General features: G+C 69.7%; 71 protein-coding genes, 1 tRNA gene and 6 pseudogenes. 45 read left to right on the forward strand and 33 right to left on the reverse strand.

Translation table 11 applies throughout. From position 1 onward, the window contains the following. Both ACTWQR_RS32695 and ACTWQR_RS32700 read left to right on the forward strand, forming a co-directional pair. Positions 1-127 (forward strand): annotated as a pseudogene (locus ACTWQR_RS32695) (glutamine synthetase); the annotation flags it as partial. A 575-nt stretch (positions 128-702) separates the two neighbouring features. Next, on the forward strand, positions 703-873 hold the full coding sequence (locus ACTWQR_RS32700; protein WP_443230821.1) for a hypothetical protein: 171 nt from the start codon (positions 703-705) through the stop codon (positions 871-873). 151 nt (positions 874-1,024) lie between these two features. Here the strand turns inward: ACTWQR_RS32700 and ACTWQR_RS32705 are convergent, their stop codons facing one another. Then, on the reverse strand, positions 1,025-2,137 hold the full coding sequence (locus ACTWQR_RS32705; protein ID WP_443230822.1) for a glycosyltransferase: 1,113 nt from the start codon (positions 2,135-2,137) through the stop codon (positions 1,025-1,027). Positions 2,138-2,379: 242 nt separating this feature from the next. On the opposite strand from ACTWQR_RS32705, the gene ACTWQR_RS32710 reads away from it, so the two are divergent. After that, positions 2,380-2,931 carry a TetR/AcrR family transcriptional regulator gene (locus ACTWQR_RS32710; protein WP_443230823.1) on the forward strand — a complete coding sequence of 184 codons (552 nt, stop codon included), beginning with the start codon at positions 2,380-2,382 and terminating at the stop codon, positions 2,929-2,931. A gap of 134 nt (positions 2,932-3,065) precedes the next feature. Here the strand turns inward: ACTWQR_RS32710 and ACTWQR_RS32715 are convergent, their stop codons facing one another. Continuing rightward, the gene (locus ACTWQR_RS32715; protein WP_443230824.1) at positions 3,066-4,577 is read right to left on the reverse strand and encodes a glycoside hydrolase family 3 protein; all 1,512 of its coding nucleotides are present in this window, start codon (positions 4,575-4,577) and stop codon (positions 3,066-3,068) included. A gap of 402 nt (positions 4,578-4,979) precedes the next feature. Between ACTWQR_RS32715 and ACTWQR_RS32720 the strand changes: the two genes are divergently transcribed. The 6 genes from ACTWQR_RS32720 (at position 4,980) to ACTWQR_RS32745 (ending at position 11,122) form a co-directional block, all read left to right on the forward strand. Then, positions 4,980-6,107: a phytanoyl-CoA dioxygenase family protein gene (locus tag ACTWQR_RS32720; protein ID WP_443230825.1), complete on the forward strand. Its 1,128-nt coding sequence runs from the start codon at positions 4,980-4,982 to the stop codon at positions 6,105-6,107. Further along, on the forward strand, positions 6,089-7,408 hold the full coding sequence (locus tag ACTWQR_RS32725) for a DUF6271 family protein (RefSeq protein WP_443230826.1): 1,320 nt from the start codon (positions 6,089-6,091) through the stop codon (positions 7,406-7,408). Before ACTWQR_RS32720 ends, ACTWQR_RS32725 begins: the two co-directional genes overlap by 19 nt. 8 nt (positions 7,409-7,416) lie before the next feature. After that, complete coding sequence (locus tag ACTWQR_RS32730; protein WP_443230827.1) at positions 7,417-8,613, forward strand: type III PLP-dependent enzyme; 1,197 nt, start codon at positions 7,417-7,419, stop codon at positions 8,611-8,613. Beyond that, positions 8,606-9,136 (forward strand): GNAT family N-acetyltransferase, encoded by a 531-nt coding sequence (locus ACTWQR_RS32735; protein WP_443230828.1) that lies wholly within the window; start codon positions 8,606-8,608, stop codon positions 9,134-9,136. The genes ACTWQR_RS32730 and ACTWQR_RS32735 overlap by 8 nt, the downstream gene beginning before the upstream one ends. After that, complete coding sequence (locus ACTWQR_RS32740) at positions 9,120-10,298, forward strand: MFS transporter (RefSeq protein WP_443230829.1); 1,179 nt, start codon at positions 9,120-9,122, stop codon at positions 10,296-10,298. Before ACTWQR_RS32735 ends, ACTWQR_RS32740 begins: the two co-directional genes overlap by 17 nt. 272 nt (positions 10,299-10,570) lie before the next feature. Beyond that, positions 10,571-11,122 carry a GNAT family N-acetyltransferase gene (locus ACTWQR_RS32745; protein WP_443230830.1) on the forward strand — a complete coding sequence of 184 codons (552 nt, stop codon included), beginning with the start codon at positions 10,571-10,573 and terminating at the stop codon, positions 11,120-11,122. Between the two features lie 218 nt (positions 11,123-11,340). On the opposite strand, the gene ACTWQR_RS32750 is transcribed toward ACTWQR_RS32745, so the two are convergent. Then, entirely contained in the window at positions 11,341-12,198 is an 858-nt protein-coding gene (locus tag ACTWQR_RS32750) for an NmrA family NAD(P)-binding protein (RefSeq protein ID WP_443230831.1), read from the reverse strand. Positions 12,199-12,363: 165 nt separating this feature from the next. Next, on the reverse strand, positions 12,364-13,311 hold the full coding sequence (locus ACTWQR_RS32755; protein ID WP_443230832.1) for a methionyl-tRNA formyltransferase: 948 nt from the start codon (positions 13,309-13,311) through the stop codon (positions 12,364-12,366). Positions 13,312-13,560: 249 nt separating this feature from the next. On the opposite strand from ACTWQR_RS32755, the gene ACTWQR_RS32760 reads away from it, so the two are divergent. The 8 genes from ACTWQR_RS32760 (at position 13,561) to ACTWQR_RS32795 (ending at position 33,964) form a co-directional block, all read left to right on the forward strand. Beyond that, positions 13,561-14,919, forward strand: coding sequence for a lysine N(6)-hydroxylase/L-ornithine N(5)-oxygenase family protein (locus ACTWQR_RS32760; protein ID WP_443230833.1), 1,359 nt, complete (start codon positions 13,561-13,563; stop codon positions 14,917-14,919). 153 nt (positions 14,920-15,072) lie between these two features. Continuing rightward, positions 15,073-16,131: a FecCD family ABC transporter permease gene (locus ACTWQR_RS32765; protein ID WP_443230834.1), complete on the forward strand. Its 1,059-nt coding sequence runs from the start codon at positions 15,073-15,075 to the stop codon at positions 16,129-16,131. Then, entirely contained in the window at positions 16,128-17,210 is a 1,083-nt protein-coding gene (locus ACTWQR_RS32770) for a FecCD family ABC transporter permease (RefSeq protein WP_443230835.1), read from the forward strand. Before ACTWQR_RS32765 ends, ACTWQR_RS32770 begins: the two co-directional genes overlap by 4 nt. Before the next feature lie 41 nt (positions 17,211-17,251). Further along, on the forward strand, positions 17,252-18,115 hold the full coding sequence (locus ACTWQR_RS32775; RefSeq protein ID WP_443230836.1) for an ABC transporter ATP-binding protein: 864 nt from the start codon (positions 17,252-17,254) through the stop codon (positions 18,113-18,115). An 87-nt stretch (positions 18,116-18,202) separates the two neighbouring features. Then, positions 18,203-19,264 carry an iron-siderophore ABC transporter substrate-binding protein gene (locus ACTWQR_RS32780; RefSeq protein ID WP_443230837.1) on the forward strand — a complete coding sequence of 354 codons (1,062 nt, stop codon included), beginning with the start codon at positions 18,203-18,205 and terminating at the stop codon, positions 19,262-19,264. Positions 19,265-19,310: 46 nt separating this feature from the next. After that, complete coding sequence (locus ACTWQR_RS32785) at positions 19,311-21,098, forward strand: ABC transporter ATP-binding protein (protein WP_443230838.1); 1,788 nt, start codon at positions 19,311-19,313, stop codon at positions 21,096-21,098. 58 nt (positions 21,099-21,156) lie between these two features. Next, positions 21,157-32,274 (forward strand): amino acid adenylation domain-containing protein, encoded by an 11,118-nt coding sequence (locus tag ACTWQR_RS32790; protein ID WP_443230839.1) that lies wholly within the window; start codon positions 21,157-21,159, stop codon positions 32,272-32,274. After that, a complete protein-coding gene (locus tag ACTWQR_RS32795; RefSeq protein ID WP_443230840.1) occupies positions 32,261-33,964 on the forward strand; it encodes an ABC transporter ATP-binding protein in 1,704 nt (567 codons plus the stop codon). Before ACTWQR_RS32790 ends, ACTWQR_RS32795 begins: the two co-directional genes overlap by 14 nt. 173 nt (positions 33,965-34,137) lie before the next feature. Here ACTWQR_RS32795 and ACTWQR_RS32800 read toward each other — a convergent pair whose 3' ends face one another. Next, a complete protein-coding gene (locus ACTWQR_RS32800) occupies positions 34,138-35,268 on the reverse strand; it encodes an alpha/beta hydrolase-fold protein (RefSeq protein WP_443230841.1) in 1,131 nt (376 codons plus the stop codon). A 115-nt stretch (positions 35,269-35,383) separates the two neighbouring features. Between ACTWQR_RS32800 and ACTWQR_RS32805 the strand changes: the two genes are divergently transcribed. From ACTWQR_RS32805 to ACTWQR_RS32815, 3 genes and pseudogenes are all read left to right on the forward strand, one after another. Beyond that, positions 35,384-35,596: an MbtH family protein gene (locus ACTWQR_RS32805; protein ID WP_443230842.1), complete on the forward strand. Its 213-nt coding sequence runs from the start codon at positions 35,384-35,386 to the stop codon at positions 35,594-35,596. A 135-nt stretch (positions 35,597-35,731) separates the two neighbouring features. Continuing rightward, positions 35,732-36,004, forward strand: a pseudogene (locus tag ACTWQR_RS32810) (amidohydrolase family protein); the annotation flags it as partial. Between the two features lie 194 nt (positions 36,005-36,198). Beyond that, positions 36,199-36,720: a GNAT family N-acetyltransferase gene (locus tag ACTWQR_RS32815; RefSeq protein ID WP_443230843.1), complete on the forward strand. Its 522-nt coding sequence runs from the start codon at positions 36,199-36,201 to the stop codon at positions 36,718-36,720. 67 nt (positions 36,721-36,787) lie between these two features. On the opposite strand, the gene ACTWQR_RS32820 is transcribed toward ACTWQR_RS32815, so the two are convergent. The 4 genes from ACTWQR_RS32820 to ACTWQR_RS32835 form a co-directional block, all read right to left on the reverse strand. After that, on the reverse strand, positions 36,788-37,210 hold the full coding sequence (locus tag ACTWQR_RS32820) for a (4Fe-4S)-binding protein (protein WP_443230844.1): 423 nt from the start codon (positions 37,208-37,210) through the stop codon (positions 36,788-36,790). Positions 37,211-37,254: 44 nt separating this feature from the next. Further along, positions 37,255-37,563: a GNAT family N-acetyltransferase gene (locus ACTWQR_RS32825; RefSeq protein WP_443230845.1), complete on the reverse strand. Its 309-nt coding sequence runs from the start codon at positions 37,561-37,563 to the stop codon at positions 37,255-37,257. 155 nt (positions 37,564-37,718) lie between these two features. Beyond that, positions 37,719-38,345, reverse strand: coding sequence for a CE1759 family FMN reductase (locus ACTWQR_RS32830; protein WP_443230846.1), 627 nt, complete (start codon positions 38,343-38,345; stop codon positions 37,719-37,721). A 46-nt stretch (positions 38,346-38,391) separates the two neighbouring features. Further along, a complete protein-coding gene (locus ACTWQR_RS32835) occupies positions 38,392-39,483 on the reverse strand; it encodes an LLM class flavin-dependent oxidoreductase (RefSeq protein WP_443230888.1) in 1,092 nt (363 codons plus the stop codon). Positions 39,484-39,685: 202 nt separating this feature from the next. Here ACTWQR_RS32835 and ACTWQR_RS32840 point away from each other — a divergent pair, with 202 nt between their 5' ends. Further along, complete coding sequence (locus tag ACTWQR_RS32840; protein ID WP_443230847.1) at positions 39,686-40,057, forward strand: DoxX family protein; 372 nt, start codon at positions 39,686-39,688, stop codon at positions 40,055-40,057. 19 nt (positions 40,058-40,076) lie between these two features. On the opposite strand, the gene ACTWQR_RS32845 is transcribed toward ACTWQR_RS32840, so the two are convergent. Further along, positions 40,077-40,553, reverse strand: coding sequence for a MarR family winged helix-turn-helix transcriptional regulator (locus ACTWQR_RS32845; protein WP_443230848.1), 477 nt, complete (start codon positions 40,551-40,553; stop codon positions 40,077-40,079). Positions 40,554-40,765: 212 nt separating this feature from the next. Here ACTWQR_RS32845 and ACTWQR_RS32850 point away from each other — a divergent pair, with 212 nt between their 5' ends. Together ACTWQR_RS32850 and ACTWQR_RS32855 are read left to right on the forward strand one after the other, a co-directional pair. Continuing rightward, positions 40,766-42,505, forward strand: a complete 1,740-nt coding sequence (locus ACTWQR_RS32850; protein WP_443230849.1) for a pyruvate dehydrogenase — start codon at positions 40,766-40,768, stop codon at positions 42,503-42,505. A gap of 469 nt (positions 42,506-42,974) precedes the next feature. Further along, positions 42,975-43,643, forward strand: coding sequence for an SDR family NAD(P)-dependent oxidoreductase (locus tag ACTWQR_RS32855; protein WP_443230850.1), 669 nt, complete (start codon positions 42,975-42,977; stop codon positions 43,641-43,643). Between the two features lie 119 nt (positions 43,644-43,762). Here ACTWQR_RS32855 and ACTWQR_RS32860 read toward each other — a convergent pair whose 3' ends face one another. Then, positions 43,763-44,104 (reverse strand): hypothetical protein, encoded by a 342-nt coding sequence (locus tag ACTWQR_RS32860; protein ID WP_443230851.1) that lies wholly within the window; start codon positions 44,102-44,104, stop codon positions 43,763-43,765. Continuing rightward, positions 44,101-44,826, reverse strand: a complete 726-nt coding sequence (locus ACTWQR_RS32865) for a TetR/AcrR family transcriptional regulator (protein WP_443230852.1) — start codon at positions 44,824-44,826, stop codon at positions 44,101-44,103. Before ACTWQR_RS32865 ends, ACTWQR_RS32860 begins: the two co-directional genes overlap by 4 nt. Positions 44,827-45,164: 338 nt before the next feature. Between ACTWQR_RS32865 and ACTWQR_RS32870 the strand changes: the two genes are divergently transcribed. Further along, positions 45,165-46,943, forward strand: coding sequence for a glycoside hydrolase family 15 protein (locus ACTWQR_RS32870; RefSeq protein ID WP_443230853.1), 1,779 nt, complete (start codon positions 45,165-45,167; stop codon positions 46,941-46,943). Here the strand turns inward: ACTWQR_RS32870 and ACTWQR_RS32875 are convergent. The 6 genes and pseudogenes from ACTWQR_RS32875 to ACTWQR_RS32900 form a co-directional block, all read right to left on the reverse strand. Further along, positions 46,900-47,676 carry a class I SAM-dependent methyltransferase gene (locus ACTWQR_RS32875; RefSeq protein WP_443230854.1) on the reverse strand — a complete coding sequence of 259 codons (777 nt, stop codon included), beginning with the start codon at positions 47,674-47,676 and terminating at the stop codon, positions 46,900-46,902. The genes ACTWQR_RS32870 and ACTWQR_RS32875 overlap by 44 nt on opposite strands. Before the next feature lie 7 nt (positions 47,677-47,683). After that, positions 47,684-52,183 carry an aminotransferase class I/II-fold pyridoxal phosphate-dependent enzyme gene (locus ACTWQR_RS32880; RefSeq protein WP_443230889.1) on the reverse strand — a complete coding sequence of 1,500 codons (4,500 nt, stop codon included), beginning with the start codon at positions 52,181-52,183 and terminating at the stop codon, positions 47,684-47,686. Positions 52,184-52,326: 143 nt separating this feature from the next. Further along, positions 52,327-53,382, reverse strand: coding sequence for a UDP-glucose 4-epimerase GalE (galE, locus tag ACTWQR_RS32885; protein ID WP_443230855.1), 1,056 nt, complete (start codon positions 53,380-53,382; stop codon positions 52,327-52,329). Positions 53,383-53,491: 109 nt separating this feature from the next. Continuing rightward, a complete protein-coding gene (locus ACTWQR_RS32890; protein WP_443230856.1) occupies positions 53,492-54,028 on the reverse strand; it encodes an NUDIX hydrolase family protein in 537 nt (178 codons plus the stop codon). Positions 54,029-54,110: 82 nt separating this feature from the next. Then, a pseudogene (locus ACTWQR_RS32895) lies at positions 54,111-55,163 on the reverse strand (iron-siderophore ABC transporter substrate-binding protein). 161 nt (positions 55,164-55,324) lie between these two features. Next, positions 55,325-56,662: a lysine N(6)-hydroxylase/L-ornithine N(5)-oxygenase family protein gene (locus tag ACTWQR_RS32900; protein ID WP_443230857.1), complete on the reverse strand. Its 1,338-nt coding sequence runs from the start codon at positions 56,660-56,662 to the stop codon at positions 55,325-55,327. Between the two features lie 85 nt (positions 56,663-56,747). On the opposite strand from ACTWQR_RS32900, the gene ACTWQR_RS32905 reads away from it, so the two are divergent. Next, positions 56,748-57,695, forward strand: coding sequence for a methionyl-tRNA formyltransferase (locus tag ACTWQR_RS32905; protein ID WP_443230858.1), 948 nt, complete (start codon positions 56,748-56,750; stop codon positions 57,693-57,695). Positions 57,696-57,799: 104 nt separating this feature from the next. Further along, entirely contained in the window at positions 57,800-58,576 is a 777-nt protein-coding gene (gene argB, locus ACTWQR_RS32910; protein WP_443230890.1) for an acetylglutamate kinase, read from the forward strand. Between the two features lie 97 nt (positions 58,577-58,673). On the opposite strand, the gene ACTWQR_RS32915 is transcribed toward argB, so the two are convergent. Both ACTWQR_RS32915 and ACTWQR_RS32920 read right to left on the reverse strand, forming a co-directional pair. After that, positions 58,674-59,507, reverse strand: coding sequence for an ABC transporter ATP-binding protein (locus ACTWQR_RS32915; RefSeq protein WP_443230859.1), 834 nt, complete (start codon positions 59,505-59,507; stop codon positions 58,674-58,676). A gap of 87 nt (positions 59,508-59,594) precedes the next feature. Next, positions 59,595-59,765 (reverse strand): annotated as a pseudogene (locus ACTWQR_RS32920) (iron chelate uptake ABC transporter family permease subunit); the annotation flags it as partial. Positions 59,766-59,840: 75 nt separating this feature from the next. On the opposite strand from ACTWQR_RS32920, the gene ACTWQR_RS32925 reads away from it, so the two are divergent. Continuing rightward, entirely contained in the window at positions 59,841-59,969 is a 129-nt protein-coding gene (locus ACTWQR_RS32925; protein WP_443230860.1) for a hypothetical protein, read from the forward strand. Then, a complete protein-coding gene (locus tag ACTWQR_RS32930; protein WP_443230861.1) occupies positions 59,966-60,208 on the forward strand; it encodes a hypothetical protein in 243 nt (80 codons plus the stop codon). The genes ACTWQR_RS32925 and ACTWQR_RS32930 overlap by 4 nt, the downstream gene beginning before the upstream one ends. Positions 60,209-60,245: 37 nt before the next feature. Here ACTWQR_RS32930 and ACTWQR_RS32935 read toward each other — a convergent pair whose 3' ends face one another. Beyond that, positions 60,246-60,905, reverse strand: a complete 660-nt coding sequence (locus ACTWQR_RS32935; RefSeq protein WP_443230862.1) for an isochorismatase family protein — start codon at positions 60,903-60,905, stop codon at positions 60,246-60,248. 347 nt (positions 60,906-61,252) lie between these two features. Between ACTWQR_RS32935 and ACTWQR_RS32940 the strand changes: the two genes are divergently transcribed. The 8 genes from ACTWQR_RS32940 to ACTWQR_RS32975 all read left to right on the forward strand — a co-directional run bounded on the left by ACTWQR_RS32940 (position 61,253) and on the right by ACTWQR_RS32975 (position 70,427). Then, a complete protein-coding gene (locus ACTWQR_RS32940) occupies positions 61,253-63,325 on the forward strand; it encodes a pectinesterase family protein (RefSeq protein WP_443230891.1) in 2,073 nt (690 codons plus the stop codon). A gap of 142 nt (positions 63,326-63,467) precedes the next feature. After that, the gene (locus ACTWQR_RS32945; protein ID WP_443230863.1) at positions 63,468-64,130 is read left to right on the forward strand and encodes a helix-turn-helix domain-containing protein; all 663 of its coding nucleotides are present in this window, start codon (positions 63,468-63,470) and stop codon (positions 64,128-64,130) included. Positions 64,131-64,184: 54 nt separating this feature from the next. Further along, positions 64,185-65,522 (forward strand): M24 family metallopeptidase, encoded by a 1,338-nt coding sequence (locus ACTWQR_RS32950; RefSeq protein WP_443230864.1) that lies wholly within the window; start codon positions 64,185-64,187, stop codon positions 65,520-65,522. Then, positions 65,519-66,499: a thiamine pyrophosphate-dependent dehydrogenase E1 component subunit alpha gene (locus ACTWQR_RS32955; protein WP_443230865.1), complete on the forward strand. Its 981-nt coding sequence runs from the start codon at positions 65,519-65,521 to the stop codon at positions 66,497-66,499. Before ACTWQR_RS32950 ends, ACTWQR_RS32955 begins: the two co-directional genes overlap by 4 nt. Beyond that, the gene (locus ACTWQR_RS32960) at positions 66,487-67,467 is read left to right on the forward strand and encodes an alpha-ketoacid dehydrogenase subunit beta (RefSeq protein WP_443230866.1); all 981 of its coding nucleotides are present in this window, start codon (positions 66,487-66,489) and stop codon (positions 67,465-67,467) included. The genes ACTWQR_RS32955 and ACTWQR_RS32960 overlap by 13 nt, the downstream gene beginning before the upstream one ends. Before the next feature lie 22 nt (positions 67,468-67,489). Then, complete coding sequence (locus ACTWQR_RS32965) at positions 67,490-68,848, forward strand: amidohydrolase family protein (protein WP_443230867.1); 1,359 nt, start codon at positions 67,490-67,492, stop codon at positions 68,846-68,848. After that, positions 68,845-69,741, forward strand: coding sequence for a cupin domain-containing protein (locus ACTWQR_RS32970; RefSeq protein WP_443230868.1), 897 nt, complete (start codon positions 68,845-68,847; stop codon positions 69,739-69,741). Before ACTWQR_RS32965 ends, ACTWQR_RS32970 begins: the two co-directional genes overlap by 4 nt. Then, positions 69,738-70,427, forward strand: a complete 690-nt coding sequence (locus ACTWQR_RS32975) for an SDR family NAD(P)-dependent oxidoreductase (protein WP_443230869.1) — start codon at positions 69,738-69,740, stop codon at positions 70,425-70,427. Before ACTWQR_RS32970 ends, ACTWQR_RS32975 begins: the two co-directional genes overlap by 4 nt. A gap of 176 nt (positions 70,428-70,603) precedes the next feature. Here ACTWQR_RS32975 and ACTWQR_RS32980 read toward each other — a convergent pair whose 3' ends face one another. The 6 genes from ACTWQR_RS32980 to ACTWQR_RS33005 form a co-directional block, all read right to left on the reverse strand. After that, complete coding sequence (locus ACTWQR_RS32980; protein ID WP_443230870.1) at positions 70,604-71,419, reverse strand: SAM-dependent methyltransferase; 816 nt, start codon at positions 71,417-71,419, stop codon at positions 70,604-70,606. Between the two features lie 45 nt (positions 71,420-71,464). After that, positions 71,465-72,136: an endonuclease gene (locus tag ACTWQR_RS32985; protein WP_443230871.1), complete on the reverse strand. Its 672-nt coding sequence runs from the start codon at positions 72,134-72,136 to the stop codon at positions 71,465-71,467. Next, positions 72,133-72,471 (reverse strand): DUF3140 domain-containing protein, encoded by a 339-nt coding sequence (locus ACTWQR_RS32990; protein WP_443230872.1) that lies wholly within the window; start codon positions 72,469-72,471, stop codon positions 72,133-72,135. The genes ACTWQR_RS32985 and ACTWQR_RS32990 overlap by 4 nt, the downstream gene beginning before the upstream one ends. Positions 72,472-72,555: 84 nt before the next feature. Next, positions 72,556-73,035 carry a Dps family protein gene (locus ACTWQR_RS32995; RefSeq protein ID WP_443230873.1) on the reverse strand — a complete coding sequence of 160 codons (480 nt, stop codon included), beginning with the start codon at positions 73,033-73,035 and terminating at the stop codon, positions 72,556-72,558. Then, entirely contained in the window at positions 73,032-73,292 is a 261-nt protein-coding gene (locus ACTWQR_RS33000) for a WhiB family transcriptional regulator (RefSeq protein ID WP_443230874.1), read from the reverse strand. Before ACTWQR_RS33000 ends, ACTWQR_RS32995 begins: the two co-directional genes overlap by 4 nt. A gap of 89 nt (positions 73,293-73,381) precedes the next feature. Then, positions 73,382-74,191 carry a lysophospholipase gene (locus ACTWQR_RS33005; RefSeq protein WP_443230875.1) on the reverse strand — a complete coding sequence of 270 codons (810 nt, stop codon included), beginning with the start codon at positions 74,189-74,191 and terminating at the stop codon, positions 73,382-73,384. A gap of 152 nt (positions 74,192-74,343) precedes the next feature. Between ACTWQR_RS33005 and ACTWQR_RS33010 the strand changes: the two genes are divergently transcribed. The 3 genes from ACTWQR_RS33010 to ACTWQR_RS33020 all read left to right on the forward strand — a co-directional run bounded on the left by ACTWQR_RS33010 (position 74,344) and on the right by ACTWQR_RS33020 (position 77,885). Next, positions 74,344-75,117 carry a sulfite exporter TauE/SafE family protein gene (locus ACTWQR_RS33010; RefSeq protein WP_443230876.1) on the forward strand — a complete coding sequence of 258 codons (774 nt, stop codon included), beginning with the start codon at positions 74,344-74,346 and terminating at the stop codon, positions 75,115-75,117. 129 nt (positions 75,118-75,246) lie between these two features. Further along, positions 75,247-77,082 (forward strand): glycoside hydrolase family 15 protein, encoded by a 1,836-nt coding sequence (locus ACTWQR_RS33015; RefSeq protein WP_443230877.1) that lies wholly within the window; start codon positions 75,247-75,249, stop codon positions 77,080-77,082. A 56-nt stretch (positions 77,083-77,138) separates the two neighbouring features. Next, a complete protein-coding gene (locus tag ACTWQR_RS33020; protein WP_443230878.1) occupies positions 77,139-77,885 on the forward strand; it encodes a cobalt-precorrin-6A reductase in 747 nt (248 codons plus the stop codon). Between the two features lie 63 nt (positions 77,886-77,948). On the opposite strand, the gene cobF is transcribed toward ACTWQR_RS33020, so the two are convergent. Together cobF and ACTWQR_RS33030 are read right to left on the reverse strand one after the other, a co-directional pair. Continuing rightward, on the reverse strand, positions 77,949-78,725 hold the full coding sequence (cobF, locus tag ACTWQR_RS33025) for a precorrin-6A synthase (deacetylating) (RefSeq protein WP_443230879.1): 777 nt from the start codon (positions 78,723-78,725) through the stop codon (positions 77,949-77,951). An 81-nt stretch (positions 78,726-78,806) separates the two neighbouring features. Next, positions 78,807-79,319 (reverse strand): DUF309 domain-containing protein, encoded by a 513-nt coding sequence (locus ACTWQR_RS33030; protein WP_443230880.1) that lies wholly within the window; start codon positions 79,317-79,319, stop codon positions 78,807-78,809. 119 nt (positions 79,320-79,438) lie between these two features. Between ACTWQR_RS33030 and ACTWQR_RS33035 the strand changes: the two genes are divergently transcribed. The 4 genes and pseudogenes from ACTWQR_RS33035 to ACTWQR_RS33050 all read left to right on the forward strand — a co-directional run bounded on the left by ACTWQR_RS33035 (position 79,439) and on the right by ACTWQR_RS33050 (position 81,320). After that, a tRNA-Pro gene (locus ACTWQR_RS33035) sits at positions 79,439-79,512 on the forward strand. Positions 79,513-79,653: 141 nt separating this feature from the next. Beyond that, positions 79,654-79,938: pseudogene (locus ACTWQR_RS33040) on the forward strand (phage integrase N-terminal SAM-like domain-containing protein); the annotation flags it as partial. A 145-nt stretch (positions 79,939-80,083) separates the two neighbouring features. Continuing rightward, positions 80,084-80,590: a tyrosine-type recombinase/integrase gene (locus ACTWQR_RS33045; RefSeq protein WP_443230881.1), complete on the forward strand. Its 507-nt coding sequence runs from the start codon at positions 80,084-80,086 to the stop codon at positions 80,588-80,590. Then, the gene (locus ACTWQR_RS33050) at positions 80,583-81,320 is read left to right on the forward strand and encodes a DUF2637 domain-containing protein (RefSeq protein ID WP_443230882.1); all 738 of its coding nucleotides are present in this window, start codon (positions 80,583-80,585) and stop codon (positions 81,318-81,320) included. Before ACTWQR_RS33045 ends, ACTWQR_RS33050 begins: the two co-directional genes overlap by 8 nt. Before the next feature lie 153 nt (positions 81,321-81,473). Here ACTWQR_RS33050 and ACTWQR_RS33055 read toward each other — a convergent pair. Both ACTWQR_RS33055 and ACTWQR_RS33060 read right to left on the reverse strand, forming a co-directional pair. Continuing rightward, positions 81,474-82,137, reverse strand: a pseudogene (locus tag ACTWQR_RS33055) (transposase); the annotation flags it as partial. Positions 82,138-82,436: 299 nt separating this feature from the next. Next, complete coding sequence (locus ACTWQR_RS33060; RefSeq protein WP_443230883.1) at positions 82,437-82,940, reverse strand: hypothetical protein; 504 nt, start codon at positions 82,938-82,940, stop codon at positions 82,437-82,439. 148 nt (positions 82,941-83,088) lie between these two features. Here ACTWQR_RS33060 and ACTWQR_RS33065 point away from each other — a divergent pair, with 148 nt between their 5' ends. Both ACTWQR_RS33065 and ACTWQR_RS33070 read left to right on the forward strand, forming a co-directional pair. After that, positions 83,089-83,772, forward strand: a complete 684-nt coding sequence (locus ACTWQR_RS33065) for a response regulator transcription factor (RefSeq protein WP_443230884.1) — start codon at positions 83,089-83,091, stop codon at positions 83,770-83,772. Further along, positions 83,769-85,217, forward strand: a complete 1,449-nt coding sequence (locus ACTWQR_RS33070; protein WP_443230885.1) for a HAMP domain-containing sensor histidine kinase — start codon at positions 83,769-83,771, stop codon at positions 85,215-85,217. The genes ACTWQR_RS33065 and ACTWQR_RS33070 overlap by 4 nt, the downstream gene beginning before the upstream one ends. A 390-nt stretch (positions 85,218-85,607) precedes the next feature. Here the strand turns inward: ACTWQR_RS33070 and ACTWQR_RS33075 are convergent, their stop codons facing one another. Beyond that, a complete protein-coding gene (locus tag ACTWQR_RS33075; protein ID WP_443230886.1) occupies positions 85,608-87,758 on the reverse strand; it encodes an MMPL family transporter in 2,151 nt (716 codons plus the stop codon). A gap of 86 nt (positions 87,759-87,844) precedes the next feature. Next, positions 87,845-88,381 (reverse strand): aromatic-ring hydroxylase C-terminal domain-containing protein, encoded by a 537-nt coding sequence (locus ACTWQR_RS33080; protein WP_443230887.1) that lies wholly within the window; start codon positions 88,379-88,381, stop codon positions 87,845-87,847. Positions 88,382-88,692: the final 311 nt, after the last annotated feature.

Raw genomic sequence — 88,692 nt, forward strand, 5'->3', positions numbered from 1 at the left:
GGTCGAGAAGGACGGCAAGGGCTACATCGAGGACCGCCGCCCGAACGCCAACGTCGACCCGTACGTCGTCACACGCCTGATCGTCGACACCTGCTGCACCGCCCTGGACAAGGCCGGCCAGATCTGACCCGGAGTTCGCGCGCGTCCCCGTTGCCCGTCGCCTCCCGAAGGCGCGGGCAACGGGGCCTTGATGTCGGCGAAGGGTCGGTCCTCCAAAGAGGTTCCGCGGGCCCAGCAGTCGTGGAAGCGCGGGCGACTGGTGAGGAGCCGCGAGCGCGCCAAGCAGGGCACCCTGAGCCACTTCGACAGGGACATCACTCGACCTTATGACCGCTGCAAGGATCAGATGCCTATGGATCAAGGGGTTCTGTGTCTGTGCCCCGCATGGCACCATCTGTTGGCGTGGAGTGGTCGAGTCTGGTCGGGACGGGGCTTGGGGCCGTACTGGGGGTGGGGGCCACCTTGGTCGGCGAGCATGTGCGTTGGCGGCGCACCGCCAGGGACAACAGGCTGCAGGATCGCCGGAGCATGTACGCGGATTGTCTCGTCTCCTTTCGGAGGGCGCACGAAGCCATGCGGTTGGCCGCCGACGAAGAGCATGCGAGTCCGCAGGCGAGAGCGGCCAGGATTCGGCAGGTACACCAGGCGTCGGGATGCGATGAAGCACGGGAACGGCTGATTCTGGCAGCGAACCATGAGGTGGTGACGGCGATCGACGCGTCGTACATCTCGCTTCGAAGGATCCGCGAGGTACTTGCCTCCGGCTCCACCGTGCCGTCCCCGGACTATCAAGCGGCCAGGCAGGCCCATAAGGACGCGACCGAAGCGGCTCGCGTCGTTCTCCGTCGCGAGCTGAGTTCCCTGGACATCTGATCTGCTGTCCCTGGACGGCTGCTCCAGGGCCTTCGGGCTAGCTGGTCGAACCGTCCTGACTGCCACACCGGACGGCATAACCCCTTGCCCCTGAAGGTCCCCCGGAGATCATTTCCGGGGGACCGTTCGATTTGCACGTCTCGCGGACGGGTTACCCGAGGAACTTCAACAGGAGCCCGAGAACCTCGTCGGCCGAGTTCATCCCGGCGATCTCCTCGGCCACCGTCGCGGCGCCGTCGGTCACCGCGTGGTCGGCGAGCACTCGCGCGACCGCGTCGGCGACCTGGTCGGCAGCATCGATGACCACGGCCGCGCCCGCTTCGGCGGCCCGCGCCGCGTTGACGGGTTTGTCCAGACCCATCGGGAACAGGACCATCGGTCGGGCAGCGCTCAACGCGGACAGCACACTGCCCGCTCCCGCGTTGGACACCACTACGTCCACCCCCTCCAGCAGTTGCCTCATCGGAACGAAGCCCGCCAGGTGCACCCGCGTGGAGTCGACCGGCCGGTCCCCGAAGTCCGTTGCGGAGTGCGGAGCGACGAGAACGTTGACGTCCAGGGCGGCCAGCGAGTCGAGGATCGCGGCGAGGGTGTCGGGATCCTCGACGACCGTGCCCAGGGTCACGAGGACCAACGGGCGGTCCTCGCGATCGGCGAACTGCGGCCGGGACCACGTGCTGTTCTCGTCGGAGTGCGGCTCGGGGCGGATGGCTATTCGCTCTGCGGGCAGCGCGTAGCCGTCCCGGAGGAGGCTGTCGGGCCACGGGTCGACGTAGGCGACGGGCGCCGTGGGGGTCACCCCGTAATGGGCGAAGCGAGCGACGGCAGCCTCGTCAAGCACGGTGGCCAGCCCCGCGTCGAGCGGTAGGGCCGCCCCATGCGCTGCCCAGGGGACGCCGAGCGAGGCGGCGGCAAGTCTGCCGAGGTAGTCGACCATGTCGGCGACGATGAGGTCGGGGGCAAAGGCGGTGGCGGCGGCCAGCGCGGCCTCCGCACCCAGGCCCACTCGGGATTCGATGAAGAACTCGACCGGTCCGGCCGCCATGTCCTGTGTAGCGTCTATCTCGGCGCGTCGGGTGACATCCCGCAGGGTCTCCGGGATGCTCGGGCCGGCGGGGAGTAAGGGCATCGGAGCGGTCGAGGCGGTCATCGAGGCATGGCTGAGCACGGCGACTTCGTGACCGGCGCGGCGGGCCGCCGCAGCGAGCGGCAGCATGGGCAGCAAGTGTCCGAAGGCGGGCGTGCTGGAGAACAGGATTCGCACGGAACTCCTCAACGTGATGTGGCGGCCATGTCATCGGCCGCTCGAAGGCGAGCGCGGAACGCCGGCCGACGGATGGGGCGGGCAACCACCCGTCCGCCCGGGCCGGACAGACAATGCGTCCGCCCAGCCCACTGACCCCGGCTCAGCCAAAACTCGCACTCTGACAGGGTGTTGACCCAGCGACGTCAGTGAGCGGCTGGGGCGGTGGTTACCCTAGCAATAAAAGTGAAGGATGGTTCATTTTGCCGAAGGTCACAGCGGCTTACATCGAGGCGCGGCGCCAGGAAATCCTCGAGGCCGCCCTCACGCTGTTCGCCGAGAAGGGCTTTGCGCACACCTCCATGGCGGACATCGCCGCCGCGTGCGGGATTTCCATCGGGGCGGTGTACCGCTACTTCCCGAGCAAGGGTGACCTGGTCCTGGCTGTCTGCAGCGAGGGCGAAGGCGAACGAATCCCGGGTGACACCGCAAGCGAGGCCGCCGAGCAACTCCGCCGCCACGTGGATCCGCGGAACAACGGGCACGCGCACGCCCGGCTGGTGGCTCAGATCTGGGGCAACGCCGCGATCGACCCCCTGCTCGCTCCGGTCGTCGCGGGACGGCACGCCCGCGTACGCGACCAGTTCGCCGACCTGATCACGCAGAAGCACTCCGGAGACGGTGAGCACCGGACACCCACCGACGAGGCCGAAGTCGTCCTCGCCGCCCTCATCGGATACGCCGCGCTGGTGGCGGCCGGTGCGGACGTCGACCACGACGGATTCGGGCGTGTGCTGTCCCGGCTGCTCGACTGACGCCTCCCGATCACGCGTGGCGTCGCGGGGCTCGTGGCAGGGCCCGGCCGTTCGCGACCCGCCGTCTCCCCGAGCGTCTGCCTCCGCGAACGCCCCGCACCAGGCGGTGAGGTCGGCGCGTGGGAGGTCACGGGCTACCGGGCGCCCGCCAGGACTTCCGCCGCGGCCACTCCGGATGCGGCGGTGGCACCGTGTGTGAAGATCTGGACGACTCCGGAGACGGGGGCGCCCGGCAGGCCCATCTCCACGACGATCGCGTCGGGACGGGCCGCGACCAGGTCCCCGAGGGCGTGCGTCATCCACTCGTGACGGGAGGCGTCCCGGACGACGACGACCAAGGGGCGCCCCGAGGCGGGTACGAGTGCGTGCGTCTCCAGGGCGGTGGTCCGGGAGCGCAGCTCCTGGTGGTGCACCCGCACGGAGGTGGTTCCGGGCAGCCGCTCGCCCAGTGGGACGGCGACACCCCAAGGGGTCTCCTTGCCGATGGCCAGGTTGGTGGTGGGCACCAGCTCCACCACGTGCGGCGCGGTGGGCAGAGGCAGGGCGTGTTGGGTGGCTCCGGCCAGCCGGATGGCCCGGCGGGCGGCTGTCAAGCCGATGTCGCTGCCATCGGTGTCGACGGGGTCGACCGGGCCCAGGCCCGCAGACCAGGCCGCGAACTCCCGGACACGGCCGGCCGCCTCGTCGAGCCGCTCCTCGGTGAGATCTCCGGACCCGACGGCGCCGACGAGAGCGTCGGCGAGCATGACGGCGGTGGCCTCCTCGGCGTTCTCGCCGCCGACACAGACGGCGTCGGCACCGGCGGCGACGGCTCTCACCGTGGCCCCGCCGATCCCGTAGCGGTCGGCGACGGCCCCCATCTCGATGGCGTCGGTGACGATCAGGCCGTCGAACCCGAGTTCCTGGCGGAGCAGTTCGCCCAGGATGCGTCGGCTGAGCGTGGCAGGCAGGTCGGGGTCGTAGGCGGGGACCAGAAGGTGGCCGCTCATCACCGCGCGAACGCCCGCGTCCAAGGCGGCGCGGAAGGGGGGCAGGGCCTGGGTGACGATCTGTTCGCGGTCGGCACCGTAGGTGGGCAGACCGTGGTGGGAGTCGACGGCGACGTCCCCGTGGCCGGGGAAGTGCTTGGCGCAGGCGGCGACCCCCGCCGACTGAAGGCCCCGGATCCACGCGGCGGTGTGCCGGGACACCACCTTCGGGTCGACGCCGAAGGACCTGACCCCGATGATCGGGTTGTCGGGGTTGGAGTTGACGTCCGCGCTGGGCGCGTAGTCGAGGCTCACCCCGGCGGCGTGCAGTTGGCGTCCCAGATCGGCGGCGACGGCTTCGGTCAGCTCGGTGTCGTCGACTGTTCCGAGGGCGAAGTTGCCGGGCCGGGTGGATCCGGTCGCGGATTCGATCCGGGTGACATCGCCGGCCTCCTCGTCGATCGCGATGATCAACTCGGGGTTCTCCGCGCGGAGTTGTCCGGTCAGACGGGCGACCTGTTCCAGCGAGACGATGTTGCGGCCGAAAAGCACGACGGATGCCAGCCCGTCACCGATCTCGCGCAGCACCCACTCCGGTGCCTCAATACCCACGAACCCCGGCTGCAGGGCGGAGAGCGCAAGTCGTCGCAACTCCTTGCTGTGCTTGCTGGAGACCATCGAGTGCGCCTTTCGGGTCGGGCTCGCTGGTCCATGCCGCCGACGACGGCATCGGCAACAGGGACGAGCTTGGTACAGACCAATGAGTTTTCGCTCAGGCTAACCGCTGATGTCAAGAGGGTCCGGATCTCGCCAACTTGATAACGACACGCGCTCAAGTCACCTGTTTGACAGCGCGAGTTGGTCTAGTCCAAGTTGGTGGTACGCGAGTTCGAAGAGGGGCTGGTGCGACACGTGGTGCAGTGATCCTGCTGGACACGACCACCACTCCTCAGGCGGGACCACCACTCGTCAGGCGGTGCGGACACCCATCGCGTTCCTGCCAACCACCGCCGCACTCTGCGCAGTTGGTGATTCCCGGCCGGGAGTCACCGGTACGAGATCAAGGCCTGGAGCACAGCAATGCCAACGCCTGACCGTTATCTCCATCGAGCCCCCTCGGACGTCCCCTACTTCAGCTCGGACGCCGAGACGTACTTAGCCCAGACGCCTCTGCGGGACCTGAAGAAGACCCGTCCGCTCAGAGTGCTGTCCGAGGAGGACCTCGCCTTCTGGCAGACATTCGGCTACGTCGTGGTGAAGCAGGCGATTCCCGCGTCGTCGGCCCGACGCCTGCTGGACTTCGCCTGGGACTTCCAGGGACTCGACCCCGACCGTCCGGACACGTGGTACCAGGACCGCGAGTACCGCTCGGACCTTGACCGGGAACTGCACATCTACGGGTTCGTCGAGGCCTACCACCACCAGCTCATATGGGACAGCCGCCAGTCGCAGCGGGTCTACGACGCGTTCGTCGACGTATGGGACTGCGAAGAACTGTGGGTGACCCTCGACCGTCTCAACCTGAACCCGCCCAACATCAAGAACCGCGATCGGGCCCTGATTCCGCGTACGGAAGAGGGGTTCGACATCGAGCTCCACTGGGATGTCGACACCACGCTCGGTGTGCTGCCGCAGCGGGTCCAGGGGATCATCGCCCTGAACGACACCACGCCGGAGCTCGGCGGATTCCAGTGCTGCCCCGAGCTGTTCCGTCGATTCGACCGGTGGAAGGCACTCCAGCCCGACGACCGCGACCCGATCCGGCCCAGGATCGACCGCGCGGAGTTCCCCGTGGTGCGACCGGAACTCCAGGCCGGCGACCTGCTGATCTTCAATGGCCTGCTGGCGCACGGCGTGGCGCCCAACACCTCCGAGACTGGCGTGCGAGCGGTCCAGTACCTGTCGATGATGCCCGCGCTCGAGTCCCGTCAGGAGCTGAGGCGTTCCCGGGTCGAGTCCTGGCGCACCCTCAGCACGCCGGACTGGAACGCAACGCTGCTCGGCGACGTCACGCGACACGAATCCCTGAGGTACGGCAGGGCCACCCTCAATGAACTCGGTGCCAAGTTGCTGGGCCTCACGTCCTGGAGCGGGGCATCCCTGGACGACACGAACGACACGAACGACACGAACGACACGAACGACACGAACGAGGCGAACGAGGCGGACAAGGCGGTCGGAGAAGAGACATGCGCAGAATTTGTCTGACCCTCCCCACCAACAGGCCCTGTTCCGCGACGATCGCGGCCATCGGCGAGGAAGCGGCCCACGCTGCCGAGCACTTCGACGCCGAGGTCCATCTGCTGATCCTCGACTCCTGCGACGCCCCCGCGTACGCGGAGCACTCCGAGGCCGTGCGCCGCCTCCCCGGCAACCCACGAATCGCCGTACACCACTTGGGCGAGGCGGACCAGCGGGATTTCCTCCAGCGGGTGATCGGCCGGTCCGGGGCCATGAAGCCCGACCTGCTGCTGGATCTGATGCTTCCGGCGGATCCCTCCTACGGTGCCTGCACCAACCGTGCCTTCCTGATCGGCATCGCGCTCGGCTGCGAGTCCGTGCACCGAAGGGACTCCGACAGCCGGTACCAGGTCGTGAACGGCGAGACGGTCTTCCCCATCCATCACGAGCTCATGTCGCTGGGCAGGCGCGCCGCCGACGCCGCGCACGACGTCACCGAGAACGCGCTGGACGTGCGGCACGCGGACAAACGTGTCGCGATGGTCGGCAGCTCCTTCGTGGGCGAACTCTCCGTGGACATCGGCGAGATCCTCCGGCTCGACCCCGATGTCTACTACGACATGGTCAGCCTGTGGGCGCCCGTCCACTGGTCCGGCGAACAGAAGAAGCAGCTCGTCGACGAGTCCTTCCGGGGGGCGGGCTCGCAGACGTTCGTCCGCGACCACTCGACACTCACCCTGGTCGACCCCATGCGGGTGGACATGTGCAACATCAGCTTCCACGGGGTGCACGAACGCGTACCGCTGCCGCCCGCGACCGACACGATCGGCAGTGACTACTTCCTGATCCACCTGGTCCATGACGCCGCGCTGCCGGGTGTTCTGCACAACCGGAACATCGTGAACTTCTACACCGGTGAACGACGGACCGACTCCGGGTTCATGGCGTACCAGACGCGCTACGTCAAGTTCCTGCTGTCGATGCTCTACTTCAACTTCATCTACGACGGGCTGGGCCGGGCCGGAGCGTCGTTACTCGACGACCGGGGGCAGGTGCGTGCGTCCGCCGTAGCCCGGTTGGCGAGGGAGAGCACACGGCTCGACCGCGGCGAGAACGTCCAGCGGTTGGACATCCTCGACGCCGCGTACCGGCAACTGGGCGGCAGATACGCCACGTTCGCCGATCTCCTGGCGCAGCGCCGTGAACGCCTCCTTGACGAAGCACGGAGCGACATCGAGGACTTCGCCCTGCTGGTGGAGGCATGGGAGCCGCTGGTGGGTGCGGCCCGGCTCACCCCCGTACACCAGGCGCCCGGGCAGCCGGAATGAGTACGGCCATGACGCATGAGCCCGCGTCCCTGTTCGCCGCGCTGGCGGCCGCCACCGAGGACCGGATCGTCTTCGACCTGACCGGAATCGAGGACCGCTACGAGACGCTGCGGCGTGAACTGCCCGGAGTCGTTGTCCGTTTCGCCATGAAGGCCTGTCCGGTGGACGAGGTCCTCACGTGCCTGGCGAGGAAGGGTGCCGGGGTGGACGGGGCAAGCCCCCGTGAACTGGAACAGGCGCTGCGGGCCGGCGTGCCGGTCGCCAGGATGCACTACGGCAACACCGTCAAGTCCGACCGGGACATCGCCGATGCCCATCGCCTCGGCATCAGGGACTTCGCGACCGACAGCCTGGAGGACGTGGCGGCCATCGCGGTCCACGCCCCCGGCGCCCGGGTGTTCTGCAGACTGGCGACCAGCGGGGAAGGGGCGCTCTGGGGCCTCAGCAACAAGTTCGGCTGTTCGCCCTCCGACGCGGTGCGGGTGCTGGAATCGGCGCGGGACAAGGGCCTGACACCGTCGGGCCTGTCCGTGCACGTCGGTTCCCAGCAGATGACCGCCGACGCCTGGCACAGTGCCGTCGAGTCACTGGCCGACGTCCTGGCCGCCCTGGGCCGGCGAGGGATGTCCCTGGACCACGTCAACCTCGGCGGCGGGCTTCCGGCACTCGGGTACCTCGACCGGTACGGCACGCCGCTGGACCCCCCGATGGACAAGATCTTCGCCGTGATCCGCGAGGGCATGCGGTACCTCAGGGAAGTCCACGGCGACCACCTCGAGTTCGTCATGGAGCCGGGGCGCCACCTCGTCGCCGACCACGGAGCCATCCGGGCCCACGTGGCCCGGCTGTCCGAGCGGCGGAGACCGAACGGCGAACGCCAGCACTGGCTCTACCTGAGCTGCGGCAAGTTCAACGGCCTGTACGAGATGGACGCGGTGCAGTACCGGCTCGTGTTCCCCACACATCATGACGCCGAATGTGTCCCTGCCGTCATGGCAGGTCCCACCTGCGACAGCGACGACGCCTATCTCCCTGACTACGGTCTCGTCCAGGTACCGAAGGGCCTGGCATCGGGAGATCCGGTCTGGGTGCTGTCCAGCGGCGCCTACGCGATCAGCTACATGACCCAGGGCTTCAACGGTTTCGACCCGCTTCCGTACACCTGGACGAGTGCACCCGGACGAACGAGTGGCGCCCGTGAGTGACGACATACGCGTACGCCACATCACCGACGCCGACTGGGACGCCATCGTGGAGATGGAGTCCCGTGCCTACGCCGCAATCGGCCTGTCGGAGGGGCGCGCGGCGCTGAGGTCCAGGGCGGACGCCTCGCCGAGCACGTGTTTCGTACTGGACGTCGGTGCCCGGACTGTCGGATACCTTCTGGCCCTGCCGTATCCGGCCGGCCGGTACCCGGACCTGGAACGGGCGGAAGAGGCGGTGATCCCGTCGCCCTCTCCGCGCAATCTGCACCTCCACGACATCGTTGTCACAGAGCGCCTTCGCGGCAGGGGACTGGCGCAGAACCTCCTGAACCACCTCACTCTGACGGCCGGTTCACGGGGGTACGAGCGGATCTCGCTGATCGCCGTCGGCCGCAGCGAGCCGTTCTGGTCGGCGCGCGGGTTCACCGCGCACCCGGGGATCTCCCCCGGCGGTTACGGCACGCATGCCGTCTACATGTCCAAGGCGACGAAGCGAGCTGATCTACTTGTTCCGTGTCCATGACCCCTTCTACCGCGGCCAGTTGGCGATCGCCGCACTGTTCTGTTCCCTCGGATTCCAGTACGCCACCTGGGCCTCGCGGATCCCCGCGATCAAGGCGGACCTCGGTCTGACCGCGGCCGAGGTGGGTGTGTTGCTGATGGCGGCGGGGATTGGCGCGGTGGCGTCGTTTCCCCTGGTACCGGTGCTCATGAAACGGCTGGGCTCCGCCCGGCTGGCGCTCCTGTCGACCCTCGTCCTGACTCTGTTGCTCCTGGCTCTGGCCGCGGCACCGAACTATCCGGTCGCCTTGCTGGTGCTCCTCGCCGACGGCGTGTTCGTGGGGTGCCTGAACGTCGGCATGAACGCGCAGGGAACGGCGCTCGAGACACGCCACGAGCGCAACGCCATGGCCAGGCTGCACGCGACCTTCAGCGCGGGTTCACTGCTGGCGGCCCTCCTGGCCTCCGGCATGAACGCGGTGACCACGTCGGTCGTGGGCCACTTCGGTGTGGCGGCCGTCATCCTCGTACTGCTGGCTGCCTGTGCCCGCCCCGGTCTTCTCGCCGAGGACGCGCCTGCCGCCGAGAAGGAGACGGAGAAGACGGAGACGGAGAAGAAGGCCGGCGGCAGATGGACCCTGCCGTCCCGCATGACGTTGTGGATGTGCTGTGCCATGGCTTTCGCGACCGTGACCGAGGGCTCCATGAACGACTGGTCCGCCCTCTACATGAGGGAAGTCGCCGAGGCGTCGGCAGAACTGGCGCCCATGGGCATCGCCGTCGTGTCGGGCATGATGGTGGTGGCCCGCCTCTTGGCGGACGGCTGGCGCAGCCGTTGGGGCGACGGGCGCGTCGTCCTCCTCGGGAGTGCGCTGGCCGCCGCCGGGCTTGCCTTCGCCCTGGTGGGCGGGGGAGTGGTGACGGCCCTCATCGGGTTCGCCTGCGTCGGACTGGGATGCGCGGCGGTGACCCCATGCGTCTATGTGGCCGCGGCGAAACAGGGTTCGGACGCGCTGGCCCTGGTGGCCGCCATGGGCACGACGGGCCTTCTGGCCGGGCCGCCGCTCATCGGCTTCGTGGCGAATGCGAGCAGTCTGGTGTGGGGCTTGGCGCTTGTCGCGGCAGCGGCGGCCGTGGTCTCCCTGTGCAGCACGCAGATCCGGTGGACACCCGCGACCGGCTGACCCGTGGCCTGCCGATCGCCGCGCTCCGGAGGTCCCTGTCGGCGACGCCACTTCGGCGGAGCGCACCGAGTGTGTACGTACGTCTCCCCGTGGCCACCGGGATCCTGACGGTCGGCGATGCCTGGGCCACGCTCAACCCCATGTTCGGCACCGGGATGACCACGGGCTTGCTTCCCGTTACCCCGATGCCGTCCCTGTGTGGCTGAGCTGTTCTGTCCCCGAGCATCGGTGCGTACGGTTCTTTGAGAATCCCGCTTGTGAAAGGCACATCTGTGACCAACGACGAGATACTCCGCATCGAGACTCTCTCTCCTGCCCACGCTGAGGACTTCGATCTCATGTCAGCGGTGACCGCGCTGATCAACGAGGTCTACGAAGTGGCCGAGGAAGGCTTGTGGGCCCCTGGCACAACTCGGACCAGCCGACAGGAGGTTGCGTCGCTCACTCAAGCGGGGGAAGTCGCTGTGGCGCGGCTGCACGAGGAGATCGTCGGATGTGTCCGGATCCAGCAACTTGCCGCTGATATTTGTGAGTTCGGCATGCTGGCTGCCGCGCCCAAGCGGCGTGGCACAGGGATCGGCAGGGACCTGGTGCGGTTCGCCGAACAGTACGGTCGGGAAGCCGGACTCGATGTCATGCAGCTGGAGTTGCTTGTTCCGCGCGAGTGGTCGCACCCCTCCAAGGAATTCCTGGCGGACTGGTACGGACGCATCGGCTACGAGGTGGTCCGTACGGGTTCGATCGACGAGTCGTATCCGGAGTTGGCCCCCAGTCTGGCAACTCCGTGCGACTTCGTGATCTATCACAAGAGCCTGCACGCGTAGTCGTGTCGCGGGACCGAACCCGCTCCCTGGCTCGTTGCCGGTGAGGCGCCCCAGGCCGTGTACGCGGCGTCCGCTGCGTGCCCTGGAGGCCCTGTCTGTCGCCTGCGTGCCGCCACGGCCCTGGTGATCCCGGCCGGAGGCACCCTCACCTTGCGACGGACGCGGTCGTCACCTGTGGTGCGGATCCTTCCGCGTCCGTCCCATCTACTGCGCGGGGGCTACGTCGTGCCCGCGGAGGCTGGTGCCTTGAAGGCGTTCGCGTGCTCCGCGGCCCACTGGGCGAAGGTGCGGGCCGGGTGGCCGGTGACCTTTTCGACGGTGCCGAGGACCGTACGGCCCACCTCCGGGGTGTTCCCGTACGCCTCGATCAGGAAGCCGATCACGTCCTCCGGGTGGCCGGCCGCCCGCCATTGCGCGACGGCCTGCTCCTCGGTCAGCTCGACCAGGGCGATCTCCCGGCCACGGGCGGCGGCGATCGCTGCCACCTTGTCGCCGACGGTCAGCAGCTCGGGGCCGGTGATCACGTACTCCTGGCCCCCGTGGCCCTCCTCGGTGAGCGCGACCGCGGCGACGGCGCCGATGTCGCCCTCGTGGACCATGGCGCTCAGCCGGGAGACGAACGGCTCGCGGACTTCGCCCGAGGCCACGACCCCGTCCGCCCACTCCAGGGCGTTGGCCATGAACTCGACCGGCATGAGCACGGTCCAGTCCACGCCGTCGTCGCCGCGCACGGCGTCCTCCAGCAGGGACGGCCCGCCGCCGTGCAGCACGGTGATCCGGCGTACGCCGGCCGCGCGGGCCAGTGCCAGGATCCGCGGGCCGGTCTCCAGCGGGGCGAAGTAGGGGCCACCGAAGGTGATGAGGTGAAGGCCCGTGACGCCTTCCAAGGCCGGGATCAGGCTGTCGGGTTCGGTCAGGTCGCCCTGGACGACTTCGACGCCGTCCGGGAGGGCGGCGCTCGCCGCGTTCCGGGTGAGGGCGCGGACCGCGTGGCCGCGGGCGAGCAGTTCGGCTACGACCTGGCGGCCGACGGTTCCGGTGGCGCCGGTGACAAGAATCCTCTGCGTCTGCGTCATGGCACGACCGTAGGGAACCTTGCGGTCAGGTTCTGTCCGCAAGGCGCGGGCCGCGGAAGCGGCGACAGGAACTGTCATCAAGGGGCCGCCGCCGTGCGAAGACGGGAAGTCCCGCACGACGGCGGCGTCCGGCCGGCCCTCGGGACCGTGGTGAGGGCCGACGTATCAGGGGCGGCTGGTCAGATAGCCGCCCATGGAGGTGAAGTACTCCGTCGCGGGGAGCTCCCGGCCGTCCTCGGTCCGTACGCGCGTGATGGCCAGGCCCCGGTTGCGGCCCGTGCGGGCATCGGCTCCGGCGACGATCACCACGCCGTCGCCCTCGCGGTAGAAGATCCGGCCGGGCGTACCGCCGTAGTGACCCTGGGACACCACGGCGGCGAGGACCTCGAGTCGCTTGCCCTTGTGGAAGGTGAAGGTGCTGGGGTACGGCTCGGACTGGGCGCGGACCAGGCGTTCGAGGTCCGCCGCCGGCCAGGTCCAGTCGATGCGGCTGTCCTCGATGGACCGCTTGTGGAAGAAGCTCGCCCGGGACCGGTCCTGCTTGGTGAACTCCGTCTGCCCGGCGGCGATGAGGTCGAGTGCGCCGATCGTGACAGGGGCGATGAGGTCGACGGTCTTGTGGAAGAGGTCGGTGGCCGTGTCCGTCGGTCCGACCGGCACCGCCTCCTGCCGGACGATGTCACCGGCGTCGAGTTCGTCGTCCATCATGTGCGCGGTGACGCCCACTTCGGGCTCGCCGTTGATCAGGGCCCAGATCAGCGGGGAGAAGCCGGCGTACTTCGGCAGCAGCGAGTCATGCACGTTCAGCGTGCCGTGGCGCGGGAGGCCGAAGATGCGCGGGGGGATCCACGTGCGCCAGTTGTTGGCCACGATGATGTCGGGGTCGGCCGCCTTGAGGCGCTCGAACAGCTCGTCGTCGTCAGGGCGGTTGCGGATCAGCACCGGGACGCCGTGCTCTTCGGCGAGGTCGGCGACGGAGTCGCTCCAGATCTTCTCGTACGCGTGCTCGCTCTTGGGGTGCGTCACGACCAGCACCACGTCGTGCTCGGAGTCCAGAAGGGCTTGCAGGGTGCGGTGCCCCCAGGTTTGGTAACCGAGCATGACGACCCGCATGGGGTTCCTCCTCAGGGCAGGGAATGACCGGCGGCAAGTAAAGCAAGGCTTACCTTAGCTTGCAACGGGGGTATTTGGTGCCCCAGTTGACGAGCGTCGATACCCGGTCGTCCGTTTTGCCCTGTCGACACCTTGGCGGGTTTAGCTTAGGCTCACCTAAGTTTCACGGTGTGTCGCTCCGTCGGCGTGCCCACCTTTCGTACTTTCCCCCACGCCTGACAGGCGGCTGCCCCGCACGATGGGAGTGACATGTCACAGGTTCTTCCTGATGACGCATCATCGGTCCACGACCTCATTGGCATCGGCTTCGGGCCGTCCAATGTGGCCATGGCGATCGCACTCAGCGAGCACAACGCACGCGTCGGCGGGCAGGAGGCGGTCACCGCTCAATTCTTCGAGCAGCAGCCGCGTTTCGGCTGGCACCGCGGCATGCTGATCGACGACGCGACCATGCAGGTGTCCTTCCTCAAGGACCTGGTGACGCTCCGGAACCCGGCCAGCGAGTTCAGCTTCCTCTGCTACCTGAAGAGCAAGGGGCGGCTGATCGACTTCCTCAACCACAAGAACCTCTTCCCGCTTCGGGTGGAGTTCCACGACTACTTCGAGTGGGCCGCCGCCAAGGTCGACGACGTGGTCTCCTACGGCCACGAGGTCGTCGGCGTCACGCCCGTCGTCCGGGACGGAGCCGTGGAGTACCTGGAGGTGACCGTCCGGTCGGGGGAGGGGCTCTCGGTTCACCGAGCCCGCAACCTCGTCATCGGCACCGGACTGCGTCCCCTCATGCCGGAGGGCGTGGAGCGCGGCGACCGCGTCTGGCACAACTCCGAACTGCTGGCGAAAGTCGAAGAGTTGGAGGGCACCTCGCCCTCTCGGTTCGTCGTCGTGGGCGCCGGGCAGAGCGCCGCCGAGAACGTCGCCTACCTGCACCGCCGCTTCCCCCGGGCCGAGGTCTGCGCGGTCTTCTCCCGCTACGGCTACAGCCCCGCCGACGACAGCAGCTTCGCCAACCGGATCTTCGACCCCGCGGCGGTCGACGAGTACTTCGCCGCGCCCGAGGACGTCAAGCGCCGGCTGATGGACTACCACGGCAACACCAACTACTCCGTGGTGGACATCGACCTGATCGACGACCTGTACGGCCAGATGTACCAGGAGAAGGTCCTCGGTACCGAGCGGCTGCGCTTCCTCAACGTGTCCCGGCTCACCGAGGTGGAGGAGACGCCGACCAAGGTCCGTGCCACCGTGAAGTCCCTGGTCACCGGCGAGGAGACTCCCCTGGACGCGGACGTCGTGGTCTGCGCCACCGGATACAGCCCCGTCGACCCCCTCGGTCTCCTCGGCGAGGTCGCGGACCACTGCCTGCGCGACGACGAGGGCCGCGTCCGCGTCGAGCGCGACTACCGCATCGCGACGGACCCCGACCTGCGCTGTGGCATCTACCTGCAGGGCGGCACGGAGCACACGCACGGCATCACGTCGTCTCTGCTGTCCAACACCGCGGTCAGGGTCGGCGAGATCCTGGACTCGCTCCTCGACCGGGGCGTCAAGTCCACGTCGGACGAGGCCCGGCCAGTCGCCGACGCGGGCGCTCCGCTCGAGGTGCGGTAGTCCGGCTGCGGGCCGGATGTGGCTGGTCGCGCCCGCGCGGCGGAGCCGCACAATGCCACAGCCCCGCGCCCCTGCGGGGCGCGGCCCCCACGCCGCCACAGGCGCGGCAGCACTGTGCAAGCCCGTGAAATCAAAGGGATAACGTACATCGACATGAGCACGACTGCGGTTGAGCGCCCCGCACCCGGCGGCACAACAGCGGCCCGTCGGCGGCGGGTTGTGGGTCTGGGCACGCTTGTGGTGGTCCTCGTGGCCGCGAGTGCGGTGTCGTTGGCTGTCGGTGCGCGCGCGTTGAGTCCGACCGAGGTGTGGCACGGGTTGTTCGCGGCGCCGGACCCCGACCAGCGGCTCACCGAGATCAGGCTCATCGTGCAGACCGTGCGGGTGCCGCGGACGGTGCTCGCGATCGTGGCGGGCATCGCCCTCGCGGTCGCCGGGGCATTGATCCAGGGGTACACGCGCAACCCGATCGCTGACACGGGCCTGCTGGGGGTGAACACCGGCGCCTCGTTCGCCGTCGTGTCGGTGGTCGCCGTGTTCGGGTTCTCCAGCCCGTTCCAGTACGTCTGGTTCGCCTTCCTGGGGGCGGCGGTCGCCGGTGTCGTCGTGTTCGGTATCGCGAGCATCGGCAGGGGGGCCGGCAACCCCCTGACGCTCGCACTGGCCGGGCAGGGGATCACGGTGTTCCTCATGGCGATGACCACGGCGGTCGCCCTGTCGAACAAGGCGTCGCTGAACGCGCTGCGGTTCTGGAACGCGGGCTCCGTGGCCGGTGTCGGATTCGACGTCATCTGGCCGGTGACCGTGTTCATCGCGGTCGGGCTGGTGCTGGCACTGTCCACGCTGCCCACCATCAACCTGCTCAACCTGGGCGACGACGTGGCTCGCGGCCTCGGGGTGAACATCGCGCTGAGCCGGACCGTCGGCATCGCCGCCATCACCCTGCTGGCGGGTGCGGCGACGGCGGCGTGCGGCCCCATCGCGTTTCTCGGGCTCATGGTGGCCCACGTGGCCCGGTATCTGACCGGTCCCGACTACCGCTGGCTGGTGCCGTACGCGGGCCTGCTCGGCGCCATCGTCCTGCTGGTCTGCGACATCGTGGGCCGTTTGGTCGTGCGGCCGGGCGAGCTGGAGACGGGTGTCGTCGTCGCGCTCCTCGGTGCTCCGTTCTTCGCGGTTCTGGTGTGGCGCGGAAAGTTCAAGAACGCATGAACGGGACAGACGTGAAGCCGGACGGGACAGACGTGAAGCCATCGATGGCGCCGGGCGTGCGGCTCGGCCAGGTGTCTTTCGTATGGCGGCCCTGGGTCGTACTGGTCACGCTGCTGCTGGCAGCGGCGACCTTCCTGGTGTTCTGCGTGTCCATCGGCGTCGGGGACTTCCCTATCGGCTTGTCCCGGGTGATCGCCACGATCTTCGGCGGGGGTGAGCGGGTCGATGAGTTCGTGATCATGGACCTGCGGATGCCGCGTGCCCTGGCCGGGCTCATCGTGGGGATCGCACTGGGGGTGTCCGGGGCGATCACGCAGTCCATCGCGCGCAATCCATTGGCCAGCCCGGACATTCTGGGGATCACCGGGGGTGCCAGCGCGGTCTCGGTGTTCCTGGTGACCGTGTCGGGCGGAACCTCCGCGGCGATCGTCAACTCCGTGGGCCTGTCCGGGGCGGCGCTCGCGGGCGGTCTCGGCACGGGGCTGCTGGTGTACTTCCTGGCGTGGCGGCGCGGGATCGACGGCTTCCGGCTCATCCTCATCGGCATATCGGTGAGCGCCGTGATGGAGGCGATCACCACCTGGCTGCTGGTCACGGCCGACATCAGGGACGTGGCCCGGGCCCAGGCATGGTTGGTCGGCTCGCTCGACAACCGGTCGTGGGACGAGGTCTGGGTGGCGTTCTGGGGCTCGCTCGCCCTCCTGGTCGTCGTCTCGGGTGTCGCGTTCCAGTTCAAGCCGATGCACTTCGGTGACGAGGTCGCCGCGGGCCTGGGCGTCCGGTACTCGACGGTGCGGGCCGTTCTGCTGCTGTGCGCGGTGCTGCTGGCCGCGGTGGCGGTGAGCGCGGCGGGCCCGGTCCCGTTCGTCGCGCTGGTGGCGCCGCAGGTGGCGATGCGTCTGGCGAGGTACCCGACGCCGCCGATGGTCGCCTCCGGCCTGGTGGGAGCGCTGCTGCTGATCGGCTCGGACCTGGTGGCCCGTACAGCTCTGCCGATCACTCTGCCGGTCGGCGTGGTCACCGCCGCGATCGGTGGACCCTTCCTCGTCTACCTGTTGGTACGGGCGAACCTCAGGTAGCTGGTACAAAAGGTTAGGCAAACCTAAGCGGAGGGGGCCTCGTGGTCGCTCAGTCCATCACCGAGATCGAGTCCGGGGTCAAGGGCGCCTCACGACTGGCAGCCAGGGGCGTCACGGTCGGGTACGGCGACCGGATCGTCATCGACGATCTCGACGTGGCGATACCGCCAGGGGTGATCACCACGGTCATCGGCCCCAACGGCTGCGGGAAGTCGACCCTGTTGCGGACCCTGTCGCGGCTGCTCAAGCCGACCAGGGGGACGGTCGTGCTGGACGGCGACGACATCGTCAAGCTCAAGACCAGGGACGTGGCGAAGAAGCTCGGCCTGCTGCCGCAGGCACCGGTCGCGCCGGAGGGGCTGACGGTGTCCGACCTGGTCGCCAGAGGCCGCCATCCGCACCAGAGCTGGTTGCGGCAGTGGTCGTCGGGCGACGCCGCAGTCGTGGAGCGCGCGCTGGCCATGACCGAGGTGTCCGACCTCGCCGACCGTCCCGTCGACTCGTTGTCCGGCGGACAACGTCAGCGCGTCTGGATCTCGATGACCCTGGCTCAGGGAACCGACCTGCTGCTCCTCGACGAGCCGACCACCTACCTGGACCTGGCGCACGCGATCGACGTGCTCGACCTGGTGGACGACCTGCACGAGTCGGGGTGCACCGTGGTCATGGTGCTGCACGACCTCAACCTGGCCACGCGCTACAGCGACAACCTCATCGTGATGAGGGAGGGGTCGATCCTGGCGCAGGGGCACCCGAGTGACGTGATCACCGCCGAGCTGCTGCACGAGGCGTTCGGACTGCGCGCCATGGTGATCGACGACCCGGTGGGGGACCGGCCGCTCATCGTGCCGATCGGCCGCACCCAGGTCCAACTCGACCAGATCCCGATAAAGTTGCCGAAGTAAGGCTAGGCTAACCTCACTTCCGCGGGTTAAGGTTTGCCTGCCCTTACACAGGGGTGTAGCGGATGGCGCGAAAGCAAGGGATCTCGGATGCTCCTCCATAGAACGACGCTTATGAAGCCCTGGCGGCGCGTGGCGGCGGTTTTTTCCGTCACGACCCTCGGCGTCGGCCTCCTCGCGGGATGCGGTTCCGACGACTCGGCGGACACGGACAAGTCGAGCGACAAGACCCCCGCTGCCGCCACCGGCGCATTCCCGGTCACCGTGGAGCACGCGTTCGGATCCACGAAGGTCGACGAAGCTCCCAAGCGGGTGGTCACCGTCGGCTACACGGACGACCAGAGTGTCCTGGCGTTCGGCATCAAGCCGGTCGGCATGGTCGACCAGTACCCGAACCCGGCGGGCCAGAGCCCCGACATCAACACCCAGTGGCCCTGGGTGAAGGACAAGTGGGGCGACACCAAGCCCGAGGTCATCATGAAGAACGGTGACGCCGGCCCCAACTACGAGAAGATCGCGGCCCTGCGGCCGGACCTGATCATCGCGGTCTACTCCGAGGTCGACAAGGCCGCCTACGACAAGCTCTCCCAGATCGCCCCGACGGTGGGCCGTACCAAGGCCGAGAAGGAGCCGTTCAGCGCTCCGTGGCAGGACAACACCCTCCAGATCGCCAAGGCGGTCGGCAAGGCCGACGAGGGCGAGAAGATGGTGGCGGACATCCAGGCCCAGCTGGACACCGCCAAGAAGGAGCACCCGGAGTTCGCGGACCAGAAGGCCGTCGCGCTCTCCTGGTACAAGGACGCGATCAACCCGTTCACCTCCACCGACGTGCGCGGACAGCTGCTGACGGGCCTCGGCTTCCAGTACCAGACCGAGATCGACAAGATCGCGGACGGCAGCTTCTCCACCGCGCTGTCCCCCGAGCGCACCGACCTCGTCGACGTCGACCGCGTCTTCGTCATCAACGACAAGGCCGACACGGAAGCCCTGAAGAAGTTCAAGCTGTTCACCAACCTGGACGCCGTGAAGGGCGGAAAGGTGGAGTACCTGCTGGACAGCGAGGGCCCGGCGATCGGCGCGGCCATCTCCCAGGGCACCCTGCTGTCCATGCCGTACGCGATCGACGAGCTCGTCAAGTCGGCGGCCGGCTAAAGATGTCGATCAACACTTCCTGTCCCCGGCCTGCCCAGGTCTCGGTGTGAGCACGACCGACACGCGCGTCGCCCCGGCGAACCTGCGTACGGCGACCGGACGCGAGGCCACCCGATGGGTCGCGGCGCACTGCCGCGAGGTGCCCTGGCTGACGGTCGCCACCGTGCTCACCACAGTGGCCGGGGCGGCGCTCCAGGTGCTCCCGGTGCTCCTGCTCGGCCGGGTGGTCGACGGGGTGGTGGAGGGCGAATCGCGCTCGATCCTGGTCACAGTCGGTGTGTTGATGGTGGCCGCCGCGCTGCTCGGCGCGGCGGCCACCGCCGTGTCGACCTACCTGATCGGGCGGCTGGGCGCGGATCTGCTCGCGCGGCTGCGTGAAGGCGCCGTCCGGGCGGTGCTCGGGATGCCGAGCGAACGGATCGAGCAGGTCGGCCGGGGAGACGTGTTGTCCCGGGTCGGCGACGACGTGGCCGTGCTGTCCAACGGCATCCGCACGGCCGTCCCCACGGTGTTCTCGGCGGGGGTGCTGGTCGCCATCGCCACGGCCGGCATGTTCGGCCTCGACTGGCGGCTCGGCCTGGCGGGCGCCGGCGCGCTGCCCGCGTACGCACTTGCCCTGCGCTGGTATCTCCCCCGGTCCGCCCCGCTCTACCGGAAACAGCGGGTGGCCCAGGCCGACCGCGCGCAGGCGTTGATCAGCGGTCTGAACGGGATCGACACGGTCCGGGCGTACCGCCTCGAGGGCGCCTTCCGCGAGAAGGTCACCAGCGAGTCGTGGCGGGTGCGCGATCTCGGCATCGAGGTGTTCCGGTTCTTCGGCCGGTTCGTCGGCAGGGAGAACCGCGCCGAGTTCATCGGGCTCGTCCTGATCATCGTTGTCGGATACGCCCTGTTGGAGGCCGATGCCGCCAGCCTGGGCGAGGTGTCGGCGGCCCCGCTGATGTTCCACCGGCTGTTCACCCCGCTGGGCCTCATCATGTTCACCTTCGACGAGGCGCAGAAGTCGGGCGCGAGCCTGACCCGGCTGGTCGGGGTGCTGGGGGAGGAGGCGGAGGACCGGCTGGTGGGCGACGAGGCTGTCGTGTCGGCGGACGCCGCGCCGTACTCGGTGACGGTGGAGGGGCTGACGTTCAGCTATCCCGACACCGAGGAGCCGGTCCTGCGGGATGTCCACCTGACGATCCCGGCCGGCGGTTCGCTCGCGCTGGTGGGGGCGACGGGTGCGGGCAAGACGACCCTGGCCGCGCTGATCGCGGGCATCGGGACCCCGCAGGCCGGGTCGGTGCGCGTCGGGTCGACCGACCTCGCCGGCGTGGACGAGGCCGGGGCGCGGGCCTTGGTGAGCATCCTGACGCAGGAGACGCACGTGTTCTCCGGCGCGCTCGCCGACGACCTGCGGCTGGCCGCGCCGGAAGCGACCGAGGCCGAGTTGATGGACGCGTTGCGCACGGTCGGCGCCGACGGGTGGGTGGACGCGCTGCCCGACGGGCTGAACACCATGGTCGGCGAGGGCGGCGAGCGCCTGGATGTCACCAAGGTCGCCCAGATCGCCCTGGCCCGGCTGGTGTTGAGCCGGTCGCCGGTGGTGGTGCTCGACGAGTCGACCGCGGAGGCGGGCAGTGAGGGCGCCGCCGCGCTGGAGCGGGCAGTGGTGGCCGCGTGCTCGGGCCGGACCACGTTGTTCGTGGCGCACCGGCTGACCCAGGCGATGGCGGCGGACCGGATCGCCGTGCTGGACGCGGGCCGCGTCGTGGAGCAGGGAACTCACGAGGAGTTGGTGGCTCTCGGCGGCCGGTACGCACGGTTGTGGCGGGCCTGGCGAGAGGGCAGTTAGGCAACCCTAATTTAGGTTAGGCTAACTTTAATACCTTTGAAGGGGCGTTGAGTCTTCGATGATGGAACCGAGCGCTCGTCTCGTACTGCTTTCTCCCGCGCGCCTGGCCGACGTACGCCGGCGGACCGGTGACTTCTCCGACAGGACCATCGCCGAAGCGTGCGCCATCGGGCTGGCGTACTGGGCGACGGGCCGCAGTCCCGACGGCATCGATCTCGCCCCCGGCACTCTGTTCGCCGACGTCCTCGCGTGGGTCGACAACGGCGGGGACGGGCCCGGCGGTTGGGAGGTCGGCGCGGATGGCGTGGCCGGCACGGACGGCTGGAGCATCGCTGTCCCGCACGGCGTGGTGCCGGCCGACGCGCAGCTCGCGCTGGACGACCTGGCCGACTTCCCGGACCGGCCCATCGGCACCATCAGCCCGTCCAGCGTGGCGGCGAGGCTCGAGGCCCTGGCCGAGTGGAACGACACCCAGGCCGACCGGGTCCGCCCGACCGTCGTGGAGATGTTCCGCGAGCAGGCCCGGACCAGGCCGGACGCCGTCGCCATCGTCGACGAGCACCGGTCGCTGACGTACCGTCAGGCCGCTGAGCTGTCAGGCCAGTTGGCCCACCATCTGATCGAACGCGGACTCACCGCCGAACAGGTCGTCGGCATCTCGCTGGGCCGCTCCGCCGACATGGTCATCGGGCTGCTCGGTGTGCTCCAGGCAGGCTGCGCGTTCGTGCCGCTCGATCCGCAGTGGCCCGCCGCGCGCCGAGCCGTCGTCATCGACGACGCCCGGGTCGTGGCGCAGCTCAACGACTCGGGCGAGCACGACCCGAGTGAACCGGAAGCCGTGGCCGTCGACCTCGGCGACTGGCGGTTCGGGTCCTACCCCGCCGAGGGCACCGGCGTCACCGTTCCCGGCCCCGCCCTGGCCTACGTGATGTTCACGTCCGGTTCGACCGGGCGGCCCAAGGGTGCGATGATCCGCCACGAAGCGATCAGCGAGCGCCTGCTGTGGCAGGTCGACGAGATCCTGCGCTTCGGCCACGACGACGCGTCGCTGTTCAAGGCGCCGTTGTCCTTCGACATCTCCATCAACGAGATCTTCCTGCCGCTGGTGTCCGGCGGCAGGCTGGTGGTCCTGCGGCCCGGCGGCGAACGCGACCCGCACCACCTGCTGAGCGTGATCGCCGAACACCGCGTCACCTTCACCTACTTGGTGTCGTCCATGCTGGACGTACTGCTGGAGATCGCGGGCGACTCCGGCCGCCTCGACAGCCTGCGGCACGTGTGGTGCGGCGGAGAGGTGCTGACCCCGGAGCTGTACGAGCGGTTCCGCACCCGGCTCGACATCCCCATGTACCACGGCTACGGCCCGGCCGAGACGACGATCGGTGTCTCGCACGTCATCTACCGGGGCGCGGCGGAACGCCTGTCGACGTCGATCGGCAAGGCCAACCCGAACACCCAGTTGTACGTGCTGGACGACGAGTTGCGCCCGGTCCCGGTCGGAGTCGGCGGCGAGCTGTACGTGGGCGGGTTCCTCCTGGGCCGCGGGTACGTCAACGCGCCCGGCCTGACGGCGTCCCGCTTCGTGGCGAACCCCTTCGCCGGGGACGGGTCCCGGCTGTACCGGACCGGTGACCTCGCGCGGTTCGCCCCGGACGGGTCGCTGGACTTCCTGGGCCGGGCCGACAACCAGATCAAGATCCGCGGTATGCGGCTGGAGATCGAGGACGTCGAGGTCGGTCTCGCCGAGCACCCCGCGGTACGGCACACCTGCGTCGTCGCGAAGAAGAACGCGGCCGGCGGCACCTACCTGGTGGGGTACGTGATCCCGGCCGCCGGGAGCGAAGACCTGCGGGCGGACGAGGTCAAGGCGTGGGCCACCGAGCACATGGTGGAGTACATGGTGCCCGCCCACCTCGTCGTGATGCAGGAGTTCCCGCTCACCGCGAACGGCAAGCTCGACCGGAACGCGCTGCCGGAGCCGGCGATCGGGACGGGCTCGCTCACACCGCCCGCCACCGAGAACGAGCGCGTGGTGTGCGCGGCGGTCGCCGCGCTGCTGCAACTGGACGAGGTCGGTGTCGACCAGGACTTCTTCCAGCTCGGCGGAGACAGCCTGCTGGCGATCTCGCTGCTGAGCGCGCTGCGCGAGGCGGGCCTCTACGTCACGGCACGGCAGATCTTCGTCAACAGCACCGTGGGGGCGCTGGCGGCGGTGGCAAGCCGTGAAGACGTCGCCACTGTGGACCACGGCGACGTCGCGACCGGTTCCGTCGTGGGATCGCCCATCGTGCGGTGGCTCGGCGAGACCACGGACGCGATCGACGGCTTCGTGCAGTCGGTGGTGCTGAACACCCCCGCGGACCTGACCTCCGACGCCCTCGACCAGATCCTCGCCGCCGTGGTCGGGCGGCACGACATGCTGCGCGCCAAGCTGGTGCGCGGCGACCGCTGGAGCTTCGACATCCAGGCGGACCAGGCAGTCGCGGGTCCGGAGGCGGAGCAGGCCGTGGCGGGGCAGGCCGTGGTGGGGTGGCAGGAGAGCGACCGGCCGCTCGACGAGTGCGTGGCGCTCGCCACCGAGGGATTGGACCCGGCGGGTGGCGTGATGCTGCGAGCCGTCTGGCGTCGCGAGGCGCGGCAGTTGCTCGTGGTCGTGCATCACGTGGTGATCGACGGCGTGTCCTGGCGGGTCCTGATGGAGGACCTGGCCACGGCGTGGCGGCAGTTCGCCTCGGGGGCGCCGATCGAGTTGCCCCCGGTGGGCACGTCGTTCCGGCGCTGGACGCAGTTGCTGGAGCGCGCGGCGCTCGACGCGGACAGCGCCTACTTCCGGCGTCCCCTGCCGGGAGCGGACGAACCGGTGGGCAGGCGCGCGCTGTCCGAAGCCGACACCGTCGCGCGAGAGCGGGTGCGGACCGTCGCGGTCGGACCCGAGGTCACCGCCGCACTGCTGGGCGAGATTCCCGCGAAGTTCCACGCGGGCGTCAACGACGTGCTGCTGACCGCGCTCGCCGTCACTCTCGCCCGCTGGCGCCGCGACCTCGGGCAGGACCAGACCTTCGCGCACATCGAACTCGAAGGCCATGGCCGCGAGGGGCAGTTCGTGGGCGGCACGGCCGGCTTCGAGCCGGAGCTGTCGCGGACCGTGGGCTGGTTCACCACCCTGTTCCCGGTGACCGTGGACCCCGGCGCGGCGGCCGATCCCACCGCCCCCGAGTACCTGGCCGCCGCACTCAAGGCGGTCAAGGAAGACCTCGCCCGGGTGCCGGACAACGGCGTTTCCTACGGTGCCCTGCGGTACCTGACCGACACCGAGTTCGACGCGCCCGCACCGCAGGTGTTGTTCAACTACCTGGGCCGCTTCGATGCGGGCGCCTCCGGGGACTGGCAACTCGCGGGCGCCACAGGGCAGTTGGGCGAGAAGCGTGACCCGAGGATGCGTCTGCCGCGCGCCCTGGAGTTCAACGCGATCGCCGAACCCGCCTCGACCGGCGGCGAGTACGAGCTGGTCACCACCATCTCCTGGCCCGACGGCATGTTCACCGACGAGGACATCGCGACGCTCGGCGAGTACTTCCGGGTGGCACTGGCCGGGCTCGCCGCGCTGGACCAGGGCGGCCACTCTCCCAGCGACTTCGGCCTGGTGCCGCTCACGCAGGCCGACGTCGACGCCCTGGACGGACCGGCGCTGCGGGACATCCTGCCGCTGACCCCGTTGCAGGAAGGCCTGTACTTCCACTCGGTCTTCGACGACGACTCGGCGGGCAGCTACGTCGAGCAGCAACTGCTCACGCTGGAGGGCGAGGTGGACGCCGACCGGCTCGCGGCGGCGGCCACCCGCCTGCTCACCCTGTACCCGAACCTGGCCGCGCGGTTCACGGCCCTCGCCGACGGCCGTGTGGTCTCCGTCCTGGAGAGCGGCGTGGAGGCGCCCTTCACCACACTGGACCGTCCCGGCATCACCGACGACGAGATACGCGACCTCGCCGAGCGCGACCGCCGCGCCGGGTTCGACCTGGCCACCGGCCCGCTGATGCGCTACACGCTCATCCGCGCGGGCTCCGGCCGGAACGTCCGGAAGGTTCTGGTGCAGACCGTGCACCACATCATCGCCGACGGCTGGTCGGTGCCGCCGATGCTCCGTGCGCTGCTGGCCGAGTACCACGCGCCGGGGACCGTGTACGCACTCGGCGGCTTCCCCGACTACGTGCGCTGGCTCGCCGAGCGTGACGACGACGAGAGTGACCGGGTGTGGCGCGAGCAACTCGCCGAGCTGCCCGGCCCGTCGCTGGTCGCCGAGGGGCACACCCCGTCCGACCGGTTCACCGACACCGCCGTGGAGCCGGAGGACGACATCGACGCGGCCGTCCGGTCGGCCGGTGTGCCGCTGAGCGTGGCCGTGCACAGCGCCTGGGCGGTGACGCTGGGCGGCCTCCTGCACGGCGGCAGTGGCGGGGACGTGGTGTTCGGTTCCACGGTGTCCGGGCGCGACGCGGATGTGCCCGGCATCGAGAACATGGTGGGTCTGTTCATCAACACGATTCCCGTACGCGCCCGTTGGGCCGGTACGACCACGGCGCGCGACCTGCTCGCCTCGGTGCGGGAACATCAGAGCGCGGTGCAGCCGCACCAGCATGTCTCGCTGGCGAGGATCGGTCGCCAGGCGGGCGCGGGCTCCCTGTTCGACACCCTGGTGGTGTTCGACGTAGCGACCGATGTGGAGGGTCTGCGGGGGCCTGATGACACGCTGGTCATCACCGACATCGTGAACGAGGGTGCGCCGCACTACCCGTTGACGCTGGTGGTGGAGCGCGCGCTCGACGGTCGTCCGCGCTTCAACCTGATCTACGACGGCGAGCTGCTGCGGGAGGCGAGCGCCCAGGAGATCCTGCGTACGTTCAGCTCGACCCTCACCGGTCTGTTGACCCGGCCGGACGCCCTCGTCGGCGACCTGGCGTCCGAAGGCACCGGCGGTGCCCGGCGTCCCGCGCTTCGTGGCAGTCTGGGGGGTCGCCCCCCAGGAATACGCAGTACCCCGACGACCTTGGGCGGACTGTTCGACGCCGCCGCGAACCGCGACCCGGCCGCCACCGCCGTCACCCAGTGCGCTCTCGACGGCGACACCAGGTCACTGACCTACGGCGAACTGGCGGACGCGAAGAACGAGTTGGCCTCGGCGCTGCGCGCGGCCGGTGTCGGGCCGGGCAAACGGGTCGCCGTCGCCGTTCCGCGTTCCCTTGAGCAGGTGGTCGCCCTGGTCGCGATCGTCGGCGCGGGCGGCGCGTACGTACCGCTGGACATGGCGTACCCGGACGAACGGCTGGAGTACATCCTCGCCGACGCCGTTCCGCAGGTCGTCCTCGTGGACCGTGAGCAACGGGACCGTTTCACGGAACTGCTGGCCCGGGCGGGCGTGTCGGCCCGCGTGCTCGTGCAGGGGGACGAGCTGCCGTCCGCCGCCAACGCCCCCGTCCCCGACGTGAGTTGGCACGATCCCGCATACGTGATCTACACGTCCGGATCGACCGGCCGGCCCAAGGGTGTCGTCGTCCCGCACTCCAGTGTGGTGGCGCTGCTCGCGAACACGCAGCCCGACATGGACTTCGGCCCGCGGGACGTGTGGGTCCAGTTCCACTCCTTCTCCTTCGACTTCGCGGTCTGGGAGCTGTGGGGCGCGCTGGCGCACGGCGGTGAGCTGCTGGTTCCGGAGTACGGGCTGACCCGCTCCCCGGTCGACTTCCACCGGCTGGTCCGCGAACGCGGAGTGACCGTGCTCAACCAGACCCCGTCGGCGTTCTACCAGTTCATCGAGGCCGACCGGCATGCCGGCGAGCCGGCCACCGCACTGCGCCGGATCATCTTCGGCGGTGAGGCGCTGGATCTCGGGCGGCTGCGGGGCTGGGTCGAGCGGTACGGCACCGGTTCGCCCGAGCTGGTCAACATGTACGGCATCACCGAGACCACCGTCCATGTCACCCACCGGGTGCTGACCGAAGAGGACTTCGGCCTCGGCGATGACGTCAGCCCGATCGGCGGCCCGATCCCCGGGCTGGTCACCTACCTGCTCGACGACCGGCTCCGGCCGGTGCCACCGGGCCGGGTGGGCGCCATCTACGTCGCCGGCGACCAGGTGTCGCTCGGCTACCTGGGCAGGCCGGGGCTCACCGCGGGCCGGTTCGTGGCGAACCCGTTCGCGGGCGACGGCTCCCGCATGTACCACACGGGCGACCTCGCCCGCCGTACGCTCGACGGCGAGCTGGAGTTCGCTGGGCGTGCCGACGACCAGGTCCAACTCAAGGGTTTCCGGATCGAGTTGGGCGAGGTGGAGTCCGCGATCAGGGAACTCGACGGCGTGGTCGACGTGGCCGTCACCGTGGCGGACAGCGGCGACCACCTGGTCGCGCACGTGGTGGGGAGGGTGCCCGGTGATTTCACGGAGCTGCTCTCCGCGAAGTTGCCCGTGCACATGGTGCCCGGGCGGGTGTTGCCGGTCGACGCTCTGCCGCTGACGGTCAACGGCAAGCTGGACCGGAAGGCACTTGCCGAGCGGGCGGCTACGCCCGACAGGGGCGCGGGGAACGGCGCGACCAGCCACGACGCACTCGCAGACGAAGATGCCCCTACGGTCGCACTTCCTGCGCTGGTCGACATCTTCACCCAAACCCTGCCGGGCGCAGCCGTGGACGCCGACACCGACTTCTTCATGGCCGGAGGCGACAGTATCGTCGCCATCACCGTGATCAACCGGGCCAGGGCGCTCGGCCTCCAGATCGCACCACGGGACGTGTTCCTGTTCAGGACCCCGCGCGCGCTCGCAGAGCATCTGGCGACGAGCACCCCGCAGGCCGCGCCCTCGGCGCCCGCCCGCCGCGAGGACGGCCCGCTGACGCCGACGCCGATCATCCTGCGCCAGCGGGAACTGGGCGGCTCCCTCGCCCGGTTCGCCCAGGCCAGGACGCTGGTGGCCCCCGACGGCACCGGGTTCGCCGACGTCGAGCGCGCCGCGAACGCCGTCGTGGCCGCGCACCCGGCACTCCGGCTGCGGCTGCGCGTCGAGCACGGGGTGTGGGCACTGCGTACCGAACCCGCCCGAGAGGTCACCGTCGTACGGACGGACGCGACCGGCGCCACCAGCGCGACCGACGCGACGACCGCGGCGAACGAAGCCGCCGGACGGCTCGATCCCGAGTCAGGGGACGTCATCGCGTTCTCATGGCTGGAGGCGAGCCGGACCCTGGTGGTCACCGTGCACCACCTCGCCGTCGACTCGGTGTCCTGGCTGGTCCTGCTGGACGACCTGGTCACCGCCATGCGCGAAGAGGCCCTGGCACCGCCCACCACGTCCTACGCCGAATACGCCGAAGCACTCACGCTCCAGTCCGCCGAGCTGATCGACGACCTCGGCCACTGGGTCACCACGCTCCAGGCGCCCGCGCTGCTGCCCGCGGTCGAAGGGCGGCCCGCGGTCGACGGGTCGCACGAGACGACCGTCGTACTCGCCCCCGAAGCGAGCGACCGCGTCACGCGTACCGCGCCCACCGCACTCGGCGTCGGTCTCACCGAATTGCTGTGCGGCGCGCTGCGCACCGCGCTGACCCACATCCAGCCGTCGCCCACCGATCTCGCGATCGAGTTGGAGCGGCACGGCCGGGTCCCGGCCCTCGAACACCACGACTACACCCGCACGGTCGGCTGGTTCACCTCCATCGCGCCCGTGCGGCTCACGGCGCACACCGACCCCGTCGCGGCGGCCCGCGAGGTCATTGAACGCCAGCCCGACGAGCGCGGCCATGTCGCCTACGGCCGGCTCAGGTACCTCAACCCGCAGACGGCCCCGCTGCTGACCGCCCGCCCGCAGGTGCTGTTCAACTACCTCGGCCGGGGCAGCGAGTCCCAGGCGCTGCACGTCACCGGCGGCGATCAGGGCAGCCCGTACGCCGTCGAGGTCAACGCGTGGATCGACGCGGCCACCGGAAGCCTGCACGCGGCCTTCACCCTGGCCGAGGGCATCCCCGACGAGATCACCGAGCACTGGCTGAGCGCGCTGGAGAGCATCGCGGACGCCTCCGCGACGGCCGAGCGCACGGCACCGGTCACCCCGCTCCAGCGGGGCCTGTTCTTCCAGGCCCAGATGGCGGGCACGGCCGGACACTATGTCGCGCAGAGCTGGTTCACCTTCGACCGGCGGCTGGACACCGACGCGCTGGCCGAGGCGATGGCGTACGTGATCGCGCGGCACCCGGTGGTGGGCGCCGGCTTCACCACCGACGACGACGGAAACCCGGTCCAGGTCCTCAGTGCGGGTCGGCAAGTCACTGTCCGTACAGTCGAGTTGGCGACGGAGGCGGAGGTCGACGACCTGCGCGCCCGGGACCGCGACACAGGCTTCGACCCGGGTGATCCGCCGCTCATCCGGCTGACCGTGGTGCGTCTGCCGGACGACCGCGACGGCCTGCTGCTGAGCTATCACCTGCTGCTGTGGGACGGCTGGTCCCGCGAGATCGTGCTGCGGGACCTGTTCGACGCCTATCAGGCCGTCATCGCGGGCGAGCCACCGCACGCGGCCCCGGCCACGCCAAGCTTCGAGGACTACGCCCGGGCGCTCGACGCCAAGGACTCCGCCGTATCGGAACGCTTCTGGGCGGAGCACCTGGCAGGCCTCCCCGGCCCGACGCTGCTCGCCGGACCGGCGCCGGCCCTTTCGGACGATCTGCCGAGCGCGCTCGTGCACACCATGTCCGCCGAACAGTCGGACCTGCTGCGGGAAGCGGCCAAGGTGCACGGCGTCACGCTGAACTCGGTGCTGACAGGCGCGTTCGGCCTCCTGCTCGGCGCACACACGGGCCGCGGTGACGCCGTGTTCGGCGTGACGGTCTCCGGCCGGGAGGGTGAGGGCCTGGGCGACGTCGTCGGCGTGCTCCTCAACACCGTGCCCATGTGGACGCGGGCACGGCCGGAGGACACGGTCCGCGAGTACCTGTCGTCCGTTCAGGCGGCCAGGGTCGAGGCGATGGAGCACGAGCACCTCGGCCTCGGCGAGATCCAGCGGGCCAGCGGGCACGACGCCCTCTTCGACAACCTGTTCGTGCTCCAGAACTTCCTGGACATGGACGCGTTCGCTGAGATGAACGCCCGGCACGGCATCACATCGGTCAAGGCGGACGACTCCACGCACTACCCGTTCACCTGGGTCGTCACGCCCGGCGAACGGCTCACGGTCAAGCTGGAGCACCGCGACGACGACACCGAGAACGCCCGTCGTCTCCTCGACGACTACCTGCGCGTGCTCGAAGACCTCGCCCGGTCGACCGGGCCGGTCGGTGCCCTGCGGGGCCTGGCGCCGGAGCCCGTGCCCGCCGAACGCACGGACGTCGGCACGGACACCGTGGTCGACCGGTTCGACCAGGCGGCGGACCGTGCCCCGGAGCGGGTGGCGCTCGTCGCCGACGGCTCGGCCATGACCTTCGCCCAACTCCGCGACCGCAGCCGCGCGGTGGCGGGTGTGCTCGCCGGGCGCGGCATCGGCCCGGAGACGACCGTGGGTCTCGCGATCCCGCGCTCCCTCGACTCGATCGTGGCGCTGTTCGCCGTGCTGCGCGTCGGTGCCGCGTACGTGCCGCTGGAGCTGGACCACCCGGACGAGCGGATCGCCGCGATCGTCGCGGACGCCCGCCCGGAGGTCATCCTCACCGTGAACGCCGTGTCGCCCCGGCTGACCGGCGGCCTGACCGACCTGATCGAGCTGGACCGTCCGCTGCCGGACGCCGAGCCGTTCGTGACGTTCGCGCCGGACGACCCGAACCGCCTGCGGCACCCCGCCTACACGATCTACACCTCCGGGTCGACCGGGAAGCCCAAGGGCGTGGTGACCGAGTACGCCGGGCTCACCAACATGCTGATCAACCATCAGCGCCGCATCTTCGAGCCGGTGTTGGCGGAGCACGAGCACCGGGTCTTCCGGATCGCGCACACCGTGTCGTTCGCCTTCGACATGTCGTGGGAGGAGCTGCTGTGGCTCGCCGACGGTCACGAGGTGCACATCTGCGACGAGGAACTGCGGCGTGACGCGCCCCGGTTGGTCGAGTACTGCCTCGAGCACGGTATCGACGTCATCAACGTGACCCCGACCTACGCGCAACAACTGGTCGCCGAGGGGCTGTTGGACAACCCGGCACGACGCCCCGCACTGGTGCTCCTTGGCGGGGAGGCCGTCACCCCGACGCTGTGGCAGCGGCTCGCCGAGACCGAGGGCACGGTCGGCTACAACCTGTACGGACCCACCGAGTACACCATCAACACCCTCGGCGTCGGCACCTTCGAATGCCAGGACCCGGTGGTGGGCGTGGCCATCGACAACACCGAGGTGTACGTACTGGACCCGTGGCTGCGACCGCTTCCGGACGGAGTTCCCGGTGAGTTGTACGTGTCGGGCATCGGCATCGCGCGCGGCTATCTCGGGCAGCCCGCCCAGACCGCGCACCGCTTCGTCGCGTGCCCGTTCGGCGAACCCGGCGAGCGCATGTACCGCACCGGGGACCTGGTGGACCGGCGGCCCGACGGGAACCTGACGTACCTGGGCCGCACCGACCAGCAGGTCAAGATCCGGGGGCACCGGGTCGAACTCGGCGAGGTCGAGGCCGTGTTCGCGGCGCACTCGGCGGTGCGGTTCGTCGCCGCGGTCGCCCAGCCCGACCCGCAGGTCGACGGAGCGTACCGGCTGGCCGCGTACCTCGTGCTCGACGGTTCCGACCTGGCGGCGGTCGCCGCCGAAGTGGGAGCCGGGCTGCCGGACTTCCTGCGCCCGACGCACTACGCCCAGGTCGACAGCATCCCGCTGACGGTGAACGGGAAGGCTGACACGAAGGCGTTGCCGGAGCCCAAGCCGCTGGGCGCGTTGACCACGGCGGTCGAGCGCGGCCCGGACACCGAGACCGAGACCACGGTGTGCGAGTTCTTCGCCGAGGCACTGGACCTGGACGACGACGAGGTGAGCGCGGTGAGCGACTTCGTGTCCCTCGGAGGGCACTCCATGCTGGCGGTGCGGCTGATCGGGCTGCTCCGCCGGGAGTACGGTCCTGTGATCACCATCCGTGATCTGTTCACCCTGCGAACCCCGGAAGCGATTGCCCGCCACCTCGATGACCACCTTGATGACCACGTCGATGACAACTCCTGACCTGCAGCGGCCCCGTCCGGGGTCCGACATCCTCCGGACCGCACTGCGTCGCAACGTCGGCGCCATGGTCTGGGGCACTGTCCTCATGGGCCTGTACCAGGCGGGTGAGACGGCCTTCCCCATCGCACTCGGCCTGATCGTCGAACACACGATGAAGGGGGACCGGAACCTCGGATCGCTCGGCCTGGCGATCGCCGCGTTGGCCGTGATCATCACGACCGTGTCGCTGTCGTGGCGGTTCGGGATGCGCGTCCTGCAGAAGGCCAACACGACCGAGGCGCACCGCTGGCGGGTGCGGGTCGCGGGTCGCGGACTCCAGCCGGTGGCCAGGGACGTCGACCTCAAGTCCGGCGAGGTGCTGACCATCGCCACCGAGGACGCCGACCAGACCGCCGACATCATCGAGGTGGTGCCGCTGCTGATCAGCTCCCTGGTCGCCGTGGTGATCGCGGCGGTCGCGCTGGGCCTGGCCGACATCCGGCTCGGCCTGCTGGTGATGGTGGGAACCGTCGCGATCCTGTCGATCCTGAGCGTGATGTCCAAGCGGATCGGCTCCAGTACCCGGGAACAGCAGGCCCGGGTGGCGCGGGCGGGCGCGAAGGTCGCCGACCTCATCATCGGCCTGCGCCCGCTGCACGGCTTCGGCGGCAACCACGCGGCGTTCCGGTCCTACCGGAAGGTCAGCACGGAGGCGAAGCACCAGGCGATCACCGTCGCCAGGGTGAACGGCGTGTACGCGGGCACCGCGCTCGCCCTCAACGCGGTCCTCGCCGCCGCCGTGACCCTGACGGCGGGCTGGCTGGCGTTCGGCGGCCAGATCACCATCGGGGAACTCGTCATGGCCGTGGGTCTCGCGCAGTTCATCATGGAACCGCTCAAACTGTTCTCGGAGATGCCCAAGTACGTGATGATCGCGCGCGCGTCGGCCGAGCGGATGGCGCTGGTGCTGACCGCGCCGCCGGTGACGACCCCGGGGCCGGAGCGCCCGGCCGCGGGCGGAGACCTCGAGATCGACTGCGTCCGATACGGAACCCTGCGCAAGCTGAAGTTCCAGGTGCCCGCCGGCGAGTTCGTGGCGATCGCCGTCTACCAGCCGCGGGCGGCGGCCGACCTCGCGTCGATCCTGGCGGTGAACGTCCCGCCCGACGCGTACGAGGGAGTGGTACGGGTCAGCGGGCAGGAACTCGCGGACCTGTCGATCGAGGCGGTCCGCGAGCACATACTGGTGAACCCGTACGACGGGGAGATCTTCGCGGGCACCCTCCGCACGAACATCGACCCGTCGGGCACCAGCCGGATGATCCCCGAGGCCGTCGAGGCGTCCATGCTGACCGACGTCGTCGCCCTCCACCGCGAAGGGCTCGACTACGCCGTCCGCGACCGCGGCGCGAACCTTTCCGGGGGGCAGCGCCAACGGCTGTCCCTGGCCCGTGCCCTCGCCGCCGACACCGACGTCCTTGTCCTGCACAACCCGACAACAGCCGTCGACGCGGTCACCGAACAGCTCATCGCGCGCAACGTCGCCGAACTGCGGCGCGGCCGCACCACCATCGTGATCACCAGCAGCCCGGCCCTCCTGGACGCCGCCGACCGTGTCCTCGTCCTGGACGAGGGCGTGATCACAGCCGAGGACACCCACCGAAACCTCCTCGCCACGGACGAGGACTACTGCTTGGCGGTGGCGCGGTAACGCGCCCCGTCAGGGGCGCGGGGCGCGGGGAACTGCGCAATCTTTGAGGGGCGCGGGGAACTGCGCAATCTTTGAGGGGCGCGGGGAACTGCGCAATCTTTGAGGGGCGCGGGGAACTGCGCGACCAGCCCCCACCGGACCCGCAGACAATCACCGTGCTCCCAGCGGAGCGCTCACGCGAGGGTCCAGGCCACATCCCTGAGCAGGGCCTGCCGCCACCCCGCCCGGTCGTGGCCGGACGCCGACCGCGAGACGCGCACGGCCGCACCGGCCTCCTCGGCCAGGGCCTCCACCGGCTCACAGTGGGGCAACATCCGCGTCTCGTGTTCCCCCACGTCGAACGCGACCCGTAGCCCGGACAGTTCGGGCCTACGGGCCCGCAGGCGCGCCGCGATGGAGCCCCCGACCGGCCCGCCCAACGGGTCGGCCAGACCCATCGCGTCGGGCGTCCACCAGAACGACCCCGACTGGCAGGCGACACGGGACACCAGCTCCGGGAACTCCAGCGCCGCGTACACCGCGCTCAGCCCGCCGAGGCTCTGCCCGGCGACCACCAGCCGGTCCAGGTCAGCGGGTACGCCGCTCTCCGCCACCAGCGGTAGCAGTTCGTCCCGGACCGCCTCCCACAGCTCGGGCCTGCACCCGAACTCGGCCGCCCTGTCCTTGGTCGGAAGGAAGACGAGGGTGACCGGGGGCATCTCGCCACTGGCGACGGCCGAATCGAACGCGGTCATGGCCGGGTGCAGGTACAGCCAGTCGTCCCCGTCGAGCAGCAGGACCACCGGCCCGCCGCCGCCCGCCGGGTGGACGCGCACGGTGCGCCGCCCGCCGAGCCGTTCGCCGGCCCAGCGGATCCGGGTGCGGGGGAGGGGCAGTACGACGTCGGTGCCGGCGCCGATGACGGGCCAGTGCGGCTGGGCCGGGGCGTCCGGGGTCGCGGCGATGGACCGGTCACCGCCCGCACCGACCGGATTGAACGGGTCGGCGTACGCCGCGTCGCCCGCGAGGAACTGGTAGGTCACCCGCAGCCGCGCGGGCATGCGCACCTCGGCGTACCAGCAGTCCGTGTCGCCCCATCGGCGCAGGGGTACCGGCTCTGACCAGCTCTCGAAGCCGATGCTGGCCGGAGACCCGCGCCACAGGAACAAGGTCACCCAACCGCCGTCGTCGGCGGGTACCGACGCGGGTGTCCCGGCCGTTGCCCAGAACTCGTCGGTGCCGGGTTTGCCGGGCAGCCCGAACTCGACGAAGGCGTTCTCCATATCGGCCATATCGGCTGTGAGGCCGGAGACAGGTTCGGTCATGGCCGGCTGGGTCTCCTTGTGAGAGGGAAGGGGAGAGGCTAAGGTCAGCTCAGCCTAATTAGGCGAGCCTAACCTAATCATGGCGTTCCCTTCCATCCCTGAGGAGGCACCGAACATGAGCACCAACCCCTTCGACGACACCGAAGGCCGTTTCCTGGTCCTGGTGAACGACGAGGGCCAGCACTCGCTCTGGCCGTCCTTCGCCGAGGTGCCCGGGGGGTGGGCGATCGTCTTCGACGAGAACACCCGAGAGGCATGCCTGGACTACATCGAGGCCCACTGGACCGACCTGCGGCCCCGATCCCTCGCCACGTCCATGGACGTCTGACCGTCCCCGGCGAGCCGCCCCGCCAAGGACCTCGGCCCGTGCCCGCGGGCCCGGCCGATTCGCCCGCCACCGTGTCGGCCGACACCTCGGAGGGGCGCCACTGATGCTCTGCGCCAGACTGACGAACGCGCGCCCATCCAGTTCATGGCCGAGCGCGCCTCCGAGTCCGGCCAGGTGATCGGCCCGGACGAGGGCATCACCGTCGACCAGGCCCTGCATGCCTACACCGTCGCCGGCGCCTTCGCCTGCCACTGGGAGGACATCCTGGGAAGCCTCACCCCGGGCAGGCGCGCCGACCTGGTCGTGCTCGGCGGCGACCCCCGTAGCGTCGATACATCGCGCATCGGAGACATCGCGGTGGTGGCGACATATGTCGACGGCCGCGAGACCGGGAAGGCGGTGTCGTGAGCAGCAAGACGGCGGCTGTCCGGAGCGTGGACCGGGCGCGTGAGCGAGTACGCCGAGCTCGCGGTGGCACGCGCGGCACGGGGACCCCGCGCTGGACTCCCGAATAAGGCAAGGCTAGCCTTACCTCGCTTGTCTCGTCGGAGTGAAGCGGCTACGAGCCGTTCTTTCGACCGTGGAACCGAGGAAGGAAAGCCTTGATCACGGCTACGCCGCGCCCTGCCCCGCTCCCGCATGCGCTCCTCTCGCCGACGTCCGCCGTCCGCACCGCCCGTCAGGCGGACGCTGCCGCACTCGCCGCGCTGTCCCGGCCCTTCGTGCGCTCGGGGGCGCTGCGGGAGCGGCCTGTCTCGCTCTATGCCACCCACACGGCCGACTTCCTCGTGACGGAGGCCCCCGACGGCACCCTCGAGGGCTGCGTGGGGTTGCGCTCGCACCCGGCCGACCCGAGGGAGGGCCGCGGACCCGCGGGAGTTGTGTACAACTTCTGCGTGGCCGGGCACAGGCAGGGCGGCGGAGTGGGAGCCGGGCTCCTGCGCGCCGTACTGGCCAGGGCGCGCGCCCAGTCGCTCGGTGCCCTGTTCACGGCGACGACCGGCGGTGGCGGCCTGTTCCTCCGGTACGGCTTCGCGCCCACGACCGCGCGCCTGGCGCCGCCGTCCTGGGCGGAGTCCCTGGACCCACGACGCGGCGCGCGGATCCTCGCGAGAAACCTGTGACCTTCGGCTTGCGGAGCTGGGGATCGGCGGCACCGACCCGGCGGGGTATCGGGTGCCGCCGCCGGTCTCAATGGCCGCAGGCGCCCGAGTGGTCGCAGTACGGCTGCAGTTGGCTTTGCCCACAGCCGCACAGGATGGCCCTGGTGTCGGTGCGCGGTCCCTCCGCCGTGACCAGCGACAGTTCGCCGCGCACGATCAGCTGCCCGGCAGGGGTCCGGGTGATCCGGGTGGGCCGGTCCGCGATCTCCGTCGCGCCGCCAGACGGTTCGTGCCGCAGCTCGTACTGCAGCGCGCCCGAGGGGCAGCGGCGTACCACTTCGGCGAGGCGGTCGGCCGAGGCGGCGTCCGGCTGGATCCATGGACGCCTGTCCGCGTCGAAGACCTCGGGCAGGCCGTTGAGGCACTCGGCGGCGTGCAGGCAGCGCCTCGCCTCGAAGGTCACGGTGATCCCCGGCGCCGTATACGCCTTCTTCTGTGGTTTGCCGCTCATGCCGGCCTTCTCCCTCACTGCTGCGTCTCGGCCAGGCGGCCGGGTCAGTCGCTGACCTTGCTCCGGGCCTGGTACAGCAGGTCGGCGTACTCGGGGTGACGGGCGATCCAGCCGGCGTAGAAGGGGCAGGTGGCCAGCACGCGCAGCCCCGCGGCACGTGCCTCGTCGAGGGAGGTCCGCGCCAACGCCGAACCGATTCCCCGGCCCTCGTACTCGGGCGCCACCTCGGTGTGGACGAACGCGATCAGTTCCGCCGTTCGGATGTACTGCGCATAGCCCGCGACCGCGGACTCCCCGTCCACCCGTGCCTCGTAGCGGCGTGCCTCGGGTGCGTCGATGACCTTGACCGTCATATTTCCTCCTTGAAACCCGGCCCGTTCCGACGGGGAGCCGCCGTACACGAGGAGCCTTGCTGGCACATTGATGAAAATAGCATAGGTTGATGTGTCAACTCTCGGGTGCGCGCCACCTCCATCGCCCCTTGTTCCCGGCGCTCCCGCGACGCCATTTACGCCGGCCGGAGCGCGGCCAGTTGCTGCGCGAACGGGACGACGGTTCCCGCGGAGCCGGTGGTGGTCGTCGGGCGTGCGCTCATCAGGTCGGCCAGTTCCCCGGCGGCGCGGCTGATCCGGGAGGCGAGTCCGTCGGTGTGGTCGTCCCCGGATGAGCCCCAGTCCTCGGAGGCGGCGTAGACGGCGGTGGGTACGACGATTGCGCGCAGGTAGGTGAACAGTGGGCGCAGGGCGTGCTCGAGGGCGAGTGAGTGGCGGGCGCTGCCGCCGGTGGCGGCGATGAGGACGGGTGTCGCGATGAGGGCCTCGTTGTCGATGACGTCGAAGAACGACTTGAACAGTCCGCTGTAGGAGGCGCTGAAGACGGGTGTCACCGCGATGACGGCGTCCGCTTCCGTGACCGCTTCCAGCATCTCGCTCAGGGCGGGACTCGGGAATCCGGTCACCATGTTGTGGGCGATGTCGGCGGCGACGTCGCGCAGTTCGACCACGCGGATGTCCACCGGGCGTCCGGAGTCCGCCAGGCTTTGCCGGGTGGCCTCGGTGAGCCGGTCGGCCAGCAGCCGGCTGGACGAGGGCAGGCTCAGCCCCGCCGAGACGACCACGAGTTTCAGGGCGTTCATGATTCCCTTCCGTTCCCTTCCTTGAAGTCCGGGGGTCTGCGCGTCCTCAGGCCTTGACGTCCTCGGTGTCGCGAGTGGCGAGCCGTGCGGCATGGGTGGGGCCGTCGGGCACGTTCGCCGGCCGGTTCTTGGCGAACTCCTCGCGCAGGACGGGCACGACCTCCTCTCCGAGCATCTCGATCTGCTCCAGCACCGACTTGAGCGGGACCCCGCCGCCGTCCACCACGAAGAGCTGGCGCTGGTAGTCGCCGAAGTGCTCACGGAAGGTGAGCGTCTTCTCTATGACCTGCTCAGGGGTGCCGACGGTCAGCGGCGTCTGCTCCATGTAGTCCTCCATGGAAATCCCGCCACCCATCACCGGTGAGTGGTCGAAGAACGGGCGGAACTCGCGGATGGCGTCCTGGGAGTTGCGGCGCATGTAGACGTGCCCGCCGAGGCCGACGACGGCCTGCTCGGGGCTGCCGTGGCCGTAGTACGCGTACCGCTCCCGGTACAGGTTGATCAGCCGCTGGAAGTGCTCCTTGGGCCAGAAGATGTTGTTGGCGAAGAAGCCGTCGCCGTAGTACGCGGCCTGCTCCGCGATCTCCGGGGAACGGATGGAGCCGTGCCAGACGAACGGCGGTACTCCGTCCAGCGGACGCGGCGTGGAGGTGAAGCCCTGCAGCGGCGTGCGGAACCGGCCCTCCCAGTCGACCACGTCCTGGCGCCACAGCTTGTGCAGCAGCGCGTAGTTCTCGATGGCGAGGTTGATGCCCTCGCGGATGTCCTTGCCGAACCACGGATAGACCGGTCCGGTGTTGCCGCGCCCCATCACCAGGTCGACGCGGCCATCGGCCAGGTGCTGGAGCATCGCGTAGTCCTCGGCGATCTTCACCGGGTCGTTGGTGGTGATCAGCGTGGTGGCCGTGGAGAGGATCAGCTTCTCGGTGCGGGCGGCGATCCAGCCCAGCATGGTGGTGGGGGAGGAGGGCACGAACGGCCGGTTGTGGTGCTCGCCGGTCGCGAAGACGTCCAGGCCGACTTCCTCGGTCTTCTGCGCGATGGTGACCATCGCCTTGATCCGCTCGTGCTCGGTCGGCGTCCGGCCCGTGGTCGGGTCGGTGGTGACATCGCCGACGGTGAAGATCCCGAACTGCATCGTGCTCATCCTCTTCCATTCTGTTGACGAATCAACTGCCCAGGGAACGTCGGGGCCGGCGCAACTATTCCGGGGTGGGGTGACCGTGTCCCGAGCGTGATTGACGCGTCAACCTTTGCGTCCTAAGCTCCCGGTTGATCAGTCAATCAATGGTGCGTGTTCCCGTCCGGGCCATGCACCGAGCCGGAAGGAAATCCATCCGATGTACATCGCCGCCGCCGTTCTCAGCGTGCTCCTGGCTCTGGTGGCACTCGCTGCCGGGGCACCCAAGGTCCTGCTCAAGGGGGATGTTTCCGCCGGGCTGCAGTCGCACATGGGGCTGAGCGCCGCGTTCGTCCGGTTCATCGGGCTCGCCGAGTCGGCCGCCGCCGTCGGTCTGGTCGTAGGACTCTTCTGGCAGCCCCTGGGCATCGCTGCCGCTGTCGGCTTCGCCGTCACGATGATCGGGGCGATCGGCTTCCACGCCAAGGTCGGTGACTACGCCAACCCCGAGACTCGTGGCAGCGCGATGGCTCCCTTCGTCCTCGTCCTGCTCGCAGTCGCTGCCGCCGTCACTCTCACCTTGGCGATGTAGGAACATTCTGGTGCTCGGTTCAGGCGAACGGGGAGCTGTCCTTCTCCAGCTCTTCGAGAACGCGGTTGGCGATCCGGGCGAGCATGGCGAGCTCTGCCGGGCTGAGCGGATCGATGAACAGGCGGCGGACTGCCTCGACATGGCGGGGGGCCGCCGTTGCGAGCGCCTCATGGCCGGCGGGAGTGGCGACGACGAACGCCACGCGTGCGTCGGTGGGGCGGTCCTCCCGGACAACCAGGCCGCACTTGGTCATTCGGTTGATGTGGTGGGACATCCGGCTCTTCTCCCACTCCACCGCCTTGGCCAGTTCCAGGACGCGCAACCGTCCCTCGGGTACTTCGCTGAGGTGGACGAGTACCCCGTAGTCGGCGGTGGACAGGCCGGATTCGGCCTGCGCCTGGCGGCCCGGTCGGCCGACGAGCTTTTCCCACAGCCGCACGAAGCTGCGCCAGGCGTGTTGCTCCGTCTCGGTGAGCCGGCGCCGTGTCTCAGTCATACGTGCCAGCGTAGCGACTTGTTGACGCATCACCTGACGGTTGTCGTCCGGCCGGCGTCGGTGTTGCTTCTGTTCGAGAGGGCCGAGGGTGCCGTGCGGGTGACGGACGGGCGGCTGTGTGACGTTCGCCCATCGAGCGGGTCGGTGGCACTCCCGCTTCCGCGATCCGATGGAATCAGAGCTGTCGAGAAGCCCGTTCAAGGAGGACTCAGGTGCGTAATCCGACCGTGGCACAGCAGTTGATCGATGTCCTGCGACAGGCGGGAGTGGAACGGATCTACGGCGTCGTCGGCGACAGTCTCAATCCGGTCGTGGACGCGATCCGGCGTACCGACGGCATCGACTGGGTCCATGTGCGCAACGAGGAGGCGGCGGCGTTGGCCGCTGCGGCCGAGGCGCAGCTGACCGGGCGGCTCGCGGTGTGCGCGGGCAGTTGCGGCCCGGGCAATACCCACCTGATCCAGGGCCTGTACGACGCGAACCGCACCGGGGCCCCGGTGCTCGCGATCGCCTCTCACATCCCCTCGAAGCAGATCGGAACCGGGTTCTTCCAGGAGACGCACCCGGAGCGGCTGTTCACCGAGTGCAGCCAGTACTGCGAAATGGTGAGCCAACCGGCGCAGATGCCCCGCATGGTGCGGATCGCCGTACAGCGCGCGCTGTCCGACAACGGCGTGTCGGTGCTCGTCATGCCCGGCGACCTGTCCCACGCGCCCGCCGCGAACCCCACCGGATCGAGCAGCTTCGTCACCGCCCGCGGCCGGGTCGTACCGCCGGCCGACCAGGTTCAGGACCTCGCGGGGAAGCTCAACGCCGCCGAGAAGGTGATGTTCTTCTGCGGCGCCGGTGTACGGGACGCGCATGGCGAGGTGATGGAACTCGCCGGCCGGGTGCACGCGCCCGTCGGGCACACGCTGCGCGGCAAGGAGTGGATCCAGCACGACAACCCGTACGACGTCGGCATGAGCGGACTGCTCGGCTACGGCGCCTGCTACGACGCCATGCACGAGGCGGACCTTGTGGTGCTGCTGGGCACCGACTTCCCGTACGACGACTTCCTGCCGCAGGCCCGTAGCGTGCAGATCGATCACGACGCGGGCCGGATCGGGCGGCGGACCGCGCTGGAGCTGGGCGTGCACGGCGACGTGGGCGAGACGCTGCGCGCCGTGCTGCCGCTGGTCGAGGCGAAGCGCGATCGCTCCTACCTGGACCGGACACTGCGCCATCACGCCAGGTCCTTGGAGAACGTCGTCTCCGCCTACACCCGCAACGTCGAGCACCACGTGCCGATCCACCCCGAATACCCGGCGTCGATCCTCGACGAACTCGCCGACGACGACGCGGTGTTCACCGTCGACACCGGCATGTGCAACGTGTGGGCGGCCCGCTACATCACGCCCAACGGCCGCCGCCGCGTGATCGGTTCGTTCCTGCACGGCACCATGGCCAACGCGCTGCCGCACGCCATCGGGGCCCAGTTCGCCTACCCGGGCCGCCAGGTGATCTCGATGTCGGGAGACGGCGGACTCGGCATGCTCATGGGCGAGCTGCTCACCGTCAAACTGCACAAGCTGCCGGTGAAGACCATCGTCTTCAACAACTCCTCCCTCGGCATGGTCAAGCTGGAGATGATGGTCGACGGCCTGCCCGACTACCAGACCGACCACGAGCCGGTGGACTACGCCGCCATCGCCAAGGGCGTCGGAATCCACGCGATCCGCATCGAGAAGCCCGGACAGCTCCACGAAGGCCTGCGGGAGGCGCTGGCGTACGACGGACCCTGCCTGGTGGATGTGGTCACCGACCCCAACGCACTGTCGATCCCGCCGCACATCTCCGGCGAACAGGTGAAGGGATTCGCCTTCTCGGCGGGGAGGACGGTACTCAACGGGGGTGTGGGGAAGATGCTCGACCTGGCCAGGGCCAACCTCCGCAACGTTCCGCGGCCCTGAACCCGGCTGCCGGGGGCGACGTCAGCGCGCCGGCCGTCCGGCCAGTCGGCGGACAGCCGGCCGTTGCCCCGCGCCACCAGGCAGGAGCGGTGGGCCGGTCCACCTGACTGGCTGCCAGGACGGCCTTGCTGTCGTCCTCGGCGCTCACACCGGAACCGGATCCGTGCCGCAGCCGGCAGTTCAGCGGCAGTACGTCACCGCCGCCGGAAACGGCCGCCCTGTCTGTGCCGGTGCGCAGCAGCTGGCAGCCGACGGGGATCACCCCGCCGTCCGCGGCCCCCGGGCGGTCCGAGGTCTCGTCCGGCCGTGGCGAGCTCCCCAGCACCCGGACACCCCCTCGTACGAGGTGCCGCTGCGGGGCATACATGCTTCAGCCGACCCAGGTCCCAGGTCCCAGGTCCCAGGGTGCAGGACCTGGACCCGGGACCCACCCGGCCCTCCTGGGCGCCCAACAACTTACGGAGGAGCCATGACCACCATCGCCATCATCGGAGCGGGCCCCGGCCTCGGAGCCGCCGTCGCGCGGCAGTTCGGCCGTGCGGGCTTCGACGTCGCGCTCATCTCGCGCAGCCACGAGCGTGTCAACGGCCTCGCCGCCCACCTGGCCGGTGAGGGCATCACGGCGCGCGGTTTCGCCGCCGACGTACGCGACACGAAAGCCCTCGCGACCGCTCTCGACGCGGCGACCGCGACCCTGGGCCCGGTCGAGGTGCTGCAGTACAGCCCGGTCCCGCACCGGGACTTCATGCGACCGGTCCTGGAGACCACCCCCGCCGATCTCGCCGGCCCGATCGAGTTCTCGGTGTACGGTCCCGTCGCCGCCGTGCAACAGGTGCTGCCCGGCATGCGTGACCTCGGCCGCGGCACCATCCTCTTCGTCAACGGCGGCACTGCCGTCGTCCCCCACCCCGACCGCGCCGGCACCTCGATCGCCTTCGCCGCCGAGAGCGCGTACGGCCATCTGCTGCACGACACGCTCTCGGGCGAAGGCATCCACGTCGCGCAGCTGGTCATTCCCGGTGCGATCACTCCAGGACACCGGAGGAAGGACCCCGCCGTGCTCGCGGACACCCTGTGGGGCATGCACCAGGACCGGCACGGATTCCGGCACTTCGCCGACGACCTCGAGGCCGTCTGACCTGTCGACGCCTCCTCCACGGGCCTCGCCTCGCGAACTCACCTCTGGGCACGGGCCGCAGGCCACGGGTGAGCGCGTACAGCGACCTTCTGCCGCTCGGTGCGCTCGGTGCGCAGGGTTCAGAGTGCCCTTGTCGGGAACAGGGCCCGGAGCTCCCAACCGTTGCCTGCGTTGGGTGCCGCGTGCAGTTCGCCGCCCAGCGCGGCGACACGCTCACTCAGGCCGACGAGGCCGAAGCCGCCGCCGTGCGCCGCGGCGGGGAGCTCGGTGAGGAAGGGGCGGCGCGGATCAGCCAGGGGATGCGTGCCGGTCGGCGCCGGTCCGGCCGTAGTGCGGTGCGGCTGTTGGAGGCGCGGGGTGTGGCGGTCCGCGGGGCGTCCCGGTACGGTACGCCGTCCTTCGACTGGACTGTGGTTCGACGAGCTTTGCAGCGTGAATCCGGTGGCTCCCCGACCAGTCACTCTGCCGCGAGGAACCGGTCGAGCAGCGCGTCGAGGCCCGCTGCCAGCCCCTCCGGCCCACCTCTTTCGGCGAGCGCGGCGGCGGTTTCCCGGAGCAGGGGCAGTTCCTGCGACGGCATGCGGTGCAGGCCGAGACGGAACGCCGGGTCGGGCTCGTCCGGGTTGTCGACCATGGGCCGCAGCTCCGTGGACACGTAGCCGAGGAGCCAGGCGGTGAACGCCCGGAAGACGGCTGAGGCGCGGACGTCGTCGAGCCCGGCCTCTCGTAGCAGAGCCAGCACTCTCTCGTGGTCTCGCAACACGGCCAGTGGCCGCTGGGCCAGCGGGACCGCCAGCATGCGAGTGGCCAGCAGCGGGACGGCCCGGGGGTGGGCGAGGCAGATGTCGTACGTCGCGCTGGCGATCCGGTGCAGCTCGGTGCGCCAGGCGGGTGCGGCGGCCTCCGCCCCGAGGACAGGCTCTGCGCCCAGGCGTTCCTCGAGTTCGAGATACAGGGCTTCGACCAGGCCGTCGAGGAGGGCGTCCTTGCTCGCGGCGTACCGGTAAAGCGCCATCGCCTCCACGCCGAGCTCGGTGCCCAGGCGACGCATGCTCAGCGCCGAGAGGCCCTCCCGGTCCACGAGGTCGAGGGCGCTGGCCAGCACACGCTCCCGGTTCAGCCTGCCGTAGCGCCCGCGGTCGCTGGCCCGACGTGTCGGGCCGGTCCCTGAGCGATTCGCCATTCCGCGTCTCCTCGCCGCTCGATCGCGCAGGTCTCATGGGGGCGACAGCCTGCGAGCGAGCTGCCTCCCTCGTCTCTGACTGGTTCGTTGCCTCACCTTGACGGTATGTCCCTTTCGAAAGCTATACGTGTACATAGTAAACATTTGGCAGCACGGATCAGGCGCACCGTCGGCTGGGCTTCCGACGCCTGCGTCCGTTTCAGGCGGGTGCGGACCGGCCCGAAGTCCTTCTCCCGAAGTCCCTTCGGGGCAGCGGGCCGTGGAGCGGGGCCTGCTATTCCGCCGCGGTCGGCGTATTCTTGAAGGGCGGCAAAGCGTACGGCGGCGTAATTCCGATCATGAATCTCCCCATCGAGGATTACGCCCTCATCAGTGACCTGGAAACCGCCGCAATGGTCGGCAGGAACGGGTCCATCGACTGGCTGTGTCTGCCCCGATTCGATTCGCCGGCCTGTCTGGCCGCGCTACTGGGCACGGAGGACAACGGATTCTGGCGAGTCTCTCCCGTCGCCCGCGGCCCCTGTGCGAGTCGGGCGTACCGCCCGGACACGTTGGTTCTGGAAACGCAGTGGGAGTCCGACACCGGTACGGCACGGGTCACGGATTTCATGCCGCCGCGAACCGAGGTGCCGTGCATCGTCCGCGTGGTCGACGGACTGTCGGGTTCCGTTTCCATGCGCAGCGAACTGCGGCTGCGGTTCCACCACGGCCGTGTCGTCCCGTGGATCCGGGACACCGACAGCTGCACGGTCGCGGTCGCCGGGCCGGACGCCGTCTGGCTGAGTGCGGACGGCCCGGTGCGGACGCTCGACCCTGAGGACTCCACCATTTTCGACTTCACCGTCACGGCCGGCCACCGGCTGGCTCTGAGACTGGCGTGGTCACCGTCGCACCTCCCCGAACTGCCCGCACCCCTGTGCGTCCCGGCGGAGACGGTTCTCAAAGAGACCGGCGACTTCTGGCGGCACTGGGCCGGCCAGTGCCGCTATCAGGGCCCGTGGCGGGATGCCGTGGTGCGTTCCCTGATCACCCTGAAGGCACTCACGTACGCGCCCACGGGCGGCATCGTCGCCGCGCCCACCACGTCGCTCCCCGGGTGCCTCGGAGGCGAACGCAACTGGGACTACCGGTTCTGCTGGCTGCGCGACTCCACCCGGACCCTGTCCTGCCTGCTGCGCAGCGGCTACCGGGACGAGGCGACGGCATGGCTGGACTGGCTGGTGCGGGCCATCGCCGGCGCCCCCGCCGATCTGCAGACCGTGTACGGCGTCGGGGGACAGCGGCTCCTGCCGGAGACCGAGGCGCCGTGGCTGGCCGGCTACGAAGGTTCACGGCCGGTCCGGTTCGGGAACTCCGCGGTGAGCCAGTTCCAGCTGGAGGTGTACGGCGAGGTCATGGACGCGCTTCATCTGTCGCTGCGTGCGGGCATCCCCATGCCCGCGCACATGTGGAGTCTGGTGGAGGCACTGATGGGCCACCTGCGGCGGCACTGGCGGGGGTCGGACCAGGGACTGTGGCAGGTGCGCGGGCCGCGTCGGCAGTTCGTCCACTCCAAGGTCATGGCGTGGGTGGCCGCGGACCGCGCCCTGCGCATGGGGAAGCTGCTCGGCAGGAACGGGTCCTCGGGGAAGTGGCGGGCCATGCGGGACGAGGTGCACGGTGAGGTGTGCCGGGAGGGGTGGGATACGGAGCAGGGAACCTTCGTACAGTCCTACGGCTCGTCGGCCCTGGACGCTTCGGCTCTGTTGATTCCCCGGCTCGGTTTTCTGCCGGCTCAGGACGAGAGGGTGCGCGGTACTGTCCGCGCGATGCGGGAGCTGGAGCACGGCGGATTCGTGCGGAGGTACGCGCTGGACGGCCGAGGTGCGCACCGTGTGGACGGTATGCACGGTTCCGAGGGCGCGTTCGTGTCATGTTCCCTGTGGTACGCCGACGCCCTCGCCGAGACCGGCCACAGGGAACAGGCACGGGAGGCCTTCGAGAGAGTCCTCGCCGTCCGTAACGACGTCGGTCTGCTCTCGGAGCAGTGGGATCCGGACGCGGGCCGCCAACTGGGCAACGCCCCGCAGGCGTTCAGCCATATCGCCCTGGTGGAGACGGCGTTCGCCCTGTCATGAGCACCATCCCCGAGTCGCCGTAGTCCGGAAGCGTCGGATCGGCATTGATCCGCGTCACCGCGAGCCGGTCGGTCAGCGGCGCGAACACCTCCCTGATGACGCCCGGGTCCACGGGGCAGCCGGGCCACCGGGAGGCGGGACCGATGCGGTACGTCGGCATGTTCTCCATGAACGCCGCGACCAGATGCCCGCCCGGGACGACGGAGCGCGCGAAGTGGCCGCAGAAGTCCGTGAATTCCTCGAAGTCCTCGGTCACGCCCTCGGCCACGAAGTGCATCGACGCGAGGCCGTAACTGCCCGGCCGGATGGTCCGGACGTCGCCGTGGATGACGCGCACGCGCGTGAGCGCCGCCGACAGGGTCTCCGGAAGGCTCGGGTCCAGCCGTCGGCACAGCGAGTAGAACGGCTCCCAGCTGTCATCGGGGCCGCGCCGGAGCTGCCCGGTCAGGTAGGCGACGTTTGCCGCGCCCGCCTCCACGGCGTCGACATGGCGACTCGCGGAGGCGGCGAGCATGAGCGGATACAGATTGGGGCCGGCCCCGAATTCCACCGACCGTGCGATGCTCCCCGGCGCGAACCCGCGGTAGAACGCGGAGTGGTGGGCGATGACCGCCGCGTCGGACGGGTGCAGCTCGCGGTAGTTCTCGGCGAGGTAGTCCTCGACGGGCCAGCTGTCCCAGTCCACATCGTCGTTGCGGGTCGGCGCCGTACCGGCTCTCGCGGATTCGGGCATGCCCGGCTCAGCTCCTCTGCCGCAGGGCGAAACGTTCGGAGAGCCGGCTCAGTGTGTCGTTGAGCCGGTCGATGTCCTCGTCGGAGTTGAGCGCCGTGATCTGGATGCGGAAGCCGACACGGTCGCGCGGGACGAGAGGGTAGGCCGCGAGGGTCACATAGATGCCGTGGTCCCAGAGGAAATCCGCGACCGCTTCGAGGTCCGAGGCGTTGACGAGCGGGATCTCCACGATCGGCAGCTGACGGATCCCCGGCGCCTCGAGGCCGAGACCTTGAACGTGGTCGAACATCCGGACGGTCTTGCGGTGCAGATCGGCGCGGATCGCGTCCCCCCGGCGGTCGTTCACCTCCAGACCGGTGAGCGCCGTGGCCAGGGAGGCCGTGGGCGAGGGGCCCGAGTAGAGATAGGGCCCCGCGGCGATCTTCAGATGGTCCTTGAGCCGGGAAGGCAGGGCGATGAAGGCCAGCAGCGACGAGTACGCCTTGGAGAAGCCACCGACGAGCACGATGCCGTCGTAGGTCTCGCCCGTGTGCCGGACGACACCGTTGCCACGAGAGCCGTACGGGCACAGCTCGTCCGCCGTCCGCTCCCCGATGACGCCGAAACCGTGCGTGTCGTCGATGTACAGCGTGGCGTCCCGGTCCCGGCAGATACCGACCAGTTCGGGGAGGTCGGGAATGTTTCCGCTCATGCTGTCGACGCCGTCCAGACAGACGAGCCGGGGCTTGCCGGACGACACAGCACCCAGCAGGGTGTCGAGCTCGTCGGGCCGGTCGGCGCGGAACCGCCGCAGGGTCGCGCCCTGGCCCCGGGCAGCTACACAACCCTCGTACACCGTGCGGTGCGCTCTGGCCTCGACGAAGACGTGCCCCTCGCCGGCGAGGACAGGGATCACCGAGTGGTGGATCAGGGTGGCGGTCGGCAGGAGCAGTGTGTCCGGCGCGTCGAGGAGAGCGGTGAGCCTCTCCTCGATCTCGGGGTACAGCCGCGGGCTGCCGAGCAGCCGCGACCAGCTGGGGTGCGTTCCCCACTGCCGGACGGCGGGCTCGATCGCGTCGATGATCTCGGGGTCGTAGTCGAAGCCCAGGTAGTTGCAGGAGGCGAAGTCGATCAGCCAGTGGTCTCCGCTGCGGATGTGCCGACCGCGCACCTCGTCCAGGACCGCGTCGCTCATCGGGCTCGTCCGCCGGAGGTGTTCGAGGTCGCCCCAGCGTGGATCACGCCGTACCCCCACGGGTTCGGCAGTGGTTTCGCGCATGGTGGTGTGCTCCTTGTCCGCGGCCGTCCCGCCTACGACGGCCCGGGGTCCGCCCCTCGCCGCCCTCAGCTGGAGACCGCCGCGCCGCCGCGCCGCCGCGCCGCTGTCCGGCCGCGCCGCCGCGCCGCTGTCCCGCGGCGCCGGCCGGTCCGCGTCGCGCTCCCGCAGGACGACCTCCCCCTGCTCCACCGTCAGTGGCCGTGCGAACAGGTACCCCTGCCCGAACCGGCAGCCGATACCGGCCAGCAGCTCTCGCTGAGCCGGCTGCTCGATGCCCTCGGCGATCACCTGGAGACCGAGCGTGTCCGCGATGCGGACGATGCCCTCGACGAGCGCGACCTGTTGGGGATCCCGCGGGATGTCGTCGATGAACGTCTTGTCGATCTTGAGTACGTCGATGGGGAATTCCCGCAGATAGCGCAGTGAGGAGAATCCGGTACCGAAGTCGTCGATCGCGATGCGTACGCCGAGATCCTTCAGCGCCCGTATCAGCGTGTCGAACTGCTCGTCCCGATGCATCAGCACCGACTCGGTGAGCTCCAGCTGCAGCGAGCCCGGGAGGAGGCCGGGGGTGTCGAGGGCCTGGCACACCTCGTTCAGAAAGCCCATGTCCCGCCACTGGCGGGCGGACACGTTGACGCTGATGTATGGGGGCGGCGACCGCCCCGCCTGGTGTTGCAACCGGGTGATGTCGGCCGCGGCGTTTCGCAGGACCCAGGCGCCCAGCGACGTGATGTGCCCGGTCTCCTCGGCGAGCGGGATGAACTGCCGCGGTGGGACCAGACCGCGTCGGATGTGCGGCCAGCGGGCCAGTGCCTCGAAGCCGACGACCTCGCCCACGGTGATGTCCACGACCGGCTGATAGCGCAGGGCGAACTCCTCCTTGACGATCGCGCTGTCCAGGTTCGCCAGCAGGTCGTGCCGCTCCACCATGCGGACGCGCAGCTGGGGCCGGAAGCGGCGCCACTGGCGCTTCCCGGCGGCCTTGGCCGCGTACAGGGCCAGATCGGCATGGGTCAGCAGCTCTTCGGCGTCCGTGCTGTCCATGGCCGTGGCCACGCCCACGCTGGCGGAGACGCTCACCGAGTCGTCGGGCAGCTGGAAGGGCCGGTTGAGTGTCTGGATCACCTGCGCGGCCAGCAGCTCGGCGTCGAGGGGCTGCTTCGCGTCCTCCATCAGCACCGCGAACTCGTCACCGCCGAGCCGAGCCGCGGTGTCCGAGCGGCGCAGCGTCTCCGCCAGGCGCTCTCCCACGGCGCGAAGGAGCTGGTCGCCGACCGAGTGGCCCAAAGTGTCGTTGACGACTTTGAAGTCGTCCAGGTCGATGAAGAGCAGACAGGTGACGGTCGACTCGCGGCGGCCGCGCAGCAGCGCGCGCTCGGTCCGCTCCAGCAGCAGCGTCCGGTTGGGGAGACCGGTCAGGGAATCGTGAAAGGCCCGCTGAGTGAGCTCGTGCTCCAGCTGACGCTGTTCGGTGACGTCCCGCAGAGTGACGACCAGCCCGCCCACGGTCTTGTCCTGTCGCAGGTCACGGCAGCGCACCTCGACTTCGATGCGACCGGATTCGCGCAGCACCCACCAGTGGTCATGGGCCTCCTGCCGCCCGGTGGTCCGCAGGGCTGTCAGCGTGCGGTTCACCCGGTCGCGATCGGCTGGATCCACCAGCTCCTGCAGCGCCGTACCGATGAGCTGCGCCCTGCCGAAGACAGCTTCCGCGGACGGGCTGGCGTAGCGAACGGTCGTGGCGTCGTCGACGATGAGGATGACGTCGGAGGCGTTGCGCACCAGGGTGCGGAAGTACGCCTCGCTCTCCTTCCGGCTGATCTCCTGCCGGAGCGCTATGCGCTCCGTCGCCAGTCCCGCGTGCGAGGCGAGGATCTCCAGCGAGCCGCGCATCTCGGTGAGACGACGCTCCGGTCCCGCCACCAGCAGCACGCCGGGCAGCTCGCCGCTGTCGGGGCGGTCGGGTTGGGTCATGGGGCACACCAGAGCGGTCGGCAGGTTTGCCAGTCCGGCGGCGGTGGCCGGTCCGAGCTGGGCCACAGGCACCATGAGCGTGCGGTGGAGGGCAAGACCGGCCGGTTCGTTCCGCGGGACCCCACCGGTGCCCGCGACGTGCCCGTCGTCGAGCGGGTCGGAGGACCGCGCCAAGAGCGTGTACAGGTCCTGGGCATGTTCGGCCGACAGCAGCGTGGCGGCGTGCCGGAGCTTCGTACCGAACAGCGCGGTGACCGCCGTGTCGCAGGACTGCGCGATCTCCTGCGGCGTTACCGCCGCGACCAGTGAGGCGGTCGCCACTCGCAGGGCCTGTTCACGCGTTACGGCCTTGCGGTGTGCCACGATCATGCCCGCGAGACGGAAGATCACGAGCATGAACAGGACACTCGAGAAGACGGCGAACACCATCCCGGCGTGGACCCCGCCCTCGATCTCCTCGTAGAGCAGGATCCCGGGCGCGATCAGTGTGGCCACGGTGAGCAGCAGGAGGCGGCGCCAGGGCAGGAGCAAGGACTGGGACTGGGACTGCGACGCGGTCAGCTCCGCCATGGAGGGGTGCAGCGCCGCCAGTCCCCAGGCCGTGTAGAAGACGATCCAGCCGGAGTCCAGGACCGTGCCGGCCTGCCATGTCCCGCTGAGCTGGAGGATGCCGTAAGCGACGTCGAAACAGAGCAGCGTGAGGGTACCGAGGACGAGCAGCTGCACGGCGCGGTTGCGGCCGGACATGGGGCTGGGGGCGAGCAGCCGGACCAGCAACGCCAGCACCAGTACGTCGCCCAGCGGGTACGCGATGCTGATGGCGCGCTGCTGCCAGGTCAGGCCCTCCAGCCGGGCGAGTGGCTGCACCAGATAGACCCAGACAGGCAGGGCGAGTCCGGCGGTGATGATCAGCGCGTCCAGCAGGCTGGGCAGATCACGGTCCACCCAGCGGTACCGGACCAGGCCGAACAGGCCCGCGGCGAAGAGCGGGTAAGTGGCGAGATAGCAGGCGTCCGCCGGAGAGGGGAACGGATTGGACGCGTCGAAGTACTCTTCGAGCACGTTGTAGTACGTGTCACCCGTGGCGAAGGTCAGCAGTCCGGCGGCGAGCAGCCACCAGGGCCAGCGGTGCGCGGGCCGGTGGACGCGCACGCCGGTGAGTACGGCGGCCGCACCACCCAGCCCGATCACGGCCCAGAGCGGTGTACGCGTCTCCGGGATGGTCATGTACAGGGTGGTGAAGGCGGCGACCAGCGCGATGTACGCGGCCATCAGCCGGTGAGCCAGCAGCAATGACAAGCGCCTCCCCGAGTTGGAGGACACCGGACCGCGATCAAGGCGTCAACCGGGCGGTTTATGTACAAATCGTAGGCACGGTGGTTGCCCGGCTGCATCTCGTCGTCACCCGCTCGGCATCAGTGTTTCGTGTGAGGCCGCCGTGCGGAGCCCTCGTAGCCGCGGGGATGGAGCCGCTGGAACCGCCAGGCGTCCCGGCACATGTCGGTGAGGTCCCGGGTCGGGCGCCAGCCCCAGACGCGCGTCACGGCGCTCGCGTCCGCGACGAGCTCGGCCACGTCACCGGGACGGCGGGGCGCGACCTCGGAGGGGAGGGGTCTTCCGCACGCGTCGGAGAACGCGGCCACGACGTCGAGGACGGAACTGCCCTTCCCAGTGCCCAGGTTGTACACGCGCATGCCGGGTCCGTCGTCGAGGTGGTCGAGTGCGACGCGGTGTGCCTCGACGGTGTCCATGACGTGCAGATAGTCGCGGATCGCGGTCCCGTCGGGCGTGGGGTAGTCGGTGCCGAACACCCTGAGCTGCTCCCGTCGGCCGACGGCCACCTGGGCCACGTACGGCATCAGGTTCTCGGGGGTGCCGCGGGGGTCCTCGCCGAGCAGGCCGCTGGGGTGGGCGCCGGCCGGGTTGAAGTACCGCAGACAGAGCACGGTGTACTCGGGGTGCCGGTGGCACACGTCGGCGAGGATCTGTTCGCAGATCCACTTGGAGGCCGCGTACGGACTGGTCGGCCGGGGCGGAGTGGTCTCGTCCAGCGGCCCGTGTCCGGCGTCGCCGTAGACCGTGCAGGAGGAGGAGAACACGAGCTGGTGCACGCCGTGCTCGTGCATGGTCCGGAGCAGGGCGGTCGTGCCGCCGACGTTGGTGTCGTAGTACTCGACGGGCATCCGTGTCGACTCGCCCGTGGCCTTGTGCGCGGCAAAGTGCACGACGGCGTCCACGGAGTGTCGGTCGAAGACGGCCGACAGGGTAGGTCGATCACGGATGTCCAGCTCATAGACGGCACCGACGAAACGGCCGGCGATACGTTCCACGCGGGCGTAGACCTGCGGGGTGCTGTTGGAGTAGTTGTCGACCGCGATGACCTCGAAGCCGTGGTCGAGCAGTTCGACGCAGGCGTGACTGCCGATGAAACCGGCTCCGCCGGTTACGAGGACCGTCGACGGTGCGTTCATGGGCCCGGGCTCTTCTGTCGAGGACGTCGTACGTTTACGGCGTATATGTACGACTCTCCGCCTATTGCTCCCGGACGTCAAGGCCTGTCGGTGCCCGTTGCGGGACGGTTCAGGACAGACAGCCCACATACGCGAGGGCCTGCTTGAGCAGAACGCCGTGTCCGCCCGGCATCTCGTTCTGGACCATGGGCGACAGGGCTTCCTCCGGACTGAACCAGACCAGGTCGAGAGCGTCCTGCCGGGGGCGGCAGTCGCCGGTCACCGGGACGATGTAGGCGAGGGACACCGCGTGCTGGCGGGGGTCGTGGAACGGCGTGACCCCCTGCGTCGGGAAGTACTCGGCGACGGTGAAGGGCTGCAGGGAGGTCGGGACCCGGGGCAGCGCCACCGGACCGAGGTCCTTCTCCAGATTGCGCAGGAGGGCGTCCCGGACCCGCTCGTGGTGCAGCACCCGGCCCGAGACGAGGGAGCGGCTGACCGTCCCGTCCGGCCCGATGCGCAGCAGCAGTCCGATGCTGACGACCTCGCCGTTGTCGTCGACTCGCACCGGTACGGCCTCGACGTAGAGGATCGGCATGCGTTCGCGCGCCGACTCGAGCTCGTCGGGAGTCAGCCAGCCGGGCGTGAGTTCAGTCGTGTCAGACATTGGGTGATCATACTTTCAAGGTGTCCCGATTCGCGCGCGCGACGGTGAGGCCTGGGTCACCCCTCGGGAGGCCGGGAAGTCCTCAGGACGTCGGCTGAGCCACCTTCGTCCCGGTGTCGCCGTCGACGGCCGCGGTCAGTTGCGGGACCAGGCGGTCGAGCATGTACGGCAGGCTCAGCACCGACACGAAGGAGACGGAGTTTCCGTAGTCGCCGGCCTCCTTGACGTAGACCTCACGCTGCTGCTTCGCCACGTTCAGGTCGGCGTAGAGGGCGCTCTTGTGGAGCTTGGCCTGGTCCTGGGCCGTGTCGGCGACGATCCACACGATCGCGTCGGTGTCCAGCAGGTCGGTGCGCTCCTTGCTGATGTTGGCCCCGAACTCGTCCCCGATGACCTTGTCCAGGTCGGTCGGCAGTTTGAAGCCGAGGTCGGTGAGGACACGCGAGCGCGGATCCTGGCTGCCGAAGACGAAGATGCCGTCGTACGGGGTGGCCATCACCGCGGTGGACCTGGCGAAGTCCGGGTTCTTGTCGGACGCGGCCTTGAAGCCGCCCTCGACCCCCTTGACGAGGTCCCGCGCCTTGGCCTCCTGGCCGAGCGCCTTGCCGATGATCCCGGTCTGCTGCTGCCACGGGACCCCGAAGTCGTTGTATTGCTTGGGCTGGGCCACCACGGGGCGAACTTCGACAGGGTGTCGTACTGGGCTTTCGTCAGCCCCCGTAGACCGCGAGGATCAGGTCCGGCCGGAGCGCGGCGATCTTCTCCGTCTGGGGCCCGGTGCCCGTCTCCTTCAGAACGGTCGGGGTCTTCGCGCTGCCGAGCTCGTCGGTTGCCCAGGGGCCGATGGCGCCCTGCTAGCCGCCGAGCCACTCGGTGGTTCCGACGGCGCCTTGCCCAGGGCGAGTACGGCGTCCTGGTCGGTCAGCCCGACCGTGACGATCCGCTTCGGCTCGGACTTGACGGTGGCGCTGCCGTACTTGTGGGTGAGCGTCACCGGAAAGGCGCTGTTCGCAGGCGCGGACGGGCCCGCGCCTGCCGCGGAATCGTCGTCGGAACCGCAGGCGGCGATGCCGAGGAGGAGCAGCACGGAGGCGAGCGCCGCGGCGAGGCGTGTGCCTCTGGAAGAGCCGAGCATCAGTGGTCCTTCAGGGTGGGGTGGTGTCAGGACTGTGATCGTGCCTGGGCGTCTCGTCCGGCACGGCCGCCGGCGGGTCCGCCGACGCCGGCAGGAGTCGCCTCTCGTACGGGCGTGACGGCGCGCGGAAACGTGCCGTCACGCCCGACCGTGGGAGCCCCTCAGCGGGTGTGCGCGGCCATGTCGCCCGCGCGATGGGTGAGCAGGGAGTCGAGGATCTCGCCGGAACGAACGGCCGTGGTGGACAGCAGAGTCGAGGTGAGACCGTGCGTGTGCTCGGTCGCGCCCTGCAGATAGATGCCGGCCGTGACCTCGGGTGAGAGCTCGACGCGATGGTCGCGCCCTACGCGCACCGCGTCCTTGTCGTCCCGCAGACAGAGTTTCGCGGTCCTGCCCAGGAGCGAGTCGAGGTCTCTCGGCCGGTAGCCGGTCGCGTGGACGAGCAGGTCGGCGGAGAGCACCTCCCGCTCTCCCGTGGGGAGATACTCGACGGTTACCTCGAGTTTGTCGTCCAGGCTGCGGACGTCCCGGATGCGGGACACGTTGCGCAGGATCAGTCGCTCCCGGCCCTGGACCTTCTCGCGGTACATGGTCGCGTACAGCGACTCGATCAGATCCATGTCGACCACCGAGTAGTTGGTGCTGCGGTGGTAGTCGACCAGGGACTGTTTCACCTCCGGTTTCGACTCGAAGTAGATGTCCACGGCCTCGGGGTCGAAGATCCGGTTGGCGAACGGGCTGTCGTCGGCGGGCGTGTACCCGTACTTGGCGAAGATCGCGCAGATCTCCGCCTCGGGGAAGGACTGGTGCAGGTAGTCGACCGCTTCGGCGGCGCTCTGGCCGGCGCCGAGCACCAGGACTCGGCCCACTGAGGAGCCGGAGCCGTTCAACTCCCTGACGCGCGGGACGAGTTGGCTGTTGTGCCAGATGCGGTCGGACAGCGCTGCGTCCGGCGGCAGGTGGGGCTCCAGGCCGACGGCCACCGAGATGTTGCGGGCCCTTCGGGTGACGGTCCGCTCCGGTGCGCCGGGCACGCGGCTGACGACGTCCAGCCAGCGGACCTCCCCGTCGGGTCCCGTCACCGGTTCCACCGAGACGACCTCGTCGGAGTAGTCGACCAGGTGCGCGACCCGGGCGGCCGCCCACTCGAAGTACTCGTGGAACTCGATCCGCAGCGGGAAGAGCGTCTTCGCGTTGAGGAAGTCCACCATCCTGCCCCGCTCCCGCAGGAAGCACAGGAAGCTGAAGTCGCTGGTCGGGTTGCGCATGGTGACCAGGTCCTTGAGAAAGGAGACCTGCATCGTCGCGTCTTCGATGAGCATTCCACGGTGCCAGCCGAACGACGGCTGGCGCTCCAGGAATCCGGCGCGGATCCGGTTCTCCGGAGCGGCCCCGGCGTTGTGTTCCTCAACCGCGATGGCCAGTGCGAGATTTGACGGCCCGAAACCTATACCGAGCACATCAAGGACGGCGTCCGGTTCGTCGTGCAGTGCGTTCACCGCAACTTTCCTTCCCCTAGGCGCCCCTGATGTTAAATAAGGTTAGCCTTACCTTGCAATGGTGTGTCCTAGGAGAGGATCGACAATGCGGGTCGTCATGTTCGGCTATCAGACCTGGGGGCACCGCACCCTCCAGGCTCTGCTGGAGTCCGACCACGAGGTGGTCATGGCCGTGACCCACCCCAAGAGCGACCACGTATACGAGAAGATCTGGGACGACTCGGTGGCCGAGCTGGCCGAGAAGCACGACATCCCGGTCCTGCTGCGCAACCGGCCCGACGACCCCGAACTCCTCGCCGCCCTCAGGGATGCGGCACCGGACATCATCGTCGCCAACAACTGGCGGACCGTGCTGCCCCCGGAGGTCTTCGACCTCCCGCCGCACGGCACCCTCAACGTGCACGACTCGCTGCTGCCGGCCTACGCGGGCTTCTCCCCGCTGATCTGGGCGCTCATCAACGGCGAGCGCGAAGTCGGCGTCACCGCGCACCGGATGAACGCCGAACTCGACGCGGGCGACGTCCTGTTGCAGCGCGCCGTCCCGGTGGGCCCGACCGACACCGTCACCGACCTGTTCCACCGCACGGTCGACCTGATCGCGCCGGTCGTCACCGAGTCGCTCGACCTGATCGCCTCCGGCCGGGCGCGCTGGATACCGCAGGACCGCAGCAGGGCGAGCTTCTTCCACAAGCGGTCCCTCGAGGACAGCCGGATCGACTGGACCTGGCCGGCCGAGGACATCGAACGGCTCGTACGCGCCCAGTGCGACCCGTACCCCAACGCCTTCACCCACCACCGCGGGGAGCGCATCCGGATCGTCGAGGCCGCGGTATCGCAGGGCTGCTACGGCGGCACTCCGGGGCGGATCTTCATCCGAGAGGGCGGCGGAGTGGTCATCGTCGCGGGTGCGGAGGCGAGGAACGGGCGGTTGCGCGGGCTGCTCGTCAGGCGGGTACGCACCGAGGACGGCACCGAGCGCGCGGCGACCGACTATTTCCGCACGATGGGCGGCTATCTGACGGCTCGTCCGTGAGCGGGGTGGTCGCGCTCACCGATCGCGCGGATCTCGCTGATCGTCTCGCGTCGCTGCAGCACCTGCGCGGGTGCACGGTCGTCGTCAAGTACGGCGGCCACGCGATGACCGACGACACGCTCCGCCGGGCCTTCGCCCAGGACGTGCTCACACTGCGGCGTGCAGACGTCAGACCGGTCGTGGTGCACGGCGGCGGCCCGCAGATCGGCGCCCATCTGGACCGGCTGGGGCTCAAGTCGGCCTTCCTGAACGGACTTCGGGTCACCACACCGGAGACCATGGAGGTCGTACGGATGGTGCTCTCCGGCAAGGTCCAGAAGGAACTGGTCGGGCTGCTGAACGAGCACGGTCCGTACGCCGTCGGCCTCAGCGGCGAGGACGGGCACACCCTGACCGCCGTCAAGCGGTACGCCGAGGTGGCAGGGGAGCCGGTGGACATCGGGCTGGTCGGAGACGTGGCACGGGTGAACACCGCGGTCCTGCGGATACTGCTGGACAGCGGCCACATCCCGGTGGTCTCCTCCGTCGGCCGGGGCGAGGACGGACAGGTCTACAACGTCAACGCGGACACGGCGGCGGGGGCGTTGGCCGCCGCGCTGGGGACGCGGGCCCTGGTCGTCCTCACCGACGTTCCCGGGCTGTACGCGGACTGGCCGGACAGCGACCGGGTCGTCGACCGGATCGGCGCGGGGGAGTTGGAGCGGCTGCTGCCGGGGCTGAACGGCGGTATGGGGCCCAAGATGGAGGCATGCCTGAGGGCCGTCAGGGCCGGAGTGGGGGCGGCCCGCGTGCTCGATGGACGCGCACCGCACGCGTTGCTCGACGGGCTGTGCGGTGCCGTCGGAACGGGGACGACGATCGTGCCCGATGCCGCCGGGTAACAGGTCACTGGCCGCGGGGACGTGGAACCCTTCCAGAAAATGTCCCATTCCCGCCACCACCCACCCCTGGTCCTGCAGCGTCGTTCGCGCGGCGTTCTCAGTCGGCCGCCCGCGCCGCCTCCAGGGACGGTGGTCCGTGACGGCGCCCCACCGGAATGACCAGGGGCGTACCGCTGACCGGGTCCATGGTGATCTGGCAGCTCAGGTCGAAGACGTCCTCGACCGTCTCGGCGGTGATGACCTCGGCCGGGTTCCCCTCGGCGACGATCTTCCCCGACTTCATGGCGACGACGGGATCGGCGTACCGGCAGGCCTGGTTGAGGTCGTGGAGCACCATCACGACGCTGCGGTTCTCCCGCCGGTTGAGGTCGGTGATCAGGTCCAGGACGTCGATCTGGTGCGCAAGGTCCAGATACGTCGTCGGCTCGTCCAGCAGCAGTACGGGGGTGCCCTGCGCGACCGCCATGGCGGTCCAGGCACGCTGGCGCTGCCCGCCCGAGAGCTCGTCCACCGGCCGGTCCGCGAGGTCGCTCATGTTGGTGGCGTCCAGCGCCTCGTGCACGGCCCGCTCGTCGGCCTTCGACCACTGCCGCCACCAGGTCTGGTGCGGTGAACGGCCGCGGTTGACCAGGTCGATGACCGTCAGGCCCTCGGGCGCGACCGGGCTCTGCGGCAGGATCCCCAGGCGCTGGGCCGGCTCCCTGCTCGGTATGGAGTGCAGCGCCCGTCCGTCGAGGTGGACGGCGCCCTCGCGGGGCGCGAGCAGCCGGGCGAGGGCACGCAACAGGGTCGACTTGCCGCACGCGTTGGCGCCGACGATGGCCGTGATCCGGCCGGGCGGGACGGCCAGGTCGAGGCCGTCCACGACGACGCGGCTGTCGTACGCCAGCCGCAGACCGCTCGCCCGCAGGTCCGGGTCGGGGGCCGACACGCGATCCGACGACGACTCGGTCGACGAGTCGGTGGCAAGGAGTCGGCCGACTCGAGGCCGGTCGACAGCGGATCAGCCGACATGGGATCAACCTCCTGAACCCGCGCGATTGGCGCGGACGAGCAACCAGAGCAGGACGGGATCGCCGAGCACGCCGGTGACGATTCCGACCGGCAGTTCCGTGCCGGAGACGAGCGTACGGGCGATGAGGTCCCCGCCCAGGACCACCAGCGCCCCGGTCAGCCCGGCGGCGTCAGGCAGGTCTTGAACATGGTGCCGTGCGCGAGGTCCGCCGAGACGCAGGTCTTTCGATTAGGTAACCCTTACCTTAGTATGACCTGCGGTCCACGCGGCCCCGCACGCGTCCACCGTGGGCGGAGCGTCGACGCCTCGCGCATCGGCGACATCGATGTGGTCGCGACGTCCGTCGACGGCCGAGAAACCGAGGAGACCGCACTGTGAGTACGAGTACGAGTACGCGGACGGGCGGCGTTGAGCGGTACGCGCCCTTGTGGGAGGGGTCGCCGTACCCTCACCGGTGGGTCATCTGGGACATCGCCGGGGACATCCTGGTGTTCGACCGGGAAGTCAACTGCCCTGTGGACATCGACGACGAGGTGATCCTGCGGGAGGTGCTGCGCAGGATGCGTGCGGCGGGTGTGCCGGAAAGTGGCGACTACCCGGGACGCCCCTGCGCTTGAGCCACCGCGTCGGTCGGCGGGTCGGCCGGCAGAGGTGTCACATGCTCTGTGCGGCCTTGCCGTGCAGGAGCTGGCGCAGTAGCTGATTGGTGGTGCACACGACGCTGGTGCGTGCTATCCAGCGCAGGGCCATGGAGTGGTCCTCGGCGGAGAAGTCGGCCACCGCGTCGGCCACGACGAAGGGCTGGATGTCGTGCATGAACGCGTCCGCCGCGGTCAGCAGGATGCCCAGATGTGCCCGTACCCCGCAGAGGATCAGCTGGTCCCTCCCCGCGGAGCGCAGCAGCCTGCCGAGGTGGCTGCGGAGGAAGGCGTTGTGGCGGACGTTGACCAGCAGGTGTTCGCCCACCCGGGGCGTGAGCCGCGCGACGATCGCCGCGTCGTCGTTGGGCTCCTGGCCGATCCCCGGACCCCATATGTCGGTCATCAGGCCTCGCTGGCCGGGGCGTTGGGCGGCCGGTTCGGCGCTGAACACGACCGGCATGCCCAGGGTGCCCGCGAGTTCGCGCAGGGTCGCGGTGTTGTCGATGAGCTCCAGCACGGGGGAGCGGTCCGGCGGGAAGGCCTGGACGAAGTGGTTCTGCATGTCATGCACCAGCAGCGCGGCCCGTGCCGGATCGATCGTCCAGGGCGGGCCCGACGGAGGGACCGCGGAACGGTCGGGCATGGGGTAGGAGTTGATGACCGGTAAGCCCATGGGCGGACTCCTCACTGATGGCGTGCGCGCCGAGCCCGATACGGAGAAGTTAGCTTAGCCTAAGCTAACTTGATGGGTGGTTGTTCGAGTGCTCGGTTCGGCCACACGCCAGGAGCTCGGCCGAGTCCTGCCGCTGCCGAGTGGTGCCGAGTCCTGATGAGTTCTGAGGAGTGCGGACAGTGGCGAGCGGTACGCGGCCGACTGGGCCGATGGCTCCGCCGGCGCGGCACCCGCCGCCGATGTCGCCGAAATCTTTTCGAGAAGATAGAAGTCGGCAACCCTTTCCACCCGCGGTGGCGACTGCCTGGCGCAATGTTCGGATATCAGTCACCGAGGCGGGCATGACGATGGAAACGATCCAGCACAAGGCGCGGCACCGGAGGCGCAGGCTCGGCCTGACGGTCGGGATCCCCATGGCGGTGGTCGTCGCGGCCGGTATGGAGTACGGCACGTCGTTCGGGATGTTCGGCGAGGACGCGCAGCCGAAGGCGTCGGCGGCGACGGCAACTACGGCGGCCGCCGACGTCGCTGACGGGTTCGCCTCGGTCAACGCGCTGGGACAGAACGGGACTTACGGCGGGCGGGACGGCAAGACCGTCACCGTGAAGACGCTCGCCGACCTCGAGAAGTACGCGACCGCGCCGGAGCCGTACGTCATCGTCGTGGCCGCGACGATCACCATGAACCCGGTCGGCAAGGAGATCAAGGTCGCCTCGGACAAGACGATCGTGGGCTCGGGGACCTCGGGTCAGATCGTCGGCGGCGGCTTCTTCCTCGGCCAGGGCGTGCACAACGTCATCCTTCGCAACCTGACGATCCGTGACTCCTACCAGGGCGTCTGGAACGACAAGGACCACGACTTCGACGCGATCCAGATGGACGGCGCCCACCACGTGTGGATCGACCACAACGATCTGCGCCACATGGCCGACGGTCTGATCGACAGCCGCAAGGACACCACCTATGTGACGGTGTCCTGGAACAAGCTGAGCACCAACAACAAGACCTTCGGCATCGGCTGGACCGAGAACACCACCGCGAACCTGACGATCCACCACAACTGGTTCCGAGAGACAGAGCAGCGCAACCCGTCCACCGACAACGTGGCCCACGCGCACCTCTACAACAACTACCTCCAGGACGATCCGGGCACGGACATCACCACCTCCTACGGCAACTACGCGCGCGGCAACACGAAGATGGTCCTGGAGAACAGCTACTTCCAGGGCATGAAGAACCCGGTCACCAAGGACAGCACTGCCGCCCTGGTCCAGCGCGGCAACGTCTTCTCCGGCACCAGCGGACGCAACGAGAGCGGCGGCACGGCGTTCGACCCGAAGACGTACTACAGCTACACCCTCGACAAGGCGGCCGATGTCCCCGCGCTGCTCAAGTCCGGTGCCGGGCCCCGCGCTTCGATCGGTGCCAAGGCGAGTACCACCGCGAGTCCCAAGGCGGCGGCCGCGACCACCCTCACGGTGGCGAAGGACGGCTCCGGCCAGTTCTCCAGCGTCCAGGCGGCGGTCAACGCCGTGCCGACGAACAACACTTCACGGGTTGTCATCTCCATCAAGCCCGGCACCTACCGAGAGTTGGTCAAGGTCCCGCGTGACAAGCCGCATGTGACCTTCCAGGGCACGGGGGCCAGCCGCAAGGACACCGTCATCGTCTTCAACAACGCGTCCGGAACACCGAAGCCCGGAGGCGGCACCTACGGCACCGGAGGCAGCGCCACCGTCGCTGTCGAAGGGGACAACTTCCAGGCCCGCAACCTCACCATCGACAACGACTTCGACGAGGCGAACAACCAGAACCTGAGCGGACACCAGGCCGTCGCCCTGCGCACCGCCGCCGACAAGGTCGTCCTCGACAGCGTCATCGTCACCGGCGACCAGGACACCCTGCTCCTCGACACGGCCGCCAAGGACAAGCTCGGCCGCGTCTACGTCAACAACTCCTACATCGTCGGGAACGTCGACTTCATCTTCGGCCGGGCCAGCGCCGTGATCAACAAGTCGGTGATCACGCTGAAGAAGCGCTGGAACGGCACCTCGGCGGGGTACGTCACGGCGCCCAGCACGGCCGCCGACCGCAAGGGCTTCCTGATCATCAACAGCACGGTCAACGGCGATGTCTCCGCGTCCTCCTTCTACCTCGGCCGCCCCTGGCACGCCGGCGGCGACGCGGCCCTCGACCCGCAGGCCACCGTCCGCAACACGTCCCTGAGCAACGCGATCAGGACCGCTCCGTGGACCGACATGAGCGGCTTCTCCTGGAAGGACGACCGCTTCGCCGAGTACAAGAACACCGGCCCCGGCTCCGGCGCGGCGAGCAGTGACCGCCCGCAGCTGACCGACGCCCAGGCCACCGGCCAGGAGATCGCCGACTGGCTGGGCGACTGGACGCCCAGCGCTTCCTAGGCCCCAGCGCTTCCTGGTCCCCAGCGCTTCCCGGGCCCCAGCTCTGGCGCTCTCGCCCCGGAATCCTTTTCCGGGCAACGCCCCCCGCGCCATGCGGCCGCACTGTTCAATGGAGATGAACGCCTCTGCGAGAGGAGCCGTCGTGTCCCCTCTGGTCGTGCCGCCCGTCGGTGCGCGCATACGGCATGCGCGCACGGCGCGGGGCATGAGCCTGCGCGGCCTTGCCCGGGAGATCGGGGTGTCCGCGAGCCTCATCTCGCAGATCGAGACCGGTAAGAGCCAGCCGTCGGTCAGCACGCTGTACGCGATCACCACCGCGCTCTCCATCCCCGTCGAGTCGCTCTTCGACGGGGAGGAGACCGCGCCGCTTTCCACCCCCACCCCCATCCCGGCCTCGATCGGCGCCGGTCCCCCCGGCACCGTCCTGCAGGCGCTCGCCGCCTTCGCCGCCGAGCCGGGCCGCAGGATAGGCCCGCTGGTCAGGGCCGATGAGCGGGAGGTGCTGGAGCTCGACTCGGGTGTCGTATGGGAACGTCTCGGACAGGTGCCGGGCACGGACGTCGACTTTCTGCTGGTGACCTACCGCCCCGGCGGCGCCTCCTCCAGCACGGGCGGGCTGATGCGGCACCCGGGAACGGAGTACGGCTACCTCACCTCGGGTGAGCTGGTTCTCACCCTCGGCTTCGAGGAGTACACGCTGCGGCCCGGCGACGCGGTGTCCTTCGAGTCGACGACGCCGCACCGCTATCGCAACGACGGGGACGAACCGGCCGTCGGCGTGTGGTTCGTGTTCAGTATGCCTTGACACTTGCCTTGACACTCTCCTCGGGCGGTCGTTCACTCGAAGGGGAGGTTCGCCATGGCGATCCGCACATTCGGCCCCAACGCCGTCGACTGGGAACAGCGCGTCGACCTGGACAGGCTGCGCAAGGAACGGCTCGCCCGGCTGAACGCCGCGCTGAACCGTTCCGAGCTGGGTGCCCTGCTCAGCTTCGACTTCGCCAACATCCGCTATATGTCGTCCACCCACATCGGCACCTGGGCGATGGACAAGCTGATCCGCTTCGCGCTGCTCGTCCGCGGCGGCGAACCGATCGTCTGGGACTTCGGCTCCGCCGCCCGCCACCACCAGCTCTACAACCCGTGGCTCGACTACAGCGACGGCAAGGAAGGCCCGCCCACCGGCGCCCGCGCGGGCATCTCCACCCTCCGCGGCGCCTTCCATCCGGACGCCGGGATCGCCGAGGACGTGGCGGCGAAGATCGCCGTGCAGCTGCGCGAACACGGCCTGGCGGGCGAGCCGTTGGGCGTCGACCTCGCCGAGATGCCCGTACTCCACGCCCTGAAGGAACAGGGCATCGACGTCGTCGACGGCCAGCAGATCTTCCTGGAGGCCCGCCGCGTCAAGACCCCCGACGAGATCTCCCTCCTCGCCCAGGCCTGCTCGATGGTCGATGCGGCGTACGAGGAGCTGTACGGCTATCTGCGGCCGGGTGTGCGGGAGAACGAGTGCGTCGGGCTCGTCAGCAAGGTCCTCTACGACCTGGGCAGCGAGTACGTCGAGGGCGTCAACGCCATCTCGGGGGAGCGCTGTTCACCGCACCCGCACGTCTACAGCGACCGCCTGATCCGCCCCGGCGACCCCGCCTTCTTCGACATCCTGCACAGCCACCTCGGCTACCGCACCTGCTACTACCGCACATTCGCCGTGGGCAGCGCCTCACCCGCGCAGCGCGACGCGTACGTCCGCTGCCGCGCCTACATGGACGAGGCCATCGCCCTGGTCCGGCCCGGCGCCACCACCGCCGACATCGTCCAAGTGTGGCCGCGCGCCGAGGAGTTCGGCTTCCCCGACGAGACGGCCGCGTTCGCGCTCCAGTACGGGCACGGGGTCGGCCTGTCCATCTGGGAGAAGCCCATCTTCAGCCGTCTCGTCTCGCTCGACCACCCCGAAGTCCTCGAAGAGGGCATGGTGTTCGCCCTGGAGACGTACTGGCCTGCGGCCGACGGCTGGTCGGCGGCGCGCATCGAGGAGGAGGTCGTCGTCACCGCGGACGGGTGCGAGGTGATCACCAAGTTCCCGGCCGAGGAACTCCTCGTGGCGGGCCGCAAGTACTGGACCGTCGGCGGCGAACTCAACACCCGGCGCGAGGCCCAGTCCCACCTCAACACCCGCGAGGGGAGGGGTGAGAAATGACCAGCGGAACCCAACTCCTCGCGCTCTACGAGCAGATGGCCGTGATCCGCCGTACGGAGAAGGCCGCCCACGACCTTTTCCTGTCCGGCCTGGTCAAGGGCACCACCCACCTCGCCGCCGGGCAGGAGGCCATCGCCGTCGGCGCGAGTGCGGCCCTGCGCGACGACGACTACGTGTTCGCCACCTACCGGGGCCACCACCACGCGCTGGCCCGCGGCGCGACCCCCGAGGAATGCCTCGCCGAACTGATGAGCCGCGCCACCGGACTGTGCAAGGCCAAGGGCGGCTCGATGCACCTCACCAAGGCCGCGGGCAACATGCTCGGCTCGTACGCGATCGTCGGCGCGCATCTCCCCATGGCGGTCGGAGCCGCCTGGTCGGCCCGGCTGCGCGGCACCGAGCAGATCGCCGTGGCCTTCTTCGGCGACGGCGCGACCAACATCGGCGCGTTCCACGAGGCGCTCAACCTGGCCGCCGTGTGGAAGCTGCCCGTGCTGTTCGTCTGCGAGAACAACCTGTACATGGAGTACACGCCGATCGCCGACGTGACCGCCGTACCCAACCCCGCGGCCGACCGGGCGCCCGCCTACGGCATCCCCGGCGAGATCGTCGACGGCAACGACGTGGTCGTCGTCCAGGAGGCGGTGGCGCGGCTCGCGGACAGGGCCCGTGCGGGAGACGGGCCCAGCCTGCTGGAGGCGCAGACCTACCGGCACTTCGGCCACAGCCGCTCCGACCCGGCGACGTACCGGCCGGCGGAGGAGGTCGAGCGCTGGCTCAAGCACGACCCGCTCGACGTGGCGCGCGGTCGCCTGGCCGAACTCGGGGTTCCGGCCGAGGCGGTCACCGAGGCCGACGACCGGGCAACAGGCCTCATACAGGAGGCAGTTGAAGCCGCGAAGAACGCGCCCGCGCCCGATCCGCGGGAGGCGCTGACCGACGTATGGGCCGACGGAGGTGCGGCGTGGCGGACGTGATCACCTACCGTCAGGCGGTCGCCGAGGGCATCGCGCGCGAGATGCGGCGCGATCCGGCGGTGGTGTGCCTGGGCGAGGACATCGGCAAGGCAGGCGGGGTGTTCAAGACGACCGTCGGGCTGCACGAGGAGTTCGGGTCCGAACGGGTCTGGGACACGCCGATCTCCGAACAGGCCATCGTCGGGGCGGCGATGGGCGCCGCGATGACCGGGATGCGCCCCGTCGCGGAGGTCATGTTCTCGGATTTCCTGGCCTGCTGCTGGGACTACCTGGCCAACGAGATACCCAAAGTGCGGTACATGACGGGTGGCCAGGTCACCGTGCCGCTGGTGGTGCGTACGGCCAACGGCGGAGGGCTCGGCTTCGGCGCGCAGCACTCACAGGCGACCGAGAACTGGGCCCTGACCATCCCGGGACTGAAGATCGCGGCACCGGCCACGCCCGCCGACGTGGTCGGCATGATGGCGGCCGCCATCCGCAGCGACGACCCCGTGGTCTTCTTCGAGCACAAGGGACTTCTCGCGGCCAAGGGGGCGCCCGCGCCGCCGGACCATGTCGTCGAACTGGGACGCGCCGCCGTCGTACGCGAAGGCGCCGACATCACGCTCGTGGCGCTCGCCTCGATGGTGCCCGTGGCGCTCACAGCCGGGGAACGGCTGGCCCAGGAAGGGATCGACGCCGAGGTGATCGACCTGCGCTGCCTGGTGCCCCTGGACGTGCGGACCGTGCTCGACTCCCTCGCCAGGACCTCGCGACTGGTGACCGTCGAGGAGAACCCGTACCAGGGCGGCTGGGGCGGCACGCTCGTATCGATCGTCGCCGACGAGGGATTCGGCCTGCTCGACGCGCCCGTACGCCGGGTCGCGGCCGAGTGCGTGCCGCTGCCCTTCGCGGACGCGCTCGAGGAACAGGTCATCCCCACCGTCGACAAGGTCGTGGCGACCGTGCGGAACCTCGCCGCGTACTGAACACCCCATGGGAGGAAGGGCCATGACCAATCGGATGCTCCTGCGCTCGGGCCATGTCGTCTCGATGGACCCCGCGATCGGGGACCTGCCCCACGGCGACATCCTCATCGAGGACGGGAAGATCGCGGCGGTCGACCGCGAGATCAGCGCGGACGCGGAAGTGCTCGACATGACGGGCCGCATCGTCATTCCCGGCTTCGTCGACACCCACCGCCACACCTGGGAGGCGCCCATCCGCGGCTGCGCGCCCAACGCCACCCTCGACGACTACTTCGTCGAGGTCCTCGACACCTTCGCGCCCGCCTACGGTCCCGAGGACGTGTACGCGGGCAACCTGGCCGGCTCGCTGGAGTGCCTGAACGCCGGGATCACCACCCTCGTCGACTGGTCGCACATCAACAACACACCCGAGCATCCCGACGCCGCGATACAGGCGCTCGGCGAGACCGGCATCCGCGCCCAGTACGCGTACGGCAGCGCCAACACCTCGCTCGCCGACTACTGGTTCGAGAGCAAGATCGCCATTCCCGAGGACGATGTACGTCGGGTGAGAGAGCGTCACTTCTCGTCGGAGGACGGGTTGTTGACCATGGGCCTGGCCACTCGCGGGCCCGGCTTCTGCATCAACGACGTCGTCGAGGCCGAGTGGCGGCTCGCGCGTGAGCTGGACATCCCGCTCACCGTGCACGTCGGCATGGGCCGGCTGGCCGGTCGCTTCGGCATGGTCAAGCAACTGCACGGCCTGGGGCTGCTCGGCCCCGACACCACGTACATCCACTGCTGCTACTTCAGCGAGGAGGAGTGGCGGATGGTCGCCGACAGCGGCGGCACGGTATCCATCGCGCCGCAGGTGGAGACGCAGATGGGGCACGGCTGGCCGCCCGTGATGAAGGCGATCGAGTACGGGCTGCGGCCGAGTCTGAGCATCGACGTGGTCACCACCGTGCCCGGCGACATGTTCACCCAGATCCGCGCGGCCTTCGCCGCCGAGCGGGCGAGGGTGAACGCCGACTGCTGGCAGGCCGACACACCCGTACCCGAAGCGATGCTGACGGCGCGTCAGATGCTGGAGATCGCGACGGTCAACGGCGCGCTTGTCGCGGGACTTGAGCACCGCACCGGTTCACTGACCCCCGGCAAGCGCGCCGACATCGTCGCGATCGACGCGACCGCCCTCAACGTCGCACCGCTGATCGACCCGGTGGCCGCCGTGACGCTGAGCGCCGACGTGTCCAACGTCGAGACGGTCATCGTCGACGGTGTCGTCCGCAAGCGCGACGGCAGGCTGCTCGGCGACACCGGGCGCGCGCGGCGTCTGGTCGAGGAGTCCCGTGACCGCCTCACGGCGGCGGTCGAGGCACGTAGGAAGCAGCGGGCATGACGCACTACGTGGTCCAGCGGGCGGCGGACGCCACGTTCGCCGCCCCGCCTCAACTGCCGCACGGGAGCACGGGGTTCCGGCGTCGATCAGTGGTCGGTGAGGCGGACGGTACCGTGCACACCGGCTTCGGCGTGTGCGAGCTGGCGCCGGACGGAGCGATCGGCGCCCACGTCCACTCGTACGAGGAGTCCTTCCACATGGTGGCCGGGACGGTGATCCTCGATACGCCCGAAGGCTCGTACCTTCTCGAAGAAGGCGACTACGGGCTGCTCCCCACGGGCGTGCCGCACGCCTGGCGCGGTGCCGGGGACACCGTCGCGCGCTGGGCGGACATGCTCGCGCCGGTACCGAGGGCGCGCTACCAGTACGACACCCGGGCGGTGCCCGCGCTGCCGGCCCGCGAGCCGTCCCGGATCGACGTACGCGACCCGCGCACCCGCTCGTTCGGGCACTTCGAGGCCGCCCAGATGGATCCCGGCAAACAGTCCCAGGATCTCCTCTCCGTGTCGGCCAGCATGCGCACCGCGCTGCTCGTCTACAGCGGGATCACCGTGAAGATGATCGTGGACGCGGATCTGGGCGCGGTGGCCTCGACGATGTTCATGGTGCAGTACGCGGCCGACGGTGTCGCGGGAGCGCACGACCACCCCTTCGAGGAGACGTATCTGATCGTCGAGGGCACCGTGGACGCCACCTTCGACGGCGAACGGCACCGGCTCGGTGTGGGCGACGCCGCCTGGGCGGGCGCGGGTTGCGTGCACAGCTTCACCAACGCCGGTGCGGGGCCGGTGCGTTGGCTGGAGACACAGGCACCGCAGCCGCCGTCCCGCCACTCCTACCGGTTCGCCCGGGACTGGGACTACCTGCGCGAGGTACTGGAGGAGAGGTCATGAGCAGCGTGGTCGTCATCGGGGGAACCGCCGGCATCGGCCACGAGATCGCCCGGTGCTCCGCGGAACGCGGCGACGAGGTCGTACTCACCGGCCGCGACGCCCACCGCGCCGACACGGTCGCCAAGGAGACCGGCGCACGCGGGCTCGCCCTGGACCTCTCCCGGCCGAAGGAGATCGCTCAGGCACTGGCAGGTGTCGAGCGCGTCGATCATCTCGTCCTCGTGGGCATCTCCCGCGACCAGAACCGCGTCGCGGAGTACGACATCGATGCCGCGCTGCACCTCGTCACCCTCAAGCTCGTCGGCTACACCGAGGTGGTGCACACGCTGCTGCCGCGGATGAACGAGGAGAGCGCCGTCGTGATCTTCGGCGGGCAGGCCAAGGAGCGGCCCTACCCGGGCGCGACGACCGTCGCGACGGTGAACGCGGGAGTGACGGGCCTCGTGCGCACCCTCGCGAGCGAACTCGCCCCGATCCGCGTCAACGCCGTCCACCCGGGCATCGTCGGCGACAGCCCGTTCTGGGCGGACAAACCCGCGGAAGTGCTGGAGAACTACCGTGCGCAGACGCCCACGGGCCGACTGGCCCGCATGCGGGACGTCGTGGACGCGGTGGACTTCCTGCTGCGCAACAGCGCGGTCAACGGCGTCAATCTCAGCGTGGACGGCGGATGGTTGCTGCGATGAGCACGGGAGCCGCTGGCGCTGAGGGCCGGCCGCGCTGACGGCCGGCGGTGCAGACGGCCGACGGCCCGCTCGGTCGGCGGCTCGTCCGGTCGGCGGCCCGCCCGGTCGGCGGCCGAACAGGGCTTCGCCGACCGGGACTTGAGCACGACGGTGGAATTCCTCAGGAGACCTGTTCCTCAGGAAGCCTTGAGAGCCACGCCCCCGTACAGCGGCACCGGACCGTCACCCGGCGAGGTCCCGCTGTCCGTCGGCTCCGGATGCCACTCCGACAGTGAGACGACTCCCGGTTCGACCAGTTCGAGTCCCTTGAAGAAACGGGCGGCATCGGCGTGCGGACGCGGCACGAGCGTGAGGCCGCCCGCCGCGTACATCCGCACGCCCCGCTCCACGTTCTCCCGGTTGTAGTCCGCGGTCATCATCGACAGCGCCACATAACTCCCGGCCGGCAGCGCGTCGACGAGGGTGCCCACCAGCTCGTACGCCCCGTCGTCGTCGGGGATGAAGTGCAGCAGCGCGACCAGCGACAGCGCGATGGGCCGGTCGAAGTCGAGGACGCGGGCAGCCTGTTCCAGGATGGTGTCGGTGTCGCGCGCATCCGCCTGGATGTACTCCGTCACACCCTCGGGCGTGCCGCGCAGCAACGCGCCGGCGTGGGCCAGCACGATGGGGTCGTTGTCGACGTACACGATCCGTGTGTCGCGCGCAGTCGCCTGGGCGATCTGGTGGAGGTTGGGCTCGGTCGGGATGCCCGTGCCGATGTCGAGGTACTGGCGGATGCCCGCTTCCTGGGTCAGCCAGCGCGTGACGCGATGCATCCACGAGCGGTTGCTGCGGGCCACCTGCTGGGCGGTCCCGTCGGACGCCATGAGCTGGAGGCCCAGTTCCTCGTCGACCGGGTAGTTGTCCTTGCCGCCCAGCAGCCAGTCGTACACGCGCGCGGGATGCGGCTTGCTGGTGTCGATCCGCTGGAGGGGGGACTCGGTCCCGGTCATGCGGTACTCCTCTGCTCGTCATGGCGTGCGAGCAGTCTGACACCGTTATCCGGTCTTCGAGTCCTGATTCTCGGCCTGTCGCAGACACTCCTTCACGATCTTCTTGTCGAGTGCGGCCCGCACCAACGCGGCTGCCAGCACGGCCGGTTCGGTGTGTCCGGCGAGCTTCACCAGTTGGTCCGGGTCCTCGGGCAGCCCGAGCCTGCCCGCGCCCTGCAGCGCCTTCGCGTCGAGATGGGGAGCGGCCTCGGGCCATACCCGCTGCACCTCGCGCAGGAAGATGTCCGCGCCCGCGGGACCGAGCCCCGGTACCTCCTGGAGCAGGTCCCGCAGTTCGTCCAGGTCGCCGTCCGCCGCGTCCCGCATCCGCCGCAGATCACCGCCCCAGCGCTCCAGCAACAGCTCGGCGCCGTCGCCGAGTTGGGTCGCCGTGCGCTCGTCGTAGCGCCGGTAGCCGCCCTCGCCCAGCGCGTCGACCCGCTGCTGCCAGGTCGCGTCGGCCATGCGGCGCGGATCGCGCATCCCGGCCTCGTACAGGGCGCGGGTGGTCGCGAGCGCGACGGAACCGCGGATCCGTGCGCTCAGCAGACACGCCATGACCAGGGTGCGGTACAGCGGCTGCGGCGTGTTCCGCAGCTTGATGCCGGCCTCGTCGGCGAACGTACGGCCGTGCTCGGCGACCAGCGTCTCGAGGACCCGTTCCTCCCGGCCGGTCATGGCGACGGCTTGAGTGGATCGTGGCCCAGCGTCATCAGCCGGTGACGTCGCTTGGTCTCTTCGGCCTCGGGCTCGTTCTCCAGGTCCGCCTCGGAGGTCACCGTGTCCACCACCTCGTACATCACCTTGATGTCGTCCTCGGTGAGGTCCGTGCGGCGCTTCTGCAGGATGGCCAGCACATGCTGACCGGTGGACGAACTCATCTCCTCCGGCAGCGGTTCCGTCTCCTCACCCGCGTCACGCACCCGCAGCCAGGCGGCCAGCTCCTGCGAGGTCATGTTCACCACGCGGTGGAACTCGTCCCACAGCGTGTCGAGTTCGAGAGCGTCGGCCATGGCGTACCCCTTTCGTTCGTGCGCTCGTTCGTGCGCCGCGCGTGCGTCGGCTCCCTCGCGAGGCTCGCTGGGCTCGCGAGGGAGTCAGCCGCGCGGCCGGTCCTCGGCCTGGAACATCCAGCGGTGCTTCTCGAGCTCGGCCGTGAGGCCGATCAGCAGATCCTGGGTGACGAGATCGGCATCCTGCGTCGCGCCGATCCGCTCCCGCAGCTGCCCGATGATCGTCTCCAGTGCTTCGACGAGCAGGCCGACGACCTCGGTGTCCTCGACCCAGCCCTCCTTCGGACCCTGCAGCGCACAGGTCGTCGCGATGGTCTCGGGCCGGCCGTCGGGCGCGATGCCGAGCGCCGCGGCGCGTTCGGCCACGGTGTCGGCGTACGAACGGGCCGTGCCGACGATCTCGTCGAGCTGCAGGTGGATCGTGCGGAACCGCGGACCCACGATGTTCCAGTGGGCCTGCTTGCCGATGAGTGAGAGTCCCAGCAGGTCCACGAGGGTGCCCTGCAGGGCGTCCCCGACCACCTGACGCGCGGCGTCGGGGAGCGTGCTCTTCACCACAGTCATGGCGCGCTTCTCCTTGAGGCTTGAGGACGGCGGAGGATACGGAGCAGCGCGGCGCGCTCTTCCTCGCCCGTACCGCCCCACACGCCCGAGGTCTGCCCGGTGTCGAGCGCCCAGTCCAGACACGGGGCGGCCACCGGACAGCGGGCACAGATCCGCTTGGCGGCGGCGATGTCCCGCAGGGCCGGGCCTGTCGTGCCCACGGGGAAGAACAGTTCGGGGTCCTCACCCACGCAGGCCGCACTCCGCAACCACTCCATGCGGGCCCGAGTGCCCAGGGTGGATCAGCGAAAACACCCCCTGTCCCAGCCCCTGCCTCAACTCCCGTCTCAGCTCGCGAGCACGCGGTTCAGCTCCCGAGCACGCGGTCCACGAATCCGGTCACGTCCGCGAGGACCACGTCCTTGTCCGTCTCGTTGAACACCTCGTGCTGGGCTCCCGCGTACACGCGCTCGGTCCAGTCGGCGCCGCGCAGCTCCTCGACTCCGGCGCGGCTGGCGGGCAGCGGCACGATCCGGTCGTCGTCGCCGTGCACCCACAGCAGGGGGAGCGCGCCCACGTTGCCGCTCTTGGAGATCGTCTCCAGGGTGCGTACGAACGCCTCCAGCGTCGGACGCTTGAACGGGCCGTGCCAGACGAGGGGATCCGCCGCGTACGCCTCGCCGACCGACGGATCGCGCGAGAGCGTGGTCGGGTCGATCGGGAGGTCGGGCAGCGGGTCGAGTGGCAGCAGCTGATCTAGCAGTCGCCAGCTGCCGATCACCGGACCGGACAGGACAAGGGCGGTGAGGTCGTTGCCGTAGCGCTGGGCGTGGCGTGCCGCGATGAGGCCGCCCATGGAGTGGCCGATCAGGACGACCGGCACGCCCGGGTGGGTCGCCCGGGCCAGCCGCTCCACCGAGTGGACATCGGTCACCACGTCCTCGAAGTCCTCGATCAGCACCCGCTCGCCGGCCGACCTGCCGTGGCCCATGTGGTCGGGCCCGAACACCGCCGCGCCGTGCGAGTTCAGTACGTCCGCCACGTACTCGTACCGGCCGATGTGCTCCCCGTAGCCGTGTACCAGCAACGCGAGGTACCGCGGCCGCTCCCGTGGCCACTCGCGTGCGGTGATGCCGCCCCGGGTGCCCGTGAGGGTGTGCTCGCGAGAGTCGGCCATGGCTCCTCCATCGGGGTGGGCGAAGATTCGAGGGGATCTTCCCAGGGAGCCGGGCGGCGGTCCACCGTCTCGGCAGGGGGCGGCCTGGCAGGGGCCACCTGTCGAGACGGTCCTGACACAGCCGGATACGTGGGCATAGCATCGGTCCCCGCATGAACACAATGACGCTCTGGAACATCTCCGGCTGGCAGTTCGCCGCACTCGCCGCCGCGGCCATGCTCGTCGGCTTCTCGAAGACCGCCGTGAGCGGGGCCAACACGGTCAGTCTCGCGATCTTCGCGGCCGTGCTGCCGGCCCGGGCGTCGACCGGCGTGCTGCTGCCGATCCTGATCGTCGGGGACGTGCTCGCCGTGCTCACCTACCGGCGGCACGCCCACTGGCCCACGCTGTGGCGGCTGTTCCCCGCGGTCGCCGCCGGTGTGGTCGTCGGCACGGTGTTCCTGATGTGGGCCGACGACGAGATCGTACGGACGTCGATCGGCGCGATCCTGCTGCTGATGGCCGGAGTCACGGTGTGGCGCCGGCGCAAGGCCACGGCGGAGGAGGATCCCGACGCGGTGGTCACGCGGACCGGCCGGATCAAGGCCCGTTCGTACGGAGTGATGGGCGGCTTCACCACGATGGTCGCCAACGCGGGCGGCCCGGTGATGTCGATGTATCTCCTCTCCGCGGGCTTCCGCAAGCTCGGCTTCCTGGGGACCTCGGCCTTCTTCTTCCTGATCGTCAACGTCTCCAAAGTCCCCTTCAGCGTCGGCCTCGGCCTGATCGACGGCCACTCGCTGCTCCTCGACGCGGCCCTCGCCGCCTTCGTCGTGCCGGGCGCCATCATCGGCAAGTACGCCGTGAACCGCATCAACCAGCGCCTCTTCGAGCAACTCGTGATCGGGGCGACAGTGGTGGGCGGGGCACAGCTCCTGCTGCGCTGATCCTCGACCGGGCGACCTCCGCACCCTCCCGCGCTGTGCTCGGAATGCCGTCTTCACCGCGCCCGTGCCCGGCCGCGCCTAGTCTGGGAGGCGCCGGAAGCGTGTTCACGGGGCAGAGAGGCTGTTGCCATGTCCGAGGCGTCCGCTCACCAGGATCCGCCGGGATCCCCCCGCTATCTGCCGATCGCCGAGCACGGCCTGATCGGCGATCTGCGCAGTGTGGCCCTGGTGGGCACCAACGGCACGATCGACTGGTACTGCTGCCCGTCCTTCGACGCGCCCAGCGTCTTCGCCTCGATCCTCGACGCGGACCGGGGCGGATCGTTCGAGCTGGCGGCCGCCGTACCGGCCAAGACCAAGCAGTTCTACTTCCCCGACACCAATGTGCTGGTCACCCGCTTCTTCACCGAGGACGGGGTGGGGGAGGTCCAGGACTTCATGCCGGTGGACGACGACGGCGCGGAGGCCGACCGGCACCGGCTGATCCGGCGCGTGGTGTGCGTACGCGGAACGATCCCCTTCACCGCGCGCGTGGCCCCCCGGTTCGAGTACGGAGCCCAGCCGCACACCGTACGGCTGCACGACGGCATGGCGATCTTCGAGTCCGTGGAACTGTCGCTCGCGCTGACCGCCACGGTGCCGCTGGAGTGCGACGACCTGGACGCGAAGGTGGACTTCAAACTCTCGGAGGGCGAGTCGGCGGTGTTCGCCCTCGACCAGGTCAGCGGCGACATCGCACCACGCCGGTGTCCACGCGCCGAGGCCGAGGAGTCGTTCGCCGCCACGGTGGCCTACTGGCGGCGATGGCTGACCTCCTCCCACTACCGCGGCCGCTGGCGGGAGATGGTGCACCGCTCCGCGCTGACCCTCAAGCTGCTCACCTACGCGCCGACCGGCGCCATCGTGGCCGCGGCGACGACCAGCCTCCCGGAGCAGCTCGGCGGCGAGCGCAACTGGGACTACCGGTACGTATGGGTGCGTGACGCCGCCTTCGCCGTGTACGCCCTGCTGCGGCTGGGCTTCACGAGCGAGGCCGAGTCGTTCATGGCCTTCCTGGCCAAGCACATCAGCCCGGGTGACGGCCGCCCCTCGGGCCCGCTGCAGATCATGTACGGCATCGACGGGCGCACCGACCTGCCGGAACGTGAACTCGCCCACCTGGAGGGGTATCAAGGATCCGCCCCGGTCCGCGTCGGAAACGCGGCGGCCGACCAGCTCCAACTCGACATCTACGGGGCGCTCATCGACTCGGTCTACCTCTACGACAAATGGGCCCAGCCGATCTCCAGCGACCAATGGGACGACATCTGCGCGCTGGTGGACTGGGTCTGCGACCACTGGGACCAGCCCGACGAGGGCGTCTGGGAGACCCGCGGCGGTCGTAAGAACTTCCTCTATTCGAGGCTGATGTGCTGGGTGGCGATCGAGCGGGCCATCAGGCTGGCCAACCGCCGCGGGCTTCCGGCGGATCTCCCGCGCTGGCTGCAGGCCCGCGACACGATCTACCGACGGATCATGAAGCGCTGCTGGTCGCCCGCACGACAGGCGTTCGTCCAGCAGGAGGACGGTGACCTCCTCGACGCCGCCGTGCTGATGATGCCCCTGACCAAGTTCATCTCGCCCACCGATCCGAAATGGCTGTCGACGCTCGACGCGCTCACCGAGGAGCTGGTGTCCGACTCGCTGGTCTATCGCTACGACCCGACCGTGAGCCCCGACGGCCTGCGCGGCGAGGAGGGCACGTTCTCGATCTGCTCCTTCTGGTACGTCGAGGCGCTGACGCGGGCCGGACGGCTCGACGAGGCACGGCTGGCCTTCGAGAAGATGCTCACCTACGCCAACCACCTCGGCTTGTACGCCGAGGAGATCAGCCACACCGGCGAACAGCAGGGCAACTTCCCGCAGGCCTTCACCCATCTCGCGCTGATCAGCGCCGCGTTCAACCTCGACCGGGCCCTGGGGTGACGGGCCGGCGGGCCCGGCCGGGGGATGTGCCGGACCCGCCCCGTACGCTCGACGCCATGTCCCCGCACGTCCTGCTCCTCGGTGGCACCGCCGAGGCCCGCGAACTCGCCGCGACCCTCGCCGCCCGGCCTGGCGTGCGCGTGACCACGTCACTCGCGGGCCGCGTATCCCGGCCCGGGGAGCTCGACGGGGACGTACGCGTCGGGGGGTTCGGCGGGGCGGAGGGCCTCGCCGAGTGGCTGCGCGCCGAGCACGTGGACGCCGTCGTCGACGCCACGCACCCCTTCGCGGCCGGCATCACCGCGAACGCCGCGCAGGCCGCGGCGGCCACCGGTGTCCCGGCCGTCGTCCTGCGCCGACCCGGCTGGCAGCCGGGTCCCGGCGACCGCTGGCACCCGGCGGCGTCCCTCGCCGAAGCCGCCGCCCTGCTCCCGCCCCTGGGCCGCCGCATCTTCCTCACCACGGGCCGCCTCGGTCTCGCGTCCTTCGCCCACCTGCCCGAACTCCACTTCCTCGTACGCTCGGTTGAGCCCCCCGAACCACCGATGCCGCCCCGCACGGAAGTCCTCCTGGCCCGCGGTCCGTTCACGGTGGAGTCCGAGAGGTCTCTCCTGCGCGAGCACCGCATCGATGCCCTGGTCACCAAGGACAGCGGCGGCTCGTCGACGTCGGCCAAGCTGACAGCAGCCCGTGAACTCGGCCTGCCGGTGGTGGTCGTACGCCGCCCTCCGCTGCCCGAGGGGGTTAGTGCCGAGCCGGACGTGGCGGCGGTGCTGGCTCGACTGGACCTCGACGCGCGGTGAGCCTCAACACCCTGTAGGCCTCAACTCGGGGCCGGGGGACCCCTGGCCCCTCCGGGGGTGGCCCTATCCCCGTGGCCGCCTGCGCAGCAAGTATGTGTCCATGATCCAGCCCTTGCGCTCCCGGGCCCGCGCGCGGAGCTCGGCGATACGGGGGGCGGTCTCCGCGAGGGGGCCGGAGGCCAGGATCTCGTCTGGGGTGCCTATGTACGCGCCCCAGTAGATGTCGATGTCCTGGTCGGCGTCTGCGTACCGCTGGAACGTCTGGTGGGCGTCCAGCATGACCACCACGTCGTCGACACCGTCGGGGAAGCCCTCGGCGAGACGCCGGCCCGTGGTGATCTGGACAGGGCGGGCGACGCGGTTGAGCCCCGTACGATGTCGGGCGACCAGGGCCGAGACGCTGCTGATGCCCGGTACGACGTCGTAGTCGAAGGCCACCGCGCCCCGGTCGAGGATCTCCTCCAGGATGCCGAGCGTGCTGTCGTACAACGAGGGATCGCCCCACACGAGGAACGCCCCGCTCTCGTCCTCGCCCAGCTCCTCGGTGATCAGCCGCTCGTAGATGTCGGCGCGGGCACTGCGCCAGTCCCCGACCGCGGGGGAGTAGCCCGCGCCTCCGGCGGCCCGGTCCCGCTCCGGATCGCGCGCCTCCACCAGCCGGTACTCCTCGTCCGGTATGTGCGCGTCGAGAATGTCACGGCGCAACTGGACGAGGTCCGACTTCACCTCGCCCTTGTCCAGGATGAAGAACACGTCCGTGCTCCTCAGCGCTTTGACCGCCTGGAGGGTCAGTTGGTCGGGATCGCCCGCCCCGATGCCGATGACATGAATCTTTCGCACACCCCGAGTGTGCCGCACCCCACTGACAGCCACGCCACCGCACCCGGCAGGCCGCCCCGCGACAGGGTGCCTGCTCCTGCGCTAGGCCTTGCCCCCACGCAACCGCGGAGCCCACGCCTCCGCGTCCACAGCCCTCTCGTCCTGCTCCACGACCTCCGCCAACTTCCGTGCCCAGGAGGCGAGTTCAGGCAGCTCCAACCCGTACGGACGCGACCGCCCGGAGGCCGCTCCCCATTCCTCGACCGCCCCGGCCCCCCGCCGGAGCAACCGCGCCCCGCCCGTCAGGTTCCCCCGAGCCGCATGGGTGAGCCCCACCGCGAGCTGCGCCAGCCCCCGCCACAACGCCCGCTCCTCCGTCGGCCCCGACTTCCACGCATCCTCGAAGACCTCGTGCGCGTGGAACGGTTTCCCCGCCTCCAGCAACGCCTGCGCCTCGACGACCGTCTCCTCGGGCGTACGCACGACCCCTTCGGGCTGCCGCTCCACCCCATCGGTCCCGTACGGCAGGGGTCGCCCGAGCCCGTCCCGCGGCCGCGCGTTACGCGCCCGCCCCTCGGTGTCCCGGTCCCGTCCGTCGCCAGAAGTGCTGCTCATACCCCGATTGTCCCTCGTTCACGGCCCCCTTCGAAGCAGCCCGTGGCGTGGGGTAAAGTGCTGTTTGCGTGATCACGCGGAACTCCATGACACTCATGGAACTCCGCGGCGGGGCGCATCGGGACGTGGCGCAGCTTGGTAGCGCACTTGACTGGGGGTCAAGGGGTCGCAGGTTCAAATCCTGTCGTCCCGACAGTGTGAAGGGTCTTCGCAGGTGAAAGCCTGTGAGGGCCCTTTTCGTATGGGTCGTTTCCGATCTTCGAGGTTGAGCACGCCGCTCATCGGCGCCTTTACTCGGAGGTTTGCGAGGATGCCGCTGCTGGACCTGGACAAGATGACTGCGGAGCTGTCGACGACCTGGTCGGGGTTTCTGCGGGACTGGGACCGCTCGCTGCGGTCGGGGAACTATCCGGAGACCACCCGGTACAACTATCTGCTGGCGGCCGCTCAGTTGGGCCGCTATCCGGGGGAATACTCGCCGGATCCGGATGCCGACGCGGCGGCCGAGGATCCGGTCGACGTTACGCGGGCGCATGTGGAGGCGTTCCAGGCGTGGATGATCGAGACGCGGTCGGCGTCGACCGCGGTGCACAAGCACAAGGCGCTGCGGCAGTTCTTCAAGTGGCTGATGCTGGATGAGGGCGAGATCGACCGGTCGCCGATGGAGCGGGTCCGGCAGCCGAAGATGCCGCAGAAGCTGGTCCCGGTCATCCGTGACGAGGAGACCACGAAGGTCCTCGGGCACCTGCAAGGGCAGGGATTTCGTGCAGTTGCGGGACGAGGCGATCATCCGGCTGTACTGCAATACAGGGGCGCGGCTCTCCGAGGTTGGCAACCTGGCACTCGAGGACATCGACCTGACCACCGAGTCCGTGCACTACCACGGCAAGGGCAGCAAGGATCGGCGTGTGTGGTTCGGGCCGAAGACCGCGCGAGCCATCAGCCGCTATCTGCGGGCCCGCGCCAAGCACAAGGCGGCCGACCAGCCGGAGCTGTGGCTGGCCGAGCGGGGGACGCGGCCGCTGGCCCCCAACGGCATCAAGATCATGCTCAAGCGGCGGGGCCTTGCCGCCGGACTGGCCAAGTTGCACGCGCACCGGTGGCGGCACACCTTCGCCCACGAGTGGAAGCGCGCCGGTGCCGACACCGGCGACCTGATGCTGCTGCTCGGCTGGACGTCGCAGGAGATGCCGCGCCGTTACGGTGCCAGCGCGGCCGCCGAACGTGCCCAGGAAACCCACCAGCGGATCGGGGTTGGTGATCATGTCTGAGCCCGGTGCGATGACGGTCCGGCGGGCCGGCCTGCGCGAGCAGCAGCTGGCCTTCCGCGCTGTCACCGTGATTGCGGGGACGGTGGTGGGCCTGGCCTTCCTCTTCGGCTTCGGCAATGTGTGGACGCTGGCCCTGCGCTTGGGCGTGTCCGCCTGGGTGGCCCCGCTCGTCGCGCCGGCCGTGGACCTGTCCGTCCTGGCACTGCTGCTGGCGATCCGCTACCTCGCCCTCTACGGCGCCCCTGCCACGGCCCTGCGCCCTGCCCGCAGGCTGCTGCTCCTGTCCAGCCTGCTTACCCTCGCCCTGAACGTCACCGAACCGCTGCTCGTCGGTGCGTACGGGCGGGCGGGCTTCGACGCGGTCGGCCCGCTCCTGCTGATCGGCTGGGCAGGGGTCGGCCCCGGCCTGCTACAGGCCATCAGCGGTATCCGCGCTGTCGCCACCGATGCGCCGAGAGCACCATCGGGAGGGCCTGGTCCCGCAGGCGGGCGGCTGTGCAGTGTGCAGGCGGACGAGCCTGCCGTCCGGGCCGACGACGGTCAGGATCTTCTCGAGCGCGCCCGAGCGGAAGATGCCCGGCACTGGCAGACCCACCGGCGGCCGATCTCCGCCGAGACGCTCCGTAAGCGCCTGCATATCGGCGCCGCACGATCCCGCGCACTGGTCGCCGTCCTACGCGCAGGAAGCGCATCGGAAGTCGCAAACGGGCTCCACGCTGTGCCCCGCTAGGGACACTGCAGGCCGTGCGGAGACCGGGGCGGTGCGGCCTGCAGTGCCTGTCGGTCGGCTGTTTCTGGCTCATCGCCGCCGACCAAGGCACGTGGAGGGCACGGCGTCACGCCAACTGGATGGTTGCTGCGCGGGGCTTAGTAGCGGCTTAGTAACTCCATAGGCACGCTCCACGGCCCACCTCTTGGCCTGGGGAACGAACCCGGTCTGCGCGGAATTGCGCTCCACAACCTCCACCCCGATGCCCACCTTCTCCTCGTGCGAGACGACGGCGTTCTTGAAGCCCTGGTCGACCAGGGCCTTCTCCACGGCGTCGGTGTCGGCGGCGAGCTTGTCCAGCAGCGCGATCCCGACGGCGGCACCGCAACCACCAACCCCAGAACGTCAACGGCCAGGCCGCGCTTGCGGCCCGGTACTTTTTTGCCGCATCACGCCCCGTCGACTCAGCGGGCACTCCGGCCGCCGCGTGCACGCTCTGGGCGCCGAGCACCACCAGGCTCGGGTCCGCCTTCCGACGCGCCATTTCCCGCACTTGCCAGCGCAGCAGATCGTGAATGGTCTGATCGATGCCGTCGTCACGCCAGGTGTAGAAGTAGTACTTCACCGCGCCGGGCGGCGGAAAGTCGTGCGGGAGCAGCTCCCACTGACAACCGGTCCGGCCCTGGTAGAGCAGCGCGTTGACGATCTCCCGCATCTCGTACCGGCCCCGATGGCCGCTGACCGAGGGATGCGCGGCCTTCCACGCAGCGATCACCGGCTCGACTAGCGACCACTGCTCGTCGGACAGATCGGTCTTGTAGGGCTTGCGCTCGCTCACGGTGCCCAGCCCAACATGCCCATGGCCGCCAAACGGCCGGGATGCCGCACCGCCACATGTTCAGGCGACGACAAAACTCCTATGTACTCCTATTCCTCCCTCTCAGACCTCCGGGTGTCCGCCGGCGCGCCAGCGGAGGAAGGATTCGCGGGCCCGGATCACCCGGCGCGCACCGGTGGGATCCGCAGCAGCAGGGACGGGACGAACACCATCAACTGCCCGGATTCCTCGGGGCAACCCGGCAGCAGGAGCAGGTGGAGCGTGACGAGCGCCAGCACGACGTAGACGAGCCGGTGCAGTCACTTCCAGTCGCTGCCGAACCGGCGCATCGACCACCGGTTGGAGGTGATGGCGAGGGGGACAAGCAGCAGGGTGGCGAGGGTACCGGCGGCGAGGAACGCCTGGCCGGCCACCCCGGCGCGCCAGCCGTCGGTGGACATCGTGGCGGCGAGGACCAGGTCCAGGGCGGCGAGGGCGAAGGTCCACAATCCGAGGTCCCGCGCCAGGATCTGGTGCCATCGCCAGCCGGTGACCGTGGTGACCGGCGTGATCGCGAACGTCACGGCGAGACTCAGCAACGCGGCGTTTCCGAGTATGCCGGCGGCGTTCTGCTTCAGCGTGGCCACGGCGCCGTCGTCGCCGGTGAGCGCAGCGGCCAGCAGCATGGTCACCAGGAGCACCGGGATCAATGGCAGCAGCCGCAGGATGATGAGGGTTGGGCGCGGGAGCCACCTGGGGACGCCGAGCGCCCGTGACCGGCGCGGAGGATCTACTGTCTGGTTGCCGGGTGCGATGCCGGTCATCTGGTCCTCCCCTGCTCATGAGCCGACGGTAGGTTCTATTTCTTAGGTATCCGTAAGAGCGCGGTCCCCAGCGACGCTCTAATCCTGGCCTCAGGTTGATCGGGGACAATGAGCGGCAAAAGCATCGACTGGAGGGGGGCGGGCCGGCGTGCGGATCATGATCGCGGATGATGAAGCGGCCATCCGGGATTCGCTGGAGCGGGTGCTCCAGGTCGAGGGTTACGACACCAGCACCGTCGCCAACGGTCTCGCCGTGCTCGACGGGGTCGGTGGCGACGCGCCGGATCTGCTGCTCCTCGACGTGATGATGCCCCGCCTCGGCGGGTTGGAGACCTGCCGGCGGTTGCGGGCCGCGGGTCGGGATCTGCCGGTGCTGATGCTGACCGCCCGTGACCAGGTCTCCGACCGGGTCGCGGGGCTGGACGCGGGCGCCGACGACTACCTGCCCAAGCCGTTCGCCACCGAGGAGTTGCTGGCCCGGGTGCGGGCCCTGCTGCGCCGGCGCACGCCGACCGACGAGGAGTCGCAGATCCTGTCGTTCGCCGACGTCCGGCTCGATCCCGACAGGTTCGAGGCGTGGCGGGGCGCGCGGCCGCTGCGCCTGACCCGGACCGAGTTCTCCCTCCTGCAGGTCCTCATGAGCAACGCGACCCGGGTCCTGACCCGCGACGCGCTGTTCGAGGCGATCTGGGGCTTCGACATGAGCGCCACCGCCAACAACCTCCAGGTATACGTGAGCTACCTGCGCCGCAAGATGGAGGCCGAGGGTGAGCCGCGATTGATCTACACGCTGCGCGGCCTGGGATACACGTTGCGGGAGACTCCTCCGTGAGCAGGTCCGCCGGCCGGGAACCGCGCCGGCTGACCCGATGGTGGCGCCGGTGGTCCCTGCGGGCCAGGCTGACGGTGATCGCGGCGACGGCCATCGCGGTCAGCGTGTTCGTGGCCTTCCAGGTGGCCAGCGAGCTACTGGACTGGGAGCTGCAGGACACCGCCGAGAATCAGCTGCGCGCCGACTCCCGCGTCCTGGCGACGAACGCGGAGCGCGCCGGTCTGGCGCAGGTCCAGCTACCGCCGTATCCCGGATCCGGTCGGCTGGTGCGGGTCATCCTGCCCGACGGCTCGATCCGGACGTCGGCCGGCCAACCCGCGCTGCCCCCGGTCAGCGCGGACGCCGGGCGCGTGGCGCAGGGCGCGTCGGCCGACCTGATGGAGTCGAACGACAGCGACGAGGACGGCTACGTCATCTACACGCTGCGGGCGGGCGACGGCGCGGTCCAGGTGGCCCGCGTCGTCGACGACAGCCCGATCAACCGGTTCGGGTTGGGCATGCTGCTGATCGGGCTGCTCTGCGTGGTCGGCGGCGCCCTTGTCGGGCGGACCGTGGCGCGGACCGGGCTGGCACCGATCGACCGGCTGACCGCCGCCGCGGTACGTGTCGCGCACACCCGGGATCTCGACGCCGACATCCCGGATGAGGGCGGTGGGGAGATCCGGCGGCTGATCCAGTCGATCAACGACATGCTCGCCGCGCTCCGGGACTCCCGGCGGGCTCAGCGGCTGCTCGCCGAGGACGCCGCCCACGAGCTCAAGACCCCGCTCACCAGCCTGCGCCTCAACGTCGAGCTGCTGATCCGGCTCGATCGGCGCGGCACCCTGGACAGCGCACTGCCGGCGGAGAGCCGGACCCGGCTGCTCAACGATCTCGGCGCCCAGGTGGACGAGTTGAGCACCCTTGCCGCCGAGCTGACCGACCTGGCGCGCGGTGACGTCAGCGACGAGAGCACCGAGGTGCTCGACCTCGCCGACGTGGTGGTGGCCGCCGCGACCCGGGCGGGTTCCCGCGTGCCCGACATCGAGGTCGCGCTCGACGTGACCTCTGTGTGGGTGAGCGGGCGTCCCGCTGCGCTCGAGCGGGCGGTGCTCAACCTCATCGACAACGCCGGCAAGTGGTCCCCCGCGGACCAGCCGGTCCAGGTCCGGCTCCGTGCCGAGGGCGCGTCGGTCGTGCTCGAGGTCGACGACGCAGGGCCGGGCATCGACGCCGCCGACGTACCGCGGGTGTTCGACCGGTTCTACCGTGCCGACAGCGCCCGGGCGTTGCCGGGATCCGGTCTGGGGCTGTCGATCGTGCAGCGGGTCGTCGACGCCCACGGCGGCCGGGCCGCCGTCGCCCGCTCCGCACGCGGTGGTGCGCTGCTTCGGGTCGACCTTCCGGCCGCGGCCCCGCCCGCGATCGCGCGGCTCACCGCCGGGGAGGACACCGCGGTGCGCTGACCCGCCCCGGCGGCGCGGCGCGGGACAAGGGACGGCGGCCCTCGGGCAATGGCCCGCGCGGCCCGCCACCGGGCAGGACACGGTGCGCCGACCCCAGCCCCGGCCGCACGGCGCAGGACCAAGGGACGGCGGCCCTCGGGCAATGGCCCGCGCGGCCCGCCACCGGGCAGGACACGGTGCGCCGACCCCAGCCCCGGCCGCACGGCGCAGGACCAAGGGACGGCGGCCCTCGGGCAATGGCCCGCGCGGCCCGCCACCGGGCAGGACACGGTGCGCCGACCCCAGCCCCGGCGCGTGGCGCGGGACCAAAGGGCGGCGACCGTCGGGCCCATGAAAAAAATCCGGGACGGGCCTGGGTGCCCGTCCCGGATCTCGTCCGTGCCGCCGCGCTCACCGTTGCAGCGCGGGCTCCTCGTCGTCGGCGAGCGGCTGTTGACCGTCCGGCAGCTCCGCCGCTGGACGGGACAGCCGGCTCGGCCACCACATCCGCCGGCCGATCAGCAAGGTGAGGGCGGGCACCAGGACCGACCGCACCAGCAGGGCGTCGAGCAGCACGCCGAAGGCGACCAGGAACCCGACCTCGATCAGCATCACCAGCGGAAGTGTGGCGAGGACCGCGAACGTGGCCGCCAGGACCAGGCCTGCCGAGGTGATGACGCCACCGGTGGCCGAGAGGGCTTTGAGCATGCCCTCTCTGGTGCCGAGACGCACGGTCTCCTCCCGGGCCCGGCTGGCCAGGAAGATGTTGTAGTCGACGCCGAGCGCCACCAGGAACAGGAATGCCAGCAGCGGCACCGAATAGTCGATCCCCTTGAACCCGAGGATCGTGTCGAAGACGAACACGCTGCCGCCGAAGGCTGCGGCGAATGAGACGATCACGGTGGCCATCAGGACCAGCGGGGCCAGGATCGCGCGCAGCAGCAGCCCGAGGACGATCAGGACGACGGCGAGCACCAGCGGGATCACCAGCTTCTCGTCGCGCTTGGTGGTCACCTCGGTGTCGAGGTTCTCCGCACTCGGCCCGCCGACGATCGCCTCCGCCCCGCTCACCGCGTGCATGGCCATGCGCACCCGCTTGATCGTGTCGTACTCTGCGACGGTGTCCGGTGCGTCCTTCGGGAACACGGAGATGTTGGCCCAGCCACGGCTGGTCTGCTCCGGGATGGCCAGGGCCACACCGCGAGTGTCCTTGACGATGTCGAGCACCCGCTCCTGGTGCGCCGGCCGCGTGAAGATCGTCATCGGCTGGCCGCCGAGCTCCGGGAAGTGCTGGCGGAGGACAGTGAAGCCGGTGACCGACTCCGGCGCGGACAGGAACTGGTCCTGCTCCCGCAGGGCGCCGGTGTTGCCCGCCAGCCCGAGGGCGAGCACGCCGAGGACTCCGAGCGAGCCGAGCGTCGCCACCCACCGGCGGCGGCTGATGGCGGTGCCGAGCCGTCCCCACAGCCCCGGCTTCTCCTCCACGGCCGTGCTGAACCGCGGGATGGCCGGCCAGAAGATCCGCCTGCCGAGCACCACGAGCACCGCCGGGAACAGCGTCAGCATGGCCACCAGCGCGCACAGGATGCCGGCCGCACCGATCGGGCCCAACCCGCTGGTGCTGTTCAGGTCCGCGACGAGCAGGCAGAGCAGGCCGGCGACCACGGTGGCCGCGGACGCGACGATGGCCGGCGCCGCGCCGCGTAGCGCGTGGACCATCGCGACCCGGACGTTCTCATGGTGGTGCAGTGCCTCCCGATATCGAGCGATGAGCAACAGCGCGTAGTCCGTGCCGACGCCGAATACCAGGATCGTCAGCAGCGCCGAGTTCTGGTCGTTGACCACGATGCCGAAGCCCTTGACGAGCAGGTAGACGGTCCCCATCGAGGTCAGTGCGGCCGCGCCAACGGCCACCAGCGGGATGATCCACAACACCGGGCTGCGGTAGGTGAGGATGAGCAGGAGCGTGACGACGACGATGGTGGTAAGGAGGACCTGCACGTCGATGCCGTCGAAGACGGCATCCATGTCGCCGTCGATCGCGCCCGGGCCGGTCACGTCGAGTTCCAGGCCGGAGGGGCGGCCCTTCGCGGCGTCACGTAACGGGCCGACGACGTCCTCCGGTGCGCCGTAGTCCGTGCTCACCTCGAGGGTGAACATCATCGCCTTGCGGTCGGTGGAGAGGCTCGTCGGTGAGCCCTCGTCGTCCTCGTCGGCCGCCGCCGTCGCCTTCGGCGGGTACCGCTTGGCAAGGGTGTCGTAGTGGCGCTCGACCGCCGCGCGGTCGGCGGCGGTCATGCCGCCGGCGCGGTGGTACACGAAGATGAACGTGTTGTTGTCACCGCCGGGGAGACTGTCGTCCAGCACCGCCACCTTGGTGGACTCGGCGCTGGCCGGCAGGGTGTCCACGGCGCTGTCGGTGGTGACCGAGCTCAACTTTCCGCTCAGCGGCACCATGCCCGCCGCCAGCACCAGCCACAAGCCAATCACCAACCATGGCACCCACCGGCCTGCCAACCGACCGGCCGGCGCTTCCCCGGACGGCGCTGCGTTGACTGCCATCACTAGCCTCCTACATACGGGTTGCATCGCTTATCTGGATGCCTACTTCCTACCGAGCGAACCTGAGACGACTGTTAGTACGGTGCTCAGGCCGGTTGGCCGAACCAGGTGCCCAGCGCACGCACCAGCGTGGTGGCGTCGAGGTCCTGCCCGGTAGGCAAGGCCCAGGCGACACAGCCGTCGGGCCGGATGAGCAACGCGTCGACGTCCACCCGGTCCGTGCGGGCGGTGACGGTGTTGACCCGTCCGGTCCACGCGGCCGCGGCGTCGCGGACCTGCGCGCGGTCGACGAGGTCGGGCAGGAGCCCACGACCCTCACGCAGCAGGTCCGCCGACCGGGTCACCGCGGTGACGACGTCCGGGTCGGGCCGCTCCAGCGTCAACTTCATGTCCGGGCACAGGGTGCCGACGAGCCGGTGGTCGTCGCCCAGGTCGTACCGGACGTCCATGCCGGCGAGCATGTCGGCGACGTACCGGTGGGCGTCGTCGAGGTCCATCAGGTCGGAGAACATCTCCCACAGCGCCCTCGTCTGCGGGTCGGGGCGCATCAGGGCGATCTGGGGCCGGGTGTTCTGCAGCAGGCGCGCCGCGTGGTGACCTGAGCGACCTGGCGGCCTTCGCATCGCTCCAGCTCCGATCGGGAAAGACCGCCGACGGCGAGACCGTCCTCACCCCCGAATCCGTCCGGCTGATGCGGGAAGAGGGCAAGCTCCGCCATCAACAAGATGAAGGACTGGCGAGGCATCGCCACCCGCTATGACAAGTCGCCCGAGAGCTACCTCGCCGGACTCCATCTCCGCGCAACGACCGTCTGGATCCGCAGCCTCCTGAAAGCCCATTGATCACAACCACAGACAGGCCCTAATGCGGGCACCCGGACCATCCCCGTGCGGCACGTCTGAGCGCGTTCGCACCGAGCCGCACCAGGCGTGCG

The organism is Streptomyces sp. 2A115 (assembly GCF_052245575.1).
GTDB lineage: Bacteria > Actinomycetota > Actinomycetes > Streptomycetales > Streptomycetaceae > Streptomyces.

Excerpts from the sequence above, each read along its gene's own strand:
- ACTWQR_RS32940 (WP_443230891.1), top strand. The coding sequence starts at position 61,253 with ATGGAAACGATCCAGCACAAGGCGCGGCACCGGAGGCGCAGGCTCGGC.
- ACTWQR_RS32925 (WP_443230860.1), top strand. The coding sequence starts at position 59,841 with ATGACCTGCGGTCCACGCGGCCCCGCACGCGTCCACCGTGGGCGGAGC.
- ACTWQR_RS32765 (WP_443230834.1), top strand. The coding sequence starts at position 15,073 with ATGAGCACGACTGCGGTTGAGCGCCCCGCACCCGGCGGCACAACAGCG.
- ACTWQR_RS32825 (WP_443230845.1), bottom strand. The coding sequence starts at position 37,563 with ATGACGGTCAAGGTCATCGACGCACCCGAGGCACGCCGCTACGAGGCA.
- ACTWQR_RS32760 (WP_443230833.1), top strand. The coding sequence starts at position 13,561 with ATGTCACAGGTTCTTCCTGATGACGCATCATCGGTCCACGACCTCATT.
- ACTWQR_RS32755 (WP_443230832.1), bottom strand. The coding sequence starts at position 13,311 with ATGCGGGTCGTCATGCTCGGTTACCAAACCTGGGGGCACCGCACCCTG.
- ACTWQR_RS32770 (WP_443230835.1), top strand. The coding sequence starts at position 16,128 with ATGAACGGGACAGACGTGAAGCCGGACGGGACAGACGTGAAGCCATCG.
- ACTWQR_RS32730 (WP_443230827.1), top strand. The coding sequence starts at position 7,417 with ATGACGCATGAGCCCGCGTCCCTGTTCGCCGCGCTGGCGGCCGCCACC.
- ACTWQR_RS32720 (WP_443230825.1), top strand. The coding sequence starts at position 4,980 with ATGCCAACGCCTGACCGTTATCTCCATCGAGCCCCCTCGGACGTCCCC.
- ACTWQR_RS32870 (WP_443230853.1), top strand. The coding sequence starts at position 45,165 with ATGAATCTCCCCATCGAGGATTACGCCCTCATCAGTGACCTGGAAACC.
- ACTWQR_RS32790 (WP_443230839.1), top strand. The coding sequence starts at position 21,157 with ATGATGGAACCGAGCGCTCGTCTCGTACTGCTTTCTCCCGCGCGCCTG.
- ACTWQR_RS32780 (WP_443230837.1), top strand. The coding sequence starts at position 18,203 with ATGCTCCTCCATAGAACGACGCTTATGAAGCCCTGGCGGCGCGTGGCG.
- ACTWQR_RS32805 (WP_443230842.1), top strand. The coding sequence starts at position 35,384 with ATGAGCACCAACCCCTTCGACGACACCGAAGGCCGTTTCCTGGTCCTG.
- ACTWQR_RS32845 (WP_443230848.1), bottom strand. The coding sequence starts at position 40,553 with ATGACTGAGACACGGCGCCGGCTCACCGAGACGGAGCAACACGCCTGG.
- ACTWQR_RS32800 (WP_443230841.1), bottom strand. The coding sequence starts at position 35,268 with ATGACCGAACCTGTCTCCGGCCTCACAGCCGATATGGCCGATATGGAG.
- ACTWQR_RS33080 (WP_443230887.1), bottom strand. The coding sequence starts at position 88,381 with ATGCGAAGGCCGCCAGGTCGCTCAGGTCACCACGCGGCGCGCCTGCTG.
- ACTWQR_RS32855 (WP_443230850.1), top strand. The coding sequence starts at position 42,975 with ATGACCACCATCGCCATCATCGGAGCGGGCCCCGGCCTCGGAGCCGCC.
- ACTWQR_RS32935 (WP_443230862.1), bottom strand. The coding sequence starts at position 60,905 with ATGGGCTTACCGGTCATCAACTCCTACCCCATGCCCGACCGTTCCGCG.
- ACTWQR_RS33050 (WP_443230882.1), top strand. The coding sequence starts at position 80,583 with ATGTCTGAGCCCGGTGCGATGACGGTCCGGCGGGCCGGCCTGCGCGAG.
- ACTWQR_RS32830 (WP_443230846.1), bottom strand. The coding sequence starts at position 38,345 with ATGAACGCCCTGAAACTCGTGGTCGTCTCGGCGGGGCTGAGCCTGCCC.
- ACTWQR_RS32835 (WP_443230888.1), bottom strand. The coding sequence starts at position 39,483 with ATGCAGTTCGGGATCTTCACCGTCGGCGATGTCACCACCGACCCGACC.
- ACTWQR_RS33060 (WP_443230883.1), bottom strand. The coding sequence starts at position 82,940 with ATGACCGGCATCGCACCCGGCAACCAGACAGTAGATCCTCCGCGCCGG.
- ACTWQR_RS32905 (WP_443230858.1), top strand. The coding sequence starts at position 56,748 with ATGCGGGTCGTCATGTTCGGCTATCAGACCTGGGGGCACCGCACCCTC.
- ACTWQR_RS32985 (WP_443230871.1), bottom strand. The coding sequence starts at position 72,136 with ATGACCGGCCGGGAGGAACGGGTCCTCGAGACGCTGGTCGCCGAGCAC.
- ACTWQR_RS32980 (WP_443230870.1), bottom strand. The coding sequence starts at position 71,419 with ATGACCGGGACCGAGTCCCCCCTCCAGCGGATCGACACCAGCAAGCCG.
- ACTWQR_RS32840 (WP_443230847.1), top strand. The coding sequence starts at position 39,686 with ATGTACATCGCCGCCGCCGTTCTCAGCGTGCTCCTGGCTCTGGTGGCA.
- ACTWQR_RS32865 (WP_443230852.1), bottom strand. The coding sequence starts at position 44,826 with ATGGCGAATCGCTCAGGGACCGGCCCGACACGTCGGGCCAGCGACCGC.
- ACTWQR_RS32725 (WP_443230826.1), top strand. The coding sequence starts at position 6,089 with ATGCGCAGAATTTGTCTGACCCTCCCCACCAACAGGCCCTGTTCCGCG.
- argB (WP_443230890.1), top strand. The coding sequence starts at position 57,800 with ATGACCGACGACACGCTCCGCCGGGCCTTCGCCCAGGACGTGCTCACA.
- ACTWQR_RS33015 (WP_443230877.1), top strand. The coding sequence starts at position 75,247 with ATGTCCGAGGCGTCCGCTCACCAGGATCCGCCGGGATCCCCCCGCTAT.
- ACTWQR_RS33075 (WP_443230886.1), bottom strand. The coding sequence starts at position 87,758 with ATGGCAGTCAACGCAGCGCCGTCCGGGGAAGCGCCGGCCGGTCGGTTG.
- ACTWQR_RS32795 (WP_443230840.1), top strand. The coding sequence starts at position 32,261 with ATGACAACTCCTGACCTGCAGCGGCCCCGTCCGGGGTCCGACATCCTC.
- ACTWQR_RS32955 (WP_443230865.1), top strand. The coding sequence starts at position 65,519 with ATGACCAGCGGAACCCAACTCCTCGCGCTCTACGAGCAGATGGCCGTG.
- ACTWQR_RS32970 (WP_443230868.1), top strand. The coding sequence starts at position 68,845 with ATGACGCACTACGTGGTCCAGCGGGCGGCGGACGCCACGTTCGCCGCC.
- ACTWQR_RS32975 (WP_443230869.1), top strand. The coding sequence starts at position 69,738 with ATGAGCAGCGTGGTCGTCATCGGGGGAACCGCCGGCATCGGCCACGAG.
- ACTWQR_RS32750 (WP_443230831.1), bottom strand. The coding sequence starts at position 12,198 with ATGACGCAGACGCAGAGGATTCTTGTCACCGGCGCCACCGGAACCGTC.
- ACTWQR_RS32990 (WP_443230872.1), bottom strand. The coding sequence starts at position 72,471 with ATGGCCGACGCTCTCGAACTCGACACGCTGTGGGACGAGTTCCACCGC.
- ACTWQR_RS32950 (WP_443230864.1), top strand. The coding sequence starts at position 64,185 with ATGGCGATCCGCACATTCGGCCCCAACGCCGTCGACTGGGAACAGCGC.
- ACTWQR_RS32995 (WP_443230873.1), bottom strand. The coding sequence starts at position 73,035 with ATGACTGTGGTGAAGAGCACGCTCCCCGACGCCGCGCGTCAGGTGGTC.
- ACTWQR_RS33000 (WP_443230874.1), bottom strand. The coding sequence starts at position 73,292 with ATGGAGTGGTTGCGGAGTGCGGCCTGCGTGGGTGAGGACCCCGAACTG.
- ACTWQR_RS33030 (WP_443230880.1), bottom strand. The coding sequence starts at position 79,319 with ATGAGCAGCACTTCTGGCGACGGACGGGACCGGGACACCGAGGGGCGG.
- ACTWQR_RS32820 (WP_443230844.1), bottom strand. The coding sequence starts at position 37,210 with ATGAGCGGCAAACCACAGAAGAAGGCGTATACGGCGCCGGGGATCACC.
- ACTWQR_RS33005 (WP_443230875.1), bottom strand. The coding sequence starts at position 74,191 with ATGGCCGACTCTCGCGAGCACACCCTCACGGGCACCCGGGGCGGCATC.
- ACTWQR_RS33010 (WP_443230876.1), top strand. The coding sequence starts at position 74,344 with ATGAACACAATGACGCTCTGGAACATCTCCGGCTGGCAGTTCGCCGCA.
- ACTWQR_RS32715 (WP_443230824.1), bottom strand. The coding sequence starts at position 4,577 with ATGGTCTCCAGCAAGCACAGCAAGGAGTTGCGACGACTTGCGCTCTCC.
- ACTWQR_RS33020 (WP_443230878.1), top strand. The coding sequence starts at position 77,139 with ATGTCCCCGCACGTCCTGCTCCTCGGTGGCACCGCCGAGGCCCGCGAA.
- ACTWQR_RS32965 (WP_443230867.1), top strand. The coding sequence starts at position 67,490 with ATGACCAATCGGATGCTCCTGCGCTCGGGCCATGTCGTCTCGATGGAC.
- ACTWQR_RS32875 (WP_443230854.1), bottom strand. The coding sequence starts at position 47,676 with ATGCCCGAATCCGCGAGAGCCGGTACGGCGCCGACCCGCAACGACGAT.
- ACTWQR_RS32880 (WP_443230889.1), bottom strand. The coding sequence starts at position 52,183 with ATGGCCGCGTACATCGCGCTGGTCGCCGCCTTCACCACCCTGTACATG.
- galE (WP_443230855.1), bottom strand. The coding sequence starts at position 53,382 with ATGAACGCACCGTCGACGGTCCTCGTAACCGGCGGAGCCGGTTTCATC.
- ACTWQR_RS32890 (WP_443230856.1), bottom strand. The coding sequence starts at position 54,028 with ATGTCTGACACGACTGAACTCACGCCCGGCTGGCTGACTCCCGACGAG.